This is a genomic window from Clostridium simiarum (assembly GCF_018919175.1).
Taxonomy (GTDB): Bacteria; Bacillota; Clostridia; order Clostridiales; family Clostridiaceae; genus Clostridium_L; species Clostridium_L simiarum.
In genome coordinates this window covers 57,672-173,014 of record NZ_JAHLQL010000004.1, presented here as the reverse complement: position 1 = coordinate 173,014, position 115,343 = coordinate 57,672, and the positions used below count along the sequence as shown (strand labels likewise).

Below are 115,343 nucleotides of genomic sequence, written 5' to 3'. Positions count from 1 at the left end.
CTATCATTATTCTTGTGATTTCAAAGAACATTATTACAAAGAATAAGAATATCAAAAGTAAAATGTTCCAAATTATAGGTGAAATCTCTTTGAATAACATCCTTGGGACTATTAGTATAAGAGGTGAAACCCCTGCAATTACCCATCTATTTACTTTTATCTTATTATTTTTATATAAATAATTTGTAAGTTTTACAGGAACCATTACACAAATAATACCAACAACTATATACAAAGCCCATATTAATATAGCCATCATAGCTTATATTCTCCTTCATTTAGGATTCCCCAAATTATATTCGGGGGAGAAAATAGCCTAAAGACTATTTTACTCCTCTCATTTCTTTATAAAGTTCTATCATTTGTGCTACTAGATATTGCTCTGACATAGCTGTCATTATTTGGTCTTGAGCATGAACTAATAGCATATTTATTTGTACGCCTTCTCCATTTATCTCTTCTTGTATTAACTTAGTTTGAACATTATGAGCTATCCTTGATTCTTCCTCTGATTTTTCCATAAGCTCTTTTGCCTTTTCAAAATCTCCCTCTTTAGCAGATTTTAATGCATCAAATACATATCCTCTAGCTTCTCCAGTGTGAGCGATTATTTCAAATATAAGACCTTCCATTTCCATTAAATCTTTAGCCATTTTAAAACGTCTCCTCCAACCCTAAAATTTAAATTGTGGTAAATATTCTTTATTAATCTCTAATAGATCTTCAACTAGCTTCTCTGCTACCTCTACTGAAGGTACTAATGGATGATTTGCCATAGCTATAAGTGCCTTGCCTTTATCTCCATTAACTGCGGCTTCTATAGCTGGAACCTCATAGGATTTTACCGCTTGAACTACTCCTAGAGCTTCTAGAGGAAGTTCTTCCTTAAGTACTATAGGTGTTGCTCCTCTTCTATCTATTAGACAGTTTGTTTCTATTACACAATCCTTTGGTAATCCGCTTATTGTTCCATGGTTTACAACGTTAACCACATGAACTTCTTTTTTATCATTATATATAGCACTTATTAATGATACTGCTGCATCTGAATAATATGCGCCACCTCTTTTTTCTAATTCCTTTGGTTTTTCTTTTAATTCTTCATCTTTATAAAGTTCAAATAATCTATCTTCAACAGCCTTAACTACCTCTGCCCTTGTACCAGCTCCGCCTTCTGCTGCTGCATTTAATTCTTCTTCTAATAACTTATCTGTCATTAAATAATATCTATGATATGGTGATGGTATAAGTTTAAGTGCTCTTAGATAATCTCTATTCCACTTTATGTCTGGTATGTTTCTCATAGATAAAGATACTCCATCAGTTAACATATCTATCATCTTCATTGTTATATCTTCGCCTTTTAGCCAAACCTTTTTAACCCAAACCAAATGGTTAAGACCTGCATATTCTACATATAAATCATCAAAACTTACATCTAAGATTTCTGCAAAATTCATTCTCATATGGATAGGTACATTACAAAGTCCTATACATTTTACATTAGTATATTTATTTACTGCTTCAGTAACCATACCTGAAGGATTTGTGAAGTTTATTAAAAATGCCTTTGGGCAAATTTCTTCAATGTCTTTACATATATCCAATATAACAGGTATTGTTCTAAGAGCCTTAGCAAATCCACCAGGACCTGTAGTTTCTTGTCCAATTACATTATACTTTAGTGGAAATCTCTCATCTTTAGCTCTTGCTGCTAATCCACCTACTCTAAATTGAGTAACAACAAAATCTGCATCCTTAAGAGCTGCTTTTCTATCTAATGTAAGTTCAATATTAATGTCCAGTCCTGCTTTTTTCACCATTCTCTTAGCTAAACTACCAACTATATTTAATTTTTCTTGACCCGCTTCTATGTCTACTAATACAATCTCTCTTACTGGTAGTTCATCTTTTCTTTTTAAAAAACCTTCTATTATCTCCGGGGTATAACTGCTACCTCCGCCAATAACTACTATTTTAAGCTTATCCATAATAATCCTCCTTCGCTTGTCAGAATATTTCATACTTAAATCCATATCATTAAAATTAATTTCAAACTAAGTTAAAATTAATGTACTTATATATTCTTCATAGCTTATTTTTAAAACTTTATGAAGTATTCACTAAAAAATTCTTAGCAAAATATAAAATAAGTACTTTCTCTTAGAGCAATTTATCATCACATAATATGTTGATACAATTCTACTTTGTTTCGATACACTGTGTGTATCATCTTTAATTTTATAATACACCTTTTTATATTTATTGTCTATATGTAAACGATACTAGGGTTATTATTATGATTTTAATAAAAAATATGCATATTAATAGAATTATTATTAATATGGTTTTCTTATTACTCTGATTACAATAGCTTAAGTTTTATATTTTGATACACTATTACACTTTCCCCTCTTAATTTCATAGATTTTTTAAAATTTATAACAAAAATCATATTTTTCAAGCAACAATGAAAAGCTTTAAATAACGTATAAAAAACCTTTTCATTGTTATTTTTTTATTAAATCCTAATCTTTAATACACCTTCTTTAATCCCCTTAAATAATTGATTTTATTGTGTTTTCAATAGTTATCATCACAACCTCCCCCTAAAAACCTAGTGACTTAAAAACATACTACATCAAAATACATTTCGTTTCTGTATCATTTTATGTAGAATTTTGTTAAAATCTTCTTTTATTTTTGTATTTCTTGTTATATCTGTATCAAACCTTTGAATCATTTAATAATAAATTCAGGAATACCAGTAGCATAAGGAGCTATATCATAAGATTGAAAATATATAACTATGCCATCCTTACTTACATAAAAATCTTGGTCATCTTTTATGCCTTTAAATTCTTCTTTGAAATAGTTATCTGGATTCTTTTTTATAGTATCCATAATCACATTATTTATATATTCCTTGTAATTAAAACCTGGCTCAAACAAAGAGGAAAGCTTAATCTTATCTCCCGTATTTAAATCATAATTAAAACTTACCTTATAAGTCATGCCATGAGCTCCACCAGTATATTGATAATAATTAATAGGTATACTTAATATATTGTTGCAGTTGTAACTTATGTTATAATCATTTTCACCCACATAAGGATTTATTTTATATCCTAACTTTTTAGCATCCTCACTATGCTCTTTAGCTATTTTCTCTATATCATTTTTAAAATTCATACTATATTCCTCTATGTCTTTGTTTACTTTATCTAAAATTTCTTTTTTTATTCCACCTTCTATCTGAGGAAAATTTATCTTTATATCTACAATATCATTAGAGTATTTTAATTCTTTAGTTTTTATTTTTACTGTGTTTTCATTGCATTGACTATTTATATTAATATTCTTTTCTAAATTACTACTATTATTATCATTATTAATCTTATTGGCCTCATATTTATGTTCTACCTTTGTTAAGTCTTCTTTGGTCTTTCCTATATTATCTGTATTTGCTTCCTTGCTGTCTTCTTCTATAAAAAAATCTCCATTTACATTTTTATCCCTACCGTCATCTATTTTTTTATCATTATCTTCACTTATTTCTATATCTAAGCTTTTATAATTAGGTATTCCATTAAATAATACCCTACTGTTTTTTCCATTATAGTATCCTAAAAAAAGTGCACTAAAGATTAAAAAAGTTAACATATAAAGAGCCAATTTCTTTATCATAAAACCCTTCCTTTCTATGTATGATAAAAACCTACTATATTAATAATTAGTGTACCCTTATTAAAATATATTTATTTTAATATTTAATTTGAAAACTACCATTAAAACTTTTTAAATATAATCATAAATTTTGTAATAAAAAATAGACTATATTAAGAGAAATATAAATGTAGTAAAACCAATGTTAATTTTGTTTTTCATGAAATTCTCTCATGTTAAGAGAATTTCATGTTCATATAGATTTTTAAAAATAAAAAGGGGGTTTTCTTGTGAAATTTTTAAGAGGCACCCTAGGATACTGTATTGCCGGAATATTTGTAATGGCCCTTTCAGGACAATTTGCTAAAAAATACGGCATAGGTGGGGGATGGTTTGTATCCTTTATTACTTTAGGAATCCTGTGGTTCATGAATCATTATTTATGCCTTATCCATCACGAGAAAGAGGCTGCTTTCGTAGATATGACTTTAGGCATAGGCATATGCGGTATTATGAGAGATACATTTATCCATGGATCAGAAGCTTTAATTTCATCACTGCCAACTCTTTCTATAGTTATAGCGGGAGGAATACTAGGTGGTCTTGTAGCAAGCCTTATTAAAATAAATATGGCAGATGATAATTAATAACTATCATTATTTTAACTCTATTGTTATCATCCAATTTTAATAAAAAAGAGGTGGTATTAATGACTCTTAAGGCAGCACTTGCAACCATGTGCGGAGGATTTATATTTTCATTTTTAATAGTATTATTATGGAGAAAATTAGTTGATAATTTTGGAGTTTTAGGGATCTTATTTGCAGCAGCATTTATATTCGGTACTACCTGGTGCATTAATCACGGATTAGAAAAGCCAATGATATTTCAAAGCGGTACTGCTTGGGTAGATATGACCTGGGCTTCTGGTGCTGGACTTCTAACAGCCTCTATAGTTACTGGCGGAAAATTTAAAAAGGCTCTCCCTAATATTTTATGTGCAATAGTAGGTGGAATTTTAGCTGGATTTATACTTTCTCTTTTTTTATAGGCTATGTTTTAGAATAATGTTGATAATCTATCAATTTTTAAGGGTAGTCAAAATGACTCCCCTTAACTCATATTAAATATAATTTTAATTTATTATACTTAAGCTCTTCACCTTAAATCCTGTGAAGAGCTTAAGTATTTCTTATGAAAATTAATAAACCTCTTTTTCATAGGAATTTATATTTATGCTATAATAAATATAACTCCTAATCCTATAATTTAATTTGATAATAATTATACAAGGATGTGACATTAATGTATCTATACCAGCGCATAAAATCTGCTTATAATAGTTTTATAAATAACAATATAATAGAAGATTACATAAGAGAAGATATAGCTCTTTCTTGGAAAAGGTGCAGGGAACTAGGGGTAAACCCCTTAGGTGGCATGGGTAGAAAAATTCCTTCTAGTAAAATGAAAGATAAATTAGAAGAAAACAGTGAACTTTTATTTGTAGCTAAACCCATAATGGAGAATATGTATAACATAGTTGCAGGTTCTGGCTTTTCTATAATATTAACAGATAAAGATGGTTGTCTATTAGAAGTTTTAGGTGATGAATCAATAATGGAGAAAAGCTACCAGCTTAACTTTATTAAAGGAACCCTTTGGAGTGAGGCAGAGGTAGGTACAAATGCTATAGGAACTTGCCTTTATCTTGACAAACCTATACAAACTATGGGCGCTGAGCATTATTGTGTAAAACAACATGATTGGTCCTGTTCTGCTACCACAATCCATGATGATAAGGGAAATATTATTGGATGCTTAAATATGTCAGGAAGTTATGAAGGAGCTCATCCTCATACCTTAGGTATGGTGCTAACCGGTGCTTATTCTATAGAAAAACAACTAGCTTTAATAAAGTCAAATAAATTAATAAACGCTACTTTCCAATCTATATCAGATGGAATGATAATCATAAGTAAAGATTTTAAGATATTAAACCTAAATCATAAAGCCGCAGAAACCTTAGGCTATGAAAAAGAAGAATTAATAAATATGAATATAAAAGATATCATAAGGGATGTTTCATTTATAGATAAGATGCTTAATCATTCCAGCACCTACAACAATTTTGACTGTGACTTTTATGATAAAAATAATAATATAATAAAGTGTACAATGAATGCTGTACCTATTTGTAACTATACTTCACACAGTAATATACTTATAACCTTTAGAACCTCCCAAGCTGTTAATAAGTTGGTAAACCAAGTAATTGGTTTTTCAGCCACCTATAGATTTCAAGACATTTTAACTGTAAGCAAATCAATGAAAAAAACCATAGAATACGCAAAAAAAGCTGCCTTAAGTCAGTGTAATGTATTAATTCAAGGGCCTAGTGGCACAGGGAAAGAGCTTTTTGCTCAATCTATTCATAACTATAGCCAAAGGTCAAAAGAACCTTTTGTAGCAGTAAACTGCGCCTCCATTCCAAAAGAACTTATAGAAAGTGAACTTTTTGGATATGAAAAAGGAGCCTTCACAGGGGCTTCTAAAGAAGGTCATGTGGGGAAGTTTGAACTTGCAGATGGTGGAACTATTTTTTTAGATGAAATAGGAGAAATGCCTTTGGATATGCAGTCAAAGCTTTTACGTGTGCTAGATAATAAAAAAATTTGTAGGGTTGGAGGTAACTACGAAAAAAAATTAAATATAAGAATAATTGCAGCCACCAATCGAGACCTTCTAGGTGAAATAAAGAAAAAAAGTTTTAGAGAGGATCTTTATTATAGATTAAACGTTATGAGTATAAAACTCTTACCATTAAGTGAAAGACCTGAGGATATAGAAATTTTATCAAAACACTTTATAAAAAGACTAAACAAAGAACAATTTAACGAAAAACTCCCCAGCCCTAACTATATAGAAAGTCTTAAAAATCATATCTGGTCCGGAAATGTTAGAGAACTTCAAAATGTAGTAGAAAGATCTTATTACCTTTGTGAAGATAATATAATAACAGAAAAATATATAGTTGTAGATGAAAGTAGCAACATAAAAAAAGAAATAACTAACCCGAAAACTCTTTTATCTTTAGAGGAAGTAGAAAAAAATATCATTATAAATACTTTAAAAGACTCTAACCTTAATATGGAGCTAAGCTGTAAAATATTAAAACTCAGTAGAGCTACTCTTTATAGAAGAATGAAAAAGTACGGTATCTCCTTAAAAGAAATAAAAGCAAAATCTTAATTAATGAAAGCACCAGAAAGGTGCTCTTATTAATTACTTATTTCTCATAATTGAGATTTTTTTCTTATTGTATCAAAATTGAGACGGTATTAATCTCAATTTTGATACTTGTTAATTTTAAAACAATCAATGGCAATATTTACAGAGTTGGCATGTATATTGCTCTTAATTATAATGATTAAATTAGTTATAAAATTAACAACTTTAAGGAGGATTTTAAATATGAAAGCTGCATTATGGTACGATAGAAAAGATGTAAGAGTGGAAAATATTCAGGAACCTGTGGTAAAACCAGGAACTGTAAAAATAAAGGTTAAATGGTGTGGTATTTGTGGATCAGATTTACATGAATATTTAGGTGGTCCTATCTTCATTCCTACAACTACTCCTCATGCTATAAGTGGAGAAAAGGCTCCAGTAGTTTTAGGACATGAGTTTTCAGGTGATGTTGTAGAAATAGGTGAAGGTGTTACAAACTTTAAAGTTGGAGACAGAGTAGCCGTTGAACCTATTGTTGCCTGTGGAAAATGTCCTGCTTGTAGAGAAGGAAAATATAATTTATGCTCTTCTTTAGGATTCCATGGATTATGTGGTGGTGGCGGCGGTTTCGCTGAATACACAATTTTCCCTGCAGAATTTGTACATAAGATTCCAGATGGTATGTCCTATGAAAAAGCTGCTCTAATAGAACCTATGGCAGTTGCACTACACTCCGTTAGAATAGGAAACTTTAAAACTGGAGATACTGCTTTAGTTTTAGGTTCAGGACCAATAGGACTTGCTACTATAGAATGTTTAAAAGCCGCAGGAGCTAGCCTTGTAGTAGTTCTTCAAAGAAAATCCATAAGACAAGAATATGCTAAAAGAGCTGGTGCAGACGTAGTTCTAGATCCTAATGAAGTTGATATAGTATCTGAAATTAATAAATTAACCAATGGTGTTGGAGTAGATGTAGCCTTTGAAACTACAGGTGCAAAGATAGGTTTTGATACTGGACTTGCTAGCTTAAAGTTTGAAGGAACCTTAGTTATAACAAGTATTTGGGAAAATGACATAAGCTTTAACCCTAATGCTTTAGTATTCTCCGAAAAGAAAATAATAGGAACTATAGCTTACAGACATGAATTCCCTGCAACTATGGCTCAAATGGCTGATGGAAGAATAAAGGCTGAAGGTTATATAACAAAGAAAATATCCCTAGATGACATTGTTGAAGAAGGTTTTGGAACATTAACAGGACCTGCTAAGAAAGAACAAGTTAAAATTTTAGTAACTCCCGACAAATCTTTATTATAATATAAATACAAAAATCCAGTAGGTTGATCCTACTGGATTTTTATTTTATATATTTTTAAGAATATATTATTAAACTTTTTAAAAACTTTATTATTTAGTATGAGCTTTAGTAATAGCAGAAGACATTTCATTAATAAACTTAACTATCTCTTCATCACTACCACTATTTACTTTTCTTATGAATTCACTTCCTATTATAACTCCGTCAGCTCCACTATTAATTACAGCGGTAGCATCCTCTACTTTATTAACTCCAAAACCTATTTGAATAGGTATCTCTGAAATTTCTCTTATAACCTTCATAGTATGCTTATACTTTTCTGGCATTTTTTCTGTACCACCAGTTTTACCTACTCCAGATACTACATAAGCAAAGGCAGAGTTATATTTTAATCTACTCTTTATTTCTTCTAAGCTCATTTCTTCATTATATATATTTATAAGATTTACATTTTCTAATGTTAAAGCCTCTTCTGGACATAATAAAGCATCATAATATTCTTTCATGGATAATAAATTATATTTTTCTATACCTATTTTATAAGTCATTATTACTACCATTAATTCCGGATACTTTTCCCTTAAGGTTTTTAATATTTCTTTAAGTTCCTTTTCATTAAATCCATTTTCTAAAGCCTTTTCATGAGTTTTAGCAATAGTTTCTCCATCTAGAAATGGATCTTCTACAGGTATACCTATTTCTAGAACGTCTACAGAGTTTTTAGCCATTAAATCTACTATTTCAAAGAATCTTTCTTTATTTGGATATGCCGCCGTTAGAAAAACTGTTAGAGCCTTTTTATTTTTTAAATTTTCCCATATTCTATCCATGTAATAACCTCAATACCCATCCTATTATTGGTCCATAGAATGCATAATCTGTTTCACATAATACTCTCATCATCGGCTCATATCCACCTATCATTGGTAATAAAAATGCTTGTCCAAATATTAATATTAATCCATTTGCAAAAGATCCAATTATAGCTCCTCTTCTTCCTCCTGTAGAGTTTCCGAATATAGCTGTTACAGCTCCAGTGAAAAATGTAGGAATAAGTGCTGGGAATACTATCACTGGATATTTTAAAGCTCCTAATATAGCCATACCTATTAAACTTGCTACTAAGCTAGATAAAAATCCTACTATAACTGAAGTTGGATGAGTTGGGAATAATAATGGTATATCAAGTCCTGGTTTAGCATTTGGTACGATTTTTTCTGAAATACCATGGAATGCTGGAACTATATCAGCCATCATCATTCTTACTCCAGTTATTATAACTGTGATCCAAAGACCAAATTTAAGACCATTTAATAAAGAAAATGTTATAATATCTTTTCCTCCGCTTATACTTGAAGTTACAAAGCTTGGAGTTGCTATTAATGAAATAACTACGAATATCAATGTCATTAAAACACTTAAAGCAATTGTTGTCTCTCTTAAAAATTCTAAACTCTTTGGAAGTTTCATTTCTTCTAAATCTTTATTTTTGTTACCAAAAACTTTTCCAAGTCCAGCAGATACCAAGCATCCTATAGAGCTAGAGTGTCCTATAGTAAACCCTTCTCCACCTTTTACATTCTTCATCAAAGGATTCATATATGCACAACTAAAAGTTAAATACATACCTAAAATCAAAGATCCTATAATAATTACCATCACTGGAGATAAAGATGTTCCAACTTTTAATAAAGCTGCTATAAGTCCAGCGTAGAAGAATGATACATGGGCAGATAAATGAATATATTTAAACTTTGTAAATCTAGCAATTAAAACATTTGCTAAAAATCCAAAGGCAAATATTAGCGCTGCCTCTGAACCAAAACTAGTTAAACCTTGACCTACTGCACTGTCTATAGATGCTACTTGAGCATTCATTCCAAATATATGTTGGAGCATAGATTGTAGTGGCATAAGTGACATACCCATACTTTGTGCTCCAGTAGTTATAAGTAAGAATCCTACCATAGTTTTAATGGTTGCAGATATAATATTACTTATCTTTTTCTTTTGAGCAGCTAACCCAACTAAAGTTACCATACCAACTAGAAAAGCGGGTTCACTAAGTATATTAGAAATAAAATACATAAAAATACCCTTCATAACTATCTTCCTTTCAACAATTATTTTTAATATTGAGAGTAAAAGATGCTAAGTCTTTTACTCTTAAACTTAGAATATTATAGAGTTTTAATAACTTCTAAAAGTTGATCTCTTAAATATTGCTTATCCATTAAATTATCAATTCTTATTATTTTGGCTTCAGAATTTCTAAGCACATTTGCGAAATCAGAAGTAGTAATTATTATATCTGCTTCTGCTGGATTTACAGAACCTATATCTGCTGCATTAACCTCTGCATCAATTCCTTCTTTATCCAATATCTGTTGAGTATAAACCTTAAGCATCATACTGCTTCCTACACCTGCACCACACACTGTAAATATTTTCATAATAATTCCTCCTAACCTTTAATTAAACTCATTACTTCTTCTTCAGTTTTAGCATTTTTTATAAATTCTATATTATTCTCTTCAGCTAATATATCCATAAGTTCTGATAAAGCTTTCAAGTGAGAAGAGTGATCTACTGCACAAATACATATAACAAGAGTTACAGGATCATTTTTAGGGTTTCCAAATTCAATTGGATTTTTTAAAGTTATAAGACTCATTCCAATACCCTTTACCCCAAATTCAGGTCTTGCATGCGGCATAGCAATGCCTGGAGCAATAACAATATAGGCTCCATTTTCCTCTGCATTTTTTATCATTGCATCTATGTACTCAGAGCCAATAACGCCTTTAGCTTGTAACAGTCCACCACCAATTCTTATGGCATCTCTCCAATCCTTGGCATCTACATTCAATTTTACGTCTTCTATATTTAACACTTCTTTTAACACTGGTTCATACCCTCCTTGTAATATTTTGTCCTTATTTCCATTGAGTAGACTTTCCAAATCATTTTTTAAGGCTCTATAGTTTTTAATATTACAATGTTTTTCTATTATACTTAAAACCTTATCTATTTCATTGCTCTCAAAGGAAATTTCAGCAATATAATTTTGTATATTTTTTATGTCTTCCTTAGTTATTAATGGACTTACCACTATAGTTTTTATCTCACATTCAAAGGGAATTGTAGATATTATAAAATCCACCTTATACTTTTCTAAAAACTCCTCTACCTGATGAAAACCTATAGTTCCTAAAATATTTGCTTTAAATCTACTTTTTATTGAGGACAGTAGCATTTGTGAAGTTCCTATGCCTGTACTACAAACTATTAACACATTAGGTTTACTAAGCATAACCTTCTTTGCCCGTTTCAAAGCAGCTCCAAAGTGAATGGTAAAGTAAGCTATTTCAGACTCATTCACTACCTTACCTGTATAATCTTCTATTATTTTTATATTTTTAGAGACTATATTAAAAAGCTCTTTATATTCTGTTTTTATCTCATTTAGCATAGGATTATTTAAATTAATATGGTGAGTTATCCTATAAATAGCTGGACGTAAATGATCCATAAAGCCATGAAACAAAGAAGCATCATTTAATAGGTTTAAGTTTAAGTCCTCTCCTACCTTTTGAATTATCTTTTGTGTAAGCATTTGAATATCTAACCAATTTTCGCTTATACTGTCTTCATAATTATAGTAATTCAAGCTACTTCCAAGTAGATGTATGGTTATATATCCTATTTCTTCTTCAGAAATATCTATTGAATAAAAATCTTCCAGTTCCTTTGCTAAATCTTCTGCAACTTTAAATTCTTTAGTGTATCTTAGCTTATCAATATCCTTAAAGGAAGAGACTATATCTTTTCCCTCTTGTATTCTCTTTATTGCATAGGCTATATGTATAACTAAATTAGTATAGGCATCATCAGAAAAAGTATTTTTTAATAATATTTCAGCTCTTTGAACAGCTTCTTCGATTCTATACAAATCGATTTCAGAAAAAAGCTTCTTAACTTCTTTATAAAGATATGGATTAAACCTTTCATAGTTTTTTGACTCTACTATTTTCATTGCCTTATCTAAATCTAAAGAACTAGATAACACTTCAATCATAGTAGCCCTCAAAACCTTTTCATCACCCTTAACAGCAATTCCCTTTTTAGTTGATGAAATAAGTTTTATCCCTCTAGCATTTAGCCATTTTCTTATATCCTTTAAATCTTTTGAAATGGTACTTCTACTAGACTTAGTTTTTTCTGCTAAAGCATCTATAGTTGTATAGGATTCACATTGTAACAAGTAAGTTATTATTAAAGTCATTCTCTCCTCTTTACTTAAAGCATAATAGGACATGTTATATTCACTTAGTAACTCTAAAAGTTTTTTATTATCTTCGTCACTTAATTGAATAAAAATACCCATGTTTTGCTTTCTTATCAAGGAAGGTAAACTATTTTGTTTTAGAAAATCATCTATTAAATTTAAATCATATCTTATGCTTCTAGAACTCACCTTAAGTTCTTTAGCAATCTCATTGATTTTTAAATGTTTTGGGCTATTTAGTAATATAAAAACTATTTGGATGCATCTCTCATTCATTAATTTATATCACCTCTTATAAATATTGTATGTCATAACCTATAAGTTAAAAAGGGTAAAAGCTTTCCATTTCATTAAGGCAAAATCATGTTATTAAAATTAATGTTAATTTTTTCATTTATTTTGTTTTATTCATTAAAATTTGTAGTATTATGATATATAATTAAGTTATATTAAAAAATTATACCATTATCATTATATAGATTTTAATCTAGCAATTTGTAATGTAATTATATCTTGGATTATCATCTTATAATTATATATCTATAAATTTAAAATCAAAAGGAGGTTAATTTACAGGTGAATAAAAAGAAAATATCCATATTTCTTCTCTCTACCAGTATCATTAGTGGTACAAGTTTTTTAGATAAGCCTACTTATGCTGTAGAGAATGATACTACTAAAGTAAAAGAAGTAAAAATCCAAAGTTCCACAGAAGTTAAGGTCCCTAAAGGAGAAGTTATTAACGTAAGTACAAAATTAAATCTTAGAGAATCCCCTAGCACTGATTCTTCCATAATTGGTCACTTAATAAAGGGTGAACAATTTGATATAAAGGGTAAATCTGATGATTGGTATAATGTAGATTTCAATGGGAAGGTTGGTTACATCCATAAGAACTTTGTAAAAGAGCTTAATTCTAACACAGAATCTGTACCTAAGGATTCTGTAAAAGAAACTCCAGTTGCTACTAAAAGCCCTAGTGAAAATCCTAGTGTTAAATCTCCAGCCTCAGCTCAAGGAGAAGTTACTAATGTAAGCACTTCATTACGAATAAGAGATAACGCTAGTACTAATTCTAATATAGTTGGATATTTAAAAAATGGGGACAAGCTTACTATAAAAGGTAGCTACGGTGACTGGTATAATATTGAGTTTAATGGAACCTCTGGATATGCCCATAAAGATTATATAAAGAAAATTGAAAGTGATACAACAAAGCCTCCTGTAGAAACTCCTAATGAAAATAAATCATCTAAAGGTGAAGTTATTAATGTCAGTACTAATTTAAGAATGAGAAAAGAACCTAATACAAACTCTACTATAATTTCTTATTTAATTAACGGACAAAGTTTTAATATAAATGGTAAAGTTAATGATTGGTATTTTATTGAGTTTAATGATAAAGTGGGCTATATTCATAAAGATTATGTTAAAGTTCTAGATAATAATACTCCAAGTAACCCTAATCCTGAAAAACCTTCAAATCCTGATCCATCCATTCCAGGTGAGGTTTTAGAAGATTTAGGTTTAGGTATGGTTTATAATGTTAGTACTAATTTAAGACTTAGAAGTAAGCCAAGCACCGATTCCAATAGTCAAGTTTTAGGCTATTTATTACCAGGAGCAACTTTCAATATCATAGGTACTTCAGGTCAATGGTATAAAGTTAAATATGCTGGTAAAATTGGTTATCTTAATAAAAGTTATGTAAAAAAGGTTAGTGACTCTGAAATAAAAAATCCTTCAAATAATAACGATGTATATAATATTGCCTTTAATGCAATGAAGGCACATATTGGAAGTCCTTATGTTTGGGGTGGCTCTGGTGAGTTATTGACCACAGCATCATTAAATGTATTAAAATCACGTTACCCATATGAGACCCAGATAGGTAAATATGATATTCCAAGTAGTTATATAGATGCTGGATATAGAGCCTTTGATTGCTCTGGACTTATGCAATGGGGATTAAAACAAGCAGGTGTAAATATAGGTAGAAGTACATGGGATCAAATAAAAAATGGAGTAGAAGTATCTAGAAGCGACATAAAACCTGGAGACTTGCTATTCTTTAATGACCTTAATCATGTAGGTATGTATGTAGGTGATGGAAAGTGGATAGAATCACCAAATTCAAGAAACTTTGTTAGAATCATTGATGTGCCTTGGTATAAAATAGGTAGGATAAGAAGAGTTATTTAATAGTTTTTGGATGTATGTAAGATCTACATCCATTTTTTTATCCCATGAATCCCCGCTCTAATCCTCCTATCTTCCTCAAGGTGGAAATAAAGAGCGGCTAAGTCCCTGAATAAGGATTTCTAAACTTTAGTGGGAGTAAAAACTACCTATAAAGGCAAGAACTCTATTTATTATTACTATTTATAGCACTTTTAAAAATAAATCATTAGATTTATTTATTATTTATTTGACTATACAATTATATTATAGTACTATTACATTGTAAAACTTGATATAGTATATAACAATCCCAAGGGGGCTGGTGTTGCTGGCTGAGATTAAGAACGTGATTCTTAGACCTTTCTTACCTGATCTGGTTAATTCCAGCGTAGGGAGAGGCTTTGTGTGTATTTAAAATATTTGCTTGTTTTAGCGATATTTAGAAATGTCAGTGCGAATCTTCCTATAGATTTGCACTTTTTTTATTTTAAAAATATAAAATTAGGAGGAATCAAAATGAAATTCACAGAAAAATTATATGAAAATGTTGAGGACATCTGGACATCTTACTATAATCACCCTTTTATTAAAGGTATAGGTGACGGTTCTTTAGACATGGACAAGTTTAAATTCTATATGATTCAAGACTATCTATATCTTTTAGATTATGCAAAAGTTTATGCCCTCGGTGTAGTTAAAGCTGATACTGAAGAGGTAATGCAAGGTTTTTCTAAAATGGTAGATAACATTTTAAATGGAGAAATGAGTATCCATCGTTCTTATATGAAGAGGCTTGGAATAACTTCTGAGGAGGTTAAAAATGCAAAGCAATCACTTACTAACATCTCCTACACCCATTACATACTATCCGTATCACATGTTGGTAACCTAGCTGAGCTTTCCACATCTCTTTTAGCTTGCATGTGGAGTTACTTAGAAATAGGTAAAAACTTAAGTAAAATACCTGGCTCTACAGAGCATGAGTTTTATGGAGAATGGATAAGAGGTTATATCTCAAAAGAATACGAAGAAGCTACAGCATGGATTATAAATTTAGTAGATCACCTTGCAAAAGATATGACAGATAAAGAACTTGAAAAATTAAATGAAATCTTTATAAATACAAGTAAATATGAATATATGTTTTGGGACATGTCTTACCACAAGGAGATGTAGTTTCTTATGCTAAATTTTTCTAATGTAAATTTTAAATACAAAAATGAATCAAAACTTATTATAGAAAATTTAAGTTTCAATGCAAATAAAGGGGATTTTATAAGTATAGTAGGTCCAAGTGGCTGTGGTAAAAGCACTATATTTAGGTTGATTTCTAAACTAGAGACCCCTTTAAGTGGATATATATTTATTAAAGGTAATAATATTAATACTTTAAATGGCTATATTGGCTATATGCCTCAAAAGGATTCATTACTCCCTTGGAAAACCATATTACAAAATGCAGCATTACCCTTGGAGATAAACAAAAAAGATCCTAAAAAGGCAGAAGAATATTTAAAACTATTTGGACTAGATAACTATAAAAATAAATATCCTAGGGATTTATCTGGAGGTATGAGACAGAGGGTGTCCTTTATTAGAACTCTTCTTACAGGTTCAGAGGTTTTGATTTTAGATGAACCCTTTAGCGCTTTAGATGCTATAACAAAAATTTCAATGCAAGAATGGCTTTTAACCCAGTGGTCTAATTTTAATAAAACCATCCTATTTATAACCCACGACGTGGAGGAAGCCTTGTTTCTATCTAATAAAATATTTGTTATCTCTGAAAAACCCATAACTAAATTAAAAGAGATCTGTGTACCTCTCCCCTACCCAAGGAACAGACATATGCTAAGTAAGCCTGAAATATTAAAAATAAAAGAAGACCTTATAAATGAATTAAAGCAGAGGATTGAGCTATGAAAAAATATAAATCATCCATAATCGTAAGTATTCTCCTCCTTATTGTTTGGGAGCTACTTGCAAGATATATAAATGCTATGTATATACTACCCTCTCCTATTAAAATAGTAGAGAAAGCTTGGAGTCTAAGAGAAGTACTATTTTTAGTACATCTTCCTGCTACTTTATCTGTTACCTTTATAGGACTTTCTATATCCATAGTTTTAGGAGTAGCTTTAGCCATAGCTATGAATTTAAATGAAAAAATTCAAAATGCTATATATCCTATAGTAGTAGTAACTCAAACTGTTCCTGTCACTGCCTTAGCACCTATATTTGTACTTTGGTTTGGCTATAGTATTTGGAGCAAAGTTGTAGTAACTACTCTTATAACCTTCTTTCCAATAACAGTTAATGTATACGATGGCCTTCGATCAACAAGAAAGGATATGGAAGAGCTTTTAATTACTTATGGTGCAAGTAAAAAGGATATCTTTCTTAAATTAAAACTTCCTTATGCATTACCATATTTCTTTTCTTCCCTAAAAATAGCAGTGCCTATTAGCGTAATAGGAGCTGCCATTAGTGAATGGCTTGGAGCACAATCTGGCCTTGGATACTTTAGTAAAAGAATGATGACTCAATTAGATGGTGCCGGAGTTTTTGCCCCAATACTTATATTATCCCTTGCTGCAATAATTCTTGTAGCTATTATTAATTTTTTAGAAAACAAAACCATAAAATGGAGGAATGAAGTATGAAAAAACTTAAATACATATCCCTATTACTCTTTCTATCCTTATTCTTTACTGCATGTTCTAGTAAGGAATCTAGCAAAAATGATTCAAGTAAAAAATTAGAAGAAGTAGATTTAGTTCTGGACTGGTATCCAAATGCTATACATAGTTTTATATATGCAGCTATAGAAAATGGATATTACGAAGAAGAAGGATTAAAGGTAAATATTAAATTCCCCTCTAATCCTACAGACCCAATGGCCTTACCAGCAGCAGGAAAAGCAACCATAGGTATATACTATCAACCTGATGTAGTAATGGCTAGATCTAACGAGAATGTTCCTATAAAATCCATTGGTTCTATAGTAAAAACGCCACTAAATGTTATTATCTCATTAAAAGAGAAAGGAATAAATTCTCCAAAGGATTTATCTGGTAAAGTTATTGGTTTTTCCGGAAATCCGTTAAACACTGAATATGTTAAAACCATGGTAAAGGAAGATGGCGGAGACCCTAACTCAGTTAAAATAATAGACGTTGGCTTTGAACTACTTTCCTCCATGGTTACTAAAAAAGTTGATGCTACCACCGGTGGCCTTATAAACCATGAAGTTCCTGTGTTAAAACATGAAGGACATGAAATAAATTATTTTGACCCTTCTAAATATGGTGTACCAAATTATTATGAAGAAATTTTCGTAACTAGTGATACTACATTAAAAGAAAAACCAGAGGTTCTAAAGAAATTTATGAAAGCTTCTAGAAAAGGATTTGAGTTCATGAAAAATAATCCTGATAAATCACTAAAAATATTGCTAGATAATCAACAAAAGGACAGCTTCCCTCTTACGGAATCTGTAGAAAAAGAAAGTCTTGAAATACTTCTTCCCAAAATGGAAACAAAGGATGAACCGTTTTTGTATCAAGATAAAAAGGTTTGGGAAGAAAATATAAAATGGCTACAAGAAAAAGGATTATTAAATAAAGAAGTAAAAGCAGAAGACTTTTATGTGAATTTTGATTAGCGATAATCCCTATGGCATAGGCTATTAGAGTAAGGTGTTTTTTATAAAATATCCTTACTCTTTTTTTATCTATTTAACTATATTTTCTTTCTTATCCTTTGGATAACTGTTATTTATTAATATCAATTATATTGACAAATTCATTGATATTTATTATCATTATCATTGTGAAATATAAACTAGATTAAAACTAGTTTATATTTTGCTTTCATTCATATATTTTCATAATTAGGCTTTGCTTACTAGTCACTTGTTTAAAGATGTTAATTGTGAAAATATAAAATAAAGGAGAGTTTTATATGCAATATATAGATCAAATTATAGATTTAATAAGACATACAAAGGAGAAAAATCCTCTAGTAGATTTTGCTGTTAACTATGTTACATCAAATGATTCTACTAGTATAGTAGCCTACATTGGCGGAACCCCTGTTATGACAGATGATCCAATAGATGCTGCAGATGTTGTTGAATATGGAAATGTAGATGCATTGATATTCAATATAGGAACCATAACAGAAAAGCATTTTGAATCAATGATGGAAGCTGGAAGAAAGGCTAGCGAAAAAGGAATTCCTATAGTAATAGATCCTGTAGCTACTAGTGTTACTCCTTTTAGAACCATGGTTATTCAAAAAATGCTAGATGAGCTTAAGGTTTCTGTAATAAAAGGAAACTTAGGAGAAATCAAAGCTTGTCTAGGGCTTAAGTCAAACTCAAAAGGTGTTGACTCTAACGAAGATCCAGAAGGGGCAGAGGAGTTCTGTGTTAGACTTGCTAAGGAAAGAAACTTAGTAGTGGCCATGACAGGTCCAAGAGATATAATAACTGATGGGGAAAGAATATTAGTAATAGAAAATGGTTCTGCTAGACTTCCAAAGGTTATAGGAACTGGCTGTGTAATAGGTGCTATGGTAGCAACTTATTGTGGTGCTACAGAGGATTATGTTTTAGGTGCTGCAACAGCTGTAATGCTTATGGGTATAGCTGGAGAATTAGCAGAAGAAATCACAAAAGAAGATGAAGGTCACTATAAGTTTAAAGTAAACTTAGTAGATGTATTATCCACTATAGTTGATAATGAAGATAAAATAAGAGCTAAGGCTAAAATAAGTAGCCTTAAGTAATTATATATAGTACAGATAATTTCGCTATATGTATAATTGAGGTGATTTTTTGGAATTTATAGAGGATCTAAAAAACTTATTAAAGAAAAAAGATGCAGAAGATAAACCATTAATTACATTTATGACAAACTATGTTACAGTCCTAGATCTTGTGGATTGCTGCGTATATGCTGGAGGTTCCCCTGTACTTACAGATGACATTGTTGAATCTCATGACATAATACCTCATGCAGGAGTAAATGCTGTAATGCTTAATTTTGGAACCATCAACAGAGAATATTTAGATATCATGGTTAATGTAGGTAGGTCTGCTAATAAGGAAAATGTACCTGTTATCTTAGATCCTGCTGCTATATCAGCAAGTCCCTTCAGAAGTTATGCTATACAAAGAGTCTTAAATGAAGTTAATATTTCCATATTAAAAGGAAATCTAGGAGAAATAAAAACCATACTAGGTTATGAAGCTAAAGCCAAAGGAATTGATTCCTTTGAAGATGAATCTGACGGCGAAGAATGTTGCATAAAGCTAGCAAGAGAAAGAAATATGATAGTTGCCATGACAGGTAAAGAAGATATTATAACCGACGGAAAAAGAGTGGCAAAAATCAAAAATGGTACTCCTAGACTAAAAAAAGTAGTTGGTACAGGATCAAGTACAGGAGCCTTAATATCTACATTTAGTGGCCATACCAATGATTATTTCTTAAGCACTATTCTAGGAATACTTATTATGGGTATTTCCGGAGAAATAGCTGAAAAAAGATTAAAAGAACATGATGGCACTAGAACCTTTAAGCAATACCTACATGATACCCTATCAACTATTACAGAAGAACAGCTAGAAACCTATGCAAAAGTTACTATAAAAGAAATTAATTAGGAAATAATTTATTTTACACAAAAAATAACAGAGTGTCGACTTTGTGGACACTCTGAAGTAAGAAACAATTTGTCATTGTTTCTTATTTTTTATTATGCATATAATAAAAAGTATATATTGGATTTAATTCATTGACAAGGCATTAAATCCAATATATACTAATGTTAACAATTGAAACAGTTTACAAGGATAGCGTGTTACTGTATAAGGCAGGCATGAGCTAAAAAGATTTTAATCTTTTTAGCTCTTTTTTTGTTCTAAATCCTGTGTTTATTAAATAGCTCCCATTGTAGATGAGAGCTATACGCTCCTGATACTAGTTCTTCTAGGACTCAGATGGAAAGATATAAATGTCAAGCTCCACCTGAACCTAAAAATCACTTAATAATTTTGAACCATAAAAACCTATTAATTAATTAATCCCATTTCAAATTTATTTTTTAATAATAAAGGTGAAAACCTTATTTATTAATATAAAATTAAAAGGAGAGAGGTTTATGGCAACATTAAAATTTGATGCACAAGCCATCGCTGAAGATATTTTAAAAAAATCAGGTGGCAAAGAAAATATATCTTCAGTAGCATTTTGCACCACTAGACTGAGATTAACACTAAAGGATAATAGCCTTGCAAATTTAGAAGGAATCAAGGCTATAGATGGAGTTATGGGCTTAGTTCAACAATCTGGTCAAGTACAGATCATATTGGGTCCTGGAAATGTAAATAAAGTAGCAACTAAATTTTCAACTCTAGCAAGTATTAACATTGGTGAAGTTGACGAAGTTACTTTAAGAAAAGAAGAATTAAAAGCTAAAAACTCAACACCATTTAAACTATTTTTAAGAAAAATATCTAACATTTTTATTCCTTTAATTCCTGGTTTCGTAGGCTGTGGAATTATCTATGGAGTTGCAAAACTTTTAGAAAGTCTCCATATAATAAGTGGTAATAGCTATAATATTTTATATTTAATTGGTAAATCAGTCTTTACTTATATGAACATAATGATTGGTATGAATACAGCTAAAGAATTTGGTGGAAGTATAACTCTAGGGGGAGCCATAGCTGGTATATTAAGTGCACCGGGTTTAAGCAAAATAATTATAAATGGTAAAAACTTAACTCCAGAAGAAGGTGGAGTTATAGCTGTTTTAATTGCCTGTGCTCTAGGTGCTTCACTGGAGAAAAAGCTAAGAAAAATTATGCCTTCAGTTATAGATTTAATGGTTACACCTACATTGGTATTATTAATTATTGGTGTTGGAAGCTTGTACATATTCCATCCATTAGGAGCATTTTTATCTAATAACTTAACCTGGCTTGTAAATACTTTGATTGAACGTGGACGATTTGTAACGGGAGCTATACTATCCGCAACCTTCTTACCACTAGTAATGACTGGATTACATAGAGCACTAACTCCAGTTGAAGTTAGCTTACTAAAGGCTTCAGGACTAGACTTATTAAGACCAATACTAGCAATGGCTGGTGCTGGACAAGTTGGTGCTGCTATAGCTATATATATGAAAACTAAAAACAAGAAATTAAAAAATGTAATAGCTAGTGCATTACCAGTAGCTATGCTAGGTGTAGGAGAACCTTTAATGTTTGGTGTTACATTACCTTTAGGAAAGCCTTTTATAACAGCTTGTCTTGGTTCCGTTTTAGGCGGTGCCTATGTAGCTATGATGAATGTGGCTTCCACAGGTATTGGACTTTCCGGCCTTCCACTTATGCTTTTAATTCCAGCTGGAAGCGTTATACACTACCTTATAGGCACATTACTTGCTTATGCAGGAGGATTCTTATTAACATACTTTACAAAATGGGAAGATATGCCTGATGGATTAGAGTCAGCAATGGATAATCCTTTAAGCGAAATAATGAAAGTTTGATGTTTGGAAGTGATACTATGAATTTTGATTTTCACCTACACTCTACCTTTTCAGATGGTAGTACTAAAATGGAAGACATATTTATAAAGGGTAAGGAACTAGATTTAAAAGCTATTTCTATTACTGATCATGACACTACTTTAGGACTAAATTTAGAGCATGAGTTAAGTAAAAAATATAATATTCCATACATTCCAGCAGTAGAATTTACTGCCATTGAAAAAGGTGTGAAGCTTCATGTTTTAGGATACTATATAGACAAAGATTCTAAAGAGCTTCATGAGTATTCTATGAAGTTATTAAATTATTTAAATACAAAGTCCATGCAGCAGATAAAAATACTTCAAAGTAATGGTATTGATATACCAGAAAGTGAATATTTCAAACAAAGCCAAGGTGGTCCCTTATATAGAGCCAAATTATTAAGAACTCTTGCTGACTTCGGCTATCTAGAAATTAAGGATATTATGGTTAGTTTGAAAAAATATTTTGGACCTGAAGGCATCTGCCATGTACCCGATGATTTTAAATATAATGATTTTCAAAGTACCATAGAGCTTATAAAGAGAAACAACGGTATGGCCGTTTTAGCTCATCCTGTAAAAATAAAAAAGAAAAGTGAAGATTTATACTATGAACTTATAAATAGTAATCTTTTAGATGGCATTGAAATATATCATCCATCTGTAACTCCAGAAGTTAAAAAAGAGCTAGAAGAAGTTACAAAGAAGAAAAATCTCTTAATAACTGGCGGTTCTGACTATCATGGCCTATATAATAAATTAGGAACACCATTAGCTGGAATGGATGTACCAGAGTTTGTATATGAAAACTTAATCTATAGATAAACCAAAGGAGATGAATAATTATTCATCTCCTTTTTACAATAAAAATCTCCTATAGTTTAAATAGCTAAAGGAGATATAATTATACAATTTAAGTTTTATATCTGTGACGAATTAATGTTATTTTATTAATTTTAAATGTGCTAGGCTTTCCATATTCCTTGCTGTAACTATCTCTACTGCTGCTAGATCTTTTCTTATGGATTCCGTTTCACCCTTAATATGAGCTATTTCATTAAACATTTTATCATGTTCAGCTCTATTAACCTGAGCCAAATGCTCTAATGCTCTTAATATTTCAGTATGTTCATTTAACTTCATTGTATGTTCGTCAAGCTTTACAGTATGTTCGTCAAGTTTATTATTCACTTGCTTTAAAAGCTCTAATATTTCTTTTTCCATAGACTTCACCACCTAATACCTTAGTAGAGATATTATACCATAGATAATCTTCCCTTGTCGACTGGATTATTACACCAATTTAAGCTATTAAAATATCTCTTCTATATATGATACTTATCTTCTTATACACTTATTCCACCCCTACTCTCCAGTTGGAATAACCAATGATAGGTACCCTAGATAAGTTTTGAATATTAACATTTATAATAAAACTCATTATAAATATAAACGCAACATAATTTTTTTATGTAAGCTATTTAGTATTTTCTTTTTTAATATCTTTATATTTAATTTTTTCTTTTTTTACAATATAAACAGGTCTATGTTTAACCTCTACATAAGTTCTTGCCATATATTCTCCTATAATTCCAAAGGCAAGTAACTGAACCCCTCCTATGAATAAAACTAAACATACCAGTGAAGCATATTAAGGTACATCAATACCATTAGTATTTAATATTTTTAAGTCATATTATTCACAGATTCAATGGTACTATCATTATGAATCTGTGGATAAATACTCAAAATAAGTGTATAATCTTTAATATAATCATGTCTTTTTCTCCATACTAATACTCAACCTTTATATTATTTTTAAAAAGGAGTGTATTGTATATGAAAAAAACTCGAATAAAATTAAAAACTGAAATCTTAATACTTCTTATACTAGCATCTTTCGTACCTATAATAGGTATGGCTCTTAGTAATTATTACATACTGAGTAAAAGTATCAAATCAGATTTCAATACCATTGTTTTAAGCAATCTAGAAAGAGCTTCTCAATCAGTTGTGGATAATAAAAAATACATATCTGCCAACATAGAGACCCTGTCCCAGGATCCTAATACAAAATATATATTAGAAGATTCTAATAGCCCTGCATGGCTTAAAAAAAGCTTTGACGGCTACGTAGACTCTAATAAAGACATCTTAAATGTATATTTAGGAACCTATGATGGACAAACCATATTATCTAAAAATGGATCTGTACCAAATGATTATGATCCACGAAAAAGAGATTGGTATAAAAACGCTGTATCTTCTGTTGATAAGGTTATAGTCTCAGAACCCTATGAGGATGCATTTACTAAAAGTACAATACTAACCTATTCTAAAACTGTAAAAAATTCTAGTGGAGCCATCATAGGCGTAGTAAGTATTGACGTTGCTCTCACTCAAATGGGTGATTTGATTTCAGATATAACTTTAGGTAAAAACGGAGTGGCTGCAGCCCTTACCACTGAAGGAAGTATAATAGCTCATAAGGATAAATCACTTATAGGTAAATCCAAAGAGAATACTTCTTGGATAAATAATCTATTAAGTCTTGAAGATTTAGAGCCCAAGGTTTTAAACATAGATGGAAAAAACTATATAACAGTTAAATATAGTGATAATGAATCTAAAATAATTTTTGCAGGCTTTGTTCCAGAAAATGAAATTAAAGAAAAAATATTTTCTGCTATGAAGCTACCTTTAACTATACTTATTCTTACTATATTATTAGTTATAATTATAACTTTAGTATTCTCAAATAGAATAACAACTCCTATGAAAAACTTAGTATTAATATTAAATAAACTTAAATCTGGAGATTTCACAGAAAAACTGGAAATAAAGGATTCCTACAACTTAGAAACTAATGATATAATAAAAGCTTTAAATTCTTTAATTGATGACATGGTTATCTTGCTACAAGGGGTAAAAGAAGCTTCAGATCTAGTAAAAGACTCTTCAGAGACCTTATCTGTAATAACAAAGGAATCCTCCTCAGTAGGTGAGGAAGTGGCTAAAGCGGTACAGCAAATAGCTGAAGGAACCACAGAGGAGGCTGCTGAATTAAATGAAGGGGTAAATGTAGTTAATAAGCTTGAAGATGAAGTTGATATGTCCCTTAAAAATTCATCTAACATGCTTAAGGTTTCAAAACAGGTTAAACGCTCTACAGATGAGGGTATGGAAGCTATTACTCTCCTTAAAAATAACTATGATAAAAATGAAGAAGCTAGTAATAATGTATCTAAAAAAGTTGATCTAGTATCAGAAAAATCAAACCAAATAAGCAATATTACAGAAACCATAAAATCAATAACAGATCAAACAAATTTATTGGCTCTAAATGCTAGTATAGAGGCAGCAAGAGCTGGAGAAGCTGGACGTGGTTTTTCTGTGGTAGCTGATGAAGTTAGAAAGCTTGCAGAGGAATCTTCAAGGTCTGCAGAGGAAATATCTAAAGTGGTTTCAGAGATTAAAGAAAGCATAAATGAGCTTTATGAAGAAACAAAATATACAAAAGAACTAAATAAGGTAACTGGAGAAAGTATGGAAACAACCAGAGAGAGATTCGATTATATACAATCTACTATAAATGAATTAGAGGAAGATATCTTAAAGGTTAGCAACTCATTAGAAGCTATAAATGAAAGTAAAGACATATTATCTATGAAAATTGCAGAGATAGCCTCAGTTTCAGAGGAAACCGCAGCTACTACGGAGGAAGTTAGTGCCTCCACAGAGGAGCAAGCCTCTGGACTTCTTGAAATATCAAGACAATCAGATACCTTAAATAAGTATTCTAAAAATCTAGATTATCTTATAGAAAAATTTAAGATTAAATAAGGAAAGGGGCTGTGGCACTAAAAAATTAGTGCCACAGCTTTTTGTCTAAAAAAAATAAATCTCTCACTGGGAAGAGTGAAAGATTTATGGTAAAATTAACATATGACCAAATACATTAATTTACACAAAAATTATACTTCAAATCGTGGAAATTATCAATTAAAACTTCCGCTAAATATTGTATTATTGATTTTATTTTCGTAAATTTCCATAGTCATATGCTGTCTAGGTTACATTAAACTATGTAAATTTTTTTATCTTCTTCATTAACCAATCTATGTTAATCTTCTCTTTTTCTCCATTAATGCAATAAGAGCATTTATCTCTCCTCCTAAAAGAATTATTATGGAGCTTAAAAATACCCAAATCATTAAGACTATCACCGCTCCTATACTTCCATAGAATCTAGAAAAGTTATTGAAATTATTTACATAATAAGAAAATCCTAAAGATACAATTATCCAGTTTACTGTAGTAAAGACAGCCCCCGGTATAACTTCCTTCCAGGTAAGTCTTCTTGCTGGAGTATATCTATATAATACTGCAAAGAGAAAATTAGTAGTAAATATAATTATTACATACTTTAAAAAACCCCACACCCATATGATTACATCTCTACTAACATATTCATATTTTAAAAGTAATCCTCCAATAACATTTCCAAATACTAATAATATAAGATTTACTATAATTATTGCCACTATACTTACAGTGAACAATATAGAAATTAATTTTACCCTTATAAAGCCTCTATTTTCTTGTTCGTCATAAGCTTTATTAAGACCCTTTATTACTGCACCAAAACCTGTAGAGGCACTCCAAATACTTAAGATTAAACTGAATGATAACAAACTCCCATTTTGAGATTCAACAATATCTAGTACTATACTAGATATTAGCTCATAAACATTATTAGGCAAAAAAGCTTCCAAAGCAATTAAAACTTGAGCACTATCTAAGGATAAAAAACCTATTATAGTAAGCAAAAATATGAGAAAAGGGAAAAATGATAGCACAAGGCTATAAGCAAGCTGTGAAGCTAGTGCAAATATCTCATCCTCATTGAATTTTTTTATTAGACCAAATATAAGTATTTTTAAATCAATTGTGTATCCAAAAAACTTCTTCAAATTCTCTCCCTCCTCTCCCTTGAAAATATCTATAACCCCTATTATATATTTTATTGGTTAATAATTCAAATATAACTGACCTTTTATAAACTTCTCACCTGTTATTAACCATAATTTTCCTAAGTTTTTCTATTGCTCTTTCTTTTCTCATAGCCGCAGTACCATACTTTATACCCTTTAAATTTGCATAATAATTAATACCACCATGTCCCTTTGTAAAAATAATTTTTAAAAGTTCTCTCTCTTCTTCTGTTAAAGTATCTAGAGCCACATAAAGCTCTTCTTTCTCTTCCTTATTTATTATATCCTCCTCTAAGTAAAAATTATCTTCTAGCATATCTTGAAATTCAATACCATCCTCAGTGCATTTATTTAAGCTTACATCATAATTATACTTAGCCTTTTGCCTTATAAGATAATAGTAATTATTTTTAATAGCCTGTTTTAAATATCCACCAAAATTAGCACCTTTATTTAAGTCATACTTATCAATAGCCTTTAATATAGATTCAAATCCAATTTGAATTAAGTCGTCATCTTCATAATCCTTAATATATATACTTCTAACTAGACTATATAAAAGAGGTTTGTACTTTTCTAATATAATAGTCTTAGCTTTATTGTCTCCTTCTTTTGCTCTCCTAATTGTTTCTTTCATATTCATCTGTATTCCCCCTTTTTAATTAAATTAACCGTATATAAACAGAGTTCTTGCCTTTAGATGGAGCTTTGCTCCCTCTAAAGCTTAGAAATCGTTATCCAGGGACGTAGCCGCTCTTTATTCCCACTTTGAAAAAGATGGAGTATTAGAGCGGGTAGTCATCGGATAAACAGAGTTCTTGCCTTTAGATGGAGCTTTGCTCCCTCTAAAGCTTAGAAATCGTTATCCAGGGACGTAGCCGCTCTTTATTCCCACTTTGAAAAAGATGGAGTATTAGAGCGGGTAGTCATCGGATAAACAGAGTTCTTGCCTTTAGATGGAGTTTTAACTCCCCATAAAGCTTAGAAATTGTTATCCAAGGATGTACCCCTCTTTATTCCCACTTTAAAAGAAGATAGTAGTCTTAGAAGGTGTAGTCATGGGATAAAACAAACTAAAATAATTTTTCTGCTTAGTCTTAGTTTACTTATGATAAATATCTCTCATCATTCAAATGGTTTTTAAAAGTAAAGTCGCATTTTATCGAACGTAAGTTCTTATATCTTAATGCAAATTATACAGGAATACCAGTTCGATTTCAATAGTGCTTGTATTTTTTACCATTAAATCTGGTAACGCCTTTTTAAGGCTATAAAAAAAAGTAAGCATACATTATATATGCTTACTACTTTTAAATTTCACTACAAGTTATAATTTTTTTAAAGTTTTATACTTGGCTATTACGCTAATATTCTCCTTTACAGATCTTGGTTGGCTACTTAGGAGATTCATCTTCTAAGCTTCAGAGTAGCCAAATTTTCTCTGAACCTAGACCCCTGTTTATTTTTCCACATAATTAACTATAGCGGAATTGTCTTTGTCTAATCTTATTTTATATATACCTTTTTTCTCTTTTGAGGATTCTTTCCCATCTATTTTAAAACTAATGCTTTCATTTATATGTGCTTCATAAAGATTTGAATTTTTATCATAGGTTATATCTTCAAGATAAAAATCCTTTAAATTAAATTCTTTAGCAGTTTTTCTATAATATTCTAACTCTTCCTTGACTTTTAAGTAAAACTCAGAATCTTTATCCACTACTGCCATTATATTTTCTAAAGGAGTTCCACCATCTGATGCTATACCTTCAAATAATATTTTATAATTTAAGGTTATTTGCTCTACATAACTAAAGTTTTTTGAAGGATCTTCAGGGATATCTATAGTATTTGAAGCTTTACCATTACCTGCACTATTCTTGTCCTTATCTTTTTCTTCATTAGAAGATTTTCCTTGACTCTTGTCTTTAGAATCTTGAACAGATTGTCCATTTTCTTTATCTATATCTTTATTTATATTTGTATCTTTTTCACTTTCTACAATATTATTTCCCGTACTTCCTTTATCACTGGAATTTTTAAAGATTATATATGCTGAACCTATTAAAACAACTGCTACAACAACTATAACTATAACAGTTTTTTTCTTCATATGTATCACTCCTCCTATTACAGAAAGGCTGCTAAAATATTTAGCAGCCTTTAGCTTTTACTGATTAATTATTAGGTTAAAATGGAGCTTAATTGTTTAAATCCAACCCTTATCGAGAGGATAAATATTTTTCTGTAGCTCTTAAATCCTCTATAGAATCTATTTCAAACCAATCTTCTCCGCTTATTTCTTTTATACGTATATCTAGATTTTTTATATTTCTTATAACTATGTCATCCCAATATAACTTATGAAAATCTTCATTTTCTACACTTTCTCGTATCTTTTCACTGATGAATTCTCCATCTTTTTCATTCCAATAGGAAACACCAGACATTATGTAAGATGTACCATCTCCAATAACAATATCCTGTAATCTGTGTTCTTCATCAAATTTCATTAACCATTCCTTTTCGAAATCCTTTTTTATTCCTGTAAAGTAAAAGGAATTCTTCATTTCTTCTTTGTCATTTATAAGATAGTTTCTTTCCATATATACATCAGCTTCAGTAACATAGGCATCCTTAAGATATTCTCTTACAATGTACATGCTATAAATGTTATTATAGACATCATACTTATCATTATGTATTGTCTTGATTCCATACTTATCTTTTAAATACTCAAATTTCTCTGCCATATATCCTGTAACTACTAATATATCATCTATACCCTTTTCTTTTAAAAATCTAATCTGTCTCTCCGCCATAGGCTCTCCTAGGACCTCAACTAAGGATTTAGGTCTATCATTAGTCAATGGTCTTAATCTAGTTCCCATACCTGCTGCTAATATTATTGCTCTCATATAACTTAACCTCCGTAATCTTCCAATGAGTATTAACTTCTCTTCTTTATTTTATCACTAAAATATTATATTGCCTACCTTAAACTAATTACTCTGAAGACCTAACATTTCTCTTGGGCTTCCTGATACTAAAACCGTTCCTGTAAAGGTAATTAAGCATCCTAAAATAAGTTGTGGACTTACTGGTGCCTTTAAGAATAAAACTTGTATTATTATAGCCCATATAGCATAGGTTATATTTAAAGAAGTACTCTTTGCTGCGCCTATAGTATTTATGGCTTTATAATAAAACATATAAGAAGTGGTTCCAACTAAAGCTGTAAGTATAAGGGCTAATACACTCTTACTTAATACCACATCTAAAGCTATACCAGAGCCTCCTATAATAGGAAGTATTATCGCTCCATAAAATATAGCTGAGGTAAGTTGCCTTATGTTTAAAGCCTGTTCTGCAGTTACATCTTCCTTCATTCCATAGGCGCATATAACACTCTCTAATCCCCATCCTAATATTGTGCCTAGAGCAAATAATATCCCTAATAAAAAGCTTCCTCCTACTGTAAACTCAGAAGGTTGATATCCAAGAACAATAACTCCTGAAATACTTAGGAGTATTCCCATACATTCTCTTTTTCCTAACTTTTCTTTTAAAAATATAAAAGCAAAGAAGGCACCGATGGCTGGATATATAGATGTAATTGATGCAGCATAGGATGCCCCTATATATTTTACACTTAACATGTAACAAGTCATACCTAAAGGACCTCCTAAAAGAGCACCTAACATAATAAAACGTCCACTTCTGGTCTTTAAAGCTTTAAGCACGCCTTGAAACTCTCCCCTAGTAATATGATATATACTAACCCATATTGATGAAAATAAGTCATGTAAAAAAGTACTAATAAAAGGTGCAAGCAATATAGCCTTTTCAGTTTCTACGAAAGATGTCATAGTTAGTATTACCCCTATTAATACAGTATCTATACCCCAAGTAACTCCAGAAATAAGAGCATACCCTGTGCCCATTCTCGAAGATTTATTGTTAACTTCCATTCAAATATCCCCCTTATTTTAAACTTACAAGCTGTAAAAAACTTCTAAGTTCTTCTTTCCCCTATTATACCTATCAATAGTATAGCTTCCCATGTCATCTCCTTGAGCTTCTTTTATAGCTGACCATATACTCCAGAAAATATCTTGACATATCTTATATATGAGTATTCTCTTTTTATATTTCTCCTCTGGCTCTCCGTTGAAATATATGTTTAAAAATAGTTCCTCATCTAATTTTGAAAACTTACATTCTAGAGAATAAGCAGCTAAATCCCACATGGCATCGTTCATACCACTATATTCCCAGTCAATAAGATACAGTCTGTCAGCCCCTTTAACAAAGTTCTCAGCTAAGGCATCATTATGGCAGGCTACCAGTTCTGAGTCTAAGTCTTCTAAAAGTTCTTTAAAGGCAAATACCTTTTTCTTTATATCTTGGTAATCTTCAAAGAACTCTCCACCTACCTTTTTAAGTAAAGCTTCATATTCCTCAATCTTATCAAAAGTATCAAAGGTATTTTTAAACTTTGCCCCTGAAGTATGTAGCTTTTTTAATATATTAGCGGAAAGCACCATATTCTCTTCTTTCTTAGCGCTCTCCCCTGTAAAAGTCTCTGCATTTTCTATAAACTTTGCTATTTTAACCCCACTATATTCATTAAAATAAATTATATGGCTATCGATATCAGATTTAGCTATTTGCTCTGAATTATACTTTTCATCTTTTCTATTTACTATTTCATTACTGCCAGTACCAGGAGCTCTAAGCACATAATTTTCTCCATTCATAGTGAATTTATAATTTCTATTAGTTAATCCACCTAGCTTCTTTAGATCTTTTATGTCTTCATCTTTCACATTAAGAGCTTCTATAATATAACCTTTTAATATAGCTTCCTTTACTTCTTTTTCTTTTATTTTTAATTTAGGGAAAACGTAGTTAACCATGTTATCATAGTGCTCTTTATGGTCTATCTCTCCCCAGATTAAGTCATCCACCTTTACATAACCTACAGGATTATCCTTTGACACATCCATCAATACATACTCATAATTTAAATATGGATTTTTATTAAGCTTAAATTCTTCAAGCATTTTCCCGTAAACTTCATGGGATATTTTACATATTCCTATCATTTCTCCATCAATTTTATTTAATTGATGTTTATCCTTTGACATTTTAAATATTTTTTCTTCTCTTATGTCTACGAAAGCCTCATCTCCTGAACCACTTTCTGTGGTGACTACCATACAATTCTTAAAAGCACTATCTATTATCTCCCACAAAGCCCTCTCCTCGAAAACTATATCGCTTTCTATCAATATGAAATCTTCTTTAACAAAATCCTTTGCATAAGCTAAAGAGCTCATAGTTCCAGTCCATTTATATTTAGGGTTTTTTATGATTTTAAAACCTCTCTCTTTTGCCAACGCTTCATAATATTCACTTTCATATCCTGCTATAACTAAAATATCCTTTATACCATTTTCCTCTAATAAGTTAAGTATTCTCTCTATTATAGTTCCCTCAGGTATTTTTAAAAATCCAACAGGTCTACCGAATTCCTCCGATAATCCTGCTGCTAGTATAACTGCTTGATTAATCATAGTGCCATCTCCTTAATTAACTAAATAAACTCTAAGTTTTTCTTTGCTCTATTGTATCTATCTATACCGTAGCTTCCAAAATCATCTCCCTGAGCTTCCTTTATATTTGTCCAAGTACTCCATAAAAGATCCTGACATATTTTATATATCAATATTCTCTTCTTATACTTTTCCTCTGGTTCTTTACCAAAGTATATATTTAAAAATAATTCCTCATCAGATTTAGAGAAATCACATTCTATTGAATGAGCTGCTAAATCCCACATTGGGTCATTCATACCACTATACTCCCAGTCAATAAGATATATTCTGTCATCTCCTTTAACAAAGTTTTCTGGCACGGTGTCATTATGACAAGCTAATATGTCAACATCTAAATCCTCTAGTACCTTTTGAAGATTCATAACTTTTTCCTTTACTTCGTAATAGTCTTCAAAATTCTTTCCGTTAACTTTTTTAAGAAGGGTTTCATAGTATTCTATCTTTTCAAATACATCAAAGCGATTTTCAAATTTTAATCCAGAAGTGTGGAGCTTCTTTAATATAGACGTAACCAAGTACATATTTTCCTCTTTTTTTGCACTTTCTCCTGTTAAGGTTTCTGCATTTTCTATGAATTTTGCTATCTTTATTCCAGATACTTCATCAAAATATAAAACCTTTGTGTCTATATCTAACTTTGAAGCTAAAACGGAATTTCTATTTTCCTCTATTCTATTTATCATGTCATCAGTTCCCGTTCCAGGAATTCTTAACACATAACTTTCATCTTTTATTATTACCTTGTAATTTTTATTAGTCATTCCTCCTGCTGGTTTTATAGATCCAATTTCACTTTCATCTATTTTTAGTGCCTCTATTAAGCATTTCTTTAAACTTTCTTCTTTAAATTCAATTTCTCTTCTCTTAAGAGTGGGATAAGTGTACTTAACTATTTTTTCATAATGCTCTTTATGATCCACTTCGCCCCAAACTACATCGTCTATTTTTACATATCCTACATCATAATTTCTTGCCACATCTAATAGAGAATATTCATAATTTAAATAAGGGTTTCTATTGTCCTTAAACTCCTCAAGCATTTTATTAAATACATTGAAAGATATTCTGCTTACCCCTATCATCTCTCCATCTATTTTGTTTAACTGATGCTTGTCCTTTGACATCTTAAATAAATGTCCCTTTCTTATTTCCACAAAAGCTTCATCCCCTGATCCACTTTCGTTAGTTATAAGCACACAATCTCTATGAGGGCTTTCAATAATCTCTTTTATAGCCCTTTCTTCAAAAACTAAATCACTCTCTACTAAAATAAAATCATCCTTTATAAAATCCTTAGCTAACACTAGAGAATGCATAGTTCCCGTCCATTTGTATTTAGAATTTTTTATAGTTTTGAATCCTCTTTTTTCCGCTAATTCCTCATAATAATTATCTTTATAACCTGTTACTACTAATATATCTCTAATTCCATTTTCCTCTAAAATATCTAATGTTCTTTCTATTACTTTACAATCTGGTAAGTCTAACAACCCAACAGGCCTTCCAAATTCCTCTCTTTCACCAGCTGCTAAAATAACTGCTTGAGTAATCATCTTTCTTCCTCCCTGATGCAAAACTATTTTTTTATAAGAAGTACTTTTTAAGTGATCTTCCAATGCTTTAATACCCTTTTCATTTACTATGTAACAAAATTCTCTACTACTTTTCTGTATGTAAATATATTCCTCTTTAATAAGCTTTTTAATGATACCATTAATATTTCCTATAGATAAATCTGCCATCTTTGCTATAGCTCTTTGGCTTAAGTTTTTATCCTTATTTATTATTTCAAGAACCCTTAAAGCCTTATCTCCCAACATTTGCGTTCCCCCTTTTTTTGACCCCCGGGGGTGTATTTCCCGAGGCTATTCCTATATTCTTGAGCTTTATTTCCCAAGAATTATATGGCATCTCACTCTGGAACTTGTCCTAAGTTTATGTTATGAGCTTGCCCACATTACAGATACGTTCATAATCTGAACATGTTTATATTATAAATTAATATTATGGATAAAGCAACAAATTTATGTATAATTAGATCACATTTTGAATGTGTAATACAATTAAAATTAGCTACAAAAGATTTTTGTATAATCTGCATAGACTTTTATATAATCTACATTGATAAATAATATTAAACCGTGATAATATGTATTTAAGTAAAAATCTATAACCATAGGAGGATTGGAAATGAAACATAGAAATTTCCTGTTTTTGTTGTCTACAATGCTGTTTTTAATCTTTTTTAAAGTAAATGCTTCTGCTTTAAGCAATAACACTATTACATATCAGGTGAATACTCCAGTAAAAAATGTAGGAGAGGTTTTTGATATAAAAATTAATGCTTCAAATTTTAGTGGTCTTTATGGAGCCTCTGTAGATTTAAAATATGATACTAATACAATAGAAATAGTGGATATAGTTAAAGGGAATGTTTTTTTTAGCGATAATTCTTACCACTATATAATTAAAAAGGATGTAAATAAAGGACTAATAAGCTTTATTACTACCTTTACAGGTAACTCAGTAGCATCCTCTAATGCTCCAAGTAATATAATCACTATAAAAGCTAAATTTATAAAAGAAGGCCAATTTAGTTTAAATGCCAAAGGTGGTACTTTAAGAGATGACAATAATATTGTTGTTAAGCTATCTGACATAAATGCTAATCCAATGCCTGTTGTTTATTATAACAATATATATACTATGCAAAGTTCTTCTAATAACCCTGATGTAGATGCACTATATAAAAATACCTACGATTCTGTGCAAAAGGCAGTAAATAAAGCTGAGCAATATGGAGTAAAGCCATTCTTTAGTGATAAAAACGGTGGTCCAAGCTCCACAATTAATGTATTAGATGCAGTGAAAAATGGACTTATGGTAGATATCTTATATGCTAGAAGTAATATAGATAGATTGCCTTCTAATTTATTGAATTTTAAGCAAACCTTCTCCTCTATTTTGGATAACTACCAGCATCCTGTATATGAGAGAATAGTTTACACAATAAATAAAGCTTATGACTCCCCTACTCAAAAGGATCTAAATACTGCCAGACATTTAATGAATGACTGTCCTGATCACTTTAAATCATCATATAGTTCTGCTTTAGACAAGATACAAATGACTATGTTTAATAACGCAAAGGCTCTAGTGGACAAAGCTAACGCATCTCAATCTGACACAGATATATTAAATGCTCAAAGAGCTATTGATGAGTTGAAAACTAATGAATTTATGACAAAAGACATTGAAAAGTTTATAAATTCTTTGACCCCCGGGGGTGTATTTCCCAATGCTATGCATTAGTTTGTGAAGTGTATTTCCCAAAATACTTAACTAGATAAGTAATATAAAATACCTAATAAAATACCTAATATAAAAACTAATAAAAATAATTTAATAAGAACAGATTAATAAAAAACATATAATAAAAAACATATAATAAAAAACATATAATAAAAAATATAATAAAAAGTACTTAATCCTTTGAAGATTAAGTACTTTTTATTATATATAGAATATCTCCTATATTTGTATCATTTAAAACTCAAAATTAAGCCTCCTTGTGTTTTTATATTTTTCACGCTTCATCAAACACAAGGAGGTCTATTTAAAGTAGGTTCTAAACCTGTGATTTGAACTTATTTTATTTAAGTATCAAGCAAAGATTTATGATCTTGTATAAGGCTTCTAATCTGATATCTCAAATCTGTACTTTGGCTATAACCTTCTAATAAGATACCACGGCTTATAATTTGACTATATTCACTTACTCTTTTAGTACTCATCTTGTAAGTTGAAGATGAGTTTCCTTAAAATATCATTATTACTGTTGAAGATGAGTTTCATTAAAATATCATTATCTCTGGTAAGTATGAGATAAAAAACTCACCTTCACCACTGAATGCCTTAATTCATCAAACTCTTAATTACTTTACTTTACATATAAACTTTTCTAAAGCTTCTTTCCAATCTCTCATGTTATTTCCTATAGTACATCTTAACATCATATTATCAAGAGATGAATAAGAAGGTCTTTTAGCTGCCCTATCTAATTGTTCTGAGGTTATTGGTTCCACCTTGCATGGAATATTTGAATATTCTACAATAGCTTTGGCAAAATCATACCAGCTACACTCTCCCTGACCAGTACAATGATATATTCCATATTCCTCTGTTACGGCTAGAGCTAAAATGTGGTGTGCTAAATCTTCTGCATAAGTAGGATTTCCCCTTTGATCATTTACTACTTTTAACTCTCCCTTTTCCTTAGCGGCTTTCATTATGGTTTTAACAAAATTACTACCATTAAGTCCATAAAGCCAAGCAGTTCTTAAGATGAAATATCTTGAACAAAATTCTCTAACATAATTTTCTCCTAAAAGTTTAGACTTACCATAAACACTTAAAGGATTTGTTATATCGTACTCTTTATAAGGCTCATTTCCGTTACCTGCAAATACATAGTCTGTAGATACTTGAACTAATTTAGCTCCTAATTCCTCTGCAATTATAGCTAAATTTCTTGCTCCTAGGGCATTTATCTTAAAGGCCAAATCCTCTTGCTTTTCGCAGTTGTCTACGTTTGTATAAGCTGCACAGTTTATTATTAATTCTGGTTTTAATTCTTTTGCTACTGTTTTACACTTATTTAGATTAGTTATATCTAATTCATCCACGTCAAGGGCCATTATCTCACAGTTATTGTATACTGAATCTATGTTGCCTAATTCAGATTGTCCATTATTAATAATGTTAATAATTTGACTTCCTAATTGTCCTTTTGCTCCAGTAATTAAAATTTTCATCTAGTATCACCTCATATAATTTAGTCATAACATTTAGCGGAAAGCTTTTTTAATCCTACCTAATATTATGCATATTAACTTTATATTTTTCACATTTTAGATTATCTATAAAATAAAAACTTTTTATAGAAATATATTCCCACAGGCTACTTAAGTAAATCAATTTTGGTATAATATCCTCTGAACATATGATAGATCACACCATGAAATTAATATATGATAGATAAATCTCATAAGAGATAGCTTTTAATATACCTCCATAAAAGAGGGTATCATTCCATCAGTAAGCTTTCTATATTTAACTGGTTGAGTTTTCCTATGTTACTATTTAATAATTACCGTACCTATGTGAAGCAATTTGAAAATTAATGTAGATATATGAACTAATTGCCTATTGATTATCTACTTTTTCATTATACTCTTCACTTTGGGTATCACTCTATCCATAGCAACAGCCCATATAGCATCCTTTGTAATAAATAATAAGAAAGCATATACAAAGGAGCAACTTATTACTGTGGCTACAATATATAAATACATATTTGATATTGTAGATTTAAAAATAAGGCCTATAGGTAAAAAGGTTAATGCATATAAGAAATATTTTAAATTCTTAAAGGTAAACATTTTAAACTCTAGTTTCAAGACTTTTCTTACATAAATATATTCAAAGAATACTAGTAAATAATTACTAAATGTAGTTGTAATTATAGCTGTCACTTCGTTAAATATACCCATCTTTAGGAAAACTAAGTTTAGTATAGTATTTACAATCCCTGCAAGAAATATCATTTTAACCAGTTCTTTTTCTTTCTTGTTTACATACATAACCTGGTTTGTAAGTATTGCTTCAAAACCTAAGGATATCATGTAAACACAGAAGACCTCAAGCACAGGCCCTCCCCCTGGATACTTTCCTTTTCCAAATATGATAAATATCTCCTCAGCTAATATAAACATCCCTATAGCTACAGGAAATAAAAATGCAAATAAGGTTTGAGTTATTTTATTCAAAAGTTTCAGGTATTTTGTCCTATCCTTGCCAGCTATGATATTAGCAAGTCTTGGTATGGTTACAAATACTACAGAAAGTACTAGGGCATTTATTATGGTCATTACATTATGTGCCACAGAATAATAAGCTGCGGAAACCTCACTTACATAAAGTCCTAACATAGCCTTATCTAGTTGAGTATAAAGTACATTTCCATTAGACATTATTATAACCAGTATAAGGAATTTAATATGTCTTTTAATCTTTATATTACTAAAATCAAAACCTACACCTTTTTTTATGTAAAAATAACTTATGATATTATTTAAGAAGGTTGAAAATGTAGTTAAAAATACATACATCAAAAAGTCATCTGAAGACTTTACAGTTAAAAATAAAAGTACTGCATAAATTAGCCTTACCACTATGGTCTTTAATGTTATGAAACCGTAGTTTTCTAAAGCCTCATTTGCCCATTCAATATAAAATATATTGGAAATCATATTAAGAGCCAGTATTAAATGCACTACAAATGCAGGTGTATCTTTAAAGGCAAAGAAACTAAATAATACATATATTATAAGCGTTCCTATATTTGATGCTATTCCAATTACAAAGAAGCTGGTAAAAAGCTGAGACATCTTCTTTTTATCACTTCTTACCTTGCTTATTTCTCTAATGGCATAGTTATATATTCCAAAGCCCGCAAATATAAAGAAGTAATTAAAAATAGAATAAGCAGTAGTATACCTACCTATTAAGGTCTGATCTATTACTCCATAAGTATAAGTGGCTATAATAACTGGCATAACTATATTAAACAAATTCAATAAGATTTTATAAAAAGCATTTTTAGCTATAGATTTACTCATTTATTTTTCCTTCCTTTGACCATTTTTGATCGAAATCTTTTTATCCCCAAAGTCACATAAGTTGGTACTAGTAAACCTAAGGTTATGTATAAAAGCCATAAATGTCCTGGATTATATGTAAACCAAATGTCATTTAACTTTTCAAACTCAAAGGCTCCCAATTTATAAAAAATCCCGTTAATTACAAAGAATACAATCATATGATTTAACATTATATGCATGGTATTTTCCCCAATGGTATATAAAAAATCATTGTCTGGGAATAATTTAACCATAGCCTTTGCCACAAAAATAGACATATATATTCCTGTAAGACTTACCACAAAAGGAAGAACTAATCTTCCATAATAATTTGCCCAAGCTAGCTCATAATCTATTATCCCGAACTTAACTATACAGAAAACCTGTGTTATAAATACTATTAGCATATTTCTACTTCTAAAAAGGTTCTTGTCCTCTAATCTTTTCCTGTAAAATATTCCAAAATAATAGAAGAACATACAGAACATAGTTCTGATTATAGGTAGATATATGCCCTTTGGCTTAGGATAAATCTTTGCAAGATAAGTACCTGCAAGGCCCATTAAACAAAATAATAGTAAATGCAAATAGTCATTTTTAGTAACCTTTTTAGAATATTTATAAATAATCACAAAGGACGCTTGAATTAAAAACAATTCAATTAAAAACCATCCCGACAAAAATAGATGATATTGATGCCCATCTATAAAGGGCTGAACAAAGAAATTAAATAGGTTTGGTTTTTCTCCTAGGGTTATGTTATATCTTATCATTAAAAAGTAAGTTATTGAAGCATAAACTATATTATATATAAAATAAGGTACAAGCATCCTTTTAACCTTTTTTAATATGTATTTTGGCACATTGTCCTCATAAGTTTCTTTATATAAATATCCGGACACAAATATGAAAAGTGCCATATGGAAAGAATAGGGTGAAAACCACAAAAATATTTGATAGCCATGGGTCATTACTACAAGTATTATACCTATGGCCTTTAACATTGCCATTTCTTTATTTCTCATTTTAAACCATACTCCTTATTAGTTCCTTGACGCAATTCTTTGATATATTCCTTAAAATTTTGTATTTACTTATAATCAAGGATTCTTAGATTCAAGTTAAGAGATATATTATGAACTTCAATCACCTTAGAAGCTTCCTCAGTGATCTTAGAATAAGTGGTTAATAAATATATTATGAACCTAAATCTTTGAATAATCTTATGATATTTCATAGCTAAAGTTCTCTTCAAGGAGACTTCTCTTTTGAACTTTAGCTATGAAATTCTATTTCTTTTAATAACCTGTATAAATCATTTTTATCAAACTCTATACAAATCTATAAATCACTTTTAGTAAACTCTATGTAAAGCTATAAATCACTGCATATATAGCTTATTTTCTTGGTTTAATCATAGCTATAAAACTCATTATATCCTTTTTATAAAATACAAATACAAATACTCCGAAACATATTACATAAGTCATTAATCCTATGTACCAATTCATAAAATAAGAGGTAAATAAAAATAAAGCTATTATAAAAACTTCTAGTAATATAGATCTATAAACTTTAATACGAAGCTTTTTCATAAAAAAGCCGTCTGAATAAAGCACCCAAATCATAAAGGATATTAAACTAGCAGCAGCTATAGATAAAGTGCTCTTAAAGGTAAAATAAGCTATGGTGTTAGTTATAACACCTAAGGAAAATGCTATTATATTATTTTTAGTGTATTCTTTTGTAAGCTTTAGTACTTTATAAAAGTTTGATATCAATACAGATATTTGTGCACTTAAAAGCACTGTAGGTATTAAAAATATAAGAATACCTAGAGAATCTACATAGTTACTTAAAAATCTTATAACTATAAATTTAATCACAAAAAATCCACTAAGACTAGCACCAATTATTATGCTTACAGAGGTTTTAATATCTCCATATATATCCTTAAGCCTTTCTTTAGGAGTCCTTGTAAGATAAGGATACATCACTGTATTTAAAGAGTTCAATACTATATAAAATAAGGATACAATAGAATAGGCAAAGGAGTACATAGCGAAATCTTCTTTGGTAAATAAATTATCTATAAATAACCTATCTATACCTATTATGATAATGTTCATAAAGTTACCTATCATAACAAAAAAGCCTATGTTTATGTTTTCTTTAATATCTTTAATATTGTCCCTAATAGATTCGGACTTTCCAAATACTAAGTCCTTATCAAAATATATGTATATAAGAAGAATTATTAAATTAACTCCTGTTTGAAGGATTATATATGCTCCATGGGCAAAATTATGTACATAAAATAAAAGTAAACATCCTATTACGTAAAATAGTTTAGTTAGTATCAAGTTAAAAGAAAATAACTTAAATTCCTTTGTGAATTGATGAATAAAGGAAAAAAATGTAGTTAAATTCATAATTAACATATTAATAGCAACAAAATTAAAAATAGTTCTTCTTGAAGGATCTATGGTAGTCATTGAAATTACACCCATCATTACTGCCATAATTATAACTTGAAATAAAAGCAAAAACTTAAAGTAAGCTCTAAACTTTTTCTTTGGCAATTCATTATAATCATAGCTACCATATCTTAAAAGTATACCATCTATAAATCCTAAATGCATAAATCCCACATAACCTATATAGAAAGTAAATACTTTAATAGCTGCATAATCATCTATAGATAAAAATTTAGGAAGTAAAAATCCTGTAACAATTCCTATGGCGAAATTTAGTATATTTGCACTTAAAGTGTATGTAAAATCTTTTAACTTACTATTCATATTCTCACTCGCTTACATTTAAACTTCTCGCTTATAATATCATAATTTATCTATTTATGTCTACTTGCAATAAACAGAGTTCTTGCCTTTAGATGGAGCTTTGCTCCCTCTAAAGCTTAGAAATCGTTATCCAGGGACGTAGCCGCTCTTTATTCCCACTTTGAAAAAGATGGAGTATTAGAGCGGGTAGTCATCGGATAAACAGAGTTCTTGCCTTTAGATGGAGCTTTGCTCCCTATAAAGCTTAGAAATCGTTATCCAGGGACGTAACCGATCTTTATTCCGCTTTGAAAAAGATAGGAATATTAGAGCGGGTTAGTCATCAGATAAATAGACAAAAACCCTTGTAAATATAAATATACAAGGGTTTTATCTCTTTTATTTGAAGTAATCAAATATTATATCTGCTATTTTCTTAGCTTTTTTATGTTGTTCTGTGGAATCTGCACATCTTATAGCTTCATTCTTATTGGTTATAAAGCCTAATTCTAAGAGCACAGAAGGCACGTCTATATTTCTAGTTACAGCTAATCCATGATCGTGAGCTTTTCTGTTTGTATATCCCAGCTCTGAACTTAAGCCATTAACAAGTTTATTTGCTAATTCTCTACTAATTATGGCTTCTTTACATGGTGTATAATCTATAAGTAAATTATCATAGCTATATCCACCTGGATCTACTCCTGGTGCCACTCCTTCATTATCAAGAGTTGGTCTATAACTACTATAGTGTGTACTTATACCACTAGCTGAAGATGCTCCACTGTCATGATGAAGGCTTATAAAGAAGTCAGCCTTTGCTTTATTTGCTATTTCTGTTCTCTTCCTTAAACTAGTCTGAAGATCATCTTTAAGTATCTCTCCTGGTTGTCTTGTAAGTATTACATTAAATCCATAAGACTCTAAATAAGTTTTAAGCTTTAATGCTACCTCCATATTTAGATCTCTTTCAGAATAAGTTATACCATCAAATTTAGCATAAGCACCATCATCTCCACCGTGGTTATGACCTGGATCTATTACTATAGTCTTACTTTTAATAGAAGATCCTTCTATTATAAATGGAATTTCCTTAGATTCGTCAGCGGAATTCTGTGAATTTTTATCCTTTATATCTACCCAGATTTTATAAGATCCTCCTGATGTAGGTTTCCAATTAAATGTATTGGAAGTAGAATAATCTTGAACCACAGTCCACTGTATACCATCACTTACCCAGAATTTATATAGAGGATTTATAGCTCTTCCACCATTAGCCTTAACAGTAATTGTATTTCCTGCCTTTTGCGGGGAAGCAACACTTGTAGTTACACTTAATGGTTGTCCACCAATTATTTCATAGTCTACAGACTTATAAACATCATAAGTATTTGGTGAATTGGAGGCTTTAGCCTCTACCCAAATACCATGCTTTCCTAATATAGTAGGTGTCCATGTAGTGCTATTGCTATAATCATAATCTCTTATAACTCTCCACTTTATACCATCTGAAATCCAAAATCTATATAAAACATTTTCTCCAGCTCCATTTACAGCTATATTAACTGGTTTTCCTTTATAAGGTGCTGGTGAAATTCCTGTATTAGAAGATACACCGTCTACAGTTATATCTTTTATTTGTGGGTTTATATAGTATGGAATTTCAAGAGAGTGTTCTACATCTCCGTTTGAAACACTTTCCCTAGCATCTACCCATATTCCATGCTCACCGGATCTTTGTGGTGTCCATTGAATAGAATTACTAGTTGAATAATCTTTAATTACTCTCCAACCTCTATCATCCTTTATCCAATACCTATAAACAGGATTTATGAATCCACTTGACTGAACTTTTATGTTTATAGACTTTCCAAAGCTTTGAGGTGAATTGACATCTGTAGTTAAAGAAGTAATCTTTCCAACTTGGTTTTTTATGGAGTAGTAAATCTCTTTAGAATGATCTACAGTATTGTTAGAATTTTTATCTTTTATATCAACCCAAACTCTATAAGTACCTTCTTTTGATGGCTTCCAATCATATGTATTAGAAGCTGAATAGTCTCGTACAATCTTCCATGAGTTCCCATCATGTATCCAAAACTTATAAAGAAGATTGCTTCCACTTGCATTAACTGAAACTCTTATATTGCTTCCTACCTTTTGTGGTGAAATTTTATCAGTAACAATTTCATTAATAGTAGGTTTTGAGTTATTTGATACAAAGCTTATTGTTCTATCTTCTTTTATTACAGAGTTATCATTACCTACAACTTCAACAGTTATAGTATTTTTTCCTGAATAAAAATGTTTTGCTGGAATTACTCCATAGTATCCGCTTTTATTCCCTAGAGGATATCCTGGAAATGCAGCATCTACATCTGGTCTATTAACTCCTGTGGTTATACTGCTTATAAAGTTTCCATTTACATAAACATTAATATTCTTAACTCCTGAGCCCATAAGTGCCCATCCTGAAAGTACCACATCATTATTATTAATCACTTGATTAGTCTTAGGGTCGTCTATAAACATTTTTGAAGGCTTATTAGTCTTCATTATAAAGTTTATATTTCTTTCTTCCTTTTGAGTAGTTCCATCATTGCCTATAACTTCAACAGTTATAGTGTTTTTACCTGAATAAAAATGTTTTGCTGGAATTACTCCATAATATCCACTTTTATCCCCTAGAGGATATCCTGGAAATGCAGCATCTACATCTGGTCTATTAACTCCTGTGCCTATACTACTTATAAAGTTTCCATTTACATAAACATTAATATTCTTAACTCCTGAGCCCATAAGTGCCCATCCTGAAAGTACCACATCTTTATTACTAATCACTTCATCAATTTTAGGATCATCTATAAACATTTTCGAAGGCTTGTTAGTCTTCTTTATACTGTTTATAGTTCTTTCTTCCTTTTGGATAGTTCCATCTTTTCCTAGTGCCTCAACTTTTAATATGCTTTCACCTTGTGGTATAGCACTTGCTGGAATAGAGAAGAAATAACCACTCTTATCTCCTGATGGATATCCTGGAAACGCAGCATCTACATCTGGTCTATTAACTCCTGTATTGGTTTCACCTACCAAATTGTTATTTACATAAAAAGATACTTTCTTTATGCCATAGTTGTTTAAAGCCCAACCAGAAACTTCCACACTACTATCTAAATAATTTTGATTTTGAATAGGTGTATCTATAAACATTTTGTTTGGTAACTTTTTAACTGGAGAACCAGTTATCATAATATTTATCATGTCAATTATTTGTGTACCATAACTAAGAGAAGGGGCCCAGTTTCCACCTAGGTCTGAAAGATTCTTAGCTCGTCCCATTAAAAACGAAAAATGTCTAGGATCAAAAGTATCCTTTCTTGGATATCCTTCCGCTCCTGCATATATTGCTAAGTGATCTAAATGAGCTTTTATTCCTTCTTCCCAGCTGTTAAATCTTTGGTGAGCTGAAGGGTCACTATCTCCTCCACCTGCTGAGGTTTTCATTCCACAAGGGTTATTGAAAGATTCATCTAAAACCCCTGTAAATCTACCATAGCCTGTTTCCTTTGCTGATTGTGCATAAGCAATAGCAGGATTTACCCCTCCATGACTAGGAGCCAATTCCACATATAATTTAGCTAAAGAAATAAAAGTTTCTGTAGCATTATTTTTTCTTGCCCAATCCTCCATCTGTTTAACTGTAATACCTGTGTTAGATACTATTGGTATGTCTTTCAAAGGTAATGTTTCAGCAGATGCTTGTACAGCTAAATTTTGAGGAAACGTTAGGAAGAGTATTAAAACCCCCACTAAGGATATCTTCCTAATGAGTTTATACATTAATAAATTTCCCCCCTTTGTTTTGATATTTTAATTGTTAAAAGAACCATTAAAATGAGATATTAATCTCTTTAAATCCTGGTGCATTTTTATCCTTTTCAGATAAAAGCACCTCTTCTATATCATTTAAAGGCCACTTAATACCTATATCAGGGTCATTAAATACTATGCCGCCTTCAAATTCAGGATGATAAAAGTCTGTACATTTATATACAAACTCTGCCTCTTCAGACATTACTAAAAATCCATGAGCAAAGCCTTCTGGTACATAAAATTGTTTATTGTTCTCTTCGCTTAAAACAACCCCATACCACTTACCATAGGTTTTTGAATCTTTCCTAAGGTCTACAGCCACATCAAATACTTCACCTTTTATTACTCTAACAAGCTTACCTTGAGGAAACTTCTTTTGAAAATGTAATCCTCTAAGTACGCCCTTTCTTGATTTTGACTGGTTATCTTGAACAAAAACCATGTCTAATCCAGCAGCTTTAAAGTCATTATAGTTGTAGGTTTCCATAAAATATCCCCTATGATCCCCAAAGATCTTAGGTTCTATAATATACAAGCCTTCAATAGATGTTTTTTCAAACTTAAACTGTCCCAAAATACTCACCACCTAAGAAATTTCATGGCCATACATGTTTTTATAGTAATTTTGATAATCTCCAGAAGTTATATGCTCCATCCATTCTTTGTTATCTAAATACCATTTAATGGTCTTAACAATACCTTCTTCAAATACAGTCTCTGGGTACCAACCTAGTTCTTCTTTAATCTTTGTTGGATCAATACCGTATCTTCTGTCATGACCTTTTCTATCTTCTACGTATTTTATAAGGTCTTCTGTTATAGCTGAATCTACATTTTTATTTAAGTAGTCAATAACGGTTTTAACTATGGCTATATTAGTCCTCTCATTATGTCCACCTACATTGTATACCTCACCAAGTCTGCCTTCTCTTATAACCATATCAATAGCCTTGCAGTGATCTTCTACATATAGCCAATCTCTAACATTAAGACCATCGCCATATACAGGAATATCTTTATGGTTTAAACAATTGTTGATTAATAAAGGTATTAACTTTTCTGGAAACTGAAAAGGTCCGTAGTTGTTTGAACACCTAGTTATATTTATTGGCATCTTAAAGGTGTCATAATAAGCTTTTACCATAAGATCCGCTGAAGTTTTACTTGAAGAATATGGACTATGAGGATCTAAAGGTGTGGTTTCAGTGAAGAATCCAGTGTCCCCTAAAGAGCCATAAACCTCATCAGTAGAAACCTGAAGGAATTTTTTTCCTTCCTTCCATGAATCTTGAGTCTCCCATGATTCTTTAGCTACATTTAGTAAATTAACAGTACCTATTATATTTGTCTTTGCAAATATCTCAGGTTCTTTTATACTTCTGTCTACGTGTGATTCTGCAGCAAAATTTACCACATAATCAAAATCATACTTTTGGAATAAATCTTCAATAAGTTCTTTATCACATATGTCACCATTAACAAATATATGATTTTTATTGTGCTTTACTTCCTCTAGGTTTTCCAAATTTCCAGCATAGGTTAGCTTATCAAGATTTATTATTCTTATATCTTGGTATTTTTTTAGCATATAAAGCACAAAATTTGAGCCTATAAACCCTGCGCCACCAGTAACTAAATAAGTTTTCATATTTCTAATCTATCCTTTCTCTTCCTTTAATATTCCCTGCTAAGATTCTTCTGCAACCTTTAAAAGATACTGACCATATTCTATCTTTGAAAGAGGTTCTGCTAAAGCTATTAGTTCTTCTTTTGATATGAACCCTTTTCTGTAGGCAATTTCTTCAATACAAGCAATATAAAGACCTTGCCTTGTTTGAATGGCCTCTACAAAATTAGCAGCATCTAAAAGACCCCTATGAGTACCTGTATCTAGCCAAGCCATACCTCTTCCGAAAAGTTCTACCTTAAGATTGCCCCTTCTCAAATATTCATTATTCACAGCAGTTATCTCAAGTTCTCCCCTTTTAGAAGGTTTAATATTCTTAGCTATTTCAACCACATCATTATCATAAAAATATAACCCAGGAACTGCATAGTTTGATTTTGGTACTTCTGGCTTTTCCTCTATGGAAATTACATTGTTATTAGAATCAAACTCCACTACACCAAAATCCCTTGGATTACTTACATGATATCCAAATATAGTAGCTCCTTCTTCTCTAGAGGCTGCTCTTTCTAATCTTTCAGAAAAACCATATCCGTGGAAAATGTTGTCTCCTAATACTAAAGCAACTTTATCTTTTCCTATGAATTCCTCTCCAACGATGAAAGCATCAGCAAGTCCTCTCGGTTCTTCCTGTATTGCATATTGAAAGTTTACTCCTATTTGACTTCCATCTCCTAAAAGTTCTTTGAAAGACTCAATATCTCTAGGGGTTGATATTATAAGTATATCTTTAATACCACCTAGCATAAGAACTGAAAGAGGATAATATATCATAGGTTTATCATAAATAGGTAATATTTGCTTAGAAACTGACTTAGTTACAGGGTGAAGTCTGGTACCAGAACCTCCTGCTAAAATAATTCCCTTCATTAAAGTTCCTCCTAAATCGTAAAATTATTGCTATAAGGCCTTCTATTCAAATATATATATAATGCAAATTAAAAGCCTTTTAAAAACGTAGAATACTATAACTAACCATAGATGTGATTTTCATTAAAATACATCTATATTATACTTTGAATAGAATTAAAAGTCTATTATCTGAGTAAAAAACACTAGAAACTACACAAATTTAAAGATTTGACTATATAGCTATAAATGTGTATTATTTTGTTATGCAGAAATGCTATAATTTTATTTAAAACATTAAATTTAAAATATGATTCTCTTATATCCATAAATGCAGAAATGCTATAATTTAATTTTATTTAAAACATGACAATTAAATTATAGTATACGTATATAATTTGTAGAAAAATCCTCTTTATATTAACTTATGTATTATAAAGGATTAGAATTTGTATAAAAGCCTTATTCATATTAAGTTATTTATTATAAGTGATTATGACTTAATATAAAAATCCTATTCATACTAAGTTATATGTATTATAAAGGATTATAATTTATATAAAAAACCCTATTCATATTAATTTATGTATTATAAAGGATTAAAAGGATGGTTTAATATGTCACAAAGTAGAATGGAAAAGTATCACGATAAAAATAATAAGCCTGTAAAAAATAGGTCTACAAAAGGTAAACCTAGAAAATCTAAAAAACCTAAAAAAAGGTCTAAAGCTTCAAAGATAATACTTACTTCTTTATTACTTGTATTTCTCTTTATATTAGGAGTTTCTTTTTTCTACATTTTCAACATATTAAATGGTATAAAGGGACAAAAAATATCTGATAACCATGATGATTTAGGTATAAATAAGGAGCTTGTGCAACAATTACAAGAAAGCGGAAAAAATAAGAATATCACTAACATAGCTTTATTTGGTACAGATGAGAGAGATAGTAGTGAAAAGGGACGTTCTGATGCAGTAATGGTTTTAACCATAGACACAGAACATAATAAGCTTAAACTCTCCTCCTTAATGCGTGATAGTTATGTAGATATAGACGGACACGGAAAGGACAAGTTAAATCACGCCTATGCTTTTGGTGGACCACAATTAGCTATAAAAACTATAAATAAAAACTTTAATTTAAACATAACAGATTATGCCACAGTTAATTTTTATCATCTACAAGATATAATAGATGTTATCGGTGGTATAGAAATAGATGTGAAAAAGGAAGAAATTGAAGAAGTTAATAAGATGATGAATGAACTTGCCTTTTTAGGTAAATATAAACCTCCATTTATAAAAAACCCTGGTCTTCAAACTCTTAATGGAAAACAGGCATTAGCCTATACAAGAACAAGGAATTTAGGTAATGGAGATTTTGATAGAGCTGGAAGACAAAGAACAGTATTAAATGCTTTATTTAATAAAGTAACTTCAGCAGGAGTTACTAAATATCCTGCCATTATAAATAGCGTTCTACCTATGGTAGAAACAAGTTTATCAAAAGCAGAAATATTAAAAATTGGAACTGATGTATTAACTTCTGGCTTAAAGGATTTGGAACAGGAAAGATTTCCTGTGGATGGCTACTTTAAAGACGGTGGTCAAACAATAAATGGAGTATGGTATTTAGTTTATGACATAAAACAAACTTCTAAGCAAATGTATGATTATATATTTAATGATATAAAACCACAACCTAAAAAATAATCTTTAAATTAGCAACTGACATGAAAAATACAGTACACATTTTCTATAAATAAATGGAACCACCTTTGGGTGATTCCATTTATTTACTTATATTATAAAGAACTTTGGGTATTTACATTTTTTTAAATGTTTTCAAGAGACAAATTAAAATATATAATATATATCAAGGTCTTCTAAACATGGAATAAATCTTATTTAAATAAATCTCACTTAGGAAGGGAGGTAAAGCTTTGAATTTCTTTATCAAAGCTTGATATTATGGCATTTAACTCTAATATTTTTATTTTCTTATTTTTACCTTTATGTCTTTTAATTTATTATTTAAGTCATGATAAAATTAAAAACTATGTACTTTTATTAGCTAGCATTGTCTTTTATGCTTGGGGTTCACCTAACACATTAATTGTTCTTCTTGCAAGCATAGCTATAAATTACATATTAATATCCATTATGGAAATTTCTAAAGGTAAATCTAGAAAGCTATTTTTAGTATTATCTTTGGTTTTTAATATTGGAATATTAGCAGGTTATAAATATATTGACTTCTTCCTGTCAGGAATAAATGTATTTACCTATTTAGCTGGATTTGCTCCTTTAACCTGGAGAAAGTTATCTGTTCCAATAGGACTTTCATACATAACTTTTCAACAAATAAGCTACATAGTGGATATCTATAAAGATAAGGATAAATCTTATGTAAATCCTTTAGATTATGTACTATACATATTGATATTTCCAAGACTTATTGCAGGTCCTATAATGTTATACCACGAAACTTCAATACAATTTAAAGAGAGAACTCATTCTTTCGATAAATTTTCTTATGGAATATGGAGATTTTCTATTGGTATGTTCAAAAAGGTTGCTATAGCTAATAGCTTAGGGTTAGTTGCAGATAATATATTCTCCACAGATCCTAGCCTTCTAGGTATAAAATATGCTTGGTTCGGAATGGTATTATACACCTTCCAGCTATTCTTTGACTTCTCAGGGTATTCTGATATGGCTGTAGGAATAGGTAAAATGTTTGGTTTTGATTTTCCTGAAAACTTTAACAGGCCTTATATATCAAAGAGCATCACAGAGTTCTGGAAAAGATGGCATATGTCTTTATCTAGATTTTTAAAAGAGTATATATATATTCCTCTTGGAGGAAATAGGGTATCTACTAAAAGGACTTATATAAATCTTTGGATAGTATTCCTTATTTCTGGGCTATGGCATGGAGCTGCCATGACCTTTGTAATATGGGGAATATATCATGGAACGCTACTTATATTAGAAAGAGTATATCTATTAAAGGTTTATAAAAAATTACCTGCTATAATAAGCAACGGAATAAGCTTTATATTAGTAGGAATCGGTTGGGTATTTTTCCGTTCAGAAAGTTTAAGTTATGCCTTAAGATATTTAAAAGCCATGTTTACTCTATCTTTCGCCCAGGGCATAAATTTTTATAATATGGACATATCCTTAAAAACCTTTGTGGCATTATTATTAGCGGTGCTAATTAGCTTTATAAGATATGAAAGATTTCAAAATGTCTTTGATAGATTAAAAAGCAAAGATATAATAAAATATGTCCTCTCTTTAATCATTTTAATATACTCTTTGGCAGCATTATCTTCAGGAACTTATAGTCCTTTCATATACTTTAAGTTCTAAAGGTCATAAGGAGGTGTATTATGAACAAAAATAATAAAATTGATGTTTTTAAGAAAAATAATAAAATGGGTGTTTTTAAAAAAAATGATAAAATAGATGTTTTTAAAAAAAATCATAAATTTGACACTTTTAAAATATTATATATTTCAATATTTCTCATTATTATAGCTTTACCATTAATTGAAATGAGTACAAACTTATTTGATCCACCTAAGTTAAATGAAAAGAGGAAAAAGGCGGAAATGCCATCCTTTAAAGGAAATCCTCTTAATAGTGAATTTATTAGCGATATAGAGGACTATTTTAATGACAATTATGGATTTAGAGATCAATTTATCATGTTAAACAATACTTTAGATGTAAAACTCTTGGGGGTTAATACAAATAAAGACAGCGTTATAATAGGGAAAAATGATTATCTTTATTCCGCTGAGGAACTTGATGATTACACTAAAACAAATCTTTTAGAGGACTGGGAAATAAAAAAACTTGCTAAAGAATTAGCAAAACTACAAAAGGATCTTAAAGATAGAGGTATCTATTTCCTATTTACCGTGGCGCCAAATAAAAGCACCATATATCCCGAATACATGCCTTTTGAAGAAAATACTTCAAAGGAAGGAAATCTTGATAGGCTTCAAAGAGAACTAGATAACCTTGGGGTAAATAGTATAGATTTTAAAAAACTGCTATTAGAAAATAAAGGTGAAAAAGATTTATATTATAAAAGAGATACTCATTGGAATGATATAGGTTCCTTCTTAGCTACTGAAGCCCTTCTTCAAAATCTATCTAAGGAATATCCAATAGTTGATATGCCCAAAATAGAGGGAATGAAGGAAGAAGTTTATTCAGGGGACTTAGATGGTTTACTGGGTTTAAAAAGCTGGATTAATGAATATAAGTTAGATATAGACTATGGATACACTTATAAAAAGTTACCTAAGATGATCTCTTATATGGATAGCTTCAGTTATAACGTACTTCCAAAGCTTGATAAGTACAGTTCCTATAGAATTGATCATCATAATATACAGGCAGATATGCATTCTAATTTATCTTATAACATAGAAAATACTAAAATTATTTATTTTGAAATAGTAGAAAGATACCTATACAAATTATTAGATTATGACTTCGCCCTATTCGATGATGATTTAAAAGAATTAGATGGATATACTTATAACAAAACTTCCCTTCCTTTATCTGAGGAAGATGAGAAGGATATATTCACTAATTATAAGTATATAGAAAAAGTTAAAAACCCTGATGGAAGCTATTATTTAGAGTCACGCTATGATGACTCCTTCATAATATGGTATCTACCAGAAACTAATGTGAACTATTTATATCTTGAGCTTTCAGAACCACCAAAAGACATATCCCTACTTCAATTCTTTTGGGCTACAGAAGATGAAGAGTCAGATTTTACTGAAGAAGATAGCTTGAAATTTATAGCCACACCTTTAAAGACTAAGTATCTTATAGATGTACGGCATTTATCAATAGAAGATATCAACAGGTTCCGTTTAGACATTGGAGATAAGCCTGGAACGGCAATTAAAGTTAATAAAATTGAGTTGTATTGAGTTTCCTAAGTTATTTCCCCTTCGGGAAATAACTTGGGAAATACACCCCCGGGGGTGTATTTCCCAAAAAAAGCAGTAAAAGAGACTAACGTTAGTTAGTCTCTTTTTACAACATAGGTTAAAATAGGATTAGAAAACTAAACTCGCCTTCCTGACCTTGGATAATGTTCCTGGATAGTAAGAATAGTTTTAAGTGCCTGTGGGCATTTATTTTTTACTTCTATATAAGCTCAAAATTATTATACCATATTCTTCTTGCGTTTACAAACTAAATTTATATAAAATTTCATCTATTATCTTAATTATCCAATTCCTTTTTGCCCTAATTTCATGCCAATAAATCTAGCTGCAAAGTTAGGAATCACATTAAAAATAACAGCAAAATTCTTTTCTTCAAAAGCCCTTTTAAGGACATATTTTAAAAGTTTAAAACCACTTTCATTGGCACCATATTGTTTTAAATAGCTATTTTCTTTAAAAAATCTTCCTGTATCATTATATCTTCTATACAGCTGTTTTAATGTGAATTTATGAGAATGTATAACCTTAGACTCTGCAGAATATTTAATCCTATATCCTGCCATTATCATCTTATGGGCAATATACATATCTTCACTTATTATAAGATCTTTGGCATCATAGCCCTTTAACTCTACAAATACACTTTTCTTTATAGCAGAAGAAGCATCAGAAAAAAAGAAAGTCATAAGTCCAAGTTTAGGTATATCCTCTTTAGATACAGTCCTAGATACCCCTGGATAATTATTCTCTCTTATATACTTTTCTATAGTATTATTATCACAAATCTGTCTACTGAAAGCGCCTTCACAGTTGCCTTCTCTTATGTCTTTTGTTAGATTATAAAGCCAAAGCTCATCTTTTATAATTATATCCTGAGTAATAAATACCAATATATCCCCGGAAGCTTCAAGAGCAGCTTGCTCTCTAGTCTTACTATGAGAAAATTCACCTTTAGTAATTAACTTGTAATCACTACCTAAGCTCTTTAAAATAGCTTCAGAATTGTCTTTGCTTTCAGTTAGAATATATTTTATTTGGTCTATATGTACGTTCTTTTGCATCTTTAAACTGTTATCTAGATTTTCTAGATAATTTTCTGCATTATATAGTGGGCATATTATAGTAACACTCATTACTTATCACCTTTTAATTTTTATCTTATTTTTGATTTTTTATATGTTTTTTATCTTATCTCTTAACTTTTATAATTTATACTTTTATTCATTATACTTTTATGATTTATATCTTTATTTATTGAATAATAACATAAAACTTTTTTATATTACATATTAGAAACCTTAAAAGAAATTATTGAGGCAGAGATTAAAGCTTTCCCCTCAATTCTTAAGCAAATATGTGAAACTAGAATTTAGTGATAATCACTTAACTATTTAACAACTTAATGATTTAATTACTTAATTATTCAATTACTGAATCAGGTATCAAAATCTCATTACACTTATAAACTATTTAGCGTTTTCATCACCAAACAGAACTTTAACGGTTCTAAAAATAAGGATAATATCAAGTCCTGTGTTTCTTTCCTTAACATATTTTATGTCAAGTTTCATCCAATCTTCAAAATCTATACTATTTCTACCCATTACCTGCCAAAAACAAGTAAGTCCTGGTTTTGCAATAAGCTTATCCCTCATCCAAGGTTCAAAATTACCAACTTCTTTAGGTAGATTAGGTCTTGGTCCTACTAGGGACATCTCACCTTTTAGTACATTCATAAGTTGCGGTAATTCATCAATACTTGTCTTTCTTATGAATTTACCTACTTTTGTTATTCTTGGGTCATCAGTCATTTTAAACATTGGACCTGACATTTCATTTTTTTCTTTAAGTTTATCTAAAAGCTCTTCTGCATTAATCACCATAGATCTAAACTTGTACATCTTAAATACTTTGCCGTATTGGCCCACTCTTTCTTGAGCAAAAAATATTGGACCTTTTGAATCTAATTTAATAGCAATGGCGGTGATTAACAATATAGGACTTACAATTATTAATCCTACCAATGATCCTAATATATCTATAATTCTTTTTACAAAAAAATAAACCTTACTTTTTTTATATTCTTCTCTACTCGCTAACATACTAAAACTCTCTGTGGTGTTTAAATTTTGCATAAAACTCCACCTTTCTCCATACAAACTTTAATTCTATTTTATTTAATTACTATTTTCAACGTAAAAATAAAATTCATATAAATTTATATATTTCATGAATCTCCCTAAATAGTATACGTTATATACTTTGTAAAGTTAGTATATCATTTATGTATTTTTTTGTCCATAGGACTACTTTGTCTATTTCCCGACATATTTCCCTTTTAGGGAAATACTGCCCCGGGGGTGATTTCCCTAATAATTTCCCAATTTCCCTAACCATTTCCCACTTCTTCTACAAACATTTTATAATTTTTCATTGTATTAAAACAATCTATAAGTTTTTCTGTCTGAACTATTCTTTTCTTTCCTATTCCTAAATACATAGAATAACTGCTCCATATATAATGCTCTGGTTTCTTTACTATGTTAGCTCTTACAGGGTTCAAATGAATGTATCTACTTACTTCCATCAGCTCTAAATCACTATCTATAATCTGGGAATAGTACCTTCCTTGAAATAAATAACCTACATATTCATACTTTTGATTAAAATACTTGGCATACTGACTATTTATTCTACTCATGAAATGTTTAATATGAGTATCTTTTGTCTCTATCATAAGATGAAAGTGATTACTCATAATGCAATAACAAATTATTGAAAATTCACCTTTATAATATTCTAATGAGTTTTCTATAATGTTTAGAAAAACATACCTATCTCTTATGTCTTTATATATAATTTCTTTTCTATTTCCCCTGCTAGTTATATGATAAATAACACCAGGATACCAGGTTCTTTTCTGATAACCCATAGTCTTCTCACTCCTTTTAATATTCATTACTATGGATTATTGCCAAAAAAGATGGGAAATAGACCCCCGGGGGTCTATTTCCCTTTTATTTCCCTTTTATTTCTTTATTTATCTCTTATTTTCCTATGGAATATAGATTTGTCTAGCTTTTACCACTTTATTCGTACTACTATTTACCTCTGCTATGATCATGTGTTTACCTGCTATTGTATCTATTACGGTATCTTTATCTACATAATCTGTGTATGAGCTTAGCACTTGTCCTGGTGTTGGTAGAGCTATAAGTGTAGAGTTAACTAGGTATACATATTTATTTCCTGAAGCTAAAGTATCTTTTATTTCAAGTTTTATTTCATCTGCTGTTCCTGCATTTGTTATAGATAACTCTTTTATTGTTGGTGTCTTTGTAGAATTATAATATATAATAGGAACATTTCCTGATACTTTTTTACCTGCAACTATATCCCCATAGAAATTTCCCTTTCCATTTATATTTCTATTCATATTTTGTATTACAGCACCTATTGCATCAGCATTTTCCCCTTTAGAACCTAGGTTAATAGAACCAACTTGGACTTTAGCACGATCAGCTTCAAGCCAAATTCCTACTTCTGATCCTGATATTGTGTTTGCAGAAAGATTTACCTTTCCACCATCTACATATATTGGTGTAGCAATGGAATCTGTTACTCCAGATATAAAATCACTAAAACTATTCTTATTTATAAGTATTTCATTATAATTAGAACCATCTGTTCCACTAATCCTTATTCCTGCTACATTCTTACCTGTATTCATACCTCTAAATGTAGAGTTTTCAACCTTTGTTCCAGCTTGAGCTCCCTCATCTATATATATATGAGAGAATTCTGTTGCTAGAGATTTAATGCTGGAGAATTCGGTGTTTTCTACTTCCAGCTTAGCTTGCTTGTTGGATTTAATAACGCTGAATCCACCTGCTGCAAATTCAAAGTTACTAAAGTTTACACTGTCTAAGGATAACTTACCATTATTCTCTATTATATTATCTTTGTATTGAGCTCCACCTATAAAACCAATCTTAGAAATTACTGTAGTTGAAGATGAGTCTATAGTTATATTTCCCTTTTCACCAAACTCAATTTTTGATACTCCAACGGTACTTCCTTTTATAGTTAGGTTTTTTGTAACCTTAATCTTGTCATCTATCTTATATACAGTAGGAGATAGATTGATAATCTCTATGCTAGAATCTTCCATAGCTTCTTTAAGTGCCACCCCATCTTTTGGACTTGCTATAACCACACTTATTAAGTAGTCTTGATAAGTAGTACTATCTTGAGCAGTAACTCTAACATACATGCCAGATTCTAACTCTGTCTTAGTAGTCAGTTGTTTATCTGGTCCTAAAATATCAACTCTAGCATTATTTTTTGTTATAGTTTTGCCTATAAATTCAGATACACTCATTTGTGAAGTACGTACCACACTACCTTGTACAATAATATTAGAATCATTTGAACTTAAGCTAGTGTCTTTACTTAATCTTCCAAGCATTGTTTGTATCTCATCTACTACTAATTTAATTTCTGATTGCTTAACATTAGGTTTAATTAAAAGTTGTTCACCCTTCTTTATTGCAAGCAATAGCTCTTGAGAAGGATTATCTTTTCCTCTTGCATCATTCAATACATCTAATAAAGGTTTAAAGTCTCTTCTTATAGTTAGCTCCTTGTAATCTGATATATTACCTGCATCATCTACTGCAATAGCATAATAGGATTCTAGTAAAGTTGAACCTAATACATTAGTAAAATCAATTAGGGTTTCACTCTTAAATAATGGTATAGATATATTACTTCCTCTATGTTGAATCATTAATGCATTTTGTGATTTGAAAGCTTCCTCTAAAGCTTGAGGATTTCTATCTATTCCCCATCTAACCACATAAACTTTACTCTTCTCATTAGCACTAATAGATATAGCATCTCCAACATCATATACTGGTTTTTCTCCTGCTTTATCTAAGGTTATCTTTGGAACACTATTATCTACAGTAATCTTATTATCAGATTCTATAGATGTTCCTACACCATTTACTATAAATAATTTATAGTCTTTATCCAGTGGATTAGTGATGGATTTATCTCCTTCTGGAGCAGGCATCTTAGTTCCAGCCCCTGTGAATTTTACAAGATCATGGCCTTCGCTAAGTAATCTTTCAAAAGGTGAAGGTCCTGTTTCAGAGTTCCATCCCCTTACTTCATCTAAAAATTCTACTGGCACTAGCCATGCTTCCTCACCTGGATTTAGTGTCTTATCTAGCATAACATGTATATTTAATTTATTAGGATCATAGCCTTGAACCCTTTGTTGCTTTATTGTTGGCTTAGCTGGAGTCACTTCTGCTACCATATTATAAGTTCCTGGCGTATGGTTAGCTACTTTTCCTTCAACTAAAGGCATGTATCCATCAATATCAGGTGATGCTTTACCTGAATATCTAGACGCTACATACACATCATAGCCTCCATTTTTAAATAAAGTTCCCTTGCTGTCTTTGTTTTTATATTTAGCATCATCTTTGGATAATACTGAACCATCCCAATCTGTAGTTGTAGTACTTAATTTATCTACTATTGGGTTATGGCTATTCATATCTAAAGCTGTTCTTGCTGGTAATATATATATTTCTTGAGTAGATCTTATATAATAATTATTTAAATAACTCATATCAAATCTGTTCCATGACGGTAGTTCCCATCTTCTTATGGTTAAGTCTCTAATATCTAGCCCTACTCCATTAAAGTCTTTATCTTCTACATCACCCAAGGCTATGGAAGGGGTTATATATTGTTTTATCTCTGTAGGAGCACTTTCTGCCTTGTCTACTCTAGTTATGGTTACAAAGAGGCTTTTACCATATGGATCAAAATCCATCTTAGACACTATGGCTCTTCCCTCTCTCCCAACTTTAGAAGTTCCTAAAAGTTTCTTCTTATCTTTATCATAATAAACCTTTATGGTGTCTCCTTCTTTTAGTCTAGCCTGTACTTTATTGGAATCACTAGGACCTTTAATTTCATCTACTATTAGCATATCATTTTTACTACCATTTTTATAAACCGTTAGCTTATTAGTATCATTTAACATTTCTGATGGTATGGTCATATAAAGCTTTATAGTCTTATTATATCCTACAACACTTCCAGTATATGTCCTTACACCATCTTTAAAGGTTACCTTTGAAGGTGTAGTGTCCCAAATTACTACTAACTGCTGAATAGTATTGTCCTTCATTATAGCTGGGACCTTACGTGGTAAATATTTATCTTCCAAGAATTCTGTAGATTGATTTACGTCTTCAAAACCTACAGTTACATAGACATCTTTAATTTCTACTATTTGATTACTATCTTTTGGTTTTCCAACTTCCTCTGGAGTTATACTTCCATCCGAATCTAAAGGTAGTCTTAATAACTTTCCTTTTGTGGTGGTAAAGTATATCCAGTCACCTACTATATTTATATATCCTACTGTTTCATCGGATAGCTTAACTTTATTTCCACTGCCGTCAGTGTTTATTCTATAAAGCTTTCCTCCATCTTCTGCATTACTGTAGTATATCCAATCTCCATAAACATTTATGTGATATCCTTTATTATATTGGCTGATTTGACCTTTAATAGGAATCACAGAACCTTGTCCATTTTTATTAACTTTACTTATAGTTCCATTACCTGAGGTAAAGTATAGCCAATCCCCTACTACTTGTATACAATCTGCCCATACATCACTTATCTTTCCTCTATAGGTTCCATCCTTATGTATAACATAAGGTTTATGCCCATCAGAGTAATTTGAGTAATATATCCAATCTCCTGATATATTTATATAGGCTACTTCATCTGAAACCTTATTAACACTGCCATAATCTATGACAACTTTATTTCCATGTACTCTGTTTGTAGCATCTACCTTAACATCTGAGCCACTCTTTTTTACCCTATAAAGTTTACCTAAATCTGAATGGTTACTGTAGTATATATCCTCTCCAGATATACTTATATAGGCAGCTTTATCATCTAGCATCTTTTGCCTTTCAGTACCATCCTTTTTAACCTTGTACATCTTTCCTTCATCATTATAGTTACTGTAATATATCCAGTCCCCAGATTCATTTAAATATTGAGCCTTGTCTTCTAATATCATCCTATTAAAAGCTCCATCCGCTCCAAGCTTATAAACTCTCTCTTTGTCAGAGTTGTTTACGTAATATATGTAACCCTCATCATCTTCTACAGCTATACCGTTGTTATTTGAGTTTCCTCCAGAATTTCCTGCATGAAGACTTTCAGAAAGCCTTAATCTTATATCACTATTATTATTTCTATATACATCTACAATACCTTTTGCTAATACTGTCTTATCCTCAGCTAATATGCTTATTTCTTCAGTATTACCTAAAGCTACATATAAAATAGACTCTCCAATGCCCTTTATTACATTACTTCCTTTTATTTTGTAATACTTTGCATCTGGTACCGCCTTAACTTCTTTTAATGTTAAATTGGTAGTCTTAGCATCACTTCTTACTATAACATCAACCTTAGCCTTAGGTGGAACTAGTTGATATTCCTGCCTATCTTCTCTCCACTCATAAAGATGCTTTTTACCTTCTGGATCTACATAAACCATCTTGTCATATTTTCTACTAGGCTCTACCCCCTCTACAGGTCCAGTTCCAAATAGAGAATATATCTTTTCATAATTAATATCATAAGTATAATATATATCGTAAGATCTTGATATTATCTCATTTACCATTTTTATATTTTTAATAAGGTAGTCCACAGCGTAAGCCTTATCATCCACAATAATAAGACCATCTTCTCCTGGCAAACCTGAATAAATATTTTTAATAGTAAAATCCATTCTAGTAGGTTTTTTTAGATTATATTTCTTTTTAGACTTAATATCCCTAACCTCAAGAGTATAAGTCCTTCCTTTAGCATAATTGGTTTTACTTTTAACCTTAACATAACTAGGATTATATGGGTCCTTAGTTATTGTTATATCTACAGGTTTTAATGTGGTCTTTTCATAAATTTTTATAGCCCCATCTTTTAAGGTATTTTCATCAACTTCTTGAGAAAATTTCACTGTAAATTCATGATTAGACTCTAAGTTATATTTAGTATCCATAATTTTAAATTCTTCTGCTGCTTGTGCTGCTTGTGGCTGTACCACAAAAATCTTAGATGTAAATAAAAACATCATAAGAGAAAACACAGATATTAACTTATAGAGTTTTTTCTTCCCTTTCAAATTCCTTCACCTCTCTGCACCCCCGGGGGTGTATTTCCCATACTTTCCCGGAGTTAATTTTTGAGTAATAGCTGTTTTGCTAGCTCTAGATCCTTTTCTGTTATCTTTCCGTCCCCATCAATATCTGCGGCCTTAAGGCCATTATTTCCCGGGAAGGAATAAGTCTTCTTTAATATATATCTTTGAATATATTGTATGTCTAAGGCGGTTACTACTCCATCTCCATCTACATCACCATACAATATAGGTTGTATATTTAAGGAACCTGAATGATAGAAAGTATTAAGTATTCTGTAGCTACTATCATAAGCATCCTTTTGACTATTTTTATCAAATTCTAAGGTGTACTCTCCTTTAGGTGCATTGTCCTTAATCTTAAATTTAATTAATGCTAAAGTACCCTTTTCCTCTATATTTCTACTGCTTTTTGATTGATCCTTGAAAGCTATATAGATTTTATCTTTTTCTGATGTACTATTATAGCTAAAATCCTTACTATCTTTTATAATGTCACCCTTTGAAACAGACACAACCTCTAGTACCTGTGAGTTGTATCTTAACTTAAAGTTTAGATTATATATTCCTCTAGGTGGTGTCTCATTTATGTAAATAGGCACTTCTATATACTTACCGTTAATTCCAGTTAAATCATCTATCTTTATATTTATATCATTATCTTTATTTTCTCTCACATAATACTCTAAAGTAAGAGGTGCACTCTCTCTTTTGCTCTTTACAGCTATGGCTCTTACAGTAGTATTTTTATCTATAGTTATAGGTTCTTTATAATGAATACTGTCCTTTGAAGGACTTGTCCCATCTAAAGTGTAGTATATATCTGCATTTTTTATATCAGATACTAAGGTAACTTTAGTACCTCTCTCTATAAATCCTTCATCATGATTAGCATAAACCATAGGTAATACCTCTTCTATAGAGGATATCTTTTGAGGAGTACTATAATTTCCTCCTTTATAGCCTGTACCTAGCTGCCCTTTGTCATTTCTTCCAACAGCATAAATATATCCATCATATCCTATGCCGAATGTACCAAACATGCTAGAATATACCTTACTAAACTTATTAAAATTATATATCTCAACAGGTTCTTTTATCTCACTGTAACCATATCCCAGCTCTCCGTATTGATTTTTACCTATGCCATAAAACTTATCTTGTTTATTTTTAAAAATTATATTATTAGTAGTAATTGATAAACTATCAACAGAACCTATATTACCCAAATATATCTCTCCCTCAGAGAGCATCTCCTTACTAAAGCATATTCCCTTTGGATAATTTGAAGATCCTATTTCGCTTACTTCACCTTCTCCCCAAACATATGCTTTTCCATTAAAACCTACCGCTCCACTGCTATTACCATAAGCTGTGATTTCTTTTATGCCATTTAAACCATTTATCTTAAAAGGCTTATATTTGGTATTATATGTACCATCACCTAACTGACCCTGTTTATTTACTCCAAAGCTATAAACCTCTCCATCTTTGTCTAAAGCTAAGGTGTGAAACTCCCCTACCTTTATATCAGCTATGTTTCTTAACCCATTAACAAACTCAGGTTTTAAACTAAACTTTTCCTCTATATCTCCAAACTGACCACTAGGATTATAGCCCCACATCCAAACGGATCCTGTTACATCCAGAACCACTGAAAATCTATTTCCTGCTCTAACCTTTGATATTAGTGGAAGTCCCTCTACCTTTTTAGGAAGTAACACATCCTCTGTGGTACTTGAATCTAACTGTCCATAATCATTCTTTCCCCAAACCCAAACAGTGCCATCCTCTCTTAAAGCTATACTATGGGAAGAGCTGGTATCAAAATCCACCACATCCGAAATCCCATTCACTTGCTTTGGGGTGTTATAAGAGTATGCTTTACTACTATAACCTAGCTGTCCAAAAGTATTATCCCCAAAAGAATATAATAATCCATCATTTTTCAAAGCCAAGGTGTGAAAATCAGAAGTTCTTACCTCTCTAAACTTCTTATCATCTTTTAAATCCTTTAATGTAACATTCACATTATATTCCTTCTTAAGGTTTCCAGAAGAAGTTACTACTATTTTTATAAAAGCCTTACCATTTACTAAGGTATTTCCTTCAATACTTAAATTTGCATCCTCATCATAAGGCGTAACAAACACCTTAAGATCTCTATTCCAAGTGCTTAAAGGTAAATCCATATTATAATCTGTAACCCCAGGCTTAAAATCCTCTACCCATATTCCATTTATAAAAATTCCTCTTAAATCTGCATTATCAGCAGCCTTTGGTTGTAACGCAAAGAGGTTCATAAATACTAATAAAAATAGCATGGTGCTAATTATCTTATTTAACTTAAGGTCTTTTCTCTTTACCATTGCCTTGCCCCCTTACCCTTTATTTATTGGTGTAAAATACTTGTGATATAATGAAAGTTTCTATATCAATTGATTTAAAGTACTTGCGGTATAATGGAAGTTTCTATATCTACTGATTTAAAGTACTTGCAGTATAATGAAAATTTCCCTATCTACTGATTTAAAGTGCTTGCAGTATAATGGTAGTTTATATACCTACTGATTTAAAGTACTTGCGGTATAATGGAAGTTTATATATCTACTAATTTAAAGTGCTTGCCATATAATAAAACATTCATACTTAAACTTTATTTATTTATATAAAACTTAATGTCATAATCTCGTTTTATACCCCTTCCTCTTTTAGATAATAAACCTTGTTTAACCTTTAAAGAATAACCCTTAAACTTTTCATATCCATCCTTAGGAGGTAGTATTTCTAAAGCCATACCTCCTTCTGCTAATCTATAGGTACAATTTATCTTCTCGCCCTTGCTGTCCTTTACTTCTATATAGTTACCATTTATATTTTCCTCGCTTATCTCTTGATTAAAGGAAACCTTCCAAATCTTATCAGAGCTTACAACTTTCAAATCCTTAACAAAAGTCACTGTACCCTTATTTACTGTAGCTTTTAGGGCTTTCAAATTATTATCATAAAAATTAATCTTTGAATTAAAATAAGGCTTTATAACAGCACCAGTAAAAGAGCTTTCTAACTTTACATCTAAATAAAATAATATACCATCTGTTTTTATTGGATTCTCTCCACCTTTACTATCACTAAACAATATATTAATCTTATTTCCCTTTATAGAGTACAAAAAATCCCCTGAATTGCTTATTACATCTCCTGACCTTACATCTAATACATGCAATGAGCTTGGAAATTCTAGTGAAAAATCAAAAGAAGAAATTCCATTATAAGGAATATTGCTTATGTTAACAGGTATAGTGGTTACCCCTTCCATATTTCCATAGGCATCACCTATATTTACTTCTATGTCACCTGCCGCCGCTCCTGCACTAAAAGGAAAAGAACTTATAATAAAAAAGCTCATAATAATTAATGCAGCAAACTTAAATAAATTTTTATCTTTAATAGTTTTTCTCATAAATACACCCTCTAACTAATATTTTTGATTATTTTTACAATCATATCACTGAATGCATATAAAGATATGTTTTTAAAAGTTGTAATGCTTATAATTTTAAACTCCACTTATTTAAAACATAGTTTTACATTATTATCGTTTAAGTTACTTAATTCTTTACCATATATACTAAAAAGAACCGTGGCAAAATCATCCAACAACACAAAAATAACTGTGATAAAGCAAATCGACAAAATACACCAAAAATAACCATGGAAAAATAATACAACAAGTGCTATGATTAAATTAACAGATTTCCAATAAGGATTTCAAAAACTTTTAGGAGGTATATGAATGAAAAAGTCAATTATAAGTATCTTTAGTGCTACTACTATTATTTTTTCTTTATTTACACCAATTACAACAAAGGCTTTAGAAAACAATAAAGCAATACCTGATAGTAACTATAGTGATAATGTGGACAACCCTATATTTTCAGACACCCATATGTACTGGAAGTCAAAATCCTCTCCATCCCTTAATACCTATGAGGATTTTAATAGTAAAAAATCTGTAGGTACTGTATCTAATTTAAAAGATTTAAATGACCTTATTATAGATCAATGTAGAAATCTTAAAGAAAACTTCTTGATAACCTATACTGGAAAGCTAGAGGATTTAAATACCCTATCCCCTAGGGACATTATGGATTATATAGAACACGAAGATCACTATATATTTCTTGGATTAGGTGTAGTAAACTTTAGTTTTGAGGGACATGATGGAAATATAGATGTAACTGTAACTGCAAGCTATAGAACTTCAAGAGCTAAAGAAGATTATATAGACAAAAAGATAGATTCTATTCTTAAAGATATCATTAAAGATGACATGGATATAGAGGAAAAAGCAATGGCTATCCATGATTATATAGTTAAAAATATTAAATATGATAGAACCCTTGAAAAAATGTACGCTTATGAGGCTTTATATTATGGTACCACAATTTGTATTGGTTATGCTGGTTTAGCCTATAAAATGCTTAACAAAGTGGGAATAGAAAATAAGATAGTTTCAGGGCGTGGTTTTTCAGGAACTTCCAGTGGTAAACATGCATGGAATTTAGTTAATATAAGAGGAAACTGGTATCACCTAGACTGCACTGGGGATAGTCCATCTGCTTTTGTGGCAGGAAGAGTCTTATATACCTATTACAACCTTACTGATGATGAAATTTTAAAAGACCATGAATTCCCTAGAGAAAAATATCCAGCTTCATCAACAGAAAAATACTCAAGAAAGATATATACAAGAAATTATAAGGTAATAGACTCTAAAAAAGATGTGCCTTTAAATAAGGACTGGAACATAAAATTTAGTAAGGATCCAACCCCTTCTACTATAACAAAATCAAATATATATGTTATTAAAGGAGACTCTTATGATCCTTCTGATAATATTCCAGCAGAGTTACCTTTTAATAATGCCATAGATGTTACTGTAGACTATAATGACATAAATAAAACTGCATTTATAACTAATGATTCAAATTGGGAACCTCAAAGTACTTACTATATTGTAGTAACTTCCAATATAATTTCTGAAAAAGGCGTTTCTTTATGGAGACCTGTTATAATGAAGTTTTCAACTTTATAACCATTTGTAGAGCTATCACTAAATCATAGATCTTGGTTCCCTACTTAGGAAACTCATCTTCATAACTTCAGATGAGTAAGCGATTCACACAAGATTATAAATCTTGGTTCTCTGCTTAGGAAACTCATCTTCATAACTTCAGATGAGTACTCGAAGAGTAAGCGACTACTATCAAATCATAGATTTGAGTACCTGCTTAAGTGACTCACACAAGATCATAGATCTTGGTTCCCTACTTAGGAAACTCATCTTCATAACTTCAGATGGTACTCCATATGAAAAAAACAGCCATTTCTGGCTGTTTTTTTATTTTATTGCTTTTAACTTAGCTATATCAGCATAGTTATTTGCTGTAACAATTTCAACAGTGGATAAATCTTTTCTTAAATCATTGATACTATCGATGATCTCAACATGCCTGTTACCATTTTTAGGCTCTAAATCTGTAAGTAAAGTTTTTATATCTTCTTGATTTACTTTCAAAACATTAACGTCAACTTCAATATTATTCAATCTTTTATCCATACCATCTAATGTTTTTTCCATGGTATCTAATCTTTTACCCATACCATCTAATCTTTTTTCCATGGTATCTAATCTTTCATCCATACCTTCTAATCTTTTTTCCATGGTATCTAATTTTTTTAATATTAACTCGAACATTTGTTTTGTTTCATTATCCATTTTCTCACCACCATAAACTCTATATATAAATTTTAACATTAATAAAATTTAACTTCAAGTAATAAGTTATAGCTTTATACTGGTAAAATTTACACCCCCATATCTTTTTCAATGCTGGCAAGTTAAGCTTATTCTTAGTTTTCACAGCACTTGAGTCATATAAAAAAGAACTGCTACTTCTAGCTGTTCTTTTCACTAGGAAAATTTACTTCCCTGAGTTTTTTGAAATATCCTTAGATATTAAAGCTTATTATAAACCTTAAATCCACTGAGTCATATAAAAATATCTCCAAATAGATAATCTAATTTTTAGTTAATTAGAGTGTCTACTTTGGAAGTATCATATTATTCTCTCTGTTTTCTAATTTTATTCAAATTTCACTATTAGGTCTTTCTCTGGAATGCTATCTACTAAAGATCCATCAACCTTGAAGGTAAATGTCTGTAAAATAGCACTTTTAGCTGGTATCTTCATAGGTTCTTTAGGTTCAAACACAGTCCTTAGCAATGGAGTTCCTATTTTACTCATAACATTTATAGGAAGCTTCTCTATACCTCCCGTTTTATCAGTACCATTTCTGAATATTAATGTAATGTATACATCCTTACTAGAATTATATCCTAGCTTGTACATATTAATCTCAAAGGAACCTTTTCTAAGTCTTGGTAAGGTGTTATAAAAATTCATTAAATCCTTTTTTTCTTTGTAGGTCAGGTTTTTAGGTACATTTTTAAGTTCTAAATCTAAAGTATTTACTGCCTTAGTACCAGTTTCTGATGCATCAAATACTATCTTCCAATCATCTTGTTTTATAGGTTTTAATAAATATTTCTTTTTTAACTCTATCTTCCAAGGTCTTGCGCACATAGGTTGAAGGGTTCCAAAATCTATCATATTAAAAACCTTTTTTAGGATAACCTCACCCTTTGAATCAGTTATAACTAAAGGTAAGTTTTCAAAGTTTATCTTATTTGGCAAAGTGTTTCTGATAAAGAAACCTAACTCTACATGTTTATCATACTCCACCATATATGTACCATCTATACAAACTTGATTTTTTTCCATAGGATGCTTTTTTTCAACTTGTTCTAATTCTTCCTTCATTAAATCTTGTTGAAGTGAAGACATAGTGCTTTCATTATCTGTATTTATAGACAATTTAGTTTTTATAAAATTATTAGCCATGGCTCCTCCTAAATTCATACAATTATAACCTTCATAATTTATTTTAACTTAAAATTTTTCATAATAATATTATACCTAATCCATTAAAATTTGTCTATTAACACTGCAACCTATGTTTCCTTAATTATTTTCCATATAATCATATTTTTATCTATGTATTGCTTTGTTAATTAAGCTTGATAAATAACTAAAAATAAGAATAGATCACAAATCTATCCTTTTTAAAAAAGTTAATTTCTCTACAACTTGTCTTTGGGATAACTTTAGGTTTAGCTTGCTATAGCATACAGGATATTCATACAAATATTGTTGAAACTTGTCTTTTGTGCTATAATTCCTATCAGCTAAAGGAAAGATAATTCGATTAATATATTGGGAGAACATCAAATGGATAATAGAAAAATAAATACTGATGCAAATGGACATGCTTTTTCCAAGTGTGATACAAAAGTTTTAAAAGGAATTGCAGTAACTCTGATGATTATTCATCACCTATACGCATTTCCAGAGAGATTTCCTCATACTATTTCTTATATTTCCATGTACTCCCTTGATGGAAGCACCATTGAATATTTTGTTGGACGTTTTGGAAAGATCTGTGTTGCAATTTTTATGTTTTTATCTGGTTATGGTACATACCTTTCATTCCATAGTAGTAACAAGGATATTACAATAAATATTGCAAATAAATTAAAAAAATTATATTTTAGTTATTGGAAAGTTTTCCTTATCTTTATTCCTATTGGAATGATGTTAAAGGTAGAGATAATATCAAAGGATTTACTATCAATATTCTATAACTTTACAGCCATTAGAATCTCCTACAACGGAGAGTGGTGGTTTTTGACACCATACATAGTGACAATGTTACTGTTTCCCTTATTTCATAAATGGATTGACAGAAAGTCTGCTCAGTTGTTTATAGATTGTTTTGAGATTATTACCTTGGGGGCATTTATACAATATATTATACCTGTTATCCTTCAGTTCTGTCTCTTTGAACATTTTAGACATTCTTTGTATTGGTCAATTATTTATCCTGTATTAACATTGCTTCCTCAGTTTTTGATGGGCTGCATTGTAGCCAAATACAATTTATTTAAAACATATAAGGAACTGTTTTCTAAAGAAGTAGTAGGATTTTGTACATCCTTATTTTTAATGATCCTTGTGTTTTATTTAAGACATAAACTTGGTGGAAGCTTTGATTATATTTATGCACCTATTTTTATTGTTGCTTCAATATCAGTAATTAAAAAACTACCTTTGCTGTACCATATTTTCGAAAAAATCGGTGAGGAGAGTACCACAATATGGTTGACACATAGTTTCTATTGCTACCACTTTTGTCCAGAGTTTATTTTCTTACCAAAATATTCTCTATTTATTCTTTTATGGCTATTGCTGATTTGTTATGTCACAGCTAAGTTAATAAATTTAGGATATTCTAAAATTAATGCACTATTAAAAAAACAGAATCAATGCACTATTTAATTGGTTTCTACTCATTTATTAACTAAAGAAGCATGTAGCAAAATAAAATACATGCATTTGTCCTGATAGATAAATATCCAAGGAGTTACAAGACTCCTTGGATATCTTATTCAATATATTTATTTTTATATTATTCAAAAATGCAAAATGATCACTATATCAACTTAAAATTTAATTTAAACTCCATAACGGCCATTCCTAAAAAAGTTAATTCCTGTACAACTTGCCTAGGTTTATTACATACCTCTAAGTGCTTGCAAATTAGATATTTCTATAATTATCTAAAATGTTAGTGGTAAAAAGGTAAATTCCTAAAGGTTTTGCAAATACTGAAACTGTAGATAGCATTAAAAAAGTAGCAGTGACCATGGCTATTAACTTTTTCATATTAATCTCCCCTTATAATCCACCTAAATGTGTCAAGTTGTTAACTAATTGAATTAATATCTAACTCCTAATATGGAATCTACACTTATAGTAAGTTTTTCATCAATTATCTCTTCATATTGAGACTTATCTATTTCAATTTTATATGGACTTGCTGAATAAGCTTCTACCTTAATAGGTTTATTTAATTGAAAAGCCCTTAAACTTATAACCTCCCCATCTGAAGATACAATATTAACAGGTATGTTGCTTATGGATAAAGCTGTAGAGGTAGCGTTTCTAATAAAAAAAGTTACCTTTATTATATTATCCTCATAAAATTTAACATGAGTAGTGTCTATAAAAATCTCACCTTCTGAAATAGGATGTTTTTCACCTAACTTCTTTAACTCATTAAGTAAGAATTCCTTTCTCTTAATATCCATGGCATCTGTTGATACTCCTGTTATATGGAGATTTAGTTTAATATTATCCATACTTGTCCTCCTAAAATTTAATGATAAAGGGTAGATTGAGCTACCCTTTATCCTGTTACTTTTAATTAGTTCCCTGTAATTTTTATATCCTGTATTCCTGCCCCCATCTTACCATCTACTGCTAATAGAGTTTCAAATTTAACTTTTACATTTGTTCCTGAATAATTACTTAAATCTATTTCATCTTGTGAAGTCATTACTGCATTAGCAGGAGTAACTTTTCTTACGATATCCCAATTTGTTCCTCCGTCTGTAGATACTGATATAGTTATTTCAGCTGAATTTTCTTTTAAACCGCCAAAAGTCCTAGCTTTAAAGTTTAATGTCTTTTTCGCATATTCTGTAAAATTCATTTCTGATGTAATTAGACTTGACATTGGTTTTATCATTTTAATATAAGTTTTAGCATCCTCTAACTCTACTTTACCAAAGCTTTCTGTAAGATCATTTATATTAGCTATTTTAAGTATTACTTCTGGTTCTTTTACCTTTTCTAATACAGTTACATCAAAATCTTTTGTTTCTGATAACTCCCCTAATTTTAGTGTTGCTGTTAAGGTAACTGTAGCATTGCCTTTGCCGATTTCCGGTCTTGTTACTGTACCATCATTTGAAATTACAGTTTTAGCATTAGAAGTCCAGTTAACAGTTACACCTTTATCTAGTGATACTGGAAGTTTTATATTATCTACTACAGCTGTCAGGCTTCCTAAATCTAATTTTTCTTTAGTTGATTTTAGTATGTCTCCTTGTCCAACTACTGTAACTTTAAACTCCTTTGTTACCTTTAAGGTTCCTTTTACCAAATTAGCTGTTAATATTACTTCTTTAGATTCCCTTGGTATTGTTACTTTACCCTCATTGGAGATTATGTCTTCATCTCTTGACTGCCAAGTAGCAGTTACTCCATTGATTAGGTTTGTTGGAAGTAATAAATCAGATTCTACTGCTGATATGTTTCCCAAATCTAATTTGTCCTTTGCAGCTACCATAGCCTTCTCATCTGTAAAATCTTTTATACCTAAATCCAATTGAACTAATACTGGATCATGGTCACTAACTCTTCCATATCCTTCTGTAAATTCTGAGTTAATGTGTACCACATCTACAAGAGCTCTTTCCCTTTCATTGTCTTTTTTAAGTAGATTGTTTGAAATCAAAATATGATCTAACACTTGAGAATTTCCACCATAGACATAGGTATATCTTTTATTTTCTGGCAGTTCTTCTATCATATTTATCATTTCACTGCCCTTTAATATCTGAAGGCTTCCAGAGAATTCATAGTCATTCATATCCCCTAAAGCTACAATATTCGCTTCTGGAATTTCTTTTTTAATTTCTTTTATAAACCTATTTATTACTTCCGCTTGCTTATGTCTTTGAGATTCGCTTCCCATTACTGGTGGCTGATTTTGACTAAATAACCCTTCATCTCCGCGCTTTGAATTTAGGTGATTAGCTATTACAAATATCTTTTCTCCTTTAAATTCAAATTCTCCAATAAGAGGCTTTCTACTATTCTTAAACACTTCATTTGTAGGGTCTATTCTACCTGGATTTACTGATAATCCATCCTTACCTATTTTTACAGCAACGTTAGCCTCGCCTTTTGTCTTTTCCACAAGAGATACTCTATCTTTTCTATAGATAAACCCTTGTCTTATGTTTCCACCTGGAGCTCCTCCATCTGTATTATTTTGAGGAGTTACATCTGTAAACCCATATTCCACTCCATTTATCCCCTTTATAGCATCAACTAGAGCTTGATATGAACCACTTGCATCAGCATTACCTGTATCTTTTTCACCATCGCTATCTTGAACTTCAATAAGTCCCATTATATCAGGGCAACTTAAATCATTCACTATACTATTTGCAATTTTAGCTACCTTATCTGGTTCAGTAGGATTGAAATTCTCTATATTATAGCTAGCTATATTAAGTTTATTTTCTTCATATTTTATTTCTGTTTTTTCTCTTTCTGTTGTTCCATGAACTATGGCAGGTAGCTTTTCGGTGTTTAAGAACTTGAACTTACCAAAACCATAACTCATAATTCCTATTAGATTGTCCTCTGCAAATTTATCTCCAACTGCTATTTTCATATCTTTATCTATATATTTCTTACTTTTACTATCTGTTATTGGAATCATAATATCGTCTATAGTTATTATTTCTGGATTAAAATCATCTTTTAATGCCTTTATTCCTCCTCTTGGTGTAAGTTGATGTTCAGACCCCACACCATTATTTGGTACTACATAGATTTCTCCATATCTTTCATCTGCACCTACTATAAGAGGATTTACTATCTTAACAAGCATTCCTTCTAAACTTTCAAAATAATCTATAGCATCTTCATTAATATCAAAAGTCTTTAATCCATCATTATCTATATTTTTTAATAAATCACCTTGAAGATTAATCACTATTGCCTCTGGTAATTGATTTCCACTAGATTTTACTTCAACTTTAGTTGATTCTATTCTAGTTTCTGTTAATCCAGTTTTATCAGTATTAAGACCATTTATTATTTCTTTTACAGTACCTTCTACTTTAACTAAATCTCCAACTTTTATAGTTTGAGTTTTACTACTAAATTTAACAAAAATACCTTCTGAAGTAGCTGGATCATCATCTGGGTTTGGATCTTGCATAAAAAATCCTTTTTGGAAGGAGTCCTCTGATATAGCAGTAACTATACCTTCTGTGGAGACTGCTTGTCCCTCTAAAGGTGATCTATGATCCGCACCTTGAATTTCTCTTATCTTTTTCTCTGGAGCTTTAGGTGTTTCTCCGTCTCCTTCATCTATAATCTTAATATCTTCAATTTTACTAAGCATTAATTGATTTACTGTGTTATACCTTCCAACTGAAGCTGTAACATTTAAGGTTGATCCAACCTTAAAGCTTGATGTATCTATCTTAGGATTTAAATTTCCATCTACTCTAATATCCACATCATTTTTTTCATCAGTTATTGTAACATTATAGGAACCATGCTTATCAGGGTTTCCTATACCTCTTACTTTAACTTTTTCTAAAGTTACTCGTTTCCCTTGCAGCGTTTCATCAAGGCCGCTTATTTTAACAGTTTCCGGAGTAGGAAGCTTCTGGTTTTCTTTTAATACTTCTACCTTTAATTTCTCCCCTCCATCATCTTTTATTTGCTTTAATCCCTTAAATTCACCTATAACACCTGTTACTGAAACACTATTCCCTACTTTTAGATTAGTATTTTCTGTACCTCCAACATAAATATATATACCTGCATTCTTATCTTCGATAAAAGCATTGTTACCTATTCTTGAAGTAACTACACCTTTTACAGTTACTTTGCTGTCTTTATCTTTTTTTCTTGCTTCAGCTATGGTTATAACTTCTTTTTCTTCTGGATCTTTTGTTTTATCTGGAGCATCTATTTCCTTGCCTATAGAACCATCTTTATTTAATTCCTTTACTTTATCAGGATTACTATAGGTTTTAGAATCTCCTTCATCAGCATAAGCATCCATATTTTTTATTTTTCCTGATTTGTAATCTTCAACGTATTGGTTATAATCTATAACTTTATCGCTTTTATCATTTTTTACAGAAACTCCTGCTATTTCAAAACCCTCTAGTATTTCTCTGAATTCTTTATTCCTACTAGCATGAGCTTTCATGTAATCTTCATAAGCTATATATACTACTTCATTAGGATTATTTTTATTTTTAAGATACAACCCTACAGGTTTTGCAAAAACTGGAATAGTAGAAAACATTAAAAACACAGCAGTCATCATTGCTACTAACTTTTTCTTTAACATAAAATTTCCCCCTTTATTAAGGGAGTTAAAAATTAACTCCCTTTAATATTAAGCTTGAATAAGAGCTTGTCCCATAGTTGTCTTTAATTTTTGTTAATGGTTACCTCTTGAGTCTTTTGTGTGGTATTTTCTGTTATAACTACAACTACACTTTTAGGGATTTCTCCATCTGAATTTTCATAAAAAAATGCTCCTACTGTTTCTTTGTCATAAATAAGTTCTTCATTAGTTGCTTTAATCTTAGCAGTGTAATTATTATAGTTAAGTCCGTCCTTTAACACTACTTTTATAGAATATGCTCCAACTAATGCTTCATCATCAATTCCTGATTCATCTTGATTTACAACATCTAATTCTTTGCTATCCCTAATCTAAAATTATGTTACCGTTTACATAATTCTTTTGATAGGTCCACACCCTACGTGCCACTTTCATGGCATAAGGCGTTCACTCGATAATAGGAAGTTATTATTTTCTGATTAATATAAATATTTGGGAAGTAACATAAATATAACACTGCATGTAACCGTTGTCAATTATCTTCCAAGTCTAATTTTAGTTCAATATTATAATATTTTGGATAATTGGAACCCCTTCCCTAAGTTTTTCTCCCCATTACTTAAAATTTAAACCCCAACAAAAATTGTTGGGGTTTAATCTTTGTCTTAGATTTTATTTACGTGGATAATTTCTTTTTACCTCATAGCAACTATGGTACCATGTAATACCACATAAATTCTTTTTGGAAATTCACTATCTTACCATCTTTATCTACAGCTATTATGGCAACATAAGTATTTACTTTAACGGGTACCAGTACTAGAGTGTTATTTTCCAACTCTGTGTTAAATTTTTCCTTTACCTTACCTTCATATATTGTGTCTACACTTGGAGCATCTTCATCAGGTCCAAAATAGTTAGTAACATAATAAGTTAACCCTTCTTCAGCATTTTCTAAAATAAATCTTACTTGTCCTTTAAAATTTGATTTTTCAATAACAAACTTTTCTTTTTCAAAATTTGGAGCTGGAATTATTAGAGCTTTTATAGCTACATCAACTAAATTAATTTGTTCTTGTATCTCTTCCTTAGTAGCCTTAGGATTTTTTAGAACCTGACTAGCTTTATATAATACAGAATTTAATTTATCCCAACTAGATTTTACATAATCATCCTCTTCATATTGTTTACCTTCAGCTATTTTTTCAGCTAATGTTTCTTTTAAATTATTTATTTCTATTACATCATTTATAACTTTTTTTGCAACATTAAATCTCTCAAGTAAAGCTTCCAATCCTTCTACTTCTGTTGGCACTTTACTTATGGATTCTTCTGCTACTTTTAGAGCTTCTTCAGCCTTCCTTAAATTTTCTTCTATTTTTAAGTCTTTCCCAATTGCTTCTTCTAAAGCTTTTACTGATTTTTCTGCAATTTTAAAGGCTTCTTCTGCTTTAGTCACCAAATTATCTTTTGCAGCTAATATTTTTTCTTTAGCATCATCTACTTCTTTTTGATTAGCTTTATTATTTTTTACTACTAATTCTGCAGCTGTTATAGCATCTTTTAGTACCTTATAGGATTCTTCTGTATAGTCTTCTGCTTTTAATTCTTTTGCTTGTGCTACTACCTTATTTAGCTGACTCTTGTCTACTTTGCTATCCCTCACTATCCTTCCTTATTTAAAGAAAGGATTTCGTTTGGTCCACACCCTACGTGCCACTTTCACGGTATAAGGCGTTCACTCGATAATAGGTGTTTGTTATTTTATTGAAATTTGGGAAGTTACTTTATAATATAGTATATTCTTTAACTAATAGAATATTACATAGGTCTATAGACTAGAGGAAAAGAGTATAAAAAAAGCAGCCATATATGACTGTTCTCTTTGGGAATACATCCTTGATTTATATTTTACTACTAAAAGTTTTATACTCTGTGGTCTTTGTTAGCTCTATTATTACATGAATTTTATAAAATTTATTATAAATATAGCTATGATAATGTATACTTAGATATATAAATAAACAAATGTTATAAATCCTAAAGTAAAGATTAATTATGCACAGCTTATTAACCAAAATTATGAGGAGTAAGTTATGAGAATGATATTTAAAGGTATTGGTCTTATTGTGAGTGTACTAGTTGCTATTATTTTTTTATTTATAATATTTAGCTATATTAATCACAAAATTCATTTATCTAAAGAAGATACACTGTTTATTCCAAACGGAACTATGGTGGAGGTAAATGGACATAAGATCCATGTATACACTGAAGGTGAAGGAGATATTCCTTTAGTATTTATGTCTGGCGGTGGTACAAGCTCTCCAGTTTTAGATTTTAAATCTCTATACTCATTATTAAGTGATAAATATAAAATTGTAGTAATAGAAAAGGCAGGGTATGGTTTTAGTGATATTGTAAATGTTGATAGAGACATAGATACTATCTTAGCTGAAACAAGAGAGGCACTTAGAAAGGCTGAAATCAATGGGCCATTCATTTTATTGCCACATTCAATGTCTGGAATTGAAGCATTATATTGGACACAAAAATATCCTGAGGAAGTAAAAGCAATTGTAGGACTTGATATGGCTCTTCCTGAAGCTTATGGAGAATATAATATTAATATGCCAATAATAAAGTTAGGTGCTTTTGCATCTAACTTTGGAATTACAAGATTGATTCCAAGTTTAGCAGAAAGTGATGCCATAAAATATGGTACATTGACAGAAGAAAAAAAGGAACTATATAAGGTGATTTTTTATAGAAGAACTGCAACCAGGACAATGATAAATGAAGTTAAATCAATAAAAGCAAATGCCCTTAAAGTAGCAGAAAACAAACTACCAAATATTCCAATATTAATGTTTTCATCTAATGGTAAAGGAACTGGATGGAGTGAATATGAGTGGATAAGTTTTCAAGAAAATCCTATGAAAAATATTGAAAATGGAGAAATAATTTACTTAGACTGCTTCCATTATATTCATGATATTGAGTATGAAAGAATTTCAGAAGAATGTGAAAGGCTTATTGAGGTTTAAAGGGTAAATAAAGAGCATACTATGCAGTAGAATGTTCTTTACTATGAATATTTTAATGTAGAAAGCAACAATTACATATAACAAATCCTTTTATTACTACTTTCATAACTTACTATTAGCGTTAAATAATAAATTTAGACATAATTAAACACAAATTTAATGAAAAAGAGAACCGTCATTTCTGACGATTCTCTATATTTCATTAATTTTTCACAGTTTGTCACTGAGAAAAATTACATCCCTAGGGTCTTACTAGACCTTTAATTAAACCTAAGGTTGCTTAGTTCCATCTTTTTGTGCTGTTTGAAATGTTACTGTTGCTGTAGCCAATTTACTTACCGCATCATTAACATCTTCTTGAGTAGCATCTGCTTTATCAGCTATTTCTTGAGCTAATGCTATTGCATCTACATAAGCTTGTTTTTCTCCTGCTGTTACCCATTTTGTTCCTTCTTCTACATTTGCTTCATCTGTATCTACAGTTATATTCTTTGCTGTATTTGCTGCAATGATTGCTTCTGTTAATGCTGTTTTATCTACTACTATTACAGCTTTTTTAGTTCCATCTTTTTGTGCTGCTTTAAATGTTGATGTTGCTGTAGCTAATTTACTTATCGCATCATTAACATCTTCTTGAGTAGCATCTGCTTTATCAGCTATTTCTTGAGCTAATGCTATTGCATCTACATAAGCTTGTTTTTCTCCTGCTGTTACCCATTTTGTTCCTTCTTCTACATTTGCTTCATCTGTATCTACAGTTATATTCTTTGCTGTATTTGCTACAGTGATTGCTTCTGTTAATGCTGTTTTGTTAATTATTACTTCGCTATCCCTCACTATCCCCTCATTCTGAAAGGATTTCGATCGGTCCACACCGTACGTGCCACTTTCATGGCATACGGCGTTTTATCGATAATGGCTTCATTTGTTATATTTAATCATATATTATGTATAGTTAAAATTTTTCATGGTACTTTTGGTTATAGTATCATGTTTTATCCACAGTTCCCTGTAATACTACAATTTACCATGTATATGTATAATGAAGGGGAGATAATAAGATTATAAAAAATATTTTTCTATAGTGTCTTATTACTCCCTATTCATTTTTAAACTTCCCTTTAACTTCCAATACAAATTCCTATTACCGACTAGGTTCCTTGGCTACTCTTGTTTTATCCTTCCAAGATGTTACCATCATGGTATTTCAAAGCCTTCCCAAACTCTGACTTTCGGCAAGAGGTCATAGCTACTATGAACCCGCTGAGCCCGTATACATATCACTGAATCTACTAATTCTACTCGTATACAGCATCAAACGTTCCACTTTGTATATCCCTATTTTTTACTACCTTAGGTATCCACTAACGATGTAATACGCCTTGGTTTAACAGCTAATTATTCCAATGCCTATATAGCATTTCATCTATATAGATCTATACCAAACTCCAAGCATAGCTTCATTTAACAGTATAGATTATGGATTACAACGCATTATAATGGATTCGTCATCCTTACCATAGTAGTTTTTTAAGGAGCCCCGCATCCGACTCTCACGGATTACGACCTTACCTGGCTTCATAAAGTTATATTTAGTAGTTATAACTCTATGCAGGGGACTCAGGCTCAAGGTTATAGCTGTTTACCTTGGATAGGAATTTCACCTATCAAATCCACAAAGTAGTTAGAAATTAAGGGAAAGAAGGGTTTCTTTCCCTTAATATAATTTCCACCTATTTCGCCTTAATGGCTTATAAGGTAACGTTTCGCACTTTTATTATGGAGTTACAAATCTTACAGTCCATACTCCACCAGCATTAAATACATTGCCGTTTTTATCAGCTATATTATAAACTTGTCTTAACACTGGAGTTTTTGTAGCACCATCTTCATTAGCATTAACAGTTAATACAACTTTTGATTCATCTCCTGCTGCTAATTCTGCTTTGCTTACTGTATACCCATCTACGGTAAATGTTAATGTAGAAAGTGTATCAAGTTTCATATCTTCTGAGAAGTTTACAGTAATTGTTGCTGCTGCTCCTTTAACAATTTTATCATTAGCATCAACAAATGATATCTTAATATCTTCTACTTCTTTTGAATCTTGAGTAAACTTTTCTATAACTGGCGCAACTTTATCTTCAATATCTTTGCTTTGATTTCCTTTTATTGTTATTCCAAATGCATTTTTAGATTTTGGCTCATCTATTGTTCCTACCTTTATTGCTTTTCCATCTTCTGTCTTTGCATCTGTTGTTAATGCATCTCTTAAAGTAAATGTAATTACACCTTTACCGTCTATATTATTAAACTCAACCGCTGCAACTACTATTTCTTTGTTTGATGTTTCTTCTTTAAGTTCAAAATCATTTGCATCAAATGAACTTAATGCATCTTTCATAGTAACAACAACAGTCTTTGTGCTTGTTGCTTTTACAGAGTCAATCTCAACTCCATTTACATCTTGATCTATTAAAGTTACTTTTGTTTGTAATGGTGATGGATTTCCAGCTAAATCTCTTACTCTTCCTACAGATAAATCTGAGTCAGCAGTTACTGCAATCTCTGTACCATCTTTAGTCTTAGCTTTAGAAAAATCTAATAATACACCTTTTCCACCATCAACAATTGAAGCTGAAACATTTATGTCTGATAGATAGTGTCCAGCATATGTGTAGTTAGCTAAGTTTGCTAAGTCATCAGAATTTATAATTTCGCTAAATAAAACTTTTACTTTTTTAGCTGATGTATATAATTTAGCTTCCGTATTTACAGTAGGGTTTGTTGTGTCTGTTATCTGTACTGTTTTTGAAACCTTATCTATTTCATTTCCTGCTTTATCCTTAACTTTTTCAATTACTACTGTATAACTTGATCCACTTAATGGTGTTGTAAACTCTAAATTTACTATATCATTTTTTGGCATAGTTATAGTTGGAACATTGTCTTTTACTTCATTTCCATTTGCATCTAACAACTTATATACAGCTTCTGAATTATCTATGTCTTCAGTAAATGTTAATTTAATATTTTTATCATCTACAGCTTTTATTTCTTTCACTTCTGGTTTAACTGTATCTACAACTACATTCAAAGGAACTTCTATGGCAACATTCTTGTTATTCCAACCATCTTTTATAACATCTTTATTTATATATAAGTATGCTGTACCTTTTGGTAATGTATTAGTATTAAATGTTAGTTTAAGTTGATTTGTTGTTCCAGTAACAATTTCCACTGTATCAGCCACATTTTTTGTGTTTGTATGGTAATAATTGCTAAGCGTATTATTTGATATTATTATATCTTCACTAAATTCAAGAACAACTTCATTTGGTGTTGCTTTTATAATCTTGGATACTACAGGAGCAACATCATCTTTCTTACTTTCAAAGTTTAACTCCGTATCTATCATAGTATATTTTGCATAATCTTTAACTCCACTTACCTTAACTTTATGAGTTCCTTCTGGTAATGTAGAATAAAGTTCAAATTCTATTACATTAGAAGCTATTGCTTTAATGCTTGTAGGATTAACAAAATACTTTCCATCATCAACTTTAAAGCTTGATGCGCTTAATCCCTCAGCATTAACTGGTTCACTAAAAGTAACCTTTATTTTTGAAGGACCTGTTTGTTCAGCACTTAATGCTACTGGAGCAGTAATATCAAATGCTTCTGCATTAACTTTTACTTCTAATAAAGTTTTAGAAAGGTCTTTGCTCTTAATTCCTGAAACAGTTAATTCGAATTTTGTTTGATTATTAGCAAATGCAGTTTCTTTAGTAATTGTTACTATTTTTCCATCTTCACTTACTTTTATAACATCATTCGCTGCAAGTTGGATTCCATCTATTTTATAATTAGCAGTATTTTTCGCACTATCTAAATCTAAAGATTGGCTAAACACTACTTTAATTTCTTTAAGATTATCAGCAACTACTGACTCTACAGCTAATTTAGCTTCTTTTTCTTCAACAGCTTCTTCAATTACAGCTACTTCTTTTTCTTTTTCTGTAGCAATTTTTGCTACTCCTTCATTGTTTGTAACTGTAGCTAATTCTTCTACTAAAGCTTTAGCTGCTTCTAAATCTTCTCTATCTAAAGATTTTTCAGCTTTTTCTATAGCAGCTGCAACAGCATTTATAAATGTTGTTTGAGCTATATCTAAAGCTGTGCTGTATGATGCTTTTGCAGGATGTCCATTGTTGTCAATAAAGTCTGGTGACACAATGATTAATTCTCTAACTTGATTTATTTCTTCTTGAGTTATTTTAGCACCTTCTGCATTTAACTCATTAATTACTGTAACTATTCTTTCAAATACTGGATGTTGGTATCCATCAAGTATATGTGAGAACTCACCAATAGCAGTTTCCATATCTAATGGTAATTCTCCTATTGCATCTCTTGCTGCCTCAATGTCAGCTTGAAGTCCTGCTTTAACAGCTTTAACTAAAGCTACTATATCTGCATCCTTGTTATCTAAAATATATGGTTTAACTCCATTAGCCTTTGCAGTTGCTTCTACCTTCATAGTAGCATTGTAAGCTGCTTCATATAGTTTAGTAACATCTTGTTCTTTAGTTTCTTCAACTTTAACTTCAGCAGCTTGTGCTGGAATTGCAGTTGCGCCTATGCCCGCTACCACAGTAGTTGCTAGAGCTGCACTTAAATTCTTCTTAACCTTCTTATCCAAGTTTGTTCCCTCCTATTTTTTAAAGATTTATATAAATTTAATGTGTGAAATTTTATATATAACACACAAATCTAACATATTTGGTACTTTTGAGTACATAGATATATTATAATTGATAATAATAAGCTTGTCCATATTTTACATAATGTTTTTTGAAAATTTATGTGCTTTTAGTAACTCCCCACAAATTATTCCAAATATACACTATATAATATAGAACCAACCTTTTTTATCAATGGTTATTACTCTAGGTTTTTCATCTAGTAATCAAATTTTCCATTTAACAACTTTATTATATACTCTTTGTCCAACAATAACAAGCTTTTTTTACCATGGCACTATATGAAACTACTGGCATTACATAGGTTTAATTTCCTACATTGCCATATAGGTTCCATATTACCATATATTATATTAAGACATAGGTACTATTATAACAGATTTCAATATATTAGCAATTATAATTTCGATTATATTTTCTTCCTTCTTTAATTCCTTTTAATAAAGATTTTGCTTTATCTTTTCTACCTTTTAATAAATACTGTAGATATTTTATTATTCTAGTGGTATAAAAAAATACCTTACCTTTATATAAGGTGGCTTTTGACACTTTGTTTTTATACTTTTCCATAAATATTATTCTGTTTCTTGTGTTCCACTGCACTGCAAAGGGTGACTCTTCCCCTCCTGTGGAGGCACTTACCTTATGATATATAGTAGCTTCTGGCTCATATATTATCTTAAACCCTGCATCCTTTGCTCTTACACAGTAGTCCACATCTTCAAAGTACATAAAGTAATCTTCTGAAAGACCTCCTATGTCCTCTAGAAGACTTCTACTTATAAGCATGGAACAACCAGTTATAAAGGATAGTTCTTTTCTTTTATTATACTTTTCGCTGTCCCTCTCTCCCTCTCCATAATGTATGGCATAAAATTTATCCCAGAGTATCTCTCCTCCTGCAAACCACAGGTAATCCCGTTTGCCTTCGTACTTTATCTTAGGGGCTACAAGTCCCACCTTTTCTTCTTTAAGATTTTCTACCATTTTACTTAGGAAATCTGGTTCTACTAGGGTGTCATTATTAAGAAGTAGTACCCCCTCTGCTCCCTCTTTAAGAGCATAGTCTATACCTATGTTGTTTCCTCCTGCAAAGCCTAGATTTTTTTCTGACTTTATAAGGATTATATCTTCTTTAACATTTGCCTTTAACACCTCATAAGAATCATCTGTGGAGGCGTTATCTACTATTATTACTTTATAGTTTTCATAGTTTAAAAACCTTAGACTGTCTATGCAGTCTAAGGTATCTTTACATCCATTATAATTTACTAATATTATATATATCATTTTTTCCATGGCATTATCTTTCCTTTTAGTTTTATTATTCTTTCTAGGTTTTTTTCTTTAAATAAGTTTTCTATAAATATTACAAAGAATATGTTAAGTAGTACTACTGCTAGCTTAAGTGAGTTTACAAAGACACTCCAAAGCATTATGCTCATTATATTAGAATATATGAGTATTTTACCCATGGAGCTGAATCTACTTTTAGCCCTCACAACTTTTATGGAGTAAAAAGCTAGAAGCATATAAACTCCTATATAAACCAAAAGGCCTAAAAAGCCTAAGTCTTGGAAGGCTTCTGTTATAAAGGACATTACATTAAGTCCTGCCTTTTTTTCTAAATAGGGTTCATAGGGTGTTCTTGAGTTAAGCCAGTAAAGGTACTCTCCCTGTTTTTTAAAAGTATTGGCTCCAAATTTTATAAAAGGATAAAGTAGGTTATTAAAATAGGTATACTCTACCTTTTGTTCTGTTATGGCCTTTGAAGCGTTTTCTAGAGGACTTGTTAGGTATATATAGGTCCACATAAATCCTGATGGTAAGCTATTACTCATCTTATAGTGGTCATTTATACTGTGTTTGTAGTGGTGTTCCATTACATATTTAACCCTTAGGTTTCCCACAAATCCAAATAGTTCTATAAATATTACAAGAATTATTGCAGCACTTATATAGGTAGCTTTTATCTTTTCCTTTGATAACCTCTCTTTATATACTATAAAGGCAAAAAACTCATAGACTAGGATTGTTATAAAGATAAAGGTTAAAGGTCCTCTGTTTAAGGTAAGAAAAAGAACCCCTAAGCTTATAGTAAATATAGCTGCATCTCTTATTCTTTTATGTTTTCTAAATAGTATATACTTTATCTGAGCACATAAAACTAACATATATACTATGTAGGCAGTGGCTCCTGTCATTGCTTGTTTTTCTATTTTGTTTTGAGCAGTTATAGCAAGTCCGAACTTTTTTACGTTATAGGCAAAGGCAAGAACTCCTAATATACATATCACATTAGATATTAAGGAATATACTTTGTAACTCCTATCCTCATCTAATCTCTTCATTAATATGTGTATATCTTCTTCACTAATATATACATATCTTGAAAATATTAAAAAACTTCCCCATATAAGGGTAACTACTACATTAATATATAGGTTTGGTTCATACCAGTTGCTTAATGCAAAGTTGTACATTATTACATTTACAAGCCACAGTATAAGCATAAGCTTTCCTTGATCTATAAAGGTAACTACTCCGTTTTTCCTTACGTCCCTATCTAATATATAGGCAAGTATAAATATTTCTATTAAAGCTATGAAAATCATAATATTTTCCACCTTTATTTAAAGCTATTTCATTAGTTTATACACTGCTTCTGCAGTATATTTCCATGAAAATCTTTTTACATTTTCTTTTGATTTTTTTAAAAGTTCTTCTCTTAGGTTTTGGTCCTTGTTTATTTCAACCATAGCCTTTGCTATTTCCTCTTCACTTTCAGGATTAAAGTATAAAGCTGCATCTCCTGCTACTTCTGGAAGGGAAGAGTTGTTTGAACATATTACTGGAGTCTTACATGCCATAGCCTCTAAAATAGGAAGTCCAAAGCCTTCATATAATGTAGGATAAACAAAGCAGGTTGAGTTTGCGTAAAGTGTAGGTAGATCCTCATCTTTTACATAACCTAAAAACTTTACTGAATCCTCTAGGTTTAGTGACTTAGTTAACTCCTTTAATTCCTTAATGTAAGGTGAGTCCTTTCCTATAATGACAAGTTTTGAATTAAGCTGATCTCGAACCTTTCCATAGGCTTTAATGGCGCTATGAAGGTTCTTATGTCTATAGGATGCCCCTACCATTATCATATAATCATAATCTACTTTATATTTTTCTAAAATTTCTTTGTGATTATTCTCTTCATTAAATTGCTTTTCCTCATATCCATTATAGATAACTGTTATTTTATCTTTATCTACCTTATAATTTTTTAGTATGTCTTCTTTTGTATTTTCTGATATACATACTATCTTATAGGCTCTTTTTAATAAAATAGGCATTACCCATTTGTAATAATAATATTGATGTTTTGCAACTGCTGGATATTCAACTGGTATAAGATCATGTAATGTTATTATCTGCTTTGTGCTACTAAATATGGATAGGTACTGAAAGGGGTGATATAATATGCTTCCTCTTTTAACCTTAAAAGGCAGTACAAATTGAGTCCACAGAAACCTCATAAGACCTCCTTTTTTCTTATGGATGGTCTTTACTTTTTCTGTTATTATTTCCGTTTTTATTCCCTTAACTTCAATAGGACAAAACATTACTAAGTCTTTGTCCATCTCTCCTAGGTTTTGAACTACGTTTTTTGTATATATGCCAAGCCCCGCTGGTTTTTCATCTAAAATACTACCGTTTATGTATATCATATAACACTATCCTCCACTATAGTTATTAACTTTTAGCTTTTAGCTCCCTTATAGAAGCAGCTTCGTCTTTATGTAATATCATTATCTCATTTTCTGTCTCTATAACCACTAAGTCAGAAACTCCCATAACAAAGGTCTTTTTACAGGTATTTATTATATTGTTTTTGCTCTTTAAGCAAACTACCTCTCCTTCTAATACGTTACCATCTTGATCTTTGTCCTTATATCTAGCAACACTATTCCAACTTCCTACATCATCCCATCCGAAGCTAGCAGGTATAACATAGATACTATCTGCTTTTTCCATGATGCCATAATCTATAGATATACTATCAACTTTAACATAATTTTCCTTTAACTTTTCTTCCATACTCTCTTCTTTTGTTATGGCAACTTCTTTTAAAAGTTCATAGGTATTTGTAAGATATTTCTCTGTAAGGCTTAATATGTTTCTAGTCTTCCAGATGAATATACCTGCATTCCAAAGATAGCTTCCAGATTCTAAATATTCCTTTGCTTTTTCTATATGAGGTTTTTCTACGAACTTTTCTACTTCTCTTATTTCATACTTATCTATGGACTCTTTAATACCCTTAAATTTTATGTATCCATAGCCTGTCTCTGGTCTATCAGGCTTCATGCCTAGAGTTAATATTGCCTTTTCATTATTTTCTATAAAGCTTTCTGCAGCCTTTAGTGTATTTAAGAACTCTTTCTCTTCTCCTATAAGATGATCCGATGGAAGCACTGCAATTGTTGCATCCTTATAGTATTTTTCTATTATAAAAGCAGAAAGAGCCACACAAGGAGCCGTATTCTTTCCTACAGGCTCTACTATTATATTTCTATCAGGGATATTTGGTATATGTTCTTTAACTAGATCTACATAGTTCTCTGCTGTAACTATAAAAACTCTCTCTAGGGGTATCATAGGCTCTAATCTTCTTACAGTACTTTGTATCATTGACTCTTCATCTATTAAACTTAAAAACTGCTTTGGCATCTCATCTGTGGACATAGGCCAAAATCTTTCACCTTTGCCTCCTGCCATTATAAGTGCACATAACATTAAATCCTCTCCTAACCTTATATTAAATATATCCTAAGTAATAGGAATAACCTTTATCTTATATTTTATCAAAGTCTAAAAAATAAATCATGCTTATAATACCATAAAGAAGAGTAAAATTAAATAGTATAGAACTATTTCAATTAACAAGAAGACTATGAGTTCTCTTAAAGCCTTTTTAAATATATAACTAAGCTTTTAAAGGAAATATATTGTAAACCACTGTTCTAAATGTTAAAATAGCATTAAAAAGTATAATATTGTAGAACGGAGAGATGATAATGAAACCTAGAAGGACTCTTTCTAAAACCTTAGGTCTTATAATGGTATCTTTATTTTCAGTTTTTTTAGTTTCTCATAATAACTTGGGATTCTTTGCAAATGCTGAAGAAAATACTGTTAAAAAACAAGACATGCCTAGAAAAGCCTCTGACCTAGATTTAAAATACAAGGCTGCTTATGACGCTACAATGACTGCTATAGAAAAGGCTAATAAACATGGTGTTAAGCCATACATCAACGATAACGCCAATGCAAACACATCAGCATTAGTTAACGCTGTTAAAGGTGGAATGCAAAAGGACATCGATACAGCAAGAGATGCAATATTAGCATTACCAGAAGGAATGGAAACTGCTATCGGGGAGTTCTCAAAGCTGCTTGATGGATACCAACATCCAGTATACGAAAGAATAGTTACAATAATTAATGAGCTAAAAATGAATGATGATAAGTTAGCTCAAAAAGAGCTAAATGCGGTTAGAACATTGATTATTGAAGCACCAGACTTTATCGATAACAATGGAAATCCTGCAAGAGCATCTTACAGCTCTGCTTTAGATGAATGTCAAATTAGGCTGCATAATCGTGCTCAAGGCCTTGTTAATAGAGCTCTTGAAACAAGAAACGAAAGTGACATAAAAAAAGCTAGACAAGCTATTGAAGAGTTAAAAAATAATGAGTTTTCAGATAGCAATATAAAAACTTTCATAGCAGGTTTAGAGTCAAAACTAGATGATACCTTTGATGTAATTGGAATAGAATAAAAAAAACCCTTTGGGGTTTTTTTTGTTACAAAAATTTAATTTATATATTATAATATTGGATATAATTATAGTATTCACTAAATATATACACAGGAGGGTTACATATGAAATTTAAAAAAGCTCTAAAAAACTCTTTGCCATATTAATGGTATATTTCTTTTCTCTAACCTTAGTTCCTTTTAATTTTTTAGGACAAGCTACTAGAGCTGAAGGAAATGAAATTCCTACATATAGCAATTTTACACCCTTTTACCTTTATTATGCTTATCAATATAAAGATAAAACTCTACTTTATGGTGATAACGATTTAAATATTAGAACGCCTAAAAAACTTATGATAAAAGATGGTGACAATTACAGAACTATAAAGGATAACTTTGTAAGACCCTACAACTCATTCTATACAGATAAGGGTATTGTTTTCTTAAGTGATGAAGGTTTGCTATTATACAATTATGAATCTGATTCTTTAACAAAAATAGATGAAGAAAGTATACTGAAAAATGTAGTAGAACCAGCTTTAAAATCTGATTTTGCTAATAATTATAAAGATTATACTTTGGTAGACACAAACTCAAACTTTATTATAAAGACTGTAAAATCTAATGGAGATATACTTTATACTTTTACCTTAGATGGCGAAAAAGATGATGCCTACTCAACTTTCCATTACCTTATAGATTCAAAAGGTAAAATATATCATACTGCAGGTTCTGGTCACTTTATAAGTGTATTAGATACCCTAGGTGATAAAATTTTAATAGAAGATTATTATAACGACGAATCTAATTATCTATTATATGATGGAAATAGTACAAAACAGTACTCAAATCCTACTATAGATGAATATACCTCCAATTATCCTATATTAACTAAAGACGGCAATTTAGCTTATATGCATCGTGATTTTGCCAATAGAGTGGCTTATTTAAATATAGCTAGATTCGATGAAAAAACAGGAAGTATACTTCCTAATAAAACAACAGCTCTTTCTTCAATGAATAGCTCATTGAGTAAGGACTTTAATAATGAATTATGGATACGCTCTACAAGCTATGAAAATGCTACAACTATTTATAAAGTTCTAGATGAGAGCCTTTCCCCTAGATATAAATTCACAGAGCAAGTACATGATATCTCTATATATGATGATAATAACCTAGTAGCCACTTCTTATACTGCAAATAAAAAAGGATCTTATGTTACAACAAATGACACAGTAGAACAACCTTCTGAATTAGATTTAAAACTTAAAGTTGCTCATGCAAATACAGTGAATGCTATGGAAAAAGCAAGTAAACATGGTGTTAAAGCTTACTTTGATGCTAAGGATGGTGGCATATCTAACACTGACAATGTGGTAGCTGCAGTTAAAGACGGACTTCAAAGGGACATATTAGTAGCTAGAGAATCCATCAATGTATTACCCGATGATGGTGGAGCTTTTACAAATGCTAGACAAACCTTCTCCTCAATATTGGACAACTATCAACACCCAATATACGAGAGAATTGTAACAGTTATAAATGAACATACAGAAAAAGAAAACCCTACTCAAAAGGAATTAAATGACTTGAGATATTTAATTCAAGATATACCTAATTTAGATTATAAAGCTACATGGAGCTCTGATATCGATGAGCTTCAAGGGATTTTATTTGATAAAGCAACAGACTTAGTGGAAAAAGCTGTTGAGAGCAAATTAGAGATAGATATAGAAAATGCTAAAAAATCCATAGCAGAACTTGAAGAAAATAAATTTCTAACTAATGATATAAATGCACTTATATCTAACTTAAAAAACAAATTAGGAATCAATTAAAGATAAAACTATAATTTAGTTAAATACAAGACTATAAATTACCAAACTGTAAATAAATTAAAGTCAAAAATCACTAAGTAGAAATTAATTAAACTAGGAATCTATGATAATCAATTAAACCCAATAACCCCTGAGGATGTTTTAAATCTTCAGGGGTTTTGTTGTAAAATTTTAGGTTATAGTGTATAATACTGGTATATTCTAATATTAACCAAATATGTAAATAGGGGGATTGAATATGAAATGTAAAAAAAGCTTCAAAAAACTCTTTGCCATATTAATGGTATATTTCTTTTCTCTGTCTTTAGTTCCATTTAACTTTTTAGGACAAGCTGTCCAAGCTGCAGGTAATGAAATTCCTACCTACAGCAATTTTACACCCTTTTATCTTTTAGCTGCTTATCAATATAAGGATAAGACCTTACTTTATGGTGACACTGATTTTAATGTTAAAGAACCTAAAAAACTTATGCTAAAAGAGGGTGATAATTATAAGACTTTAGAAAATAATTTTCCACATCCACGTTATACCCGTGCATCTTATACAGATAATGGAATGGTTTTCTCATCCAGCGATAAAACCCTATTATACGATTATGAATCTGATTCTTTAACAGAAATAGATGAAAAAAGTATAATAGAAAATGTAGTAAAACCAAGTTTGAATTCTGCTCTTGCTAATGATCATAAAGATTACTTTATAGAGAACCTAAAGATTACCCAAACCTATGTAAAACATAACGGAGACATACTTTATGTTATTAGATTAAATTGTCAGAAAGGTGACTTTTCTACAACCTTCAATTATCTTATAGATTCAAAGGGTAAGGTATATTATAATGCAAATCTTCCTTCAATGAATATTTTGGATGTTGTAGGTGATAAAATTTTAATACGAGAATATTCCTATAAAGAAACTAACTATCTACTCTATGATGGAAATAGCGCAAAAAAGTATTCAAGGAATTCTGTAGATAGGCGTCGTCTTGAATCTAGTAAATTAACCAAGGATGGTAACTTAGCTTATATAGGTGAGGATTTTACCACCGGAACATCTTATTTCAATATAGCTATATTCGATGATAAGACAGAAAGCATAATTCCTTATAAAACAATGCCCATTTCTTCAAACGATAGTCTATTATGTAAGGATTCTAACGATGAATTATGGATTTACTATGTAAATTCAGAAAACTATACAGAACTTTATAAGATCATAGATGAAAACCCTTCACTTAAATATAAATTTAAAGGGTTTACATATGATATTTCTATATATGATGATAATAACCTAGTAGTTTTTTCTTATGATACAAATGATAAAGGATCTTATGTGTCAATAACTAATAAAGTAGAAGAACCTTCTGACTTAGATTTAAAACTAAAAACAGCTCACGAGTCCACATTAGGTGTTATGAAAAAAGCAAGTAGCCATGGGGTTAAAGCTTACTTTGATGCTAAGGATGGTGGTATATCTGACACTGATAATGTGGTAGCTGCAGTTAAAGATGGACTTCAAAAGGACATATTAAAAACCAGGGAGGCCATCAATGTATTACCAGATGATGGAGGAACTTTTACAAATGCTAGAGAAACCTTCTCTTCAATATTGGACAACTATCAACATCCAATATACGAGAGAATTGTAACAGTTATAAATGAGCATACAGAAAAAGAAAATCCTACTCAAAAGGACTTAAATGGTTTGAGATATTTAATTCAAGATATACCTAATTTAGATTATAAAGCTACCTGGAGCACTGATATTGACGAGCTTCAAGGAATTTTATTTAATAAAGCTAGAACATTAGTGGAAAAAGCTCTTGAGAGTAAATTAGAGATAGATATAGAAAATGCTAAAAAAGCCATAGCAGAACTTGAAGAAAATGAATTCTTAACTGAAGATATAAATACACTTATATCTGAATTAAAAGGAAAATTAGGATTAAATTAAACCCAGTAACCCCTGAAGATGTTTTAAATCTTCAGGGGTCTTGTTGTGAAATTTTAGGTTTAAGAGTATAATGTGGTATAATTGTAATATTATCTAAATATGTAAATAGGGGGATTATATATGAAATGTAAAAAAAACTTTAAAAAATTCTTTGCCATATTAATGGTATATTTCTTTTCTCTAACCTTAATTCCTTTTAATTTTTTAGGACAAGTTGCTAGAGCTGAAGGAAATGAAATTCCTACTTATAGGGATTTTACACCTTTTTATCTTTATTACGCTTACCAATATAAAGATAAAACTCTGCTTTATGGTGATAATGACTTAAATATTAGGGTGCCTAAAAAGCTTATGGTAAAAGACGGTGATAACTACAAAGTTATAAGTAATAAAGTTACACAACCTTATAATTCATTCTATACAGATAAAGGACTTGTATTTTTATGTGATAAAGATGCCCTATTGTACAATTACGAATCTGATTCTTTAACAAAAATAGACGAAGAGAGCATAATAGAAAATGTAGTGGAACCAAGTTTAAAATCTTCTTTTGCTAATGATTATAAAGATTATACTTTAATAGATACAAGCTCAAATGATGCTAAAAAGTATGTAAAATCTAATGGAGATATACTTTATATCTTTACTTTAGACGCAAAGAATGGTGATGACTACACAACTTTCAAATATCTTATAGATTCAAAAGGTAAAATATATTATACTGCTAGTCACGGTCACTCCATAAGTGTAATAGATACTGTAGGTGACAAAATTTTTATAAAAGATTTTTATAATGGACAATTTAATTATCTATTCTTTGATGGAAATAATACAAAGCAGTATTCAATTCCTAATATAGCTAAGTATGGTGTGGATTCTATTAAATTAACTAAAGATTGCAATTTAGCTTATATACAAAAGGATTTTGCTAATAGAATGGCTTACTTAAATATAGATACATTTGACTATGAAACTGGCAATATACTTCCTAATAAAACACTACCTCTTTCTAGAATGAATAACTCATTAACAAAGGACTTTAATAATGACTTGTGGATAAGCTCTGAAGAGTACGGTGGTGAAACAATCCTTTATAAGGTTATAGATGAAAGCATTTCACCTAGATATAAATTCACAAAGCTAATAGATCGTGTTGCCATATATGATGATAATAACCTAGTAGTCTCTGATTACAATATAAAAAGGGGATCTTATGTGTCAATAACTGACAAAGTAGAAGAACCTTCTGACTTAGATTTAAAACTAAAAACAGCTCACGAGTCCACATTAGGTGTTATGAAAAAAGCAAGTAGCCATGGGGTTAAAGCTTACTTTGATGCTAAGGATGGTGGTATATCTGACACTGATAATGTGGTAGCTGCAGTTAAAGATGGACTTCAAAAGGACATATTAAAAACCAGGGAGGCTATTGATGTATTACCAGATGATGGAGGAACTTTTACAAATGCTAGAGAAACCTTCTCCTCAATATTAGACAACTATCAACACCCAATATACGAGAGAATTGTAACAGTTATAAATGAACATACAGAAAAAGAAAATCCTACTCAAAAAGACTTAAATGGTTTGAGATATTTAATTCAAGATATACCTAATTTAGATTATAAAGCTACATGGAGCACTAATATTGATGATCTTCAAGGAATTTTATTTAATAAAGCTAGAACATTAGTGGAAAAAGCTCTTGAGAGCAAATTAGCGATAGATATAGAAAATGCTAAAAAAGCCATAACAGAACTTGAAGAAAATGAATTCTTAACTGAGGATATAAATACACTTATATCTGAATTAAAAGGAAAATTAGGATTAAATTAAACCCAGTAACCCCTGAGGATGTTTTAAATCTTCGGGGGTTTTTTATTGGATACTACCCATTTCTAAGAGTATTTAAATGAAACTCATCCTCTATTTATCCACTTTATATTTCTCTATTTCTTGAATTCTTTTATTATAAATCTCTTGATTTTTCTCATCCTCTTTTATTGCCTTTAAGAGAAATCTTTTATAATCTTCGTAATCCTCTTTATAGAACTTTCTATTTTCTAATACCTTATCTTTATAAATCATTACCTCATCATAATTACCTAACTTTTCACAAAAATAAGATATGTTCCATTTAATTACAGGATCTCTTTGGTTTAACTCCTCTGATCTTTTATAATAACCTAAAGCCTCTTTAAGATCCTCCTCTTTATTTTCATTTCTATAATGTTGGAAGGCAATGTCTCCTTTTAATTTATAAAATTCATAATCCTTTATTAGAATTGCTTCTAGATTATTTACTATGTTCTCATGGAGTAATACCTCTTCTGAGTTTATAGATTGAACTGCTCTAAATATTACAGTGCCATTTAATGCTATATAAAAACTAATTATAGCTAATAAAATAGAACTTCCCATGAAAACCCTTTGTTTTAAATTAGGTTTTAAATCAGGCTCCTCTTTAATTATTTCTTCTTGATTTTTATCTTTATTTACCTCTGTCAACGCTATAAGCATTACAGGTATTAAAGCAATATTAGAAAAAGAAAAGTCGAAATCCAAAAGGCTATGGATATATATACTAAGATATAAAGCTAGGGTTATGAACTGTCCCCTATTACTTATAGTTATAAAATGCCCCTTGCTTTCTTTATCTTTATTTATGAACCGTCCCTTAGTTTGTCCTCTGTTAATATTTCTGAACTGTCCCAAAGATATTAGGATTCCATATATAAAGAGAACTAAAAATGCTGTTCCTCCCATAATCCCCAGATCATAATAAGCTTGTATAAAGGAGTTATGTATATATTTTGCATCATAGCTTCCTGTGGCATCTTTATATTGATTATATTGAAAAGAATTCATTCCATGTCCCATAGGCTCTTTCTTTATGGCATTTATAGAATCCTTAAACATAACAAATCTTTCATTAAGAGATGCATTTTTTAGTGATATATTCTTTATTCTGTTAAAGGTATTTAGATTTAGATTAAGGGTAAAAGCTCCTATAATCAATATTCCTACTATTATTGGTAGTAGCCTATTAAATATCTTAGTTTTTACATTTTTATATATAAAAACTGCCAGTAATATTACTATGGGTGCTAATATAGCACCTGCTATGGAAATTTTATTAATCATAACATAGAGAACTAATGATACGATTAATCCGTAAATAGAACTTATTTTTCTATTACTTTTCAATGAAAAGTATATGTCCAAGGCTAGGTATGGTAATAATAGCATTATGGTAGTCCTTGAACCTGTATGCAATATTCCTAGGAGATAGATTATCTCAAAATAAAGATCAGGATTTAGTCTCTCATCTATACTACTAATTTTATTACTCTCTATTCTTTTGTCTTTATTATTTACTTTAGGAACCTCTTCTACCTTAGTTACTAATACAAAATATAAGCCTATTAAAAGTAGTAGGGCAAAGCTATTAGCATACCCTAGGTTTGCAATTATTCTATTTTTATATATGGCACCTTCTATAGTTATAGATAAAATTGCTACTATTGCTATAGTAAATTTTATGGTCCTATATATATTAGACTTTTCTTCTTTCATTACTTTAAAAATAATATAGTATAGCACTAGATTTATATATAATGTAGTACTTCCTAAAGCTTTACTAATGCTATAGGTTTTTGAAAGAGCTATAAAGCAAGATAGAATAATCACTGCCACTATACTCATATAAATTTTGTCTTCCTTTTTAAGTTGAAGGCTCTTTGATCTTAAATCCCCTTTTCTTAATAGCTTTATTATATATAAACATCCAACTCCTAGCATCAAGGCTGAAGCTGCCTCTTCCCCAATAAATCTATTTGGAAGTAGTATAATAAAAGCTATTAATACATATTCAAGTTTACCCCATTGAAATTTTACTTTTCCCATTTCTCCTCCCCCTTTATCCCATTGTACCATTAGTAGGAAACTCATCTTCATTACTTCAGATGAGTACTCAAAGAGTAAGCGACTACCATCAAATCATGGATTTGGGTACCTGCTTAACCGATTCACGCACCATCACATCTCTTGGTTCTTTGCTTAAAATTTACCTCAATATAATAAGAAAGAAAAAACATATTACAACAAAACCTTTAGAATCTAAATTATAATTGTTGAATTCCTGTTTTTTCTTTCTTTGATTTTATCTTATGGTTATTATTTTTGTAAATTAATTCTTTTAAGGTTCAGATCGAAAGTATATGCCTCATAAGCAAAGCCCTTTCAAGGCAAGAACTGTGCTTATCCTGTTTTTACCATGGCAAACTCTCTTTGAGGAAAAACTCCCTGAGAGGGTAGTAATGATTTTGTTGTATCCTGCTCTGTCACAATTAAAAGGTGTTGGATATATAAATGGAGTTGTCGCAATTAAAGATTGTTAAAACTCAGTCCATTTATCACAATAAAAAGTTGTTAAATAAACAATAAAATCTTTTATAGAAATAAAAAACATTCAACAACAAAAAATTGTTTGTCACAACAAAAGGTTGTTAAGTATCAGCAACCTTTCATTGTGACAGAGCACTATAGTAGAATTTATATCATCTATTCTATTGGTAATAATTCTCAAGGAGATTCCATCTAAATCTAGATTTCCTTTGATTCTACTTCATCTTTGGAAGATTGCTCTTTAGAAGAATCTATCTTAATTTCTTCTAAATTTTCTTCTTTTGATTCAGGGTTAGCTGTTTTAAATAATTTTATTTCTATTTTTAATACGTATTTTATGGTGTCTAGCTTTATATTGTATATCATTTCATCAAACATATCGCTGGACATAAGTTGATACATTTGTGAAGGATCTTTTTGGTTATAGGATTGAAGATTTATGTATTGTTTTAGGTTTTCCATATTTTCAAGGTGGTCAATCCATCTATAGTCTACTACCTTTAACAATATGGATCTTTCCATAATTCTAAGGTTGTCTTTTAGTATTTCTTCTTTTTCAGAATAAACTTCACAAGCTGCTTTGTATATGCTTTCCTGAACTTCTGCCTTTGTCATATTTTTAAAACCTTCAATTTTAAATGTATTAACTTGGAAGAAGGTTCCTTCCATATATTTAATTAAGTTTTCTAAATCTTTTTCTGACAACTTCTTATTTTTATCTTCTGTTAGGTGTATTTCTGTTTCTTTATACATAACTTCTTTTATCATGTATAAAATATTCTTACTTATGTCTTCTTTGTCTAATACTTCATTTCTTTGCTTATATACTATAATTCTCTGCTTATTCATTACATCATCGTATTTTAAAACATTTTTTCTAGTTTCAAAGTTATTGGCTTCTACATTTTTTTGAGCATGCTTTATAAGATCTGTAACCTTTTTAATTTGTATAGGCCCTTCTTCTTCTATTTTTACCTTTGACATTACATTTTCTAGTCTTTCTGGAGCAAATCTTTTTATGATTTCATCTTCTAAGGAAATATAGAATATGGATTCACCTACGTCTCCTTGTCTTCCTGAACGTCCTCTAAGTTGGTTATCTATACGTCTTGACTCATGCCTTTCTGTACCTATAACCTTTAACCCTCCACGTTCTTCTGCTTCTTTTGTAAGCTTTATATCTGTACCACGTCCAGCCATATTGGTTGCAATGGTTACTGCACCTACTTCACCTGCATGGGATACTATTTCTGCTTCTTTTTTATGATGCTTTGCATTTAAAACCTGATGTGGAACTCCTCTTCTCTTTAACATAAATGAAATAAGTTCTGACTTCTCTATAGATGTAGTTCCCACTAAGGTTGGTTGTCCCTTTTTATGTGTTTCAACTATGTCATTAACTATAGCCTTAAATTTATCCATCTCTGTCTTATACATCAAGTCATCTCTGTCTATTCTTTTTATAGGTTTATGTGTAGGTATCACTACTACGTCTAACCCATAAACTTCTCTAAATTCTTCTTCTTCTGTTTGTGCTGTTCCTGTCATACCAGATATTTTGTTATATATTTTAAAATAATTTTGATATGTTATAGTAGCAAGAGTTTGATTTTCTTCTTTTATATCCACTTCTTCCTTGGCTTCAATAGCTTGATGTAGTCCATCACTGAATCTTCTACCGTCCATAACTCTACCTGTAAAGCTATCTACTATAAGAATTTCACCATCTCTAACTATATAATCTACACTGTTTTTCATACCATAATTCGCCTTTAAAGCTTGTACTGTATGATGTTGAAGTGAAAGATTTACATCGTCTGCAAAGTTTTCTACGCCATAGTAAATCTCTGCCTTTTCTACCCCTTGCTCTGAAAGTATTACAGCTTTTGTTTTTTCATCTATTGTATAGTCTTCTTCTAATATCAATGTCTTAGCAAAATGGTCTGCAATTTTATAAAACTCTGTGGACTCCTTTCCCTCTCCGGATATTATAAGAGGTGTTCTTGCTTCATCTACAAATATGGAGTCAACTTCATCTACTATAGCAAAATGTAGTGGTCTTTGTACCTTTTCTTCTTTTCTTACCACCATATTATCTCTTAAATAGTCAAAGCCATATTCACTGTTTGTACCATATGTTATATCAGAGTTATAGGCAGCTCTTCTTTCTGGAGCCTGCATTTGATTTAGCACAACTCCTGTGGTAAGACCTAAAAACTCATAGACTTGTCCCATTTCTTCCTTGTCTCTCTCTGCTAAATAATCATTTACAGTTATTACGTGAACCCCTTTACCTTCTAAGGCATTTAAGTATGCTGGAAGGGTTGCTACCAATGTTTTTCCTTCTCCTGTCTTCATCTCTGCAATTCTACCTTGATGAAGCACTATACCTCCTATAAGCTGCTCTTTGTAATGCTTCATTTTTAATATTCTCCATGAAGCCTCTCTTACTGTAGCAAAGGCATCTATCAGTATATCATCTAAGGTTTTACCTTGACTTATTTTTTCTTTAAATTCTATAGTCTTATTCTTTAATTCTTCATCAGTAAGCTTACCATACTCTTCATCTAATGACATTATCTTCTCTGCTATAGGAATTATTTTTTTTACTTGTCTTTCACTATAATTTCCAAATATCTTATCAATTATATCCATAGCTATCCCTTTCTTTTAACCTTATATTAATTTCTTAAATATCTATATCAATTATGAATTATTTATTTTACCTCATTGCTACCGACTTACTACTCCGCCTTTAAGGCATATGGTAGCAATGGGATAAATTTATTACTATAAGTAAATACTATATTAGTATAAATATATAATAAATTGTTGAATTTTCAACCATAACACATAATATTATAATTTATTTAAAAAGTTGTGTCCATTGTTAAAATTTAAATCTTCCTTTTTCATCATATTTAAATCTTTATAAAAATATTATAAGACTAAGCATGATTTATCCTATGTCTACCACTATTAATACTTCTACAAATTAAAACTTTAATTGCCTCATAGTTTACCACTGGAAATTTTTACACTTCTAGAGTTTTGGAGAAAGGAGTATATGTCCATGTCTGAAGATGAAAAAAAAACTAGTAAAAAGAAGAAAATCTTTTTTATGGTATTAATTTTTATATTTTTATTCATAATAGGTATGGTATGTTTTTATGTTATAAATTCCCTTAATAAAGTAAAAACTAATGAAATATCTAAAACTAATGAAGACTTAGGTATTGAGGAGTCTACCATAGAAGAATTAAAAGAAAAACAAAAACATGAAATACTTAACATAGCTTTTTTTGGCTTAGATCAAAGAGAACCTAATGAACCTAGCCGCTCTGATGCTACAATGATTCTAACCATAGATCAGGATCGTAATAAAATAAAGATGCTATCTATTATGAGAGATAGCTATATAAATATAGATGGTCATGGTAAGGATAAGCTAAACCATGCCTATGCCTTCGGAGGTCCTTCACTTGCTATCAAAACTTTAAATAAAAATTATAAGTTAAATATAAAGGATTATGCCTCAATAAATTTTTATAATATGGAGAAGGTTATAGATATTTTAGGTGGTTTAGAAATAGATGTTAAAAGGGATGAGATTTCCCAGATTAATCTTTATATATCTGAATTAAATTCTTATAGAAAGACTAAGCCTACTTATGTTAAGAATCCTGGTCTTCAAACCTTAAACGGTATGCAAGCCTTATCTTATAGCAGAATACGAAATGTGGGTAATGGAGATTTTGAAAGAACAGATAGGCAAAGAATTGTATTAGCTTTATTGCTAGAAAAAATACAATCTGCTGGAATTACTAAATATCCTTCCTTGGTATCTGAACTTTTACCATTAGTAGAAACTAGTCTATCTAAAACAGAAATATTAAAAATAGGTAGTGAAATATTAATGAGTCCTAATATAGTTATTGAACAGGAACGATTTCCTGTGGATGGATATTATAAAGATGGTGGAGAAATGATAAATGGAGTGTGGTATTTACCCTTTGATAAGGAAGCTACCACAAAACAAATCCATGATTATATCTTTGATGATGTGATTCCTACTCCTCTGAAATAGAATGATAAGTTATTTTTTCCTTAAAAAGTACCTCTATAAGTAAATGTCTTTAAATAAGCACCTCTATATTTAGGTATCTTTATAAGTTCTTCTAGGTCAGATGGAGAGGTGTATTCCTCATAAGCAAACTCCACCTGAACCTCTGAATCACTTGATTATGGCTTATTCCTAGAAACACTTACATTTTTGGGATCTGCAAATATTTCTACTTCTTCAGCTGATAGTGGTTTGCTGAAGTAGTAACCTTGTATTTTATCGCAACTCATAGATTCTAATATAGATACTTGACCTTGGGTTTCTACACCTTCTGCCACTACTTCTATACCCATATTATGTGAGAGTTCTATTATTCCTTCTGTTATATTTTTATCTTTTTCAATAAAGTCTATAAAGGATTTATCTATCTTTAATTTATTTATGGGCATTACTCTTAAATAATTTAAAGAGGAATAACCTGTCCCAAAGTCATCTAATGCTACACTAAAATTTAAGTCCTTTAATCTATTTAATACTAAGATATTTTTATCATAAAAATTTATAAGTACATTTTCAGTAATCTCTATTTCTAAATCTTCTGGTGATAGACCTTCAGATTGTAATATATAAAGCATGTTTTCTATAAATCTACTTTCGTGAAGTTGTATAGGTGATATGTTTATAGCTATGCTAGAGAGTTTTAGATTTTTTTCTTTCCAGATCCTTATTTGTCTGCAAACATCTTTAATAACCCAAAATCCTATATCTCTTATTATGCCTGATTCTTCAGCCACAGGTATGAATTCTCCTGGTGATACCCAACCTAGTTCCTTGCTGTTCCATCTTATGAGAGCCTCATATCCACCTATTTTACCTGTCTTAATATCTAACTGCGGTTGATAATACATGATAAATTCATTGTTTATTAGTGCCTCTCTTAAACCTTTTTCTATGGTTCCTTTTCTTATTATCTCCTCTGCCATAGTTTTATTAAATACACAGTACTGATTTTTTCCGTTTTTCTTTGCATGATAAAGAGCTGCATCTGAATTTCTTAGTAATTCTTTTGGAGTGCTTCCATCAAAAGGATATATACATATCCCCATACTTATTCCTGTATAAATATTTGTATCCTTTATATTAATTGAGGTTTTAAATGGCTCAAGAATATTATGGCATAATGCACAAACTTCTTTTAGGTGACTGGTGTTTTTTAATATTACCATAAATTCATCTCCACCATTTCTCCCCATAATAGCAGCTGGTGGAAGCTTTTGGTTTATGGTACTTGAAATTCCTTTCATTACATCATCACCAAAATCATGACCTAAAATGTCATTTATCATTTTAAAATTATCTATGTCTATAAATAATAGTGCAAATTTCTCGTTATTTTTTCCACTTTCCTCTATTATTTCATTAAGCTTTTCTTTAAGCCAAAGTCTATTTGGAAGGTTTGTCAGTGGATCATAATAAGCTAAGTATCTTATTTTTTCTTGAGACTCCTTCTTTTCATTAATATCTGTAATAGAACCTGCCATTTTTATAGCATTTCCATCACTATCTCTTATTATCTTACCTCTGCTATTAACCCATTTATATTTTCCATACTTTGTCTTTATCCTAAACTCACTTTGATAATATTCCTTATTATCACTATTACCTGTAATGTGATCTTGAAGTTCTTTTATTACAGTTTCTATATCCTCTGGGTGTACATACCTTGAAATTGCTTCATTTAAGTCATCTATATCTAAAATAGTATTTTCTGATATTACCTCCCATTTAGATGATATAAAGAAAGAATCATCTGAAAAATCTAGTTCCCAAATGGCATCATTAGCCCCTTCTAAAACTAATTTATATCTTTCCTCACTAAGCTTTAATGCCTTCTCATGATTTTTAAGCTCTATTATTTGGTTTCTGAGTTCATCTTCTGTGGCAGCAAGTTGATTATAAACCATAGAAAGCTCATCATAACTTTTTATAAGCTTTTCTCTATCTTTTACTTTCTCTGTTATCTCCCTATCAATGCCTGCCACATAAAGTATGTTTCCTTCATTATCCTTTATTGGTGATAAGGTTACACATATGCTGATTTCTCTTCCGTCTTTTGTATATCTTTTAGTTTCGTAGTTTTTTATGGTTTCTCCAACCTCTAAATTTGAAGATAGCCACTGAACCTCTTTAATGTTTTCTCTTCCACTAATTATAGATATATTTTTACCAATGGCTTCCTCTTCAGTATATCCATAAATCTCTTCTGCACTTTTATTCCACCTTAGTATAGTTCCATCTAGGTTACTACATATAATAGCATCATCGGAACTTACTAAAATAGTGCTTAGATTATCTACTTCCTTTTGTAGCTCTTCCCTTCTACTTTCTTCCTCAAGCAAGGTTAACCTCATTTTTTTATTATTTTTCTTCAATTTTTGATTGCAATACAACATAAAAGCCAAGACTACAATTAAAATTCCATATGAGGATAAGCTTTTTATATGTTCTATGTTTTCTCTATTAAACATCATTTATCTCCTTGCTTCAAAGTTATACCCCTAGAACAACATTTTACCATAATTTTTTTACCAATTAAACTTAATTTTTAGCTTATGGGCAATATAATACACATTTATAAAATAATGAGAATTAATATAAACAAATAAACAGCAAAATAGACAGCTGTGGGGGCAGCTGCCTATAAGTGATGTGAGTTTAATGGTAAATAAAAATCTTATTCCTTTAGATCCGTTAGTTCACTTTTAATACGTATCTTGGTTGTATTTATGATTTTTAAGTCCTCTAATATAAATTAATTTGTGAGTTTAAGGGTTTGATCATTGTTTAAGTTTTTTGTTACATCAAGTTTTATATTGATGTTTCTTTGACTATGATATTATTATATAATATAAAACAGATTAATTGTTTTCTTTACAATTACAAAAGTATTACAAAATGGTTAAATATTCTGATTACCTTTTTATTTTACATTTAAAGTATATATTAACATGAAGATACTAAGAAAGGAAGTGCTTTTTTGCATAGTTTAGAAAATCAATTATTATGTATAAAAATTCATGATAAAGGAGCGGAGCTTCATAGTATTTATGAAAAAAAGGAAAAACTAGAGTATTTGTGGCAAGGGGATGAAAAGTTCTGGCCTCGCCATGCTCCAGTGCTATTTCCTATTGTAGGTAAAGTAAATGGAAATGTATATAAAGTTTGTGGTATGAAATATTCATTACCACAGCATGGTCTTGCTAGAGATTTAGACTTTAAATTAATTGAAGAGGATTCTCATAGTCTCTTGTTTGAACTAGCTTATTCTGAGGAAACTCTTAAGGTATACCCTTATAAGTTTAAATTTCAAATAGGCTACCAGCTAACAGAAAATACTCTTAAGATAAAATATAGAGTAATCAATCAAGATGACAGAGATATTTACTTTTCTCTCGGAGCTCATCCTGGATTTAACTGTCCACTTTACTCTGAAGAAAAATTTGAGGATTATTATTTAGAATTTGAAGAAAATGAAAGTGTACATACAATGTGTTTAAATGAAAAGGGTTATTTTAAAAGGGAAACAAAGTCCTTATTAAATAACGAAAAGAAAATAGCCTTAAATTATGATTTATTTAAAGATGATGCTTTAGTATTTAAAAATCTTAAATCCCAAAGTATATGCCTAAAAGGTAGTAAAAACTCTAAAGGACTTGAAGTTAATTTCAAAGGCTTTCCTTTCCTTGGCATATGGACTAAAAACTCAGGAGCTCCCTTTGTTTGCATAGAACCTTGGTATGGTCATGCTGATTTTGAAGATTTTAATGGTGAGTTTAAGGATAAATCAGGCATTGTTAAACTAGAAAAAGGAAAAGATTTTAATGCAGAAATGAGTATTTCTATTTTGTAGAGAAACTAGATAATTTTGTGTAATTAATAATTTTATTTTAAAATATTACACCTTTGGTAGGGTGATGATATCTCATCTCCCCTGACCCAAGGTGTTAAAATTTTTAACACTTCTTTTTATAATTAGCTGAGGATCTAAACATATCTTTTTAATTTCTGTTTCTTCATTTTTAATAAGACTTAGCATAAGATCACAAGCTACTTTTCCTAGGTTTGAAATATTTTGATCAATAGAGGTTATTCCTATTCCAATTATAAAGTCATTTAATAAATTATCATAGCTGACAATAGACAAATCTTCAGGAATCTTTATGTTTTTCTCGCTTAATCGTTTTAGTAATCCAAGTGCCATCATATCGTTTGTAACAAATACAGCGGTGGTATTATTGCTGATTACCATATCACCAGTATTATATCCACTTTGGATACGATAGTCTCCTTGAATAATATACTCATCTTTTATCTTTAGTCCATGCTCCTTCATTGCTTTTTTATAGCCTTCAAAACGAGACACAGTATTTTTTGAATAAATGGAGTTTGTAATACAGGAGATCATAGTATGTCCATTTTCAATTAAATACTTTGTTGCCATATAAGAACCTTTTACATTATCAAAATATACCTGATTACAATCTAACTCATCAAAAACTCTATCTATCATTATATAAGGTATTGTTAGGCTTTTTAATTTTGAACATACCTCTTCTTTATGATTATATGCAGAATTAGACACAGTAATAAACAGTCCATCTATGCCTCTTGCCAATAATAGATCCAATAAATGCAGATCTTCTTTATATTCATCATTTGAATTTACAATGATTAAGGCATATCCAAATTGCCTACAATAGGTTTCAATAGTTTTTGTAAGTTTTGAGAAAAATATGTTTTCAATATCAGGGATAATAAGTCCAAGAGTTTTAGTTTCCTTTGTAATTAAGCTTCTTGCATTAATGTTTGGAGTATAATTATTATCTTTTGCAATTTGTTTAATTAATGCTTTCTTTTCATCAGAAATTCTACAAGGTTTATTGTTTAAAACTAAGGAAACAGAGGTTATTGATGTATTAGCTTTTTCAGCAATATCTTTTAACTTAACTTTCATTTTAATCACCAAAATAAGTATATCACATTATTACTGAACTTTTAATATCAGTAATAAAATCCCATATTAGTTATTTAAAAATACTAATGAATTATATAAAAAATATTGACAACGCTTACAGGGAGTGATACTATATTTTCATAGTAGTAAAACGTTTTATCAAGGGGTTTGTTAGTATGAATATATGCAAAAATGGATTAACATGGGAAATATATGATAGCATAAGAAAATATGCGAATATGCAACAGTATAAAAAAAATGACATTATTGAGGCATTGAAAAACACCCTTTATAGTGTAGTTATTTATGATAATAAAAATCCAATTGCTATTGGAAGAGTAATCGGAGATGGCAGGATTGCATTTTTTATAAAAGATGTTGTGGTTCATCCAGATTATAGAAATAAACAAATTGGAATGATGGTTGTTAATAATTTGTTAGATTATATAGAATCATGCTGCTGTGAGAATCCTTATATTGGACTAATGGCAATGCCAAACACTGAAGGTTTTTATGAAAAATTCGGATTTATAAGAAGACCAAATGAAGGATTTGGAGCAGGAATGATTTGTTTAGAAAGAAGGAAGCGATAGATAGTATGAAAAAAGTTATTGTAGTAGGAAGCCTTAATATGGATCTTACAATTAAAGTTGATAATATTCCTAGTAAAGGAGAGACTATTCAAGGACATGATTTTTTATTAAATGCCGGTGGTAAAGGTGGAAACCAAGCAATTGCTGCTGTAAAGTCTAAAGCGGAAGTATTATTTATAGGAAGTGTTGGGAAGGACCCCTTTGGTACTGAAATACTAAGCTCTTTAAAAAGCAATGGAATTAATACTGATTATATTGATATACAAAGCACTGAACCTACAGGCATAGCTATGATTGTTTGCCATGAAAGTGACAATAGAATAATTATAAACCCAGGAGCAAATAATTCTTTAAGCTTTGATTTTGCAAAGGAAAAGTTATTTGAACTTGCAAAGGAAGAAGACATATTCGTAACCCAATTTGAAAATGATTTATCTACAACTCTTAAATTAATAGAGTATGCCAAAAGTATTGGTATGACAACTCTGCTAAACCCAGCACCTGCTAAGCTATTTTCAAGTGAGTATTATAAATATATCGACATCTTAGTGATTAATCAAAGTGAATGTGAAATGTTAACTAATATATATCCTAGAAGTACTGAAGAATGTGAAAAAGCTGCAAATATTCTTAAGGAAAAAGGTGCAAAAAATATTGTAATTACATTAGGTAGACACGGAAGTGTAACCATAACCCCAGATGAAACAATTAAAATAAGTGCACATAAGGTTGACGCTATAGATTCTACTGCTGCTGGGGATTCTTTTATAGGAGCACTGTCAGCACAATTGTCCTTCGGAAACTCTTTAAAGGAAGCATTAATTTATGCAACAAAGGTTTCTGCTATAACTGTTACAAGAGAAGGGGCTCAAATATCTATTCCAACCCTGGAACAAGTTAATGAATTTTTTGAAAGCAAAAAGGAGGAATAACCATAATGAATAAAAGAAAATTAATAATAGACACAGACCCAGGTATTGATGACGCAATAGCAATAGCAATAGCATTGTTCTCAGATAAGATAGATGTAAAACTTATCACCACTGTAGCTGGAAATGTTAGTCTTGATTTAGTAACTGAAAACACATTAAAATTATTAACCTTTTTCGGCAAAGACATACCTGTAGCAAAGGGTGTTGGAGAGCCTTTACTTGAAAAATTCGATGATGCAAAAAATGTTCATGGTGCATCAGGAATGGATGGATATGATTTTGGAGAGCCATGTCGTAGCAACTTATTAGAAGAGCATGCAGTAAACGCCATGAGAAAAACTATTCTTGAAAGTGATACTCCAGTAACTATTATGGCTATTGGACCACTTACAAATATTGCACTATTACTAAAAATGTACCCAGAAGTTAAATCTAACATCGATGAAATTGTATTTATGGGTGGATCTTTAACAAGAGGTAATAAGACAGTTATGGGGGAATTTAATATAGCTACAGACCCACAGGCAGCTAAAATTGTATTTTCAAGCGGAGTAAATCTAGTGATGGCCGGATTAGATATGGGACTTAAAGCACTAGTATACCCAGAAGATAGTGAAGAAATTAAAACCTTTGGTAAAACTGGAGATATGATGTACTCATTATTCCAAAAGTATAGAGGTGGAAGTTTTAAAACAGGATTAAAAATGTATGATAGTTGTGCAATAGCTTATCTTCTTTGCCCAGAAATGTATGAGATGACTGAAACATTTATAGATGTTGAAACACAAAGTAACTTAACACTTGGTTGTACGATAGTTGATTTAAAAGGATATTTAGGAAAAAGTCCAAATGCAAAAGTGTGTACAGACATAGATGCCAAAGTATTTAAAGACTGGTTTAAGAGTTCAATTAAAAACTGTATATAAAATAAATATAGGGGAGAGGAATGTATTATGAATAATTTTATAATGTTAGGGACTGCTTTTATTGCAATTGCTTTAGTGATATATATGTTAATAAAGAAAATGGACATAAAAATAACATTATTCGCTATTGGTATAGTATTAATGTATGTTTCCTTTGCAATGGGAAAAGGTATAGCAATTAAAAACTTTGAGTCCACAGGTCTTGTGTTACTTGATCCGTTAAAAGCAACAGCAGATATATTCAAACAAACCTTATCTGCAGCAGGATTCATTATTTTAATCTTAGGGGGATACTCAGGTTATATGAGTAAAATAGGAGCAAATGATGTAACTGTAAGTGTTTTAACAAAACCAATATCTAAAATTAAATCAACTTATATTTTAGTTCCAATTGTATTTTTACTAGGTAACTTACTTTCTTTAGTAATTCCAAGTGCTTCTAACTTAGCAATTATATTATTAGCTACATTATTCCCAGTTTTAAAAAGGTCAGGCATGAGTACATTAACAGCAGCGGCAGTTATTGCTACCACTGCAACAGTAATGCCAACACCACTTGGAAGTGATAATGTTGCAATTGCTCAAGAACTAGCAAAGTTCCCAGCATACGCTGGATTAACAGTAACAGATTATGTTTTGAAATACCATGCTATGGTTTCAATTCCTACTTTAGGATTTATGGCAGCTTTACATTATTTCTGGCAAAAATTCATGGATAAAAAACAAGGAACTAACGTGGATAAAGAAGAAGTTGAAATAAAATCCATTGATGAAATTAAAGGCTCAGCACTATTTAAAACAGTTTATGCATTATTACCACTATTACCAATCTTATTATTGATTATGGTATATTTTACAGGTTCACCAGCATCATTATCAGTAGAAGTAGCATCAATCTTAAGTTTTATAATTGCAATTATTTGTGAATTAGTTAGACACAAGGGAGATAAAAAGGTTTTGGAAGAAACAGAAGCCTTCTTTAAAGGAATGTCAAATGGAGTTTCTATTGTGGCATTATTAGTAGCAGCAAGCGTATTTGTAGCAGGATTAAACTCAATTGGACTTATTAGTGCTTTACAAAAGACTATGCTTTCTACACAAGGTACAGGCATGGGAATAGTTCTACCGCTAATCTTAGTAGCATTATCTATGCTAATAGTATTACTTTCAGGTAGCGGAACTGCTTTATTCTTTGCAATGATTCCATTAATGGTTCCACTAGCAGAGGCTGCTGGAATTAGCCCTATCGCAATTTCAGTACCAATGGGTCTTGCAGGAAACTTAATGAGAGCAGTGTCCCCAGTAGCGGCGGTTACTGTAATTGTAGCTGGTTCTGTAAAGAAAAGTGCTCTAGATGTTGTAAAAAGAACATCAGTACCAATGGTTGGTGGAATTATATTCATGTTCATTTTATCAATGATCTTATTTTTATAAACTTGCTTAGTAAGTTTAATAAAACTAATATAATCTTAACTCAAATAGAAAATAATAAAACATAACAGATCAAAAAGAAAAAATCATAAAAAAGAAAATAACGGAAAAGAACAGGAAATATCCAATCATAAAAGAAAAGAACAGAATTAAAAATTCTGTTCTTTTCTTTTATTAAAATTATATTTTAAATTTATTCACTTCTTCATTCATTGCTCTAGTCATTTCGCTTAGTTTCTCTGCTGACATAGATACATCCTTTGAGCAGTTATTCATTTCTTCTGAAGAGGCAGATATTTCTTCTGAAGAGGCAGATATTTCTTCTGAAATAGCTGTACTTCCTTCCATCTTTGATAGAACTTCATCCTTTTCTTTATTTATATAATAAGTTGAATTATTAACATTTTGTATTTTAGGAACAATATCTTCAATAGACTCTATTATATTTTTAAATACATATATTGTTTCCTCTATGGTGTTAGATTGACTATCAAGTTCATCTTTCATTTTTCCGGTGTTATCTATAATATCTTTCTTATCTTTATCTATATTTTCTACTAATTTATTTATGCTTTCAGAAGACTCTTTACTTCTTTCTGCAAGTTTTCTTATTTCATCTGCTACCACAGCAAATCCTTTTCCTAATTCCCCTGCCCTTGCAGCTTCAATCGCTGCATTTAGAGCTAAAAGATTAGTTTGTTCTGAAATACTGTTTATTAAATTTGTCATCTCACTTATTTGACCTATGTTATTATCAAGTTTAGATATTACATCTAAAAAGCTTTTAAAGAACTCTCTAATATTTGTTACTGACACTACCATGTGTTCCATCTTTTTATTGCTATCATTAGCCATTAAGCTTATGCCTACAGAATTTTCACTTATTGCTGATAACTCACTTACTACAACGTCAAGCTTCTCTCCAAAACTTGATATTGTAGAGGTAGCTTTTACAAGTTCCCCAGCTTGATTTGAAATTCCTATAGCCACATCATGTATTGCACTGGAAACTTCACTTGAGGATGCTGTCATCTCTTCTGAAGATGAGAGTAATTTTTCTTCCTCCCTCTCCACGGTTTGTGAGCTTTCCTTTACCTTATACAACATAGATTTTATAGAACCTTGCATTTTATCTAGGGATCTTATAATATCTCCAACTTCATCTTCTAATTTAAAATATTTTTCTTCTATTGGGATTGTAAAATTTCCTCTTCCCATTTCCTTTATATGCCCTGCTGCATATTTAATAGGATTTGATATTTTATTAGCTATTAATATACAAACTACTGCTACAAGTAATGAACATAAAAGAGTTAAAATTAACGCTATAAGTCCTATACTATTTGCAGATTCTACAAGTTCCGACTTTTCTACAAAAGATATGTAGTACCATCCTAATTCATCATTAGAAGATTTTGTTATGTTTATAAAATAGTCTTTTCCGTTATCTATTTTTGTACTAAAGTTATGATTTGTATATTGTGATAAATCATTTAGCTCTTCTATTTTAAGTTCTTTTATACTTTTAGAAATAAGACTTTCATCCTTACCACTGCCGATTATAGTTCCTTTCCCATCTGTTATAACAAGATATCCATTTTCACCTATTTTTGTACTAGAAGCCATTTTAGATAAATTTTTTAAATTTATCTAAAATCCTATAACTCCTTTAAAGTTTGAATTTCCATCTTTAATGGAGGTTATAGTTGATATTACCATATCTCCCGAGGAAGTTTTATAAACATCTGTGAAAGAAACCTTATCTTTACTATTCTTACCTTCACTGTACCATGACCTTGTTCTAGGATCATATCCTTTTTCTCTTGGTACTGATGGATACTGCATATATCCCCCATTGCTTTCTGAAGATATAAATACACTTTCTATTCCATCATGAGTTTCTGAGAAATTTTCGAAATTTTTATACAAAGATGACTCTAATTCCTCATCTGCTGGAGATCTAGGAGACATATAATCTGTTCCATATCCTTTATCAATGTATGAAGTTAGCTGATTCTCTAAATTGAGTATTCCCTTTGAAAACATATTTAGATTTTCTTCAAAACCAACTATGTAATTGTTAAAACTATTATCCACCTGGGTAATTTGCTTTTCTATAGAGTGTATATAATCCTTTTGAGTTGTGTTATATACTTTATTATAAACTATAGTACCTAGTAAAATTAAAGACATTAAGCTCAAAGAAACAAAAGATACTGTGAGTTTATTTTTTATGCTAGCCATTTTTCTCATTATGCAACTACTCCTTTTTATATATATAATCGTGATTTTTTCTCTAAAATTTATATGTAATTAATATTTTTTATAAAAAATTTAGCTAACAAGCATTTTTCAATAAATTTCTCCAAATAATTACATATGCATTAGTTCACAATATTTTACATATCCAAAGAGTTCTTTATTAAGCATTCTAACTGTTTACCTTTAGAAACTTTTCTGTAAGGTATCCACTCCTCTGGCAAAAGCCTCTCATAAGTTTCATAGCTATATCTCTCGTCTACTAAAATCACAATGCCTTTATCCTCTTCTGTCCTTATTACCCGTCCTGCTGCCTGCGTTACTTTATTCATTCCTGGATATATATATGAATATTCAAAGCCCTTTTTTTTATTTACTTCATAATACTCTCTTATTATTTCTCTTTCAGCACAAACTTTAGGAAGTCCAACTCCCACTATTAAGGCTCCTGAAAGTCTATCTCCTGTAAGGTCTATGCCCTCTGAGAATACTCCTCCGAGAACTACATACGCTATAAGGCTTTTCTCTGGATTTTCCTTGAAATTATCTAAAAACATTTCTCTATTCTCTTCTGTCATAGAGGTTTCTTGAACTATAATTTCTACATTTCCTTTATCTTTATCTCCATATAGACTTATATAAGATTCCAATACCATATTCATATACTGATAAGAAGGGAAAAATATCATATAATTTCCTATTTTACTATCTGCCAAGGTATAAATGTATTCAGCAATCCTTTCATAACTTTGTTCTCTACTTCTATATTTAGTGGATATATTATTCACCAAAGCTACTTCTAAGTTTTCCTTAGGAAAGGGTGATTTTAATCTAATTACATAATCCTCAGAATCTCCACCTAAAAGATCCTTAAAGTAATCCATGGGACTTAATGTAGCTGAGAAAAATACTGTAGATCTAACAGCTTTCATAACTTCTTTTATACTTCTAGATGGATCTACACAAAATAATTTTAAGCCTACATCATTGTTTTCATAATCTATATATGTTACATAATCTTCTCCATAATTTTCTCCGATATTTAAAAAGGAGTTAAATTGAAAATATAAATCTAGTATTTCATTAAAACCTTGTGTGTTTTTATTTTTCATAAGATACTCTTCAGCATCTCTCATAAAAACTCTAATAAGAGGATACAAATCCTCTGGAGGATTCTTTTCTACTAGGAACTTATCCTTAGTTTCTTCTATCTCGTGCCTTAAGGATATAAAGTAGGAATTTATTTTGTCTAATGCCTTATAGATTCCGTTAGACTTACCCTTAATAATTTTTTTACACTGCAGTATGTTACTTTTTAAAAGCTTCGCAGAAAACATCTCTCTAGCCCTATCAACCATATTGTGTGCTTCATCTATAAGAAGGACAAAGTCTGATACTTCTCTTCTTAGCTCCTTATCGAAAAACCTTTTTAATGAAGCACTAGGATCAAATACATAATTATAATCACATATTATTGCATCACAAAAAAGTGAAAGATCTAAAGAAAATTCAAAAGGACAAACTTTATGATTTCTAGCATACTTCTCTATGGTTTCTCTGTTTAAATCCTCTTCATTTGTCAATATATCTTTTATAGCTTCATTGACTCTATCAAAGTGCCCCTCTGCATAAGGACAACTTTCTTCACTACAAATTTTATCTTCTGTAAAACAAATTTTGTCTTTTGCTGTAAGTGTTATACTTTTTAACTTTAACCCTTCTTTTCTTAACCTTTTAAAAGCCTCTTCTGCTACAGTTCTTGTAGTAGTTTTAGCTGTAAGATAAAATATCTTAGATAAATGGCCTTCCCCTAGAGCCTTAACCGCTGGAAAAATTGTAGATATAGTCTTTCCTATGCCTGTTGGAGCCTTTGCAAATATCTTTTTTTCATGCTCTATGGTTTTATAAACCGCTACTGCAAGTTCCCTTTGGCCTTTTCTATAACTTGAAAAAGGAAAGCTTACATTTTTAATAGAGTCATCTCTTACTTCTTTCCATTTTAGGCCCATGGCAGCAAAACTATGATACTTCTTAATAATATCTAAAAAGTATTCCTCTAACTCCTTAAAAGAAAAGCCCTTTGTAAAAGTCTTTATCTCCTCACTATCTATGTGATAATAAACTAGCTTTACATAAGCACGTTCCTTTGAAAGTTCCATTTTCCGAGGATTTTCTTTAAGAAACATATAAGCATAACATTTAGCTTGTGCTAAGTGAAGCTCATTATAATCCTCAAAAATTAAAGATAAATCCCTAGTAGTACTTTTTATCTCTTCTATAGTTACCTTTATGCCCTCTTTTTCGACTTCAGTTTCCTCCGCCTTAAATTCTTCCTGCTCTAGACAATACTGAAATAGATCCTTTAATTCTTTTTCTTCTAATACTGTTCCTTCTACTATCTCCTCTATTATTAATCCATCTGCCCTTCCCTGAACAACAATGGATAGATCTTCATACTTAGCCTCATGACTCAAAGTTACTTCTTTTTTATATTCAATATTATCTATACTAGAATAATACTCCTCGTTAGCCTTTTGCACCTTCTTGTGAGCCTTTGTACCTTCCTGTGCCCTTTTACTACTTATAAATCCACTATCTATACTCCCTCTTCTTAATACAAACTCCACCAAATCTCTCACAGAGACCTTTATTATATTATTTTCCGGGAAATATCTACTTTCTTCTCTTTCCTCCATAACTTTACCTTAAACAGCACCTTTCTAATTATAATTTATCCTCTGCCCACTATTACTAACTCTATTTAGAATAAAAATTCAGCTACCTCCTAATAATAATTCTATATTGGCTTACTTCAACAAAGTAATCTAAATTTCTCACTGCTCCTATATTAAGCACTTCTTAGGTTTACCTTGGATTTTCTTATGAGTAAAGACTCTTTCCATCTTAAAGCTTAGAGAAACTTATCCAAACATGTAGCACTCCTTATACCCTAAAAGTGTGTTAATAATGGTATTGATGGGATAAACAGAGTTCTATATTTAAAAACATAACCACTTTTCTCCTATATTAACATAATTCTATTTTACCACCTTTTAAATTCTATATAAAATAGTATAATATAGTTGTGTGATTTTCATTGTAGAATTATATCGAATATTGCTACTTATATTTATACATG

81 protein-coding genes and 1 riboswitch (1 of these 82 only partly in view) are annotated in these 115,343 nt (G+C 30.5%); of the genes, 31 read left to right on the top strand and 50 right to left on the bottom strand.

Annotated features, from left to right (window positions below):
* The 4 genes from KQI89_RS12325 to KQI89_RS12310 form a co-directional block, all read right to left on the bottom strand.
* Positions 1 to 259 carry the 5' portion of a hypothetical protein gene (locus KQI89_RS12325; protein WP_216457318.1) on the bottom strand. Its footprint begins 110 nt before the window's first position, so the window shows 259 of its 369 coding nt (coding positions 1-259); its start codon is at positions 257 to 259; the stop codon falls past the left edge of the window.
* A gap of 64 nt (positions 260 to 323) precedes the next feature.
* Entirely contained in the window at positions 324 to 653 is a 330-nt protein-coding gene (locus KQI89_RS12320) for a PTS lactose/cellobiose transporter subunit IIA (RefSeq protein WP_246583096.1), read from the bottom strand.
* A gap of 21 nt (positions 654 to 674) precedes the next feature.
* Positions 675 to 1,991 (bottom strand): 6-phospho-beta-glucosidase, encoded by a 1,317-nt coding sequence (locus KQI89_RS12315; RefSeq protein ID WP_216457317.1) that lies wholly within the window; start codon positions 1,989 to 1,991, stop codon positions 675 to 677.
* Positions 1,992 to 2,739: 748 nt separating this feature from the next.
* Positions 2,740 to 3,687 (bottom strand): DUF3298 and DUF4163 domain-containing protein, encoded by a 948-nt coding sequence (locus KQI89_RS12310; protein ID WP_216457316.1) that lies wholly within the window; start codon positions 3,685 to 3,687, stop codon positions 2,740 to 2,742.
* A gap of 269 nt (positions 3,688 to 3,956) precedes the next feature.
* Between KQI89_RS12310 and KQI89_RS12305 the strand changes: the two genes are divergently transcribed.
* The 4 genes from KQI89_RS12305 to KQI89_RS12290 all read left to right on the top strand — a co-directional run bounded on the left by KQI89_RS12305 (position 3,957) and on the right by KQI89_RS12290 (position 8,214).
* Positions 3,957 to 4,313: a Lin0368 family putative glycerol transporter subunit gene (locus KQI89_RS12305; RefSeq protein ID WP_216457315.1), complete on the top strand. Its 357-nt coding sequence runs from the start codon at positions 3,957 to 3,959 to the stop codon at positions 4,311 to 4,313.
* A 62-nt stretch (positions 4,314 to 4,375) separates the two neighbouring features.
* On the top strand, positions 4,376 to 4,717 hold the full coding sequence (locus tag KQI89_RS12300) for a Lin0368 family putative glycerol transporter subunit (protein WP_216457314.1): 342 nt from the start codon (positions 4,376 to 4,378) through the stop codon (positions 4,715 to 4,717).
* Positions 4,718 to 4,971: 254 nt separating this feature from the next.
* Complete coding sequence (locus KQI89_RS12295) at positions 4,972 to 6,918, top strand: sigma-54-dependent Fis family transcriptional regulator (RefSeq protein WP_216457313.1); 1,947 nt, start codon at positions 4,972 to 4,974, stop codon at positions 6,916 to 6,918.
* 222 nt (positions 6,919 to 7,140) lie between these two features.
* Positions 7,141 to 8,214 carry a 2,3-butanediol dehydrogenase gene (locus tag KQI89_RS12290; protein ID WP_216457312.1) on the top strand — a complete coding sequence of 358 codons (1,074 nt, stop codon included), beginning with the start codon at positions 7,141 to 7,143 and terminating at the stop codon, positions 8,212 to 8,214.
* Positions 8,215 to 8,304: 90 nt separating this feature from the next.
* On the opposite strand, the gene trpA is transcribed toward KQI89_RS12290, so the two are convergent.
* The 4 genes from trpA to KQI89_RS12270 all read right to left on the bottom strand — a co-directional run bounded on the left by trpA (position 8,305) and on the right by KQI89_RS12270 (position 12,779).
* The gene (trpA, locus tag KQI89_RS12285) at positions 8,305 to 9,045 is read right to left on the bottom strand and encodes a tryptophan synthase subunit alpha (RefSeq protein WP_216457311.1); all 741 of its coding nucleotides are present in this window, start codon (positions 9,043 to 9,045) and stop codon (positions 8,305 to 8,307) included.
* The gene (ulaA, locus tag KQI89_RS12280; RefSeq protein ID WP_216457310.1) at positions 9,038 to 10,303 is read right to left on the bottom strand and encodes a PTS ascorbate transporter subunit IIC; all 1,266 of its coding nucleotides are present in this window, start codon (positions 10,301 to 10,303) and stop codon (positions 9,038 to 9,040) included. Before ulaA ends, trpA begins: the two co-directional genes overlap by 8 nt.
* Positions 10,304 to 10,395: 92 nt before the next feature.
* Positions 10,396 to 10,668, bottom strand: coding sequence for a PTS sugar transporter subunit IIB (locus tag KQI89_RS12275; RefSeq protein WP_243125448.1), 273 nt, complete (start codon positions 10,666 to 10,668; stop codon positions 10,396 to 10,398).
* Between the two features lie 11 nt (positions 10,669 to 10,679).
* A complete protein-coding gene (locus tag KQI89_RS12270; RefSeq protein ID WP_216457309.1) occupies positions 10,680 to 12,779 on the bottom strand; it encodes a BglG family transcription antiterminator in 2,100 nt (699 codons plus the stop codon).
* Positions 12,780 to 13,079: 300 nt separating this feature from the next.
* Between KQI89_RS12270 and KQI89_RS18035 the strand changes: the two genes are divergently transcribed.
* The 9 genes from KQI89_RS18035 (at position 13,080) to KQI89_RS12225 (ending at position 23,098) form a co-directional block, all read left to right on the top strand.
* A complete protein-coding gene (locus KQI89_RS18035) occupies positions 13,080 to 14,705 on the top strand; it encodes a C40 family peptidase (protein WP_216457308.1) in 1,626 nt (541 codons plus the stop codon).
* Positions 14,706 to 14,986: 281 nt separating this feature from the next.
* Positions 14,987 to 15,097: riboswitch (TPP riboswitch) on the top strand.
* A 103-nt stretch (positions 15,098 to 15,200) separates the two neighbouring features.
* Entirely contained in the window at positions 15,201 to 15,860 is a 660-nt protein-coding gene (gene tenA, locus KQI89_RS12260) for a thiaminase II (protein ID WP_216457307.1), read from the top strand.
* Between the two features lie 6 nt (positions 15,861 to 15,866).
* Positions 15,867 to 16,607 (top strand): ABC transporter ATP-binding protein, encoded by a 741-nt coding sequence (locus KQI89_RS12255; RefSeq protein WP_216457306.1) that lies wholly within the window; start codon positions 15,867 to 15,869, stop codon positions 16,605 to 16,607.
* Entirely contained in the window at positions 16,604 to 17,347 is a 744-nt protein-coding gene (locus KQI89_RS12250; RefSeq protein WP_216457305.1) for an ABC transporter permease, read from the top strand. The genes KQI89_RS12255 and KQI89_RS12250 overlap by 4 nt, the downstream gene beginning before the upstream one ends.
* On the top strand, positions 17,344 to 18,348 hold the full coding sequence (locus tag KQI89_RS12245; protein ID WP_216457304.1) for an ABC transporter substrate-binding protein: 1,005 nt from the start codon (positions 17,344 to 17,346) through the stop codon (positions 18,346 to 18,348). The genes KQI89_RS12250 and KQI89_RS12245 overlap by 4 nt, the downstream gene beginning before the upstream one ends.
* 299 nt (positions 18,349 to 18,647) lie before the next feature.
* On the top strand, positions 18,648 to 19,475 hold the full coding sequence (thiM, locus tag KQI89_RS12240; RefSeq protein WP_216457303.1) for a hydroxyethylthiazole kinase: 828 nt from the start codon (positions 18,648 to 18,650) through the stop codon (positions 19,473 to 19,475).
* Between the two features lie 49 nt (positions 19,476 to 19,524).
* Complete coding sequence (gene thiM / locus KQI89_RS12235) at positions 19,525 to 20,355, top strand: hydroxyethylthiazole kinase (protein WP_216457302.1); 831 nt, start codon at positions 19,525 to 19,527, stop codon at positions 20,353 to 20,355.
* Between the two features lie 497 nt (positions 20,356 to 20,852).
* Positions 20,853 to 22,250, top strand: coding sequence for a PTS transporter subunit EIIC (locus KQI89_RS12230; protein ID WP_042439534.1), 1,398 nt, complete (start codon positions 20,853 to 20,855; stop codon positions 22,248 to 22,250).
* Between the two features lie 17 nt (positions 22,251 to 22,267).
* Positions 22,268 to 23,098, top strand: a complete 831-nt coding sequence (locus tag KQI89_RS12225) for a PHP domain-containing protein (protein ID WP_216457301.1) — start codon at positions 22,268 to 22,270, stop codon at positions 23,096 to 23,098.
* Between the two features lie 117 nt (positions 23,099 to 23,215).
* On the opposite strand, the gene KQI89_RS12220 is transcribed toward KQI89_RS12225, so the two are convergent.
* Positions 23,216 to 23,497, bottom strand: coding sequence for a hypothetical protein (locus KQI89_RS12220; protein ID WP_216457300.1), 282 nt, complete (start codon positions 23,495 to 23,497; stop codon positions 23,216 to 23,218).
* 615 nt (positions 23,498 to 24,112) lie between these two features.
* Here KQI89_RS12220 and KQI89_RS12215 point away from each other — a divergent pair.
* A complete protein-coding gene (locus KQI89_RS12215) occupies positions 24,113 to 26,116 on the top strand; it encodes a methyl-accepting chemotaxis protein (protein WP_216457299.1) in 2,004 nt (667 codons plus the stop codon).
* 275 nt (positions 26,117 to 26,391) lie between these two features.
* Here the strand turns inward: KQI89_RS12215 and KQI89_RS12210 are convergent, their stop codons facing one another.
* The 7 genes from KQI89_RS12210 to KQI89_RS12180 form a co-directional block, all read right to left on the bottom strand.
* Entirely contained in the window at positions 26,392 to 27,246 is an 855-nt protein-coding gene (locus KQI89_RS12210) for a YihY/virulence factor BrkB family protein (protein WP_246583095.1), read from the bottom strand.
* A gap of 94 nt (positions 27,247 to 27,340) precedes the next feature.
* Positions 27,341 to 27,910, bottom strand: coding sequence for a sigma-70 family RNA polymerase sigma factor (locus KQI89_RS12205; protein ID WP_216457298.1), 570 nt, complete (start codon positions 27,908 to 27,910; stop codon positions 27,341 to 27,343).
* 816 nt (positions 27,911 to 28,726) lie between these two features.
* The gene (locus tag KQI89_RS12200) at positions 28,727 to 29,380 is read right to left on the bottom strand and encodes a hypothetical protein (RefSeq protein WP_216457297.1); all 654 of its coding nucleotides are present in this window, start codon (positions 29,378 to 29,380) and stop codon (positions 28,727 to 28,729) included.
* 109 nt (positions 29,381 to 29,489) lie between these two features.
* Positions 29,490 to 30,185 (bottom strand): CTP--phosphocholine cytidylyltransferase, encoded by a 696-nt coding sequence (locus tag KQI89_RS12195; protein ID WP_032122625.1) that lies wholly within the window; start codon positions 30,183 to 30,185, stop codon positions 29,490 to 29,492.
* Positions 30,186 to 30,269: 84 nt separating this feature from the next.
* Positions 30,270 to 31,238, bottom strand: coding sequence for a DMT family transporter (locus tag KQI89_RS12190; RefSeq protein ID WP_042439538.1), 969 nt, complete (start codon positions 31,236 to 31,238; stop codon positions 30,270 to 30,272).
* 24 nt (positions 31,239 to 31,262) lie between these two features.
* Positions 31,263 to 32,846, bottom strand: coding sequence for an NTP transferase domain-containing protein (locus tag KQI89_RS12185; RefSeq protein WP_216457296.1), 1,584 nt, complete (start codon positions 32,844 to 32,846; stop codon positions 31,263 to 31,265).
* 20 nt (positions 32,847 to 32,866) lie between these two features.
* Positions 32,867 to 34,708, bottom strand: a complete 1,842-nt coding sequence (locus KQI89_RS12180; protein ID WP_216457295.1) for an NTP transferase domain-containing protein — start codon at positions 34,706 to 34,708, stop codon at positions 32,867 to 32,869.
* Positions 34,709 to 35,078: 370 nt separating this feature from the next.
* On the opposite strand from KQI89_RS12180, the gene KQI89_RS12175 reads away from it, so the two are divergent.
* A complete protein-coding gene (locus KQI89_RS12175; RefSeq protein WP_216457294.1) occupies positions 35,079 to 36,200 on the top strand; it encodes a cohesin domain-containing protein in 1,122 nt (373 codons plus the stop codon).
* A 623-nt stretch (positions 36,201 to 36,823) separates the two neighbouring features.
* On the opposite strand, the gene rfbD is transcribed toward KQI89_RS12175, so the two are convergent.
* The 8 genes from rfbD to rfbA all read right to left on the bottom strand — a co-directional run bounded on the left by rfbD (position 36,824) and on the right by rfbA (position 48,799).
* On the bottom strand, positions 36,824 to 37,702 hold the full coding sequence (gene rfbD / locus KQI89_RS12170; protein ID WP_216457293.1) for a dTDP-4-dehydrorhamnose reductase: 879 nt from the start codon (positions 37,700 to 37,702) through the stop codon (positions 36,824 to 36,826).
* 402 nt (positions 37,703 to 38,104) lie between these two features.
* The gene (locus KQI89_RS12165) at positions 38,105 to 39,568 is read right to left on the bottom strand and encodes an oligosaccharide flippase family protein (protein WP_216457292.1); all 1,464 of its coding nucleotides are present in this window, start codon (positions 39,566 to 39,568) and stop codon (positions 38,105 to 38,107) included.
* The gene (locus KQI89_RS12160; protein ID WP_216457291.1) at positions 39,565 to 40,614 is read right to left on the bottom strand and encodes an acyltransferase family protein; all 1,050 of its coding nucleotides are present in this window, start codon (positions 40,612 to 40,614) and stop codon (positions 39,565 to 39,567) included. The genes KQI89_RS12165 and KQI89_RS12160 overlap by 4 nt, the downstream gene beginning before the upstream one ends.
* A 372-nt stretch (positions 40,615 to 40,986) precedes the next feature.
* Complete coding sequence (locus tag KQI89_RS12155; protein ID WP_216457290.1) at positions 40,987 to 42,390, bottom strand: oligosaccharide flippase family protein; 1,404 nt, start codon at positions 42,388 to 42,390, stop codon at positions 40,987 to 40,989.
* 378 nt (positions 42,391 to 42,768) lie between these two features.
* Complete coding sequence (locus KQI89_RS12150; RefSeq protein WP_216457289.1) at positions 42,769 to 46,209, bottom strand: N-acetylmuramoyl-L-alanine amidase; 3,441 nt, start codon at positions 46,207 to 46,209, stop codon at positions 42,769 to 42,771.
* Positions 46,210 to 46,258: 49 nt separating this feature from the next.
* Positions 46,259 to 46,816, bottom strand: coding sequence for a dTDP-4-dehydrorhamnose 3,5-epimerase (gene rfbC, locus KQI89_RS12145; RefSeq protein WP_216457288.1), 558 nt, complete (start codon positions 46,814 to 46,816; stop codon positions 46,259 to 46,261).
* A 12-nt stretch (positions 46,817 to 46,828) separates the two neighbouring features.
* The gene (rfbB, locus tag KQI89_RS12140) at positions 46,829 to 47,890 is read right to left on the bottom strand and encodes a dTDP-glucose 4,6-dehydratase (RefSeq protein WP_216457287.1); all 1,062 of its coding nucleotides are present in this window, start codon (positions 47,888 to 47,890) and stop codon (positions 46,829 to 46,831) included.
* Between the two features lie 39 nt (positions 47,891 to 47,929).
* Complete coding sequence (gene rfbA, locus KQI89_RS12135; RefSeq protein ID WP_216457286.1) at positions 47,930 to 48,799, bottom strand: glucose-1-phosphate thymidylyltransferase RfbA; 870 nt, start codon at positions 48,797 to 48,799, stop codon at positions 47,930 to 47,932.
* Between the two features lie 596 nt (positions 48,800 to 49,395).
* Here rfbA and KQI89_RS12130 point away from each other — a divergent pair.
* The 3 genes from KQI89_RS12130 (at position 49,396) to KQI89_RS12120 (ending at position 53,747) form a co-directional block, all read left to right on the top strand.
* Positions 49,396 to 50,493, top strand: a complete 1,098-nt coding sequence (locus KQI89_RS12130) for an LCP family protein (RefSeq protein WP_246583094.1) — start codon at positions 49,396 to 49,398, stop codon at positions 50,491 to 50,493.
* 258 nt (positions 50,494 to 50,751) lie between these two features.
* Entirely contained in the window at positions 50,752 to 52,158 is a 1,407-nt protein-coding gene (locus KQI89_RS12125; protein ID WP_216457285.1) for an MBOAT family O-acyltransferase, read from the top strand.
* Positions 52,159 to 52,178: 20 nt separating this feature from the next.
* On the top strand, positions 52,179 to 53,747 hold the full coding sequence (locus KQI89_RS12120) for an alginate O-acetyltransferase AlgX-related protein (protein WP_216457284.1): 1,569 nt from the start codon (positions 52,179 to 52,181) through the stop codon (positions 53,745 to 53,747).
* A gap of 302 nt (positions 53,748 to 54,049) precedes the next feature.
* On the opposite strand, the gene KQI89_RS12115 is transcribed toward KQI89_RS12120, so the two are convergent.
* The 6 genes from KQI89_RS12115 to KQI89_RS12090 all read right to left on the bottom strand — a co-directional run bounded on the left by KQI89_RS12115 (position 54,050) and on the right by KQI89_RS12090 (position 65,485).
* Positions 54,050 to 54,901 carry a glycosyltransferase family 2 protein gene (locus KQI89_RS12115; RefSeq protein WP_216457283.1) on the bottom strand — a complete coding sequence of 284 codons (852 nt, stop codon included), beginning with the start codon at positions 54,899 to 54,901 and terminating at the stop codon, positions 54,050 to 54,052.
* A gap of 333 nt (positions 54,902 to 55,234) precedes the next feature.
* Entirely contained in the window at positions 55,235 to 55,903 is a 669-nt protein-coding gene (locus tag KQI89_RS12110; RefSeq protein WP_216457282.1) for a sugar transferase, read from the bottom strand.
* Positions 55,904 to 56,157: 254 nt separating this feature from the next.
* The gene (locus KQI89_RS12105) at positions 56,158 to 56,700 is read right to left on the bottom strand and encodes a transposase (protein WP_216457281.1); all 543 of its coding nucleotides are present in this window, start codon (positions 56,698 to 56,700) and stop codon (positions 56,158 to 56,160) included.
* 123 nt (positions 56,701 to 56,823) lie between these two features.
* Positions 56,824 to 62,007 carry a DUF5050 domain-containing protein gene (locus KQI89_RS12100; protein ID WP_216457280.1) on the bottom strand — a complete coding sequence of 1,728 codons (5,184 nt, stop codon included), beginning with the start codon at positions 62,005 to 62,007 and terminating at the stop codon, positions 56,824 to 56,826.
* Between the two features lie 53 nt (positions 62,008 to 62,060).
* Positions 62,061 to 64,391 (bottom strand): RCC1 domain-containing protein, encoded by a 2,331-nt coding sequence (locus tag KQI89_RS12095; RefSeq protein WP_216457279.1) that lies wholly within the window; start codon positions 64,389 to 64,391, stop codon positions 62,061 to 62,063.
* 287 nt (positions 64,392 to 64,678) lie between these two features.
* On the bottom strand, positions 64,679 to 65,485 hold the full coding sequence (locus tag KQI89_RS12090; protein WP_216457278.1) for a cohesin domain-containing protein: 807 nt from the start codon (positions 65,483 to 65,485) through the stop codon (positions 64,679 to 64,681).
* Positions 65,486 to 65,818: 333 nt separating this feature from the next.
* On the opposite strand from KQI89_RS12090, the gene KQI89_RS12085 reads away from it, so the two are divergent.
* A complete protein-coding gene (locus KQI89_RS12085; RefSeq protein WP_216457277.1) occupies positions 65,819 to 67,120 on the top strand; it encodes a transglutaminase domain-containing protein in 1,302 nt (433 codons plus the stop codon).
* Between the two features lie 306 nt (positions 67,121 to 67,426).
* On the opposite strand, the gene KQI89_RS12080 is transcribed toward KQI89_RS12085, so the two are convergent.
* Complete coding sequence (locus KQI89_RS12080) at positions 67,427 to 67,804, bottom strand: hemolysin XhlA family protein (RefSeq protein WP_216457276.1); 378 nt, start codon at positions 67,802 to 67,804, stop codon at positions 67,427 to 67,429.
* Between the two features lie 367 nt (positions 67,805 to 68,171).
* Positions 68,172 to 69,008, bottom strand: coding sequence for an SLAP domain-containing protein (locus KQI89_RS12075; RefSeq protein ID WP_216457275.1), 837 nt, complete (start codon positions 69,006 to 69,008; stop codon positions 68,172 to 68,174).
* 369 nt (positions 69,009 to 69,377) lie between these two features.
* On the opposite strand from KQI89_RS12075, the gene KQI89_RS12070 reads away from it, so the two are divergent.
* Entirely contained in the window at positions 69,378 to 70,484 is a 1,107-nt protein-coding gene (locus tag KQI89_RS12070) for an acyltransferase family protein (protein WP_216457274.1), read from the top strand.
* Positions 70,485 to 70,745: 261 nt separating this feature from the next.
* Here the strand turns inward: KQI89_RS12070 and KQI89_RS17930 are convergent, their stop codons facing one another.
* The 5 genes from KQI89_RS17930 to KQI89_RS18030 all read right to left on the bottom strand — a co-directional run bounded on the left by KQI89_RS17930 (position 70,746) and on the right by KQI89_RS18030 (position 76,825).
* Positions 70,746 to 70,871: a hypothetical protein gene (locus KQI89_RS17930; RefSeq protein ID WP_281418305.1), complete on the bottom strand. Its 126-nt coding sequence runs from the start codon at positions 70,869 to 70,871 to the stop codon at positions 70,746 to 70,748.
* A 53-nt stretch (positions 70,872 to 70,924) separates the two neighbouring features.
* The gene (locus KQI89_RS12065) at positions 70,925 to 71,347 is read right to left on the bottom strand and encodes an SLAP domain-containing protein (protein ID WP_216457273.1); all 423 of its coding nucleotides are present in this window, start codon (positions 71,345 to 71,347) and stop codon (positions 70,925 to 70,927) included.
* A 65-nt stretch (positions 71,348 to 71,412) separates the two neighbouring features.
* Positions 71,413 to 75,159, bottom strand: coding sequence for an immunoglobulin-like domain-containing protein (locus KQI89_RS12060; protein ID WP_216457272.1), 3,747 nt, complete (start codon positions 75,157 to 75,159; stop codon positions 71,413 to 71,415).
* An 83-nt stretch (positions 75,160 to 75,242) separates the two neighbouring features.
* Positions 75,243 to 75,440, bottom strand: a complete 198-nt coding sequence (locus KQI89_RS12055) for a hypothetical protein (RefSeq protein WP_216457271.1) — start codon at positions 75,438 to 75,440, stop codon at positions 75,243 to 75,245.
* Positions 75,441 to 75,868: 428 nt separating this feature from the next.
* Complete coding sequence (locus KQI89_RS18030) at positions 75,869 to 76,825, bottom strand: FIVAR domain-containing protein (protein WP_216457270.1); 957 nt, start codon at positions 76,823 to 76,825, stop codon at positions 75,869 to 75,871.
* A 430-nt stretch (positions 76,826 to 77,255) separates the two neighbouring features.
* Between KQI89_RS18030 and KQI89_RS12045 the strand changes: the two genes are divergently transcribed.
* Positions 77,256 to 78,206, top strand: coding sequence for an alpha/beta hydrolase (locus KQI89_RS12045; RefSeq protein WP_216457269.1), 951 nt, complete (start codon positions 77,256 to 77,258; stop codon positions 78,204 to 78,206).
* A gap of 270 nt (positions 78,207 to 78,476) precedes the next feature.
* On the opposite strand, the gene KQI89_RS12040 is transcribed toward KQI89_RS12045, so the two are convergent.
* From KQI89_RS12040 to KQI89_RS12015, 6 genes are all read right to left on the bottom strand, one after another.
* Positions 78,477 to 79,043, bottom strand: coding sequence for an FIVAR domain-containing protein (locus tag KQI89_RS12040; protein WP_216457268.1), 567 nt, complete (start codon positions 79,041 to 79,043; stop codon positions 78,477 to 78,479).
* Positions 79,044 to 79,983: 940 nt separating this feature from the next.
* On the bottom strand, positions 79,984 to 82,908 hold the full coding sequence (locus KQI89_RS12035; RefSeq protein ID WP_216457267.1) for an Ig-like domain-containing protein: 2,925 nt from the start codon (positions 82,906 to 82,908) through the stop codon (positions 79,984 to 79,986).
* A gap of 451 nt (positions 82,909 to 83,359) precedes the next feature.
* Positions 83,360 to 84,268 (bottom strand): glycosyltransferase family 2 protein, encoded by a 909-nt coding sequence (locus tag KQI89_RS12030; protein WP_216457266.1) that lies wholly within the window; start codon positions 84,266 to 84,268, stop codon positions 83,360 to 83,362.
* Positions 84,256 to 85,584, bottom strand: a complete 1,329-nt coding sequence (locus KQI89_RS12025) for a hypothetical protein (RefSeq protein ID WP_216457265.1) — start codon at positions 85,582 to 85,584, stop codon at positions 84,256 to 84,258. Before KQI89_RS12025 ends, KQI89_RS12030 begins: the two co-directional genes overlap by 13 nt.
* A 24-nt stretch (positions 85,585 to 85,608) precedes the next feature.
* Entirely contained in the window at positions 85,609 to 86,688 is a 1,080-nt protein-coding gene (locus KQI89_RS12020) for a glycosyltransferase family 4 protein (protein WP_216457264.1), read from the bottom strand.
* Positions 86,689 to 86,713: 25 nt separating this feature from the next.
* Positions 86,714 to 87,757, bottom strand: a complete 1,044-nt coding sequence (locus KQI89_RS12015; RefSeq protein WP_216457263.1) for a mannose-1-phosphate guanylyltransferase — start codon at positions 87,755 to 87,757, stop codon at positions 86,714 to 86,716.
* 281 nt (positions 87,758 to 88,038) lie between these two features.
* Between KQI89_RS12015 and KQI89_RS12010 the strand changes: the two genes are divergently transcribed.
* From KQI89_RS12010 to KQI89_RS11995, 4 genes are all read left to right on the top strand, one after another.
* Positions 88,039 to 88,803 (top strand): hypothetical protein, encoded by a 765-nt coding sequence (locus KQI89_RS12010; protein ID WP_216457262.1) that lies wholly within the window; start codon positions 88,039 to 88,041, stop codon positions 88,801 to 88,803.
* Positions 88,804 to 88,948: 145 nt separating this feature from the next.
* Positions 88,949 to 90,625 carry a hypothetical protein gene (locus KQI89_RS12005; RefSeq protein ID WP_216457261.1) on the top strand — a complete coding sequence of 559 codons (1,677 nt, stop codon included), beginning with the start codon at positions 88,949 to 88,951 and terminating at the stop codon, positions 90,623 to 90,625.
* Between the two features lie 238 nt (positions 90,626 to 90,863).
* The gene (locus tag KQI89_RS12000; protein WP_216457260.1) at positions 90,864 to 92,579 is read left to right on the top strand and encodes a hypothetical protein; all 1,716 of its coding nucleotides are present in this window, start codon (positions 90,864 to 90,866) and stop codon (positions 92,577 to 92,579) included.
* A 120-nt stretch (positions 92,580 to 92,699) separates the two neighbouring features.
* A complete protein-coding gene (locus KQI89_RS11995) occupies positions 92,700 to 94,415 on the top strand; it encodes a hypothetical protein (RefSeq protein WP_216457259.1) in 1,716 nt (571 codons plus the stop codon).
* A 90-nt stretch (positions 94,416 to 94,505) separates the two neighbouring features.
* Here KQI89_RS11995 and KQI89_RS11990 read toward each other — a convergent pair whose 3' ends face one another.
* The gene (locus KQI89_RS11990) at positions 94,506 to 96,485 is read right to left on the bottom strand and encodes an O-antigen ligase family protein (RefSeq protein ID WP_216457258.1); all 1,980 of its coding nucleotides are present in this window, start codon (positions 96,483 to 96,485) and stop codon (positions 94,506 to 94,508) included.
* Between the two features lie 699 nt (positions 96,486 to 97,184).
* Positions 97,185 to 99,641 (bottom strand): preprotein translocase subunit SecA, encoded by a 2,457-nt coding sequence (secA, locus tag KQI89_RS11985; RefSeq protein ID WP_216457257.1) that lies wholly within the window; start codon positions 99,639 to 99,641, stop codon positions 97,185 to 97,187.
* Positions 99,642 to 100,059: 418 nt separating this feature from the next.
* On the opposite strand from secA, the gene KQI89_RS11980 reads away from it, so the two are divergent.
* A complete protein-coding gene (locus KQI89_RS11980) occupies positions 100,060 to 101,073 on the top strand; it encodes an LCP family protein (protein WP_216457256.1) in 1,014 nt (337 codons plus the stop codon).
* A 155-nt stretch (positions 101,074 to 101,228) separates the two neighbouring features.
* Here the strand turns inward: KQI89_RS11980 and KQI89_RS11975 are convergent, their stop codons facing one another.
* Entirely contained in the window at positions 101,229 to 103,577 is a 2,349-nt protein-coding gene (locus KQI89_RS11975) for an EAL domain-containing protein (protein WP_216457255.1), read from the bottom strand.
* A gap of 509 nt (positions 103,578 to 104,086) precedes the next feature.
* On the opposite strand from KQI89_RS11975, the gene KQI89_RS11970 reads away from it, so the two are divergent.
* Complete coding sequence (locus KQI89_RS11970; protein ID WP_216457254.1) at positions 104,087 to 104,959, top strand: aldose 1-epimerase family protein; 873 nt, start codon at positions 104,087 to 104,089, stop codon at positions 104,957 to 104,959.
* Positions 104,960 to 105,031: 72 nt separating this feature from the next.
* Here the strand turns inward: KQI89_RS11970 and KQI89_RS11965 are convergent, their stop codons facing one another.
* Positions 105,032 to 106,063, bottom strand: coding sequence for a LacI family DNA-binding transcriptional regulator (locus tag KQI89_RS11965; protein ID WP_216457253.1), 1,032 nt, complete (start codon positions 106,061 to 106,063; stop codon positions 105,032 to 105,034).
* 176 nt (positions 106,064 to 106,239) lie between these two features.
* On the opposite strand from KQI89_RS11965, the gene KQI89_RS11960 reads away from it, so the two are divergent.
* From KQI89_RS11960 to dcuC, 4 genes are read left to right on the top strand one after another with little or no spacing between them, the layout of a single operon-like run.
* Positions 106,240 to 106,656, top strand: coding sequence for a GNAT family N-acetyltransferase (locus KQI89_RS11960; RefSeq protein WP_216457252.1), 417 nt, complete (start codon positions 106,240 to 106,242; stop codon positions 106,654 to 106,656).
* Positions 106,632 to 107,588 carry a ribokinase gene (gene rbsK / locus KQI89_RS11955; protein ID WP_216457251.1) on the top strand — a complete coding sequence of 319 codons (957 nt, stop codon included), beginning with the start codon at positions 106,632 to 106,634 and terminating at the stop codon, positions 107,586 to 107,588. Before KQI89_RS11960 ends, rbsK begins: the two co-directional genes overlap by 25 nt.
* A 5-nt stretch (positions 107,589 to 107,593) precedes the next feature.
* Positions 107,594 to 108,514, top strand: a complete 921-nt coding sequence (rihC, locus tag KQI89_RS11950) for a ribonucleoside hydrolase RihC (RefSeq protein WP_216457250.1) — start codon at positions 107,594 to 107,596, stop codon at positions 108,512 to 108,514.
* 27 nt (positions 108,515 to 108,541) lie between these two features.
* On the top strand, positions 108,542 to 109,948 hold the full coding sequence (gene dcuC / locus KQI89_RS11945) for a C4-dicarboxylate transporter DcuC (RefSeq protein WP_216457249.1): 1,407 nt from the start codon (positions 108,542 to 108,544) through the stop codon (positions 109,946 to 109,948).
* 177 nt (positions 109,949 to 110,125) lie between these two features.
* Here dcuC and KQI89_RS11940 read toward each other — a convergent pair whose 3' ends face one another.
* The 3 genes from KQI89_RS11940 to KQI89_RS11935 form a co-directional block, all read right to left on the bottom strand.
* On the bottom strand, positions 110,126 to 111,571 hold the full coding sequence (locus KQI89_RS11940) for a methyl-accepting chemotaxis protein (protein WP_246583093.1): 1,446 nt from the start codon (positions 111,569 to 111,571) through the stop codon (positions 110,126 to 110,128).
* A gap of 24 nt (positions 111,572 to 111,595) precedes the next feature.
* The gene (locus KQI89_RS17685) at positions 111,596 to 112,198 is read right to left on the bottom strand and encodes a PDC sensor domain-containing protein (protein WP_246583092.1); all 603 of its coding nucleotides are present in this window, start codon (positions 112,196 to 112,198) and stop codon (positions 111,596 to 111,598) included.
* Between the two features lie 146 nt (positions 112,199 to 112,344).
* The gene (locus KQI89_RS11935; RefSeq protein WP_216457248.1) at positions 112,345 to 114,900 is read right to left on the bottom strand and encodes an ATP-dependent DNA helicase; all 2,556 of its coding nucleotides are present in this window, start codon (positions 114,898 to 114,900) and stop codon (positions 112,345 to 112,347) included.
* Between the last annotated feature and the right edge of the window lie 443 nt (positions 114,901 to 115,343).

What these genes read in the sequence shown, in the direction of transcription:
- KQI89_RS12320 (WP_246583096.1), bottom strand. Translation starts at nt 653, where the DNA reads ATGGCTAAAGATTTAATGGAAATGGAAGGTCTTATATTTGAAATAATC.
- KQI89_RS12315 (WP_216457317.1), bottom strand. Translation starts at nt 1,991, where the DNA reads ATGGATAAGCTTAAAATAGTAGTTATTGGCGGAGGTAGCAGTTATACC.
- KQI89_RS12310 (WP_216457316.1), bottom strand. Translation starts at nt 3,687, where the DNA reads ATGATAAAGAAATTGGCTCTTTATATGTTAACTTTTTTAATCTTTAGT.
- KQI89_RS12300 (WP_216457314.1), top strand. Translation starts at nt 4,376, where the DNA reads ATGACTCTTAAGGCAGCACTTGCAACCATGTGCGGAGGATTTATATTT.
- KQI89_RS12295 (WP_216457313.1), top strand. Translation starts at nt 4,972, where the DNA reads ATGTATCTATACCAGCGCATAAAATCTGCTTATAATAGTTTTATAAAT.
- KQI89_RS12290 (WP_216457312.1), top strand. Translation starts at nt 7,141, where the DNA reads ATGAAAGCTGCATTATGGTACGATAGAAAAGATGTAAGAGTGGAAAAT.
- trpA (WP_216457311.1), bottom strand. Translation starts at nt 9,045, where the DNA reads ATGGATAGAATATGGGAAAATTTAAAAAATAAAAAGGCTCTAACAGTT.
- ulaA (WP_216457310.1), bottom strand. Translation starts at nt 10,303, where the DNA reads ATGTATTTTATTTCTAATATACTTAGTGAACCCGCTTTTCTAGTTGGT.
- KQI89_RS12275 (WP_243125448.1), bottom strand. Translation starts at nt 10,668, where the DNA reads ATGAAAATATTTACAGTGTGTGGTGCAGGTGTAGGAAGCAGTATGATG.
- KQI89_RS12270 (WP_216457309.1), bottom strand. Translation starts at nt 12,779, where the DNA reads ATGAATGAGAGATGCATCCAAATAGTTTTTATATTACTAAATAGCCCA.
- tenA (WP_216457307.1), top strand. Translation starts at nt 15,201, where the DNA reads ATGAAATTCACAGAAAAATTATATGAAAATGTTGAGGACATCTGGACA.
- KQI89_RS12255 (WP_216457306.1), top strand. Translation starts at nt 15,867, where the DNA reads ATGCTAAATTTTTCTAATGTAAATTTTAAATACAAAAATGAATCAAAA.
- KQI89_RS12250 (WP_216457305.1), top strand. Translation starts at nt 16,604, where the DNA reads ATGAAAAAATATAAATCATCCATAATCGTAAGTATTCTCCTCCTTATT.
- KQI89_RS12245 (WP_216457304.1), top strand. Translation starts at nt 17,344, where the DNA reads ATGAAAAAACTTAAATACATATCCCTATTACTCTTTCTATCCTTATTC.
- thiM (WP_216457303.1), top strand. Translation starts at nt 18,648, where the DNA reads ATGCAATATATAGATCAAATTATAGATTTAATAAGACATACAAAGGAG.
- KQI89_RS12230 (WP_042439534.1), top strand. Translation starts at nt 20,853, where the DNA reads ATGGCAACATTAAAATTTGATGCACAAGCCATCGCTGAAGATATTTTA.
- KQI89_RS12225 (WP_216457301.1), top strand. Translation starts at nt 22,268, where the DNA reads ATGAATTTTGATTTTCACCTACACTCTACCTTTTCAGATGGTAGTACT.
- KQI89_RS12220 (WP_216457300.1), bottom strand. Translation starts at nt 23,497, where the DNA reads ATGGAAAAAGAAATATTAGAGCTTTTAAAGCAAGTGAATAATAAACTT.
- KQI89_RS12215 (WP_216457299.1), top strand. Translation starts at nt 24,113, where the DNA reads ATGAAAAAAACTCGAATAAAATTAAAAACTGAAATCTTAATACTTCTT.
- KQI89_RS12205 (WP_216457298.1), bottom strand. Translation starts at nt 27,910, where the DNA reads ATGAATATGAAAGAAACAATTAGGAGAGCAAAAGAAGGAGACAATAAA.
- KQI89_RS12200 (WP_216457297.1), bottom strand. Translation starts at nt 29,380, where the DNA reads ATGAAGAAAAAAACTGTTATAGTTATAGTTGTTGTAGCAGTTGTTTTA.
- KQI89_RS12195 (WP_032122625.1), bottom strand. Translation starts at nt 30,185, where the DNA reads ATGAGAGCAATAATATTAGCAGCAGGTATGGGAACTAGATTAAGACCA.
- KQI89_RS12190 (WP_042439538.1), bottom strand. Translation starts at nt 31,238, where the DNA reads ATGGAAGTTAACAATAAATCTTCGAGAATGGGCACAGGGTATGCTCTT.
- KQI89_RS12185 (WP_216457296.1), bottom strand. Translation starts at nt 32,846, where the DNA reads ATGATTAATCAAGCAGTTATACTAGCAGCAGGATTATCGGAGGAATTC.
- KQI89_RS12180 (WP_216457295.1), bottom strand. Translation starts at nt 34,708, where the DNA reads ATGTTGGGAGATAAGGCTTTAAGGGTTCTTGAAATAATAAATAAGGAT.
- KQI89_RS12175 (WP_216457294.1), top strand. Translation starts at nt 35,079, where the DNA reads ATGAAACATAGAAATTTCCTGTTTTTGTTGTCTACAATGCTGTTTTTA.
- rfbD (WP_216457293.1), bottom strand. Translation starts at nt 37,702, where the DNA reads ATGAAAATTTTAATTACTGGAGCAAAAGGACAATTAGGAAGTCAAATT.
- KQI89_RS12165 (WP_216457292.1), bottom strand. Translation starts at nt 39,568, where the DNA reads ATGAGTAAATCTATAGCTAAAAATGCTTTTTATAAAATCTTATTGAAT.
- KQI89_RS12160 (WP_216457291.1), bottom strand. Translation starts at nt 40,614, where the DNA reads ATGAGAAATAAAGAAATGGCAATGTTAAAGGCCATAGGTATAATACTT.
- KQI89_RS12155 (WP_216457290.1), bottom strand. Translation starts at nt 42,390, where the DNA reads ATGAATAGTAAGTTAAAAGATTTTACATACACTTTAAGTGCAAATATA.
- KQI89_RS12150 (WP_216457289.1), bottom strand. Translation starts at nt 46,209, where the DNA reads ATGTATAAACTCATTAGGAAGATATCCTTAGTGGGGGTTTTAATACTC.
- rfbB (WP_216457287.1), bottom strand. Translation starts at nt 47,890, where the DNA reads ATGAAAACTTATTTAGTTACTGGTGGCGCAGGGTTTATAGGCTCAAAT.
- rfbA (WP_216457286.1), bottom strand. Translation starts at nt 48,799, where the DNA reads ATGAAGGGAATTATTTTAGCAGGAGGTTCTGGTACCAGACTTCACCCT.
- KQI89_RS12130 (WP_246583094.1), top strand. Translation starts at nt 49,396, where the DNA reads ATGTCACAAAGTAGAATGGAAAAGTATCACGATAAAAATAATAAGCCT.
- KQI89_RS12125 (WP_216457285.1), top strand. Translation starts at nt 50,752, where the DNA reads ATGGCATTTAACTCTAATATTTTTATTTTCTTATTTTTACCTTTATGT.
- KQI89_RS12120 (WP_216457284.1), top strand. Translation starts at nt 52,179, where the DNA reads ATGAACAAAAATAATAAAATTGATGTTTTTAAGAAAAATAATAAAATG.
- KQI89_RS12115 (WP_216457283.1), bottom strand. Translation starts at nt 54,901, where the DNA reads ATGAGTGTTACTATAATATGCCCACTATATAATGCAGAAAATTATCTA.
- KQI89_RS12110 (WP_216457282.1), bottom strand. Translation starts at nt 55,903, where the DNA reads ATGCAAAATTTAAACACCACAGAGAGTTTTAGTATGTTAGCGAGTAGA.
- KQI89_RS12105 (WP_216457281.1), bottom strand. Translation starts at nt 56,700, where the DNA reads ATGGGTTATCAGAAAAGAACCTGGTATCCTGGTGTTATTTATCATATA.
- KQI89_RS12095 (WP_216457279.1), bottom strand. Translation starts at nt 64,391, where the DNA reads ATGGTAAAGAGAAAAGACCTTAAGTTAAATAAGATAATTAGCACCATG.
- KQI89_RS12090 (WP_216457278.1), bottom strand. Translation starts at nt 65,485, where the DNA reads ATGAGAAAAACTATTAAAGATAAAAATTTATTTAAGTTTGCTGCATTA.
- KQI89_RS12085 (WP_216457277.1), top strand. Translation starts at nt 65,819, where the DNA reads ATGAAAAAGTCAATTATAAGTATCTTTAGTGCTACTACTATTATTTTT.
- KQI89_RS12080 (WP_216457276.1), bottom strand. Translation starts at nt 67,804, where the DNA reads ATGGATAATGAAACAAAACAAATGTTCGAGTTAATATTAAAAAAATTA.
- KQI89_RS12075 (WP_216457275.1), bottom strand. Translation starts at nt 69,008, where the DNA reads ATGAATTTAGGAGGAGCCATGGCTAATAATTTTATAAAAACTAAATTG.
- KQI89_RS12070 (WP_216457274.1), top strand. Translation starts at nt 69,378, where the DNA reads ATGGATAATAGAAAAATAAATACTGATGCAAATGGACATGCTTTTTCC.
- KQI89_RS17930 (WP_281418305.1), bottom strand. Translation starts at nt 70,871, where the DNA reads ATGAAAAAGTTAATAGCCATGGTCACTGCTACTTTTTTAATGCTATCT.
- KQI89_RS12065 (WP_216457273.1), bottom strand. Translation starts at nt 71,347, where the DNA reads ATGGATAATATTAAACTAAATCTCCATATAACAGGAGTATCAACAGAT.
- KQI89_RS12060 (WP_216457272.1), bottom strand. Translation starts at nt 75,159, where the DNA reads ATGTTAAAGAAAAAGTTAGTAGCAATGATGACTGCTGTGTTTTTAATG.
- KQI89_RS12045 (WP_216457269.1), top strand. Translation starts at nt 77,256, where the DNA reads ATGAGAATGATATTTAAAGGTATTGGTCTTATTGTGAGTGTACTAGTT.
- KQI89_RS12030 (WP_216457266.1), bottom strand. Translation starts at nt 84,268, where the DNA reads ATGGAAAAAATGATATATATAATATTAGTAAATTATAATGGATGTAAA.
- KQI89_RS12025 (WP_216457265.1), bottom strand. Translation starts at nt 85,584, where the DNA reads ATGATTTTCATAGCTTTAATAGAAATATTTATACTTGCCTATATATTA.
- KQI89_RS12020 (WP_216457264.1), bottom strand. Translation starts at nt 86,688, where the DNA reads ATGATATACATAAACGGTAGTATTTTAGATGAAAAACCAGCGGGGCTT.
- KQI89_RS12015 (WP_216457263.1), bottom strand. Translation starts at nt 87,757, where the DNA reads ATGTTATGTGCACTTATAATGGCAGGAGGCAAAGGTGAAAGATTTTGG.
- KQI89_RS12010 (WP_216457262.1), top strand. Translation starts at nt 88,039, where the DNA reads ATGAAACCTAGAAGGACTCTTTCTAAAACCTTAGGTCTTATAATGGTA.
- KQI89_RS12005 (WP_216457261.1), top strand. Translation starts at nt 88,949, where the DNA reads ATGGTATATTTCTTTTCTCTAACCTTAGTTCCTTTTAATTTTTTAGGA.
- KQI89_RS12000 (WP_216457260.1), top strand. Translation starts at nt 90,864, where the DNA reads ATGAAATGTAAAAAAAGCTTCAAAAAACTCTTTGCCATATTAATGGTA.
- KQI89_RS11995 (WP_216457259.1), top strand. Translation starts at nt 92,700, where the DNA reads ATGAAATGTAAAAAAAACTTTAAAAAATTCTTTGCCATATTAATGGTA.
- KQI89_RS11990 (WP_216457258.1), bottom strand. Translation starts at nt 96,485, where the DNA reads ATGGGAAAAGTAAAATTTCAATGGGGTAAACTTGAATATGTATTAATA.
- secA (WP_216457257.1), bottom strand. Translation starts at nt 99,641, where the DNA reads ATGGATATAATTGATAAGATATTTGGAAATTATAGTGAAAGACAAGTA.
- KQI89_RS11980 (WP_216457256.1), top strand. Translation starts at nt 100,060, where the DNA reads ATGTCTGAAGATGAAAAAAAAACTAGTAAAAAGAAGAAAATCTTTTTT.
- KQI89_RS11975 (WP_216457255.1), bottom strand. Translation starts at nt 103,577, where the DNA reads ATGTTTAATAGAGAAAACATAGAACATATAAAAAGCTTATCCTCATAT.
- KQI89_RS11965 (WP_216457253.1), bottom strand. Translation starts at nt 106,063, where the DNA reads ATGAAAGTTAAGTTAAAAGATATTGCTGAAAAAGCTAATACATCAATA.
- KQI89_RS11960 (WP_216457252.1), top strand. Translation starts at nt 106,240, where the DNA reads ATGAATATATGCAAAAATGGATTAACATGGGAAATATATGATAGCATA.
- rihC (WP_216457250.1), top strand. Translation starts at nt 107,594, where the DNA reads ATGAATAAAAGAAAATTAATAATAGACACAGACCCAGGTATTGATGAC.
- dcuC (WP_216457249.1), top strand. Translation starts at nt 108,542, where the DNA reads ATGAATAATTTTATAATGTTAGGGACTGCTTTTATTGCAATTGCTTTA.
- KQI89_RS11940 (WP_246583093.1), bottom strand. Translation starts at nt 111,571, where the DNA reads ATGGCTTCTAGTACAAAAATAGGTGAAAATGGATATCTTGTTATAACA.
- KQI89_RS17685 (WP_246583092.1), bottom strand. Translation starts at nt 112,198, where the DNA reads ATGAGAAAAATGGCTAGCATAAAAAATAAACTCACAGTATCTTTTGTT.
- KQI89_RS11935 (WP_216457248.1), bottom strand. Translation starts at nt 114,900, where the DNA reads ATGGAGGAAAGAGAAGAAAGTAGATATTTCCCGGAAAATAATATAATA.